We start from the raw sequence: 92,654 nt of genomic DNA, 5'->3' as shown, positions 1-92,654 counted from the left end.
GCGGGAATAGCTCAGTTGGTAGAGCACGACCTTGCCAAGGTCGGGGTCGCGAGTTCGAGTCTCGTTTCCCGCTCCAATTCTTATCTACAGTGAAATTATCCACAACGAATATCGCGTTGGGGCACGTTTTGTTCCGCTTTCGTCAGATCCTTGTAAACAGACTTATCCACAGGACGGCCCATTACTCCTGGAATGCAAAAAATCATACCTGACGCGTAGAATTTCTATAATTTACTGAAAAGTATAGAAAAAATAAGATTTCAAAACGTTAGCGTTATTGTCTGTTCCTTTTTTCCCTCTTGAATCGCAATGTGTTTTTATTTTTATACACAGCCTGTGAATAATTCAGGCATCGCGCACCAGCCCTTTTTCAATCACCCTGACCAGACGCTGTTTTTTCGGTAGCTGCACTTCAATGATGCAGGCGTTGCGCTTTTCAATTTGTTGCGCAATCGCCCATTCGATATGCTCATCAAGAAGTGGATGCTCACCCTTGCGGCTTTCCAGCGCCGTAATGACGGCATTACTCCACGGCGCATTCCCCAGCGCGACGGCAACATTGCGCAGCCAGCGTAAATGGCCAATGCGCCGAATCGCAGAACCTTCAGTGACTTTCAGAAACTGCGCTTCGCTCCAGCTAAACAACTCAAGCAAATCTGGGTTATGCAGCGCCTTGCGTGGGCTAAAATCTGCTTCGTCGGTCAACTGAGAGTAACGATTCCACGGACAGATAAGCTGGCAGTCATCGCAGCCGTAAATACGGTTGCCTATCAGTGGGCGAAATGCTTCCGGAATAGCGCCTTCCAGCTCAATGGTGAGATAAGAAATACAGCGCCGCGCGTCCACCGTATACGGTTCGACAATCGCCCCGGTCGGGCAAATGGTCATACAGGCGACGCATTTGCCGCAACCTTCCTCGACCGGCTGGTCGACCGGCAGCGGTAAATCAATCAACAATTCCCCCAGGAAAAAGAATGAGCCTGCCTCCCGATTAAGGATAAGTGAGTGCTTACCCGTCCAGCCAAGTCCGGCTTTTTCCGCTAATGGGCGTTCAAGAATAGGCGCAGAGTCGACAAACGGTCTAAAATTCAGCGAACCGCAGTACTGTTGGATCTGCTCGCCCAGTTTTTTAAGGCGGCTGCGTAACAGCTTGTGATAATCACGCCCCAGCGCATATCGGCTAACGTAGCCCAGCGTGGGATCCTTCAACGTACTGGCAAACGCGGCGTTGGCGGGCAGATAGTTCATGCGCACGCTGATGACACGTAGCGTACCGGGTAAGAGTTCATGAGGCCGGGCGCGCATCATACCGTGGCGCGCCATCCATGCCATCTCGCCGTGGTATTGTTTGTCCAGCCACGCCTGCAGCGCAGGTTCGGATGCGCGCAGATCGGTATCAGTAATACCGACCTGCTGAAAGCCCAGCTCCAGCCCCCACTGCTTAATATTTTGCGCTAACTGATTGAGATCGAGGGGCTTTGACATGATGGACCATAACATGAAGAAAAACCCTGTAAGTATACCACACTCCATTTGGCCCGCCGATGACATCAAACGGCTGGAACGCGATGCGGCGGATGCCTTCGGACTCACACTCTATGAATTGATGCTGCGCGCTGGCGACGCGGCATTTCGGGTAGCCCGTGACAGTTATCCTGACACCCGACACTGGCTGGTGTTGTGTGGTCATGGCAACAACGGCGGCGATGGTTACGTCGTGGCGCGACTAGCGCAAGCGGCGGGCATTAGCGTAACGTTGCTGGCGCAGGAGAGCGACAAACCGTTGCCTGAAGAAGCGGCGCAGGCGCGCGATGCCTGGCTGAATGCCGGCGGCATTATCCATGCTGCCGATATTATCTGGCCGGAAGCGACGGATCTAATTATCGACGCGCTGCTTGGCACCGGTATAGCCCAGGCGCCGCGCGACCCGGTAGCCGGTCTGATTGAACAGGCGAACGCCCATCCTGCGCCGGTTGTCGCCGTCGATATCCCGTCAGGCCTGCTGGCGCAAACGGGCGCCACGCCTGGCGCGGTGATAAGCGCCGCGCATACGGTCACGTTTATCGCCCTGAAACCAGGCTTGCTGACCGGCAAAGCGCGTGACGTTACCGGCATATTGCATTATGACGCGTTGGGACTGGAAGGCTGGCTGGCGAGCCAGACGCCGCCGCTCCGGCGTTTTGACGCGACGCAGTTGGGGCAATGGTTAACGCCGCGTCGACCGACCTCGCATAAGGGCGATCATGGTCGTCTGGCGATTATCGGCGGCGACCAGGGAACAGCGGGCGCAATTCGGATGGCTGGCGAGGCGGCGCTGCGTACGGGGGCTGGGTTGGTCAGAGTACTGACCCGCGGTGAAAACATCGCGCCGTTGCTGACGGCCCGCCCGGAACTGATGGTACATGAACTCACGCCTCAGTCGCTGGAAGAGAGCCTGGCCTGGGCTGACGTTGTGGTGATCGGCCCGGGGCTTGGGCAGCAGGAATGGGGCAAAAAAGCCTTACAGAAAGTAGAAAACGTCCGTAAACCTATGCTGTGGGATGCGGATGCGTTGAACCTACTGGCAATCAATCCTGATAAACGTCACAATCGCGTGATTACGCCGCATCCGGGAGAGGCGGCCCGCCTGTTAGGATGTTCTGTGGCAGAAATTGAAAGTGATCGCTTACTTTCAGCACAGCGTCTGGTAAAACGGTACGGAGGCGTGGTCGTGTTAAAAGGCGCAGGAACGATTATCGCCGCTGAACACCACCCTCTGGCTATCATTGACGCTGGTAATGCGGGGATGGCGAGCGGCGGAATGGGCGATGTCCTGTCCGGCATCATCGGCGCATTGCTCGGACAGAAGTTTACCCCGTATGATGCGGCATGTGTGGGATGTGTGGCTCACGGCGCGGCGGCGGACTTACTGGCAGCGCGTTATGGCGCTCGCGGCATGTTGGCGACCGATCTTTTTACTACGCTGCGGCGTATTGTTAACCCTGATGTGATTGACGTAAACCATGATGAATCGAGTAATTCCGCTACCTGACGAACAGGCGACGCTAGACCTGGGGCAACGGGTAGCCAACGCCTGCGATGGCGCGACCGTTATTTATCTGTATGGCGATTTAGGTGCCGGTAAGACGACGTTTAGCCGGGGATTTTTACAGGCGTTAGGCCATAACGGTAATGTAAAAAGCCCCACCTATACGCTGGTAGAGCCTTATGCGCTTGATAACATGATGGTATATCACTTCGACTTATACCGTCTTGCGGACCCGGAGGAGCTGGAGTTTATGGGTATTCGCGATTATTTCGCCAACGACGCCATTTGTCTGGTGGAGTGGCCGCAACAAGGTAAAGGCGTTCTCCCCGACCCGGACGTCGAAATCCATATTGATTACCAGGCGCAGGGGCGTGAGGCTCGCGTAAGCGCGGTATCCTCATCGGGTCATTCGTTACTGGCGCGTTTAGCCGATTAGCTATAAAGGTGGCGGGATGATTTATCGCATCAAAAATGCCGTAATAGCAGCCTTAATCCTGCTGTGCGCGCAGGCGGGCGCCGCCAGTCTCTCTGATATTCAGGTGTCCAACGGCGAGCAGCAGGCGCGCATTACGCTGAGTTTTATCGGCGAGCCGGAATATGCTTACTCACAGGACGGTAAACGTACCGTGGCGCTGGATATCAGGCAGACCGGCGTGATTCAGGGGCTGCCGCTTCAGTTTAGCGGTAACAATCTGGTGAAAACGATCCGTGCCGGAACGCCGAAAGATGCGCAATCTTTACGGTTGCTTGTCGATCTGACGGAAAATGGTAAAACCGAGGCTGTGAAGCGGCAAAACGGCGGCAACTATACGGTCATTTTCACCATTAATGCCGATGTTCCGCCGCCGCCGCCACCGCCTGTCGTCGCGAAACGGGTTGAAAGCGCGCCCCGCCCGACGGAGCCGGCCCGTAATCCGTTTAAATCTTCTGATGATCGCCTGACCGGCGTAACCAGCAGCAATACCGTTACGCGGCCTGCGGCGCGCGCGTCGGCAGGCGCTGGCGATAAAGTGGTGATTGCTATTGATGCCGGACATGGAGGCCAGGACCCCGGCGCAATAGGCCCGGGCGGTACGCGCGAGAAAAATGTCACCATCGCTATCGCGCGTAAGTTACGCACATTACTGAATAACGATCCGATGTTTAAAGGCGTGCTGACGCGTGACGGCGACTATTTTATTTCGGTGATGGGGCGGTCTGACGTGGCGCGTAAGCAAAACGCCAACTTCCTTGTCTCTATTCATGCGGATGCCGCGCCAAATCGCGACGCCACCGGCGCCTCCGTCTGGGTATTGTCCAATCGTCGCGCGAACAGCGAAATGGCAAACTGGCTTGAACAGCATGAGAAGCAATCCGAACTGTTAGGCGGCGCTGGCGATGTGCTGGCGAACAGTCAGTCAGACCCTTACCTGAGCCAGGCGGTACTGGATTTGCAATTCGGTCATTCGCAGCGGGTAGGGTATGATGTGGCGACGAACGTACTAAGCCAACTCGACGGCGTGGGGTCGCTGCATAAACGTCGCCCGGAACACGCGAGCCTGGGCGTGTTGCGTTCGCCGGATATCCCGTCCATTTTGGTGGAGACGGGCTTTATCAGTAATCACGGCGAAGAGCGATTGCTGGCGAGCGACCGCTATCAGCAGCAGATTGCTGACGCTATATACCGGGGGTTGCGTAAGTACTTTGCAGAGCATCCGATCCAGTCTGCGCCGCAGGGCGGCCCAGGCCAGACGGCCAGTACCAACCAGCCTGGCGCCATAACCGCCGCGAATTAAGGAGATTTCATGCCGATTCAGGTTCTGCCGCCGCAGCTTGCGAACCAAATCGCCGCTGGCGAAGTGGTGGAACGCCCTGCGTCGGTTGTTAAAGAGCTGGTAGAGAATAGTCTGGATGCAGGTGCCACCCGCGTTGATATCGACATCGAGCGTGGCGGCGCGAAGCTTATTCGTATTCGTGACAATGGCTGCGGCATTAAAAAAGAGGAGCTGGCGCTGGCGCTGGCCCGTCATGCCACCAGTAAAATCGCCTCGCTTGACGATCTGGAAGCGATTATCAGTCTGGGATTTCGCGGCGAAGCGCTGGCCAGTATCAGTTCGGTCTCGCGTTTGACGCTAACGTCGCGCACGGCGGAGCAGGCGGAAGCCTGGCAGGCGTATGCGGAAGGGCGCGACATGGACGTGACGGTAAAACCCGCCGCGCACCCGGTCGGCACCACCCTGGAAGTTCTGGATCTCTTTTATAATACGCCCGCCCGGCGCAAATTCATGCGTACCGAAAAAACGGAATTTAATCACATCGATGAAATCATCCGTCGTATTGCATTGGCCCGCTTTGACGTCACGCTTAACTTGTCGCACAACGGCAAATTGGTACGGCAGTATCGCGCTGTCGCAAAGGACGGGCAAAAAGAGCGCCGGTTAGGCGCCATCTGCGGGACGCCGTTTCTCGAACAGGCACTGGCGATCGAGTGGCAGCATGGCGATCTGACCCTGCGCGGTTGGGTCGCCGATCCGAATCACACCACCACGGCGTTAACGGAGATCCAGTACTGCTATGTGAATGGCCGCATGATGCGCGACCGCTTGATCAACCATGCCATTCGCCAGGCCTGTGAAGATAAACTGGGCGCGGACCAACAGCCTGCGTTTGTGTTGTATCTGGAGATTGACCCGCATCAGGTGGATGTCAATGTTCATCCCGCCAAGCACGAAGTGCGTTTTCATCAATCCCGGCTGGTGCACGACTTCATCTATCAAGGGGTGCTGAGCGTTCTGCAACAGCAGACGGAAACGACGCTGCCGCTGGAGGAGATTGCGCCAGCGCCGCGGCATGTCCCGGAAAACCGTATCGCCGCCGGGCGCAACCATTTTGCTGTACCCGCCGAGCCAACTGCGGCGCGCGAGTCCGCGACACCGCGTTATTCCGGCGGCGCATCGGGCGGCAACGGCGGGCGTCAGTCCGCAGGTAGTTGGCCGCACGCGCAGCCAGGTTATCAGAAGCAGCAGGGCGAGGTTTATCGCGCGCTTTTACAGACGCCGACGACGAGCCCCGCGCCGGAGCCGGTTGCGCCTGCGCTTGACGGACATAGCCAGAGTTTTGGTCGCGTACTGACGATAGTCGGCGGTGACTGCGCGTTGCTGGAACACGCGGGGACTATCCAGCTCTTGTCGCTGCCGGTTGCGGAGCGTTGGCTGCGTCAGGCGCAGCTTACACCGGGTCAAAGTCCGGTTTGCGCGCAGCCGTTGCTGATTCCGCTGCGTTTAAAAGTGAGCGCCGATGAAAAAGCCGCACTGCAACAAGCCCAATCTTTGTTGGGAGAGTTGGGTATTGAATTTCAGTCAGATGCGCAGCATGTGACCATTCGGGCGGTGCCTTTACCCTTACGACAACAAAATTTACAAATCTTGATTCCTGAACTGATAGGCTACCTGGCGCAACAGACCACATTTGCAACGGTCAATATTGCACAATGGATAGCGCGTAATGTGCAGAGCGAACATCCGCAGTGGTCAATGGCGCAGGCCATATCGCTGCTGGCGGATGTTGAGCGGCTATGTCCGCAGCTGGTAAAAGCGCCGCCGGGTGGCCTGTTACAACCTGTTGATTTACATTCGGCGATGAACGCCCTGAAGCATGAATGATGTAAGTAAGGCGAGCCTGCCTAAGGCGATATTTTTGATGGGGCCGACGGCCTCCGGCAAAACGGCGCTGGCGATAGAACTGCGTAAAGTTTTGCCAGTAGAGTTGATAAGCGTTGATTCCGCCCTCATTTATCGGGGAATGGATATTGGCACGGCTAAGCCGAATGCCGATGAGCTGAAAGCGGCGCCGCATCGACTGCTGGATATACGCGACCCGTCGCAGGCGTATTCGGCGGCGGATTTTCGCCGCGACGCGTTAGCGCAAATGGCGGAGATCACCGCTGCGGGGCGTATCCCGCTGTTAGTGGGCGGTACCATGCTGTATTTTAAGGCATTGCTGGAAGGGTTATCGCCGCTGCCTTCAGCAGATCCGGAAGTCAGATCCCGGATAGAGCAGCAAGCAGCGGAGCTTGGATGGGAGGCGTTGCATCAGCAACTTCAGGAGATAGATCCGGTTGCCGCCGCGCGAATTCATCCAAATGATCCGCAAAGACTTTCCCGGGCACTGGAAGTTTTTTTCATTTCGGGTAAAACTTTAACGGAGCTAACGCAAACGTCAGGAGACGCGCTACCGTACCAGGTGCATCAGTTCGCTATCGCCCCGGCGAGCCGTGAACTGCTCCATCAGCGCATTGAACTGCGTTTTCATCAGATGTTGGCTTCAGGTTTTGAAGCAGAAGTCCGGGCGCTTTTTGCCCGAGGAGATTTGCATACGGACTTGCCTTCCATCCGTTGTGTGGGATACCGCCAGATGTGGTCATACATTGAGGGCGAAATCTCATATGATGAAATGGTTTATAGAGGTGTTTGCGCCACGAGACAGTTGGCGAAGCGCCAGATGACCTGGTTGCGCGGTTGGGAAGGGGTGCGCTGGCTTGACAGTGAGAATCCCGATCGGGCGCGAAAAGAAGTATTACAGGTTGTTGGTGCTATCGCAGACTGAATGTGTACAATTGAGACGTATCGTGCGCAATTTTTCAGAATCGAAAGGTTCAAAGTACAAATAAGCATATAAGGAAAAGAGAATGGCTAAGGGGCAATCTTTACAAGATCCGTTCCTGAACGCATTGCGTCGGGAACGTGTTCCAGTTTCTATTTATTTGGTGAATGGTATTAAGCTGCAAGGTCAAATCGAGTCCTTTGATCAGTTCGTGATCCTGTTGAAAAACACGGTCAGCCAGATGGTTTATAAGCACGCGATTTCTACTGTTGTCCCGTCTCGCCCGGTTTCCCATCACAGCAACAATGCCGGTGGCGGCGCCAGCAATAACTACCATCACGGTAGCAACGCGCAGGGTTCTACTGCGCAACAGGACAGCGAAGAGACTGAATAAGTTCACGCGCTGTTTATCCATGTCGGGGGCGTCGGATAATCGCCCCCGCTGGTTATTAAGAGGGTTTACGCTTGTTTGACCGTTATGATGCCGGTGAGCAGGCGGTACTGGTACACATCTATTTTTCGCAAGACAAAGATATGGAAGACCTCCAGGAGTTTGAATCTCTGGTCTCTTCCGCCGGTGTCGAAGCAATGCAGGTGATTACCGGTAGCCGTAAAGCACCGCACCCGAAGTACTTTGTAGGTGAAGGTAAGGCAGTTGAAATTGCGGAAGCCGTGAAAGCGACTGGCGCAGCGGTCGTATTGTTTGATCATGCATTGAGTCCAGCCCAGGAGCGAAACCTGGAGCGTTTGTGCGAGTGCCGGGTTATCGATCGCACCGGTCTTATCTTAGATATTTTTGCCCAACGTGCGCGTACCCATGAAGGTAAGTTGCAGGTTGAGCTGGCGCAGCTACGCCATCTGGCTACGCGTCTGGTGCGTGGCTGGACCCACCTTGAACGTCAGAAAGGCGGGATTGGTTTGCGCGGTCCGGGTGAAACCCAGCTCGAAACCGACCGTCGTTTACTGCGTAATCGCATTGTGCAGATTCAGTCGCGCCTGGAGAAAGTTGAGAAGCAACGTGAGCAGGGGCGGCAGTCGCGCATCAAGGCCGACGTTCCGACGGTATCGCTGGTGGGCTATACCAACGCCGGAAAATCCACCCTTTTTAATCAGATCACTGAAGCGCGGGTCTATGCGGCAGATCAGCTATTTGCGACGCTGGACCCCACGTTACGTCGTATTGATGTAGCGGATGTCGGTGAAACCGTTCTGGCGGATACGGTAGGCTTTATCCGCCATTTACCGCACGATCTGGTGGCTGCCTTTAAAGCTACCCTGCAGGAGACGCGTCAGGCGACGCTGCTGCTGCATGTGGTCGATGCGGCGGATGTTCGTGTGCAGGAAAACATCGAGGCGGTAAACACCGTTCTTGAAGAGATTGACGCTCACGAAATCCCCACCTTAATGGTGATGAACAAAATCGATATGCTGGACGACTTTGAACCGCGTATCGACAGAGATGAAGAGAATAAACCCATCCGCGTTTGGCTTTCAGCGCAAAGCGGCGTGGGAATACCACAGCTTTTTCAGGCTTTGACGGAGCGTCTTTCCGGCGAGGTGGCGCAGCATACGCTGCGTTTGCCGCCGCAGGAAGGGCGTCTGAGAAGCCGGTTTTATCAGCTTCAGGCAATAGAAAAAGAGTGGATGGAGGAAGACGGTAGCGTCAGTCTGCAGGTACGAATGCCGATTGTCGACTGGCGTCGCCTCTGTAAACAAGAACCGGCGTTGATCGAATACGTGATCTAGACGCGAAGTCATTCAGGTCGTATTGAAGCGGTAGCTGAGAGAATTTCAGGAGCTCACAACGAAGTGACCTGGGGTAAAAAAGCCGCCACTCAGGACGCAGTCTGAAAGATGATGTCTGTAACGGCGGTTCGTCTGAAGCATGGAGTAATTTCGCCTTATCCTCTGAGGTCGAAAGACAACGGGGATCACCGCATAACAAATATGGAGCACAAACATGGCGTGGAATCAGCCCGGTAATAACGGACAGGACCGCGACCCGTGGGGAAGCAGCAAACCTGGCAGCAACTCTGGGGGAAATGGAAACAAAGGTGGCCGCGATCAGGGACCTCCCGATCTGGATGATATCTTCCGTAAGCTGAGTAAAAAACTCGGTGGTTTTGGGGGCGGTAAAGGCACCGGTTCCGGCGGCGGTAGCTCATCGCAAGGCCCGCGTCCGCAACTGGGAGGCCGTATTGTCGCCATCGCCGCGGCGGCAGTAGTCATTATCTGGGCGGCCAGCGGTTTTTATACCATTAAAGAAGCCGAGCGCGGCGTTGTGACGCGTTTTGGTAAATTCAGCCATCTGGTAGAGCCAGGTCTGAACTGGAAGCCGACATTTATTGACGACGTCACGCCGGTGAACGTCGAAGCGGTGCGCGAACTGGCGGCGTCAGGCGTGATGCTGACGTCTGATGAAAACGTCGTGCGCGTTGAAATGAACGTGCAATACCGCGTCACCGATCCGCAGAAATATCTGTTTAGCGTGACCAGCCCGGACGATAGCCTGCGTCAGGCCACCGACAGCGCGCTGCGTGGCGTCATTGGTAAATACACGATGGATCGCATCCTGACCGAAGGTCGTACCGTTATTCGTAGCGATACCCAACGCGAGCTGGAAGAGACTATCAAACCGTACAACATGGGGATTACCCTGCTGGACGTGAACTTCCAGGCTGCGCGTCCGCCGGAAGAGGTGAAAGCCGCCTTTGACGACGCGATTGCCGCACGTGAAAACGAGCAGCAGTACATTCGTGAAGCGGAAGCGTATACCAACGAAGTTCAGCCGCGCGCCAACGGTCAGGCGCAGCGTATTCTGGAAGAGGCACGCGCCTATAAAACCCAGACTATCCTGGAAGCGCAGGGTGAAGTCGCCCGGTTTGCGAAGATTTTGCCGGAATATAAAGCCGCGCCGCAGATTACACGCGAGCGTCTGTATATTGAAACGATGGAAAAAGTGCTGAGCCATACCCGTAAAGTACTGGTTAACGACAAGAGCGGTAATTTAATGGTGCTGCCGTTAGATCAGATGCTGAAAGGCGGGAATGCGCCGGCGGCAAAGAGCGACAATAGCGCCAGCAACCTGCTGCGCCTGCCGCCGTCCACAAAGTCTAACGCCAGCGGAGCAAGCAACACGTCGTCCTCAAATCAGGGCGATATTATGGACCAACGCCGCGCGAATGCGCAGCGTAACGACTACCAGCGTCAGGGGGAATAACGATGCGTAAGTCAGTTATTGCGATTATCATCATCGTGCTGGTAGTGCTCTACATGTCCGTCTTTGTGGTCAAAGAGGGCGAGCGTGGCATTACGCTGCGTTTTGGTAAAGTTCTGCGTGACGATGAGAACAAACCGCTGGTTTACGCGCCGGGTCTGCACTTTAAGATCCCGTTTATTGAATCAGTGAAAATGCTTGATGCGCGTATCCAGACGATGGATAACCAGGCCGATCGCTTTGTGACTAAAGAGAAGAAAGACCTGATTGTCGACTCCTACATCAAATGGCGTATCAGCGACTTTAGCCGTTACTATCTGGCGACCGGCGGCGGCGATATTTCGCAAGCCGAAGTGCTGTTAAAACGTAAATTCTCGGACCGTTTGCGTTCTGAGATTGGTCGCCTGGACGTAAAAGACATCGTGACCGATTCTCGTGGTCGTCTGACTCTGGAAGTGCGCGACGCGCTGAACTCCGGTTCAGCCGGTACCGATGATGAAGTGGCGACCCCGGCGGCGGATGACGCGATTGCCGAAGCGGCGGAACGCGTCACGGCGGAAACCAAAGGTAAAGTACCGGTCATCAACCCGAACAGTATGGCGGCGTTGGGTATCGAAGTGGTCGATGTGCGTATTAAGCAGATCAACCTGCCGACCGAGGTTTCTGAGGCGATTTACAACCGTATGCGCGCCGAGCGTGAAGCGGTCGCGCGCCGTCATCGTTCACAAGGTCAGGAAGAAGCGGAAAAACTGCGTGCGGCTGCTGACTATGAGGTGACGAAAACTCTGGCGGAAGCCGAGCGTCAGGGGCGTATCATGCGTGGTGAAGGTGATGCTGAAGCCGCGAAGCTGTTTGCCGACGCGTTCAGTCAGGACCCTGATTTCTACGCGTTCATTCGTAGTCTGCGCGCTTACGAGAAGAGCTTCGAAGGTAATCAGGACGTGATGGTACTGAGCCCGGACAGCGATTTCTTCCGCTACATGAAGACACCGAGTTCGACGACACGCTAAAATAGCGTCAGCGGTTTTAGACCAGCAAAACCACCGCATCCAAAGGATGCCGGTGGTTTTCTTTTATAAGGGCGATAAATGAATTCAACAATCTGGTTGGCGCTTGCTCTGGTATTAGTCCTCGAAGGGCTGGGACCGATGCTGTATCCCGGCGCATGGAAAAAAATGGTTTCGGCACTGGCGCAACTGCCGGAAAATGTTTTACGTCGTTTTGGCGGCGGACTTGTGGTCGCGGGAGTTGTGGTCTACTACATGTTGAGGAAAACGATTGGCTGAGCAAAAAGTGGTCGGATTTGCCGCATGTTGAGTGCAAAAAGTGCTGTATATCTGAAAAAGCGATGGTAGAATCCATTTTTAAGCAAACGGTGATTTTGAAAAATGGGTAACAACGTCGTCGTACTGGGCACCCAATGGGGTGACGAAGGTAAAGGAAAGATCGTCGATCTTCTGACTGAACGGGCTAAATATGTTGTACGCTACCAGGGCGGTCACAACGCAGGCCATACTCTCGTAATCAACGGTGAAAAAACCGTTCTCCATCTTATTCCATCAGGTATTCTTCGCGAGAATGTAACCAGCATCATCGGTAACGGTGTTGTGCTGTCTCCGAGCGCGCTGATGAAAGAGATGAAAGAACTGGAAGACCGTGGCATCCCCGTTCGTGAGCGTCTGCTGCTGTCTGAAGCCTGTCCGCTGATCCTTGATTATCACGTTGCGCTGGATAACGCGCGTGAGAAAGCGCGTGGCGCGAAAGCGATCGGCACCACCGGTCGTGGAATCGGGCCTGCTTATGAAGATAAAGTGGCACGTCGCGGTCTGCGTGTTGGTGACCTTTTCGACAAAGAAACCTTCGCTGAAAAACTGAAAGAAGTGATGGAATATCACAACTTCCAGTTGGTTAACTACTACAAAGCTGAAGCGGTTGATTACCAGAAAGTTCTGGATGATACGATGGCTGTTGCCGACATCCTGACTTCTATGGTTGTTGACGTTTCAGACCTGCTCGACCAGGCGCGTCAGCGTGGCGATTTCGTCATGTTTGAAGGTGCGCAGGGTACCCTGCTGGATATCGACCACGGTACTTATCCGTACGTAACTTCTTCTAACACCACTGCAGGTGGCGTGGCGACCGGTTCCGGCCTGGGCCCGCGTTATGTTGATTACGTTCTGGGTATCCTCAAAGCTTACTCCACTCGTGTAGGTGCAGGTCCGTTCCCGACCGAACTGTTTGATGAAACCGGCGAGTTCCTCTGCAAGCAGGGTAACGAATATGGCGCCACTACCGGCCGTCGTCGTCGTACCGGCTGGCTGGACACCGTTGCCGTTCGTCGTGCGGTACAGCTGAACTCCCTGTCTGGCTTCTGCCTGACCAAACTGGACGTGCTGGATGGCCTGAAAGAGGTGAAACTCTGCGTGGCTTATCGTATGCCGGATGGTCGCGAAGTGACTACCACTCCGCTGGCAGCTGACGACTGGAAAGGTGTAGAGCCGATTTACGAAACCATGCCGGGCTGGTCTGAATCCACCTTCGGCGTGAAAGATCGTAGCGGTCTGCCGCAGGCGGCACTGAACTACATCAAGCGTATCGAAGAACTGACCGGCGTGCCGATTGATATTATTTCTACCGGCCCCGATCGTACTGAGACGATGATTCTGCGCGATCCGTTCGACGCGTAATTGATGGATGATGCCCGGTAACGCTACGCTTACCGGGTCTATGATGAGTACGCATTTGATAGCCGGATAAGATGCTTTGCATCACCCTTCGGTTCAAATGCGTCATTGTTCCCCGCTTTTTTCCTTCCTGAACCGAAATAAATTAGCAGCCTGACAGGTGGCTGGTTTATCATCAATACAGATAAGTTATATCCCGTTTTCCCTTTTCCTGAGGTTGATGTGCAGTTAACGAGTTTCACCGATTACGGCTTACGTGCGCTAATCTATATGGCGTCGTTACCAGATGGACGAATGACCAGCATTTCTGAGGTGACAGAAGTCTACGGCGTGTCCCGTAATCATATGGTCAAAATTATCAATCAGCTTAGCCGGGCGGGCTTTGTCACCGCCGTTCGGGGAAAAAATGGCGGTATCCGCCTGGGTAAACCGGCTAATACTATTTGTATTGGCGATGTGGTGCGTGAGCTGGAACCCTTATCACTGGTCAACTGTAGCAGCGAATTTTGCCACATCACCCCTGCCTGTCGTCTGAAACAGGCGCTTTCTAAGGCCGTGCAGAGTTTTCTCAAGGAGCTGGATAACTACACGCTTGCCGATTTGGTTGAAGAGAATCAACCGCTTTATAAATTATTACTGGTGGAGTGAAGTAAACTTCATTAGAGATGACAATGGAGGAACCTCAATGTCACAAGATCCTTTCCAGGAACGCGAAGCAGAAAAATACGCGAATCCTATCCCGAGCCGGGAATTTATCCTCGAACATTTAACGAAACGTGAAAAACCGGCCAGTCGCGAAGAACTGGCCGTAGAACTGAATATTGAAGGCGAAGAGCAGCTTGAAGCCTTGCGTCGCCGCCTGCGCGCGATGGAGCGCGACGGACAACTGGTCTTTACCCGCCGCCAGTGCTATGCGCTGCCGGAACGCCTCGACCTGCTGAAAGGCACCGTGATCGGTCATCGTGATGGTTACGGTTTCTTACGTGTCGAAGGCCGCAAAGACGATCTGTATCTTTCCAGCGAGCAAATGAAAACCTGTATTCATGGCGATCAGGTGCTGGCGCAGCCGCTGGGCGCCGATCGTAAAGGTCGCCGCGAAGCGCGTATCGTCCGTGTACTGGTACCGAAAACCAGTCAGATAGTCGGGCGTTATTTCACCGATGCGGGCGTCGGCTTTGTAGTGCCGGACGACAGCCGTCTCAGCTTCGACATTCTTATCCCGCCAGAAGACGTCATGGGCGCGCGGATGGGGTTCGTGGTCGTGGTTGAACTGACCCAACGTCCAACTCGCCGTACTAAAGCGGTAGGGAAAATCGTCGAAGTGCTGGGCGACAATATGGGCACCGGTATGGCGGTTGATATGGCGCTGCGTACCCATGAAATACCTTACATCTGGCCGCAGGCGGTAGAGCAGCAGGTCGCCGGGCTGAAAGAAGAGGTGCCGGAAGAGGCGAAAGTCGGTCGTGTCGATCTGCGCGATTTGCCGCTGGTCACGATTGATGGCGAAGATGCCCGTGACTTTGACGACGCGGTTTACTGTGAGAAAAAACGCGGCGGCGGCTGGCGTTTGTGGGTCGCTATTGCTGACGTGAGCTATTATGTACGGCCGCCAACGCCGTTGGATCGCGAGGCGCGCAATCGCGGCACGTCGGTTTACTTCCCGTCACAGGTTGTCCCAATGTTGCCGGAGGTGCTCTCCAACGGCCTGTGTTCGCTAAACCCGCAGGTTGACAGGCTGTGTATGGTCTGTGAAATGACCATCTCGGCGAAAGGTCGGCTGACCGGCTACAAATTCTATGAAGCGGTGATGAGCTCCCATGCGCGTCTGACCTATACCAAAGTCTGGCATATGCTGCAGGGCGATCAGGATCTGCGTGAACAATATGCGCCGCTGGTGAAGCATATTGAAGAGCTGCACAACCTCTACAAAGTGCTGGATAAAGCGCGTGAAGAGCGCGGGGGGATCTCGTTTGAGAGCGAAGAGGCGAAGTTTATCTTTAACGCCGAACGTCGCATTGAGCGTATCGAACAGACCCAGCGTAATGACGCGCATAAGCTTATCGAAGAGTGCATGATCATGGCGAATATCTCGGCGGCGCGCTTTGTCGAAAAAGCTAAAGAGCCGGCGCTATTCCGTATTCATGATAAGCCCACCACCGAAGCGATCACCTCATTCCGCTCCGTACTGGCGGAGCTGGGGTTGGAGCTGCCGGGCGGAAATAAACCGGAACCGCGCGATTATGCCGAACTGCTTGAATCGATTGCCGACCGGCCGGACGCCGAAATGCTGCAAACTATGCTGCTGCGTTCAATGAAGCAGGCGATTTACGATCCGGAAAACCGCGGGCACTTTGGCCTGGCGTTGCAGTCTTATGCGCACTTTACCTCGCCGATTCGCCGCTATCCGGATCTTTCTTTGCACCGCGCCATTAAGTACCTGTTGGCGAAAGAGCAAGGGAACAAGGGCAACACCACAGAAACGGGCGGTTATCACTACTCGATGGAAGAGATGTTGCAGCTCGGCCAACACTGTTCGATGGCGGAACGCCGCGCTGATGAAGCGACGCGTGATGTCTCCGACTGGCTGAAATGTGACTTTATGCTGGATCAGGTAGGCAACGTCTTTAAGGGCGTGATTGCCAGTGTCACCGGTTTCGGCTTCTTTGTCCGTCTTGATGAACTGTTTATCGATGGGCTGGTACACGTTTCCTCACTGGATAACGATTACTATCGTTTCGATCAGGTAGGGCAACGCCTGATTGGCGAGTCCGGCGGGCAGACATATCGCCTGGGCGACCGGGTCGAGGTACGCGTCGAAGCGGTGAATATGGACGAACGGAAAATTGACTTTAGCCTGATCTCCAGCGAGCGCGCACCGCGTAACGTCGGCAAAACGGCGCGTGAAAAAGCGAAAAAAGGTGAAAGTAAAAACGCCGGTAAACGTCGTCAGGTAGGTAAAAAAGTTAACTTCGAGCCTGATAGCGCCTTCCGCGGCGAGAAAAAAGCGAAGCCGAAAGCAGCGAAAAAAGACGCGAGAAAAGCAAAAAAGCCATCGGCTAAAACGCAGAAAATAGCCGCAGCGACCAAAGCGAAGCGTGCGGCGAAGAAAAAAGCGGCAGAGTGAGCAATACCCTCTTCAAACAGAAGAGAGTGAATTATCTGTAGGCCGGGCAAGCGTAGCGCCCCCGGCAAAACGTAAACAATGAGTACATTAATGAGCGAAATGATTTACGGCATCCACGCAGTGCAGGCCCTGCTGGAGCGCGTCCCTGAACGTTTTCAGGAAGTCTTTATTTTAAAAGGCCGTGAAGATAAACGTCTGTTGCCGCTGATTCACGCCCTTGAGTCCCAGGGCGTGGTTATCCAGCTGGCAAACCGCCAATATCTCGACGAGAAAAGCGACGGTGCCGTGCATCAGGGCATTATCGCTCGCGTGAAGCCAGGCCGGCAGTATCAGGAAAACGATCTGCCGGATCTGATCGCATTACACGATCGCCCCTTTTTGTTGATCCTCGATGGCGTCACCGATCCGCATAATCTTGGCGCCTGTCTGCGCAGCGCCGATGCCGCTGGCGTACATGCGGTAATCGTGCCGAAAGACCGCTCCGCGCAACTTAACGCGACGGCGAAGAAAGTCGCCTGCGGCGCAGCAGAAAGCGTGCCATTGATCCGCGTCACCAACCTGGCGCGCACGATGCGCATGTTGCAGGAAGAGAATATCTGGATTGTCGGAACGGCGGGCGAGGCTGACCATACGCTGTATCAGAGCAAAATGCCTGGCCGCATGGCGCTGGTCATGGGCGCAGAAGGTGAAGGTATGCGTCGTCTGACCCGTGAGCACTGCGATGAGCTGATCAGCATTCCTATGGCCGGTAGCGTGTCGTCGCTGAATGTCTCTGTTGCGACCGGGATTTGTCTGTTTGAAGCCGTTCGCCAGCGCACCTGACGCTAATAGTATTTTTTAAGAAAAAACCATCCATAATCGGATGGTTTTTTTTTATCTTTGGCTGGTAATATATAAAACAAAACCTACCCTGTAATTTCCTTTTTTTATAAAAAAGAGATAGAGATAATAATATGGCATGGGCTCCACGGACGCTGGCGGATGCATTAAACAACATCGCTGAATTAAATATTGATATAGAAAATAATGAATCTTCATTAATAATAAAAATGAATGATTATGGCGATTTACCACTGGCGGTTTTATTTACCTCGCAACAAATAGTTATCGAGACTTATATCTGTCCGGTAAATACGATTAGAGATACAGCGGAATTTAATCTTTTCTTATTGAGAAATCAGAAGGTTTTACCGCTGTCTTCGGTCGGTATTACCCAGGTAAAACAGGAGGAATATTATGTCGCTTTTGGCGCGCTGTCGTTAAATTCGTCGCTTGCCGACGTGACGCTGGAAATCACCACGCTTGTAGAAAATGCGTTGGATATCGCTGAAATAACACAAGTCTATTCACAGGAATAATACAGGCGGCTTACATGGGAATTTTAAAAAGTTTGTTCACGTTAGGTAAATCATTCGTTGCTCAGGCAGAAGAAGCCATTGATGAAGCACAGGGTGTACGTATGCTGGAGCAGCATATTCGCGACGCAAAAGCCGAGCTGGATAAAGCGGGTAAATCCAGAGTGGATTTATTGGCGCGGGTGAACCTAAGCCATGACAAGCTGAATGATTTACGTGAGCGTAAAGCCAGCCTTGAAACACGGGCGTTGGCGGCAATGAGTAAGAATGTCGACGCCGCTTTACTCAACGAAGTGGCGGAAGAGATAGCCCGTCTGGAAAATACCATTCTTGCCGAAGAACAGGTGCTGACTAATCTGGAAGCCTCTCGCGATGCGGTGGAGAAGGCCGTAACGGCAACAGGCCAGCGGATTGCGCAGTTTGAGCAGCAACTTGAAGTGGTTAAGGCGACAGAAGCCATGCAGCGCGCGCAGCAGGCGGTGACGACCTCGACCGTCGGAGCCGCGTCGAATGTGTCTACGGCGGCGGAGTCGCTTAAACGTTTACAAATGCGTCAGGCTGAACGCCAGGCCCGGCTGGATGCCGCCGCGCAGCTGGAAAAAGTCGCCGATGGACGCGATCTGGATGAAAAACTGGCGCAGGCCGGTATTGGCGCAACCAATAAAAGCAATGCTCAGGATGTGTTGGCGCGTTTACAGCGTCAACAAGGCGAATAATGCTCTTTACGTGGATTGTCAAAACCTGCCAGCGTCATTTGTCCAGACTGACCTGGCCCGCTTTGCTGGGCCTGTTTATCGGGCAGTATCTGCTTTGCTATCGGTAGCGCGCTACCGTGCTGAGCTTCGTCGCTTTCATACGAGACGGCACATGAATGCGCGATCTCAAATGGCATTATGCCTAACGACAATCGCATTCTGGCTGAAGAGGTCGCATGGCAAGAGATAGAGGTTCCCCTATGATGCAATTTTTTCAGCGTTTGCTCGGTAAAACAAGCGCGCCAGCGCCGATTCGCGGACCATTAGGATTACATCTTAACGCCGGTTTCACGCTGGATACGCTGGCATTCCGGCTACTGGAGTCGTCGTTGCTGGTGGCGCTACCGGGTGAAAAATACACTGTCGCGGCAGTGAGTCGCATAGATTTAGGCGGCGGCAGTCAGATTTTTCGCTACTACACCTCTGGCGATGAGTTTCTACAAATTAACACCACTGGCGGCACGGATGTTGACGACATTGATGACATCAAACTCTTTGTATATGAGGAAAGTTTCGGTATTAACGAGGAACGTCACTGGCGTTCAGCCATTGCGCCAGCGGCAATAGGGCCGATGACGCTCAATTGGCAAGAACGGCGCTGGCAGCGCTTTTTTAACCATGAAGAGCCGGGCAATATTGAACCTGTCTACATGCTGGAAAAGGTTGAAAATCAGCAGGCAGAGAAATGGGACGTTCACAATTTTACGATGGGCTTCCAGCGCCAGGTGACGGATGACGCCTGGGAGTATCTTCTATTGAACGGGGAAGAATCATTTAACGAACGCGGTGAGCCTGAATGGGTGTTTTCGCGCGCGCTCGGCGTGGATATCCCGCTCACCTCACTGACGGTTATTAGTTAAGCACATACAGGACAATTATGCATATACTGGACGCATTACTGGCTTTCGGCGCCTATTTTTTTATTGGCGCGGCAATGGTCATCGCATTTCTTTTTATTTACTCAAAGATAACGCCGCATAATGAATGGCAGTTGATAAAAAATAACAATACTGCGGCATCGCTGGCCTTTAGCGGTACGTTGCTGGGCTATGTCATCCCCTTATCCAGCGCGGCGATAAACTCGGTCAGCATCCCGGACTATTTTGCCTGGGGCGGCATTGCGCTGGTGATTCAACTGCTGATTTATGGCTGCGTAAGGTTATACATGCCTACGCTGAGCGAAAAAATTATTCATCACAACGTGGCGGCGGGGCTATTTATGGGAACCGCAGCGCTGGCTGGCGGTATTTTTAACGCTGCCTGTATGACATGGTAACGGAAGATCATGGCAAAAAAACGAAAATCCAGAAGAACATCCGGCGTAGGCCATTCGGCAATAAGACGGATAGCCGAACCGGTTAATCCCTTTGAGCGGCAACGAAATCGCTACACGCCAAAATGCCTGACGCTGGCGATTATGGGCGGAGCGGCCTTTTTTCTCCTGAAAGGGTGCGGTGATGGCGGCAATAGTGACAACGACGGCGATGGGACGTTTTACGCCACGGTGAACGACTGTATTGACGATGGCAATAGTGCCAGCGTTTGCGCTGACGGCTGGAATAATGCGAAAACAGAATTTTACGCGAATGTGCCTAAGCAATTGACGCAGGAGAGCTGTCAGTCGCAGTTTGGCGATTGCTACTTTGATAGCACCGATCGGAGTTGGGTTCCGGTATTAAGCGGCTTTTTGCTCAGCCGCGCGATTCGTCAAAACCGTGACGAACAATACATCTATAGCAGCGGCGGTTCATCCTACGCCTCCCGTCCCGTCTGGCGCACCACGTCCGGCGATTATGCGTGGCGCAGCGGTACCGGGAAAAGCGATACCGCGACCAGCCCTGGTTATATCACACGGAAAGCGTCCACCGTCTCCCGCGGCGGCTATGGCCGTTCTTCCAGCGCCCGCGGGCACTGGGGAGGCTAACCATGCTACGACATAACGTACCGGTACGCCGGGATCTGGATAAGATCGCCTGCGATCACGGTTTTGACTTTCATGTTATCGATAACGAAATTTACTGGGATGAAAGCCGGGCCTACCGTTTTACATTACGGCAAATTGAAGAACAGATCGAAAAACCGACCGCAGAGCTTCATCAGATGTGTCTGGAGATTGTCGAGCGGGCCGTCCGGGATGAGCAGATCATGCAGCAGTTGGCGATCCCGCCATTGTACTGGGATGTCATCGCCGAAAGTTGGCGCAGCCGCGATCCTTCGCTTTACGGACGGATGGATTTCGTCTGGTGCGGCAAAGATCCGGTTAAATTGCTGGAATACAACGCGGATACGCCGACATCGCTCTATGAATCCTCCTACTTTCAATGGCTATGGCTGGAGGATGCTCGTTGTAGCGGCGCCATTCCGCGTGATGCCGATCAATACAACGCGATACAGGAGCGGCTGATCGCCCGCTTCAGCGAGCTGTACAGTCGGGAACCGCTCTACTTTTGCTGTTGTGAAGATACCGACGAAGATCGTACGACGGTGCTGTACCTTCAGGATTGCGCGCAGCAGGCGGGCCAGGAAACGCGATTTATCTATATTGAAGAACTGGGGCTTGGCGTAGGCGGCGTGCTGACCGATCTGGACGATAACGTGATTCGCCGCGCCTTTAAGCTCTACCCGCTGGAATGGATGATGCGCGATGACAACGGCCCGCTACTGCGAAAACGGCGTGAGCAATGGATTGAGCCATTGTGGAAAAGTATTCTGAGTAACAAAGGGCTGTTGCCGTTATTGTGGCGCTTTTTCCCTGGCCATCCGAATCTGCTACCGGCCTGGTTTGAGGGCGAAAAATCGCTCGCAGCGCCAGGCGAAAGCAGCGTACGGAAGCCGATTTATTCACGTGAAGGCGGCAACGTCACGATTTTCGACGAGCGGCAAAATGTTATCGATCATGCCGACGGCGACTACGCTGACGAGCCGATGATTTACCAGGCGTTTCAGCCTTTGCCGCGCTTTGGCGATAGCTATACGCTGATTGGCAGTTGGATCATTGACGATGAAGCCTCCGGAATGGGGATTCGCGAGGACAATACGCTGATTACCAAAGACACTTCCCGTTTCGTCCCACATTATATTGCCGGTTAATCATACTTTTGTGATCTTGCTCCGGCGTCAATGGCGCAGTCATGACCATACTTGACTTCAGCGCCATTGAAGGAGGGAGACACCATGTCCTGGCAAACACATACCGTTTTTAATCAACCAGCTCCGCTCAATAACAGTAACTTATTCCTGTCTGATGGCGCGCTGTGTGAAGCGGTTTCCCGGGAAGGAGCGGGATGGGATAGCGATCTTCTCGCCAGCATTGGCCAACAACTGGGAACGGCGGAATCACTGGAACTGGGTCGTCTGGCGAACGCGCATCCTCCTGAGTTGCTGCGTTACGATCCCCAGGGACAGCGCCTGGATGACGTTCGCTTTCATCCCGCCTGGCACCTGTTGATGCAGGGGCTTTGCGCTAATCGGGTACATAACCTGGCCTGGGAGGAGGAGGCAAGGGCGGGAAGTTTTGTCGCCCGGGCGGCGCGTTTTGTATTACATGCTCAGGTAGAAGCGGGAACACTCTGTCCTGTCACGATGACCTTTGCCGCGACACCGTTGCTATTGCAGATGCTTCCCGCCACTTTCCATGACTGGCTGGTGCCGCTGCGCAGCGATCGCTACGATTCGCATTTGCTGCCGGGCGGGCAAAAACGGGGCCTGCTTATCGGCATGGGAATGACGGAAAAGCAGGGCGGATCGGACGTACTCAGTAATACGACCCACGCGGAGCGGCTGGCGGATGATTCATATCGGCTGGTGGGACATAAATGGTTTTTCTCTGTGCCGCAAAGTGATGCGCACCTCGTGCTGGCGCAGGCAAAAGGAGGATTATCCTGTTTCTTTGTGCCGCGTTTCCTGCCAGACGGGCAACGGAACTCTGTTCGTCTTGAACGCCTGAAAGATAAACTCGGTAATCGGTCTAATGCCAGCGCCGAAGTCGAGTTTCAGGATGCCGTCGGCTGGCGGCTGGGAGAAGAGGGCGACGGGATTCGGCATATCTTAAAGATGGGCGGTATGACGCGTCTTGACTGCGCGCTCGGGAGTCATGGCTTAATGCGGCGCGCATTTTCAGTCGCGATTTACCATGCTCATCAGCGTCAGGCTTTTGGTAAGCCGCTGATCGAACAACCGTTGATGCGACAAACCTTAAGTCGTATGGCGCTATGCCTGGAGGGGCAGACGGCGCTTTTGTTTCGGCTGGCGCGCGCCTGGGAGCAACGCCGCGAGGCGAAAGAGGCATTATGGGCGCGATTATTCACGCCAGCGGCGAAATTCGCCATCTGTAAGCAGGGAATCCCTTTTGTGGCTGAGGCGATGGAGGTTCTCGGCGGGATGGGGTATTGCGAAGAGAGCGAACTCCCGCGCCTGTACCGTGAAATGCCGGTGAACAGTATCTGGGAAGGTTCCGGCAATATCATGTGTCTGGATGTACTGCGGGTGCTGACAAAACAACACGGCGTCTATGACGTATTGAGTGAAGCTTTTGCGGAAGTCAAAGGTCAGGATCGCCATTACGACCGCGCGGTACGTCAGCTACAGCAACGTTTACGCAAACCGGACGAAGCAATGGGCAGAGAGATTACGCAGCAGCTTTTTTTGCTGGGATGCGGAGCGGAAATGCTGCGTCATGCCTCGCCGCCGCTGGCGCAAGCGTGGTGTCAGATGATGCTGGATACACGCGGCGAAATGCCGCTGTCTGCCCAGGTGCAAAATGATTTACTGTTAAGGGCGACCGGGGGACTGCGGTAACGTTTGGCCTGTGGTACATGCCATCCTTCAGGCCGGATAAGACGCTGACGTCGCCATCCGGCACGAGCCACGCGGCATCAGGCATAGAGTATCGCCTGTACGCGCCAGTTATCCGACTGTTGTTCTTCATACATTTGAATAATTCTGTACCAGGACGCACCCTGTTCATCGGCTTTCAGGGCGATAATCCGCTCCACATCCTGTGGGTTTCCTGCAACATTACTGACCGAGATCAGGCCGATTTCATTCAGACCCGTTACGCAGTCAGCACTGGCGAATTCGGCAGACTGTGCCGTCGTACTCACCAGTCCGGCAGAAAGCAGCAGTGAGGATAAGGCAAGTTCTTGTTTCATCGTCAGCTCCTTATTACATACCCCGCATTTAACAGGACGCTCCATCACGGTAAACCTGTTTGTGTATTGTGCACAGGTAAACGCATAGGGGCGCAAAGCAATGTAAAACTGACTAAAAATCAATCTACTGTTATTGACGATACAAAATGGCTTGTGAATACCACTGGCCGGTTACAACCGTTTCATCAACCATTAAGATAACGTAATAATCGGCTTTCGCAGCGACGGCTTTCGCTCTGATTTCATCTATTGCATCATCCGGGGAGCCCCGAACCAGCGCGCTTACGGTCCCCATCCGCTGTAGTCCTTGCGTTTGATCGCGACGGATTTCCTGCGGGTGATCGGCGACAGGCGGCGCAGGTTGCGGCGTACCCTGCAGCACGCTACACGCGCTTAATAACAGCGCTGCTATCAATGAAGCAAACCGACGCATAACTCTATCTCGTTTCCTGATAATCATAGTGTAATGCCTTATTGATTTCCCTTTAGGGGGAATGTTCCCGAAGTGTTACCTGTCACGCGATTTTCGAATGAAAACGTTGCGAAAGCGTAACCCAGTTCTCAAACATTATGAATTATTGCGCTATCCATAAACTTGCGTTAAGTATTTCTCCGTGGCATACCGGATAGAAAGGAGAGAATAATGATAGCGATTGAAACACGACAATTAGCCGGAGGCGTCGTACTACATGCCTTCCCGGAAGGGAAACGCGCCGTGCCGCTTCCCTGTGTGGTGTTCTATCATGGCTTCACCTCCTCCAGCCTGGTTTATAGTTATTTTGCCGTTGCCCTGGCACAGGCAGGATTCCGGGTAGTCATGCCGGATGCGCCGGAGCATGGCGCTCGCTTCGGCGGCGACTCACAGGGACGGATACGCCGATTCTGGCAGATTCTGCACCAAAACATGCAGGAATTTACGACGTTACGTGCGGCGATTCAGGCGGAAAATTGGCTACTTGACGGGCGGTTAGCGGTGGGCGGCGCATCCATGGGCGGTATGACGGCGCTGGGCATTATGACGCGTCACCGGGAGGTAAAATGCGGGGCCAGTTTAATGGGGTCGGGCTATTTTACCGGGCTCGCCCGGACGCTTTTCCCGCCGTTATCCCCGCAGAACCCGGCACAGCAGGCGGAATTCGACAATATCATCGCGCCGCTACGTGAATGGGAAGTCACACATCAGTTAGAGCGACTGGCCGACAGGCCGCTTCTGTTGTGGCATGGTCAGGAGGATGACGTGGTGCCTGCTATCGAAACCTTCCGGCTCCAGCAGGCACTCGCCGCGGCGAAGCTGGATAAGCATGTGACCTGTTTATGGGCCGCAGGCGTGCGGCATCGCATTACGCCAGAAGCGTTGTCGGCGACGGTAGCGTTTTTCCGACAGTATCTTTAAACGCGGAGTATGCTTACACCCTGGGCTTCAAGCTGTTGCAAAACCTGCGGATTGGCATTTTTGCCGGTAATCAGCATAGCGATCTGATCGGCGCGGCTGAACAGCATTCCCGCGCGCTCGCCAATTTTACTGCTATCGACCAGCGCGACCAGTTTCCCGACGACGCTGAGCATTTTTTGTTCCGCCATGGCGGTTAGCATATCGGTTTTGTACAGGCCATCCGCGGTTAAGCCCTTTCCGCTGGTAAACATCCAGTGGCCAGCATAGAGACTGTTTTCACTTCCCTGCGGGCTCAGGGTAATCGACTGGCTTTTGTTGTACTGACCCCCCATGATAATCACGCTGTCATGCTCTTGATCGATCAGATAATTCGCCAGCGGCAGATAGTTGGTAATGATCTGTACCGGCTTCCCGCACATTTCACGCCCCAGCAGGAAAGCGGTGGAGCCGCAGTTAATCACTACGCTTTCACCCGGGTTCACCAGCTGCGACGCCGCTTTCGCGATGCGTACTTTTTCATCGTGGTTTTGCGCCTGGTGCAGATTCATCGGCGTCCAGCGGGGCCGCTGTTGGGTAATGGCCTCTGCGCCGTTGCGCACTTTTTTAAGTTTCCCGCTTTCGTCGAGCTTGTTGATGTCGCGGCGCGCTGTCGCCGGGGAGATCCCCAGACGCTCAATCACGTTTTCGACGGTAACAAAGCCCAACTGTGCCAGCATATCCAGCAGTATTTGATGTCTTTGTGCTTCAGTCATGAGCTATTCCGATACAAATTGATTTGAAAAGATGATATTTGAAATAGCCTGGAAATACTAAAGTAAATGGAAAAAATGCCGGGTAATCCCGGCATGATATCGACTCACAGGAAGGATTTGAACGGTAGATCGGGTTCAATGGTAAAGCAATCGTCAAACCCACGCGGATAGTGGTATTCGAAATTGTCTTTATCCAGCGGCCAGGTAAACTTGCCGCCAACCTGCCAGATAAACGGTTTAAAACCATACTTCAGGCGATCTTTCTTCATTTCCCATAGCACGCGGATCTCTTGCGGATCGGCCTGGAAGTTCGACCAGATATCGTGATGGAACGGGATCACCACTTTGGTATTCAGCGATTCCGCCATGCGTAAAATATCCGCGCTGGTCATTTTGTCCGTAATACCGCGCGGGTTTTCACCGTAAGAACCGAGCGCGACATCAATTTGATGTTCGTTGCCGTGTTTCGCGTAGTAGTTGGAATAGTGAGAATCGCCGCTGTGATAGAGATTGCCGCCCGGCGTTTTAAACAGATAGTTAACCGCGCGTACATCCATGCCGTCCGGCAGTACGCCAGCGGCTTTCTGATCGGCGGGCAGGGTGATTAATGCGGTACGGTCAAAGGCATCAAGCGCATGAATTTCAATATCTTTCACTTTCACGACATCGCCCGGTTTTACCACGATGCAGCGTTCTTTCGGCACGCCCCAGCCAACCCATAAATCCACGCAGGTCTGCGGGCCGATAAACGGAACATCATCGGCGCAATTCTGCATTACGGCAGCCGCGACATTGACGTCAATGTGATCGTTATGGTCGTGGGTCGCCAGTACGGCGTCAATCTGACGGATAGCGAAAGGATCGAGAACAAACGGCGTGGTGCGCAGGTTAGGCTGTAATTTTTTGACGCCAGCCATACGCTGCATCTGATGGCCGGTTTTCATCAACGGGTTACCGTGGCTCTGTTTACCGGTACCGCACCAGAAATCGACGCATACGTTAGTGCCGCCTTCAGATTTTAGCCAGATACCGGTACAGCCCAGCCACCACATAGCGAACGTACCCGGCGCGACTTGCTCTTGCTCAATCTCTTCGTTCAGCCAGCTTCCCCACTCCGGAAACGTGCTCAGAATCCATGATTCACGCGTGATGCTTTGTACTTTACTCATCGCATTTACCTTCATGTTTGTTCAAAATAGTTCAAAACGTGATTTGTTTTGATTAATCCTGACACTATTTTCTCAAGAAGGCAATGGGCTATTTTTTGACTTTTGGGTAGGGGAGAACGCAGCCAGAAGAAAACTTAATCTTTTCTGGCGTCATGGGGATGTATTCATCTTTATGATTTTACTTATTTTAATGAAGAAATGAGTTATTTATAAGTAAACCATGTATTAAGTGTGCTAATTATTTGCGCGCTACGTCACATTTAATCAAATTCAATCTTGTTGTGATTACTTTTGAAAATTACAGTGGAGGGACATTATTCTGAGCGCCTGCGACTCAGCAACCTTGTCTACCGGAGATCGTTATGGAGATCCTCTACAACATCTTTACCATTTTTTTTAATCAGGTAATGACCAATGCCCCGCTATTACTGGGTATTGTGACCTGCCTGGGCTATATCCTGCTGCGTAAAAGCGTCAGCGTGATCATCAAAGGGACGATCAAAACCATCATTGGCTTCATGCTGCTACAGGCCGGGTCCGGCATTCTGACCAGCACCTTTAAACCGGTGGTGGCGAAAATGTCTGAGGTCTACGGCATCAACGGCGCGATTTCCGATACCTATGCTTCGATGATGGCAACGATCGAGCGGATGGGTGATGCGTATAGTTGGGTAGGCTACGCGGTGTTGCTCGCGCTGGCGCTGAATATTTGTTACGTCTTGTTGCGACGCATTACCGGTATTCGCACCATCATGTTGACCGGGCACATCATGTTCCAGCAGGCGGGGCTGATTGCGGTCTCTTTCTATATCTTCGGCTATTCCATGTGGACCACCATTATCTGCACGGCGATACTGGTTTCCCTGTACTGGGGTATTACCTCCAACATGATGTACAAGCCGACTCAGGAAGTGACGGACGGCTGCGGTTTCTCCATCGGTCACCAGCAGCAGTTTGCTTCCTGGATTGCCTATAAAGTCGCGCCGTTCCTGGGCAAAAAAGCGGAGAGCGTTGAAGATCTCAAACTGCCGGGCTGGCTGAACATTTTCCACGACAACATCGTCTCCACGGCGATTGTAATGACCATCTTCTTTGGTGCCATTCTGCTCTCCTTCGGTATCGACACCGTGCAGGCGATGGCGGGCAAAGTGCACTGGACGGTCTACATCCTGCAAACCGGTTTCTCCTTTGCGGTGGCGATTTTCATTATTACTCAGGGCGTGCGTATGTTTGTCGCCGAGCTCTCTGAGGCCTTTAACGGTATCTCCCAGCGTCTGATTCCGGGCGCAGTACTGGCGATTGACTGTGCGGCTATTTATAGCTTCGCGCCTAACGCGGTGGTCTGGGGCTTTATGTGGGGCACCATCGGCCAGCTGATTGCGGTTGGCATCCTGGTTGCCTGCGGCTCCTCGATCCTGATTATTCCTGGCTTTATCCCGATGTTCTTCTCTAACGCCACTATCGGCGTGTTCGCTAACCACTTCGGCGGCTGGCGTGCGGCGCTGAAAATTTGTCTGGTGATGGGGATGATTGAAATCTTTGGTTGCGTCTGGGCGGTGAAACTCACCGGTATGAGTGCCTGGATGGGTATGGCGGACTGGTCGATTCTGGCACCGCCGATGATGCAGGGCTTCTTCTCCCTCGGTATCGCCTTTATGGCCGTCATCATTGTAATTGCACTGGCTTATATGTTCTTCGCTGGCCGCGCACTGCGCGCAGAAGAAGATGCAGAAAAACAACTGGCAGAACAGTCTGCTTAATAAGGAGTTTTGATTATGACCGTACGTATTCTGGCTGTGTGTGGCAACGGACAAGGCAGTTCCATGATCATGAAAATGAAAGTGGACCAGTTTTTAACCCAATCAAACATTGACCACACGGTAAACAGCTGCGCGGTTGGCGAGTACAAAAGCGAGTTGAGCGGCGCGGATATCATCATCGCTTCTACCCATATTGCAGGCGAAATCAGCGTGACCGGCAACAAATATGTGGTTGGCGTGCGCAACATGCTCTCTCCAGCTGACTTCGGCCCGAAACTGCTGGAAGTGATCAAAGAACATTTCCCGCAAGATGTGAAGTAAGGATGCAACATGAAATTACGTGATTCACTGGCGGAGAATAATTCTATCCGCCTGCAGGCTGAAGCGAATACCTGGCAGGAAGCCGTCAAGATCGGCGTCGATTTACTGGTGGCTGCCGACGTGGTGGAGCCGCGCTATTACCAGGCCATTCTCGATGGCGTTGAGCAGTTTGGCCCCTATTTTGTGATTGCCCCCGGCCTGGCGATGCCGCATGGCCGCCCGGAAGAAGGGGTCAAGAAAACCGGTTTTTCTCTGGTGACGCTGAAAAAGCCGCTGGAGTTCAACCACGAAGATAACGACCCGGTCGATATTCTCATCACCATGGCGGCGGTCGATGCCAACACTCACCAGGAAGTGGGCATCATGCAGATCGTTAATCTGTTTGAAGACGAAGCCAATTTCGACCGTTTACGCGCCTGCCGTACCGCGCAGGAAGTCCTGGATCTCATTGACCGCACCAACGCGGCAGCTTAAGAAGGAATTGAAAATGTCATTACCAATGTTGCAGGTCGCGCTGGACAACCAGACTATGGATAGCGCCTATGAAACCACCCGCCTGATTGCCGAAGAAGTCGATATCATTGAAGTGGGCACCATTCTGTGCGTGGGCGAAGGCGTGCGCGCCGTTCGCGACCTGAAAGCGCTCTATCCGCACAAAATTGTGCTGGCGGACGCCAAAATTGCCGATGCCGGTAAAATCCTCTCCCGTATGTGTTTCGAAGCCAACGCGGACTGGGTAACGGTCATTTGCTGCGCCGACATCAACACCGCGAAAGGCGCGCTGGATGTGGCGAAAGAGTTCAACGGCGATGTGCAGATCGAGCTGACCGGTTACTGGACCTGGGAACAGGCGCAGCAGTGGCGCGATGCAGGCATTCAGCAAGTGGTTTATCACCGCAGCCGTGACGCGCAGGCCGCAGGCGTGGCGTGGGGCGAGGCGGATATTACCGCGATTAAACGGTTGTCCGATATGGGCTTTAAAGTGACCGTGACCGGCGGACTGGCGCTGGAAGACCTGCCGCTGTTCAAAGGCATTCCGATTCACGTCTTTATCGCGGGCCGCAGCATTCGTGATGCCGAATCGCCGGTAGAAGCCGCGCGTCAGTTTAAACGTTCCATCGCTCAACTGTGGGGCTAAGGAGCGGCTATGTTGTCGAAACAAATCCCGCTTGGCATCTATGAAAAAGCGCTCCCCGCCGGGGAGTGCTGGCTGGAGCGCCTGACGCTGGCAAAAGAACTGGGTTTCGATTTCGTCGAGATGTCGGTCGATGAAACCGATGAACGTCTTTCGCGGCTTGACTGGAGTCGCGAGCTGCGTCTGGCGCTGGTGAGCGCGGTTGCTGAAACCGGCGTGCGCGTGCCGTCCATGTGTCTGAGCGCGCATCGTCGTTTTCCGCTCGGTAGCGAAGATGACGCGGTACGGGCGCAGGGGCTGGAGATTATGCGTAAAGCGATTCAGTTTGCGCAGGACGTTGGGATTCGCGTCATTCAACTGGCGGGGTACGACGTTTACTATCAGCAGGCCAACGACGAAACGCGTTGCCGCTTTCGCGATGGGTTAAAAGAGAGCGTTGATATGGCCAGCCGCGCCCAGGTGACGCTGGCGATGGAGATCATGGACTACCCGCTGATGAATTCCATCAGTAAAGCGCTGGGCTATGCTCACTACCTCAATAACCCGTGGTTCCAGCTCTATCCGGATATCGGCAATCTGTCTGCCTGGGATAACGACGTACAGATGGAGCTACAGGCGGGAATCGGGCATATCGTCGCGGTACACGTCAAAGATACTAAACCCGGCGTGTTCAAAAATGTGCCGTTTGGCGAAGGCGTTGTCGATTTCGAACGCTGCTTCGAAACGCTCAAACAGAGTGGCTATTGCGGGCCCTATCTGATTGAGATGTGGAGCGAAACAGCAGAGAACCCGGCGGCAGAGGTAGCGAAAGCGCGTGACTGGGTGAAAGCGCGCATGGCCAGCGCCGGTCTGGTGGAGGCAGCCTAATGCAAAAACTCAAGCAGCAGGTATTTGACGCTAACATGGATTTGCCCCGTTATGGACTGGTGACGTTTACCTGGGGCAACGTCAGCGCTATCGATCGCGAACGCGGGCTGGTGGTAATTAAGCCAAGCGGTGTCGCCTATGAAACCATGAAGGTAGATGACATGGTGGTGGTGGATATGGATGGCAAAGTGGTGGAGGGAGGTTATCGTCCTTCTTCCGATACCGCTACCCATCTGGCGCTGTATCAACGCTATCCGTCGCTTGGCGGCGTCGTTCATACCCACTCCACCCACGCCACGGCATGGGCGCAGGCGGGGATGGCTATTCCAGCGCTCGGCACCACGCACGCGGACTATTTCTTTGGCGATATTCCTTGTACCAGAGCGTTAAGCGAAGAAGAAGTGCAGGGCGAGTACGAGCTGAACACCGGTAAGGTGATTATCGAAACGCTGGGCGAGGTGGAACCGCTGCATACGCCAGGCATTGTCGTGTATCAACACGGGCCGTTCGCCTGGGGGAAAGATGCGCACGATGCGGTACATAACGCGGTCGTCATGGAGGAAGTGGCGCGAATGGCGTGGATTGCGCGCGGTATTAACCCTGGCCTCAACCCCATCGACGATTATCTGATGAATAAACACTTCATGCGTAAGCATGGCCCGAATGCGTATTACGGGCAGAAGTAAAACAACGCTCCGGGATCCTATCCCTCAGGGATGTAATTGGTCAGATTCCGGAGCTTCTTTCATAACACTCTATAGAATCATACTACTGTGTCTATCAACGGATTGTTTGTTAAAACTGACCCACAGCGGCGTCGGTATGGAGTAGCTGCGTTAATTGGTTTTGCAGCGGGTATTATTTCAGCATTTGTAAAATGGGGCGCGGAAGTTCCTTTACCGCCGCGAACGTTTTCCGGCGGGCGCGATGAGTTTAATCCACCGTATATTTTTTTGCGGGATTATTTAGGCATTGACCCAACACAAACGGTTTATACCTTTTCTGAGCATGTTATTAACCCTGTGATGGTAACTCACATTATCTTTTCGCTGGTATTCGCAATAGGTTACTGCGTCGTCGCGGAAATTTTCCCGAAAGTTAAATTATGGCAGGGGATACTGGCGGGGCTGATTGTTACGGTTGTCGTGCATGGCATATTCTGCCCGGCGCTGAACTTAACGCCTCCGCTTACACAACTTCCTTTTGACGAGTACGCTTCTGAAATTCTGGGACATGTATTTTGGTTTTGGGTGATTGAATTAATGCGCCGCGATCTGCGAAACCGCATAACGCATGAGCCGGATGCCGAAGTGCCATTAACAACCCGATAAGCGAAAAAAATGCCCCCTGACCAGGGGGCAAAACTATGGCATTTTCCTGATACTAGCGATAAATCTCCGCGCTGGCATGCATGTTGCCGTTACTACCGGGCTCCCGTAACAAAATCGGGTGGTAGTACGTTGCGCCTCGCGCATCAGTTTCTTCTTTCAGCGCCTGGCGGGCCTCGCTTTCGGTCGCGAAATTATGGTTTATGTAAATCACGCCTAAGCTCTGTATATCGTCCATATTTCTGGCCTGACGATTATCAATTTCAATGGCTGCCATTGTATTTACGCTGAGCAAAAATCCAGCCAGAAGGGGGAAAATACGGAAGAACATAGTGGCCTCCTCGGCGGCGGTTGCTGACCTGGCCCTGCCTCCTTTTTTGTGAACCTCTGATGTTATTTTAATCGCTACCAGCAGGAGCGATAGCGACCATTTCTGATGCAGTTGTTCAAAAAATTACCGCATTTCCCGCTGATGCCTGATAAATCGTCAACTCGCTAACTGTTATGGTGGTTAACAGGTCGGTATCTCATCCTTAATCTTTTACATTTCAGAACTGATCGGCAGGCACATAAATAATCGAACTATTGCCTTGAGTTTCGCCGGGCGTGTCAGTATTATAACGCGTCATTTTTCAGCCGACCTTTAACACGTTCCTTGCCTCCATGGGCCGCGGCTGACCCAGACAGGAGGCTGAATAATCCGTAAGGAGCAATTCGATGCGTCATTACGAAATCGTTTTTATGGTCCATCCTGACCAGAGCGAACAGGTTCCGGGTATGATCGAGCGTTACTCTGCCGCCATCACTGGCGCAGAAGGCAAGATCCACCGTCTGGAAGACTGGGGCCGCCGTCAGCTGGCTTACCCGATCAACAAACTGCACAAAGCGCACTATGTTCTGATGAACGTTGAAGCGCCGCAGGAAGTGATCGATGAGCTGGAAACTACCTTCCGCTTCAACGATGCCGTTATCCGCAGCATGGTTATGCGTACTAAGCACGCTGTTACCGAAGCTTCTCCGATGGTTAAAGCGAAAGACGAGCGCCGTGAGCGTCGCGATGATTTCGCTAACGAAACCGCAGATGATGCTGAAGCTGGGGATTCTGAAGAGTAATTTCTGATGACCAACCGTCTGGCGTTGTCCGGCACCGTGTGCAGGGCCCCCCTTCGAAAGGTCAGTCCATCAGGAATTCCGCATTGCCAGTTCGTGCTTGAGCATCGTTCTGTGCAAGAGGAAGCCGGCTTTCACCGGCAGGCGTGGTGCCAAATGCCCGTTATTGTTAGCGGACACGAAAACCAGGCCATTACTCACAGTATAACGGTCGGCAGCCGCATAACCGTTCAGGGGTTTATCTCTTGCCACAAGGCAAAGAACGGTCTGAGCAAAATGGTTCTGCATGCCGAGCAGATTGAATTGATAGATTCTGGAGACTAGCCATATGGCACGTTATTTCCGTCGTCGCAAGTTCTGCCGTTTCACCGCGGAAGGCGTTCAAGAGATCGACTATAAAGATATCGCTACGCTGAAAAACTACATCACCGAAAGCGGTAAGATTGTCCCAAGCCGTATCACCGGTACCCGTGCAAAATACCAGCGTCAGCTGGCTCGCGCTATCAAACGCGCTCGCTACCTGTCTCTGCTGCCGTACACTGATCGCCATCAGTAATCGGTCACGGTCCATTAATACGACTTTGAGAGGATAAGGTAATGCAAGTTATTCTGCTTGATAAAGTAGCAAACCTGGGTAGCCTGGGTGATCAGGTTAACGTTAAAGCGGGCTATGCTCGTAACTTCCTGGTACCACAGGGTAAAGCTGTTCCGGCTACCAAGAAAAACGTTGAATACTTCGAAGCACGTCGCGCTGAACTGGAAGCTAAACTGGCTGACGTTCTGGCTGCTGCAAATGCACGCGCAGAGAAAATCAACGCCCTGGAAACCGTTACTATCGCGTCTAAAGCAGGCGACGAAGGTAAACTGTTCGGTTCCATCGGTACTCGCGACATCGCTGACGCTGTGACTGCAGCTGGCGTTGACGTGGCTAAGAGCGAAGTTCGTCTGCCGAACGGCGTTCTGCGTACCACTGGCGAACACGAAGTGAACTTCCAGGTTCACAGCGAAGTATTCGCAAAAGTTATCATCAACGTGGTTGCTGAGTAATCAGGCATTCTCGTTTTTGCTAGCAACGAAACGTCGGCCCAGCGCCGACGTTTTGCTTTTTTAACCCCATCGCTTTTCGACTGGCTATCTCCCCCTCTTTTCGCGATAATCAAAAATAAAACATTATTTTAATTTCTTGGTGAAAGAATGGATACCCAACGCCAGGCCTCCCCGTTTGCCCGCAAAAACGTCGTTTATGTGTGTGCCGCATTTTGTTGCCTGCTATGGGGCAGCGCTTATCCAGCCATCAAAAGCGGTTATGACCTCTTTCAGATAGCCACCGACGATATCCCTTCTAAAATTGTTTTTGCTGGTTATCGTTTTTTGTTTGCGGGTGGGTTGCTGCTACTGTTCGCGTTGCTTCAGCGTAAACCGATTGGTCGGTTTCGTCCGCGCCAGTTTGCTCAGTTAACGTTACTGGGGCTGACTCAGACGTCGCTGCAATATCTCTTTTTCTATATCGGCCTTGCGTTTACCTCCGGCGTGAAAGGCTCAATCATGAACGCGACAGGCACATTCTTCAGCGTATTGCTGGCGCATTTTATTTATCAGAACGACCGATTGAGCTACAACAAAACGCTCGGCTGTATTCTGGGCTTTGCGGGCGTCATGGTGGTGAACGTCAGCAACGGCCTGGATTTCAGCTTTAATCTGCCGGGAGAAGGCTCCGTGGTGCTGGCGGCGTTTATTCTTTCTGCGGCCACGTTGTATGGCAAACGTCTCTCGCAGACGGTCGATCCGATGGTCATGACTGGCTATCAATTGGGGATTGGCGGTCTGGTACTGGTCATTGGCGGCTACGTTTTTGGCGGTACGCTGACGATACATGGCTTCTCGTCGGTGGCGATTTTAGTCTACCTGACGTTGCTCTCGTCGGTCGCTTTTGCGCTATGGAGCATTTTACTCAAATATAATCGCGTGGGGATGATTGCGCCGTTTAACTTTCTGATCCCGGTTTCCGGCGCTGCTCTTTCGGCTATTTTCCTCGGCGAGAATATTCTGGAGTGGAAATACATGATTGCGCTGGTGCTGGTGTGTTCGGGGATTTGGTGGGTGAATAAGGTGAAGCGGTAATGCTTCACCTGAACGAATAGGGTATAGGCGGGGTAAGGCGTAGCCGGCGTTACTGTGCGCGAATAAAACTGCCGTCAGGCTGACGCGTAAACAGCACCTGTTGGCCGTTATCGCCATCTATCGTTAAACCTGTCACCACCCCGCTGGCATTCTGGCGAATTTTAATCATTTGACCATTTTTGAGATTACTCAGCGGCTTGCCAGCGCCTTCTACCTGCGCCATTGCATAAACGTCTGTTGGGGGCAGTCCGTGGTCACGGAACAGTTGCGCCAGAGTTTTACCAGGCTCTACCCGGTACGAGCGCCACTGTTGACCGATGCCGCTATCCTGCTGGAAAGGCTGCGTTTGCGGCTGGTTTTGTTCTTCCGGCTGGCCTTCCTGGATAGGTTCCGGCGCAACGGGCGCCACCTGATCCGGATCGTTTTGCGGCGCGACCAGTTGCGCCTGAAGCTGGGCCTCCGTCGGCGGCTGTGATTGCGATTGCAGATCCAATTGCGCTTCCCGCGTGACGACAGGCGAGTCGCTGGTCTCGCTGGCGGGCAGCAGGAAACCGATCACCAGCACGATAGCGGCAATGATAATGCCACGACGATGCATAGGCGGCAGCGGCTCCATGATGCGAAAATTATCCGGCGCGTGCCAGATTTTCGCCAGGGTTGGTTTTAATTCAAAGCGCCCGGGCATGGTTTACCTCCTGCTCCGCATCTCGTTCCTTAATCATAGAGTATAGATGGCTAACGCTATGATACTGGTAGTGCTATCCGCTTTCGTGACATCAATACGGATAATCTATTGTTTCTTTTTCCCTGCGATTTGTCATCCTCCCTGAGACAAAGTTTTACCAGAAGAAGCGTGGCTGTTATGCTGCCCGCTACTTTTTTGATATCCGATGAAGGAAAAATAATGGCCACCCCGACTTTTGACACTATTGAAGCGCAAGCGAGCTACGGCATTGGTTTGCAGGTAGGGCAGCAGCTCAGCGAATCCGGTCTTGAAGGGCTGTTGCCTGAAGCGCTGGTTGCAGGCATTGCTGATGCGCTGGAAGGTAAACACCCGGCGGTTCCTGTTGATGTGGTGCATCGTGCGCTGCGTGAAATTCATGAGCGTGCGGACGCGGTGCGTCGTGAGCGTTTCAAAGCGATGGCGGCCGAAGGCGTGAAATACCTGGAAGAAAACCGCGAAAAAGACGGTGTGAACAGTACTGAATCTGGTTTACAGTTCCGCGTTCTGACGCAGGGCGAAGGCGCGATTCCGGCGCGTACCGACCGCGTACGCGTGCATTACACCGGTAAGCTTATTGATGGCACCGTATTTGACAGCTCCGTCGCGCGCGGCGAACCGGCTGAATTCCCGGTAAATGGCGTGATCGCCGGCTGGATTGAAGCGCTGACTCTGATGCCGGTAGGTTCCAAATGGGAACTGACTATCCCACAGGAGCTGGCCTATGGCGAGCGTGGGGCCGGGGCATCTATTCCGCCATTCAGCACCCTGGTGTTTGAGGTGGAACTGCTGGAAATTCTGTAAGCGCCCCGGGTTTGCCGGATGACGGCGTAAACGCCTTATCCGGCAACCCTGACTTCAGCAGATGCCAATATTTTATTTTGCAAATGGCGTCGTTACGTGTATTTTTGTGAGCTAATTCGCATTATCAAAGTGATATAACACTCATTTTAAACATAAAATTAACATTGTATTTGAATCTTAGTATTCATCCCGCCGATTCTTACCTAATATCGATGAGTCCTGATAACAGGATCGTCGTATCATAGACCAAAGGCCGTAGAGCCCGCACAACACAGACAGGTACAGGAAGAAAAACATGGTAGATCAGGTAAAAGTCGCAGCCGACGAACAGGCTCCGGCTGAACAGTCGCTACGGCGCAATCTTACAAACCGTCATATACAGCTTATCGCTATTGGCGGCGCTATTGGTACCGGTCTGTTTATGGGATCGGGTAAAACGATCAGTCTCGCCGGACCGTCGATCATTTTTGTGTATATGATCATCGGTTTTATGCTTTTTTTCGTGATGCGCGCCATGGGGGAATTGCTGCTCTCGAATCTGGAATATAAATCGTTTAGCGATTTTGCTTCCGACCTGCTTGGCCCCTGGGCGGGATATTTCACCGGCTGGACGTACTGGTTTTGCTGGGTAGTGACCGGTATGGCTGACGTGGTGGCGATTACCGCCTACGCGCAGTTCTGGTTTCCCGGCCTTTCCGATTGGGTCGCCTCGCTGGCGGTAGTGATCCTGCTGCTAAGCCTCAACCTCGCCACCGTTAAAATGTTTGGTGAAATGGAATTTTGGTTTGCTATGGTCAAAATCGTCGCCATCGTGGCGTTGATTGTGGTCGGGCTGGTCATGATTGCGATGCACTTTAAATCGCCGACAGGCGTTGAAGCGTCTTTTGCGCATCTGTGGAATGACGGCGGCTGGTTCCCGAAAGGTATTAGCGGGTTCTTTGCCGGTTTCCAGATTGCGGTGTTCGCCTTCGTGGGCATTGAGCTGGTCGGTACTACCGCCGCAGAAACTAAAGATCCGGAAAAATCGCTGCCGCGCGCGATTAACTCAATACCGATCCGTATCATCATGTTCTACGTCTTTGCGCTGATTGTCATTATGTCGGTGACGCCGTGGAGTTCCGTGGTGCCGGATAAGAGCCCGTTTGTTGAGCTGTTTGTACTGGTGGGTCTGCCTGCCGCCGCTAGCGTGATCAACTTTGTTGTGCTGACCTCGGCGGCGTCTTCCGCCAACAGCGGCGTCTTCTCGACCAGCCGTATGCTGTTTGGCCTGGCGCAAGAAGGCGTGGCGCCAAAAGCGTTCGCTAAGCTATCGAAACGCGCGGTACCGGCGAAAGGCCTGACCTTCTCCTGTATCTGCCTGCTGGGCGGCGTGGTTATGCTGATGGTCAACCCGAGCGTGATTGGCGCATTCACCATGATCACTACGGTTTCGGCTATCCTGTTTATGTTTGTCTGGACCATCATTCTGTGTTCATACCTGGTGTACCGCAAAAAGCGTCCCCACTTGCATGAAAAATCCATCTATAAGATGCCGCTCGGTAAGCTGATGTGCTGGGTCTGTATGGCGTTCTTTGCGTTCGTGCTGGTATTACTGACGCTGGAAGACGATACGCGCCAGGCGCTGATCGTGACGCCGCTGTGGTTTATCGCGTTGGGTCTGGGCTGGCTGTTGATAGGTAAGAAACGGATGGCGGGAATGCGTTAATTGTTTTGCCCGGTAGCGCTGGCGCTTACCGGGCTTACAGCGTAGCGTTGATTTGTAGGCCGGATAAGGCGCGGTTTACAGCCGCCACCCGGCAAAATGCCTGGCTGGCGATTATTCCCCGGCCAGCGCGCGTGGGAACAGCACGTTATTCTCCAGGCTGATGTGCTCCATCAGATCATCAATCATCTCATTAATGCCGTTATACATCGCTTTCCAGGTGGTGCAGGCTTCTGGCGGCGGCGTTACATTTTGGGTGACGTGTTTGATGACGTCTACCAGCTCTCCCGCCTCGTCATGCTCGATTTCCATTACGCTTATCGGGCCCGTTGCCTGGCGACCCATACCCTGTTTGATCATGGGGAACAGGATCTGTTCTTCTTTCATCATATGGCTGGAAAGCTCTTCATGCAGCGCGGTGAGATATTTTGTCAGGCCGCGTGGGACGTTTGGCTTATCCGCGTGAACGCGTTCCACTTTGGTTGCCTGCAGGATAAGCTCCGGCAGTTGTTCGCGGTGTCGATCATGATAGCGCACCACGATATGGTCAATAATGTCCGCCAGCGGAACGGCGCGCCAGTCTTTTTCGATGGGCTGTTCAGCCAACTGCGCGAGTTGCGCTTCAATGATGTCAATATCGACGTCGTGACGCGCGGCGGCGCGCGCCAGCGTCTGTTTTCCGCCGCAGCAGTAATCCATATCGTACTGGCGAAACAGCGCCGATGCGCGGGGAATAGAGAGCGCCAGTTCGCCTAAAGGTTGATCGCGATAAGCCATTGCCGTTACCTCATTTGCAATAATATAAGTTGTATTTTAAATGCATCTTTAAGGCGAGGCTATAACTCTTTCGGGGTGCGTATAATTTAAGCCAGGATGAGATTAGCGTTCCGTGACCGGAACGACGGTCGCTTTTTCCGGTTTCGCTCTCACGGCAATGACCACGCCCGCCACCAGGAGCGCAATGCCGCTTAACGTCAGGAATGGCGGGATTTCCTGGCGCAGAATGAAGGTATAGAGCAGTCCCGCCAACGTCTCAAAAACAATGAGCGGCCCTAAAATAACGGTTGGCAATTTTTGGCTGGCGATATTCCAGCACAGCGCGCCCACCCAGGAACACAGCACCGCGATGGCGATCATCAGACCGATAAATAGCGCGGGATGCGGGCCAAAGGGCAGGGTAAACAGCGGTTTCTGGATACTCAGCCACAGACAGACCGCCGCGTAGCCGATTAACGAGACCGGCAGCGTAACCAGCGCCTGCGCCGTTGCCCACATCATGGGATGTTTGTCGGGATTTTCCCGCAGCCAGCGGGCGTTGCGCAGCGCATACCATGCCCAGCACGCTACGGAAATCAGCGCCAGCACAATGCCTGAACCATAGCGCCAGCCGCTAACATCGGATAATCCCTGACTAAGTTCAGCAATATTGACGCACAGCAGGCCAAAACCGATAAGCGCCAGCGCGGGCGCTAAACGCCGCCAGGATAATCTGCCGTCTCGTTGGCTATAGAGAACGTTAGCGAAAAGCGGAATGACGACCGGCAATGTCCCGATGATCATCGTCGACACCGGCGCGCCGGTTCGCTGAATGGCGCTGGCGAGGCAGGCGTAATAGATTACATTGCCCATCAGGGTCAGCGACAGGGCGGTGGACCAATCTTTGCGCGTCAACTGGCGTAACCGCGTGCGGCCTAACCAGGCAATCGGCAGGGCAATCAGCCCCAGCGCCAGATAGCGTCCCATTGACTGTAAGAGGGCCGGGTAATCCGGCACGATTAACGGGCCGACGAAAATCAATCCCCACATTAGCCCTGCCAGCAGGGCGTATAGCACGCCGCTAATCATCAGATTCTCCTCATAAACCGTTCTGTCATTATCAGAGAAGGTCTATGAGGATGCCACATAAATTAACTAAATTTTAACACTTACAGTACGGAGCGAAGGCTTTCTGTGAGCGTCGTCGTCGGGCGACCGATGAGTTTACGCAGCGTATGGCTGTCATCAAACAAGCCGCCTTTCGCCGCGCCAGCGTCAGAATTGGCTAACATATCCGCCAGTCCGTCAGGCAGGCCTGCGCCTTTCAGCGCGGCGGCAAAATCGACTTCACTCAGGTTCTGGTAGACGATTTTTTTTCCGCTCTGATGAGTAAGTTCATCCGCCAACTGGCTTAATGTCCAGGCGTCATCACCCGCCAGCTCGTAGACATTCCCGGCGTGACCCTCTTCACGGATGACGCGCGCGGCGGCGGCGGCATAGTCAGCGCGCATTGCGGAGGCGATTTTCCCTTCTCCCGCTGCACCAATAAAGACGCCATGTTTCAGCGCGGCAGGGACGCTCGCCAGGTAGTTTTCCGTATACCAGCCGTTACGTAATAGTGTGTGAGGAATACCTGACTCAGCCAGCATTTTTTCCGTTTCAATATGTTCATCGGCGAGCGCCAGCGGCGATTTATCCGCATGTAGCAGACTGGTATAGGCGATGAATTTCACCTTCGCGGCAATGGCGGCCTGAATGACGTTGCGGTGCTGCGCGGTGCGTTGTCCCACTTCGCTGGATGATATAAGCAGCAGTTTATCAACACCCTGTAAGGCGGTGGTCAGCGCGGCTTCGTTAGCGTAATCCGCCTGGCGAACGGCAATCCCGCGCTGACTGAGCGGGGCAGCTTTTTTCGGGTTACGGACGATCGCGACGAGGTGACTGGCGGGCGTCGTTTTTAGCAGGTTTTCAATAACGTGTTGGCCCAGTTGGCCTGTTGCGCCAGTGATAGCAATCATGGTGAACTCCTCAGTGTTGGTCTTGTGTTTTATTACGCTACCACCTAAACTTACTTTTAGTAAGTACGTACAAAAAGGTAAGTATCAATGCGCGCTCATACTCTTTCCCGGCAGTTGCGTGAAGGCAATCTCTTTGCTGAACAGTGCCCGTCCCGTGAGGTGTTAAAACATGTCACCAGTCGCTGGGGCGTACTGATTCTGGTCGCGTTACGCGACGGTACACACCGTTTTAGCGACCTGCGTCGCAAGATGGGAGGCGTGAGTGAAAAGATGCTGGCGCAGTCGCTACAGGCGCTTGAACAGGACGGATTTCTCAACCGGGTGTCATATCCAGTTGTTCCGCCGCATGTGGAGTACAGCCTGACGCCGCTTGGCGAGCAGGTGAGCGATAAAGTCGCCGCGCTGGCGGACTGGATAGAACTGAATTTGCCCCAGGTATTGGCGCAGCGGGAGCGTTTATCAGATGGCGGCTAGCGCTTTATTCGGCCTGCCAGTCAGGCCGAATAAACGCAGCGCCATACGGGACTCACGTTACTTGCTCAAATCCACCTGATAAATGGCAAAACCAATATCATCGACGGCAACCTTCTTCATCGGATACTGCCCTTTCGCTTTAATGAAGGCAGCGGCTTTATCGCCTGGCGATGTTTCAAAGCGGATATCCAGCGCCGTATCGCTGTGGATTGGCGCCAGACGCCAGTTATTATCCGCCGCCGGATGGATTTCGCCCGCGCGTTTTGACTCTGCGCCAATCCATGCCGCCAGCACGGCGCGATTTTCATCCGGAGACGCAAAGGCGATATGGCTGTCGCCCGTGCCGGCAAACTTGCCGCCGTAAGCGCGATAGTTATTCGTGGCGACCAGGAACGTAGCGTTCGGGTCGACAGGCTTACCGTTAAAGGTCAGGTTTTTAATACGTTCCGCCTGCGGATTCACCATCTGACATTCGCCATCATAGCGGGCGGGCTGTGACACATCGATTTGATAATTCACGCCGTCAATGACATCGAAATTATAGGTGCGAAAGCCATCCCAATTGATCAACGATTGCGGTTTGTTGCTATGAATATCAATCTGATTAAATTGTCCGGCAGAACATTCCAGCCACTCTTTTACCTCCTTGCCGCTGGCTTTCACCACCACCAGCGTATTCGGATAGAGATAAAGATCGGCGGCGTTACGGAAGGTCAACTGGCCTTTTTCCACTTCGACAAAACTGGCAGGATCGTTCTTACGCCCGCCAACTTTAAACGGCGCGGCGGCGGACAGCACCGGCAGTTTCGCCAGATCCGGATCGCCCTGAATAAAGTGTTCCACATACGCTTTTTGCGCGTTATTCACCACCTGTACGGTAGGATCGTCCTGCACCAGAGCAAGATAACTGTACATATTATCGGCGGATTTACCGATGGGCTTGCTGACAAACTCGCGGGTGGCATCGTGATCGGCTTTCAGAATATCGACCAGCTTACTGTCTTCCGCTGCCAGCGACTTTTTAGCGGCGGCGTCATAGATAGGCCGCGCTTGTGCTTTCGCCTGCGTAACCTGCCATTTGCCGCTGTCGTTATTGAGCACCAGATCGACCACTCCCAGATGGTCGCCCCACATGCCAGGCATTACCGCAGGAATGCCGTTAAGCGTACCTTTGGCGATATCCGCGCCTTTGATGTCGGCAAAATCTTTACCGGGGAAGACGGCGTGGGCGTGGCCAAACATAATCGCGTCGACGCCGGGAACTTCGCTGAGGTAATAAACCGAGTTTTCCTCCATGCTGTGGTACGGATCGGCAGAAAGGCCTGAGTGAGCAATGACTACCACGATATCAGCGCCTTTCTCGCGCATTTCGGGCACATATTTCCGGGCGGTTTCCGTAATGTCATTGACGGTAACTTTGCCGCTCAGATTCGCTTTATCCCAAATCATGATTTGCGGCGGAACAAAGCCGATATAGCCGATTTTCAGAGTTTGCGGGTTGCCGTCTTTATCAATAACGCTCGTCTCTTTAATCAGATAAGGCATAAAGAGCGGCTTTTGGGTTTTAACGTCGATAATATTGGCGTTAACATAAGGGAATTTCGCGCCGGCCAGCGCGTTATGCAGATAGTCCAGACCATAATTAAACTCATGGTTGCCGAGGTTTCCAACCGCGTAATCCAGAGTGTTGAGCGCTTTATAGACCGGGTGAATATCACCGTCTTTGAGCCCTTTTGCCGCCATATAATCGCCCAGAGGGCTCCCCTGAATCAGGTCGCCGTTATCCACCAGCACGCTGTTTTTGACTTCATTTCGGGCGGCATGAATCAAACTTGCGGTACGTACCAATCCGAATTTTTCGGTTGCGGTATCCTTGTAATAATCGAAATCCATCATGTTGCTATGTAAATCAGTAGTTTCCATGATACGGAGATCGACGGTGGCCGCATTCACGCTGGCGGCGATCAGCGTAGCCAGAAGCGTTGCACTAAACTTAATCATCAGAGGCACCTTTTAAGAACGCAATAGAAAAGCCGGATAGTGAAAAATAGCGATGATAAACAGTGAAACCCGATATCGTTCCGACCGTCGCCAGAAGAAGGCGAAACCGCCCCATCCGGCCGATTTTTTGCGAGTGTTCACAGAAGGGTGAATCATGCCATGAAAGGTATTATCAAAACCGCAGACGGTATCACAGTTGGCGGAACCCTTAACGATCGGGTATAAGTAAAACAACGAGTTAACGCCCCCGTCATAAAGAGGTGGAGAATGTTAGAACAAGTATGCCAGCTTGCACGGAACGCGGGCGATGCCATTATGCAGGTTTATGATGGAGCCAAACCGATGGAGTACGCCCGCAAGCAGGACGATTCTCCAGTCACTGCGGCGGATATCGCCGCACATACCGTGATTCTCGAAGGGTTACGCACGCTCACGCCGGATATTCCGGTGCTTTCAGAAGAAGATCCGCCTGCCTGGGAAGTGCGCCAGCACTGGCAGCGCTACTGGCTGGTCGATCCGCTCGACGGCACCAAAGAGTTCATCAAGCGCAATGGCGAATTCACGGTCAATATCGCGCTGATTGAGCAGGGCAAGCCGGTGTTGGGCGTGGTCTATGCGCCGGTGCTGAAAGTGATGTACTACGCGGCGGAAGGTAAGGCCTGGAAAGAGGAGTGCGGGGTGCGTAAGCAGATTCAGGTCCGGGATGCCCGCCCGCCGCTGGTGGTGATTAGCCGTTCGCATACGGATGATGAACTCACCGAATATCTCCAACAGCTTGGCGAACATCAGACAACTTCTATTGGTTCCTCGCTGAAATTCTGTCTTGTGGCGGAAGGCCAGGCGCAGCTTTACCCCAGATTTGGGCCGACCAGCGTCTGGGACACTGCCGCAGGTCATGCCATTGCCGTTGCAGCCGGGGCGCACGTTCACGACTGGCAGGGAAAAACGCTGGACTATACCCCTCGTGAATCGTTCCTTAACCCCGGCTTCCGGGTGACTATTTACTGAGGAGCTTATGCAGCAGGCCGACCACCTGCTGTACCTCTTGCTGGGTTAACGCGCCATCTTTCACCCATTGAACCCGACCGTCTTTGTCAAGCACAATGACGGCGGACCCCTCTTCTTTTAATTGCCAGGCGTTACGCGCCACGCCATTGCTGTCGACAATAAATTGCGACCACGGATAGAGCTTTTTATTACTTTCTATACTGCTACGCACGAACATACCGGAGCCTGGGATCGCATCATCAGTGTTCACAATTGTGGTCGTCTGGTATTTGTCATGCGGGAGCTTGGCTGATTTAATCGCTTCAATCAGCGTGGCGTTTTTTTCCTTCGCTGACGTTCGACCCGCAATGTGCAGCAGGACGCGCACTTTTCCCGCCAGCTGCGCGCTATTCCAGTTTTTATAACTAAACTCATCTTTATTCAACGTCAGTTCGCCACGATCGGCAATGCCTACCGGCGGCACCCGTTGGTTAACTTCAAGGTTATGCGCACAAGCCATTATGGGGAGTAGCAGACACGACATCGCCAGAATTTTACGTAGGGTCATGGTCATTCCTTCTTTATTTTTTTGCAGGTGATCCGACCACTTTGGGCCGATAGTTAATCATATGTGCGATTGATGCTTTTTCCCGCAAAGGGGATGCCAGTTTGCGGGCGGGCGCACACTTCCTGTGAAAAATGAAGGCATATACTGAGAAAAATGAGCTGATGTTTAGATAATTCTGAATAACTGTAATCAAAAGGTAAATATACTTATGCACACTGGAAACGACGTAGATATGGTCTATAGTCATATGGCATTAAAATTTGCGCCTTAAAACTGTTGGGCCGATTGTGGCACCGCAAGGGCGTAATACTCTGCAGGAGACAACAATGAAAATTTTCCAACGCTACAACCCGCTACAGGTGGCGAAGTACGTGAAGATCCTGTTCCGTGGACGGTTATATATCAAGGATGTTGGCGCTTTTGAGTTCGATAAGGGTAAGATTCTTATCCCAAAAGTGAGAGACAAGCAGCACTTGTCTGTGATGTCTGAAGTTAACCGTCAGGTTATGCGTCTGCAAACTGAGATGGCGTAACCAAAAGTGCTATGCAGTAGGTTAAAAAAGTAAAAAAAACGGCTCCTGAATCAGGAGCCGTTGATGTTTCTGGCAAACGGATTTCAGGCCGCGCTGTCTTCTTTACCTTGCGCATCGGGCAGTTTCGGTGCCGGTACGTTGCTTTTATTGTCGAGACGCGTCACCAGCAACTGATCGATACGGTAGTTGTCGATATCCACCACTTCAAATTTGTAGCCGGAAAACTTCACCGAATCAGTACGTTTTGGAATCTTGCGCAGCATAAACATCATAAAGCCGCCAATGGTTTCATAGTTGCCGGATTGCGGAAACTCATCGATATCCAGCACGCGCATGACGTCGTCAATCGGCGTGCCGCCGTCAACCAGCCAGGAATTTTCATCGCGTGCCACAATTTGCTCTTCCAGTCCCTGGCCGACCAGGTCACCCATTAGCGTGGTCATCACATCGTTCAGCGTAATGATACCGACGACCAGTGCGTATTCATTCATAATGACCGCGAAATCCTCGCCCGCCGTTTTGAAACTTTCCAGCGCCTCAGAAAGGGTCAGCGTATCCGGCACAATCAAGGTATTGCGAATTTGCACGCCGCCATTCAGCGCCATACTTTGGTTCGCCAGCACGCGGTTCAGCAGATCTTTGGAGTCTACATAGCCGATGATGTGGTCGATATCTTCATTACACACCAAAAATTTTGAGTGCGGATGTTCGGCGACCTTTTTCTTCAGGCTTTGCTCGTCTTCGTGCAGATCAAACCAGATGATACTTTCGCGCGGCGTCATGGAAGACGGTACGGTGCGGGATTCAAGTTCAAACACATTTTCAATCAGTTCGTGCTCTTGCTTGCGCAAGACGCCCGCCAGCGCGCCGGCTTCCACCACTGCGTAAATATCATCAGAAGTAATGTCGTCTTTCCGCACCATTGGAATTTTGAACAGGCGGAAGATGTTGTTTGCCATGCCGTTAAACAGCCACACCAGCGGGCGAAAAACGAACAGGCAGAAGCGCATCGGGTTGATGATACGCAAAGCCACAGCTTCTGGCGCAATCATACCGATGCGTTTCGGGGTTAAATCCGCGAACAGGATAAACAGCCCCGTCACCAGCGAGAAAGAGAGAATAAAGCTCAGCTGCTCGGAGAGTTCTGGCGACATATAGTGCGAGAAAAGGGCGGAAAAGGCGGGCGAAAATGCCGCATCGCCGACGATACCGCCAAGAATAGCGACGGCGTTCAGGCCAATTTGCACAACGGTGAAAAACATGCCGGGATTTTCCTGCATTTTCAATACGCGTTGTGCGTTGATACTGCCTTCATCAGCTAATAACTTAAGTTTAATCTTACGTGATGCGGCAAGCGAGATCTCGGAGATGGAGAAGAACGCACTTACAGCGATCAGGCAGAATATAATGAATATACTGTTTAACATATCTTATCCGGCGAAACGCCAGATCCTCGGAAGGGAAGTTTATAAATCCGTGTGGTAACGTTTAATGAAAACCGGCTCGTAGCAGTGAGCCGATAAGTTCAGGGCTAGTATAGCGTAAGCTACTGTAAAGTCGCCAGAGGGTTCATTTTCAACTCCGACAAGTTCCCCCTACGCCAGCGTCGTCACGCGTCAGGCGGCAGGCAAACGCCGATCCCGCCAATCCCACAGTAACCGTATGGATTTTTGTGCAGATACTGTTGGTGTTCATCTTCGGCGTAGTAAAACGGCGTCGCATGGGTGATTTCCGTGGTAATAGGGCGATGGTTTCCGGCGGCGGCCATTGCCGACTGAAAGCGCTCGCGACTGGCGTGAGCAGCGGCACTCTGTTCCGGCGTTAAGGGATAAATCGCAGAACGGTATTGCGTACCGTGATCGTTACCCTGTTGCATCCCCTGCGTTGGATCGTGATTTTCCCAGAAAATCTGTAAAAGCTGCTCATAACGGATAACGGCAGGATCGTACACTATCCGTACCGCTTCGGCATGACCGGTCTGCCCGGAGCAGACTTCCCGGTAGGTTGGATTAGGCGTGTAACCGCCCGCATACCCTGCCGCGGTGCTATATACGCCGGGCAATTGCCAGAATAAACGTTCTACGCCCCAGAAACAGCCCATAGCGAAGTAGGCGATCTCCATCCCGGCAGGGACATTGGTCATAGAGTGTTCATTTACCGCATGCAGAGTGGCGATCGGCATCGGGGTGTTGCGTCCTGGTAACGCATCTGCTTGAGTAACCAGATGTTTTTTATCAAATAAACTCATGAGCTATTCTCCCGAAAGCGTTAATTGGCGTTAAGGTTGTAACGAGACGCATCTTTGCACACAATAACAACATTAATGTATCTGGATTTAACCATAAGAAATATTTGGGCAGTCGTCTGCTTTTCAATCGAAATTGTTGATTTTATGTTAAGCCGCGGAGCGGTAGTGTGATTTTTTCCAGGGGTGGGAATAGGGGATATTCAGGAGAAAATGTGCCACATATCCGTCAGTTATGTTGGGTTAGCTTACTGTGCCTGAGCAGTTCTGCGGTAGCCGCAAATGTTCGTCTGAAAGTCGAAGGGCTATCCGGAGAGCTGGAAAAAAACGTTCGCGCACAGCTCTCTACGATTCAGAGCGATGAGGTGACGCCGGATCGGCGCTTTCGCGCCCGAGTTGATGATGCGATTCGCGAAGGGCTTAAAGCGTTAGGCTATTACGAACCCACTATCAAATTCGACCTGCTTCCACCGCCTGCGAAAGGACGGCAGGTATTAATCGCCAGGGTTACGCCCGGCCAGCCGGTGTTGATTGGCGGTACAGAAGTCATTTTACGCGGCGGCGCGCGCACGGACAAAGATTATCTGGCCTTACTGAAAACGCGTCCGGCAATCGGCACGGTGCTGAACCAGGGAGACTATGACAATTTTAAGAAGTCGTTAACCAGCGTGTCGCTACGTAAAGGCTATTTCGACAGCGAATTCGTTAAAAGTCAGTTGGGAATTGCTCTGGGCCGTCATCAGGCGTTTTGGGATATTGATTATGATAGCGGTGAGCGCTATCGCTTCGGACCTGTCACCTTCGAAGGTTCGCAGATTCGTGATGAATATTTACAAAATCTGTTGCCGTTTAAAGAGGGCGATGAGTACGAGTCGAAAGATTTGGCGGAACTAAACCGCCGACTTTCCGCTACCGGATGGTTTAATTCTGTCGTGGTGGCGCCGGAATTTGAGAAATCGCGTAAAACAAAAATTCTGCCGTTAAAAGGCGTGGTATCGCCGCGAACCGAAAACACGATTGAAACTGGGGTGGGGTACTCCACCGACGTCGGGCCGCGCGTGAAAGCGTCGTGGAAAAAACCGTGGATGAACTCCTACGGTCATAGCCTGACCACCAGCACCAGTATTTCTGCGCCGGAACAGGTGCTGGATTTTAGTTATAAAATGCCGCTGCTGAAAAACCCGCTGGAGCAATACTATCTGGTACAGGGCGGTTTTAAACGTACCGATTTGAATGATACGGAGCAGGACTCGACCACGCTTGCCGTGTCGCGTTACTGGGACCTTTCCAGCGGTTGGCAGCGGGCGATTAACCTGCGCTGGAGTTTCGACCACTTTACCCAAGGGAACGTCACCAATACCACCATGCTGTTCTACCCGGGCGTGATGATCAGCCGAACCCGCTCGCGAGGGGGACTGATGCCAACCTGGGGCGATTCGCAGCGCTATTCAGTAGACTATTCGAATACGGCCTGGGGCTCCGACGTGGATTTCTCCGTGCTGCAGGCGCAAAACGTCTGGATTCGGACTTTGTACGATCGCCACCGTTTTGTGATGCGCGCCAATTTGGGCTGGATAGAAACCGGTGATTTCGACAAAGTTCCGCCGGATTTACGTTTCTTCGCCGGGGGCGACCGCAGTATTCGCGGCTATAAATACAAATCTATTTCGCCTAAAGATAGCGACGGCAATCTTAAAGGCGCCTCAAAACTGGCAACCGGATCGCTGGAGTACCAGTATAACGTCACCGGCAAATGGTGGGGGGCAGTGTTTGTCGATAGCGGCGAGGCGGTGAGTGATATTCGCCGTAGCGATTTTAAAACCGGGACCGGGGTCGGCGTGCGCTGGGCGTCGCCGGTTGGGCCTGTCAAACTCGATTTTGCCGTACCGGTCGGCGACAAAGACGAACACGGTTTACAGTTTTATATCGGTCTGGGGCCTGAATTATGAGTTTATGGAAGAAAATAAGCCTCGGCGTGTTGATTTTCATTGTGGTGTTACTGGCGAGCGTTGCGTTTCTGGTCGGGACGACGACGGGGCTGCATCTGGTATTCAGTGCGGCGAACCGCTGGGTGCCGGGGCTGGAGATTGGGCAGGTCACCGGCGGCTGGCGGGACTTATCATTAAAAAATATCCGCTATGAGCAGCCGGGCGTTGCGGTGAATGCGGGCGAAATTCATCTGGCCGTCGGGCTTGATTGCCTGTGGCGCAGTAGCCTGTGCGTCAATGATCTGGCGCTAAAAGACATCAATGTCGCTATCGACAGCAAAAAAATGCCGCCTTCCGAACCGGCGCAAGAAGAGGAAGAAAGCGGACCGCTGAACCTCTCCACCCCCTGGCCCATCACGCTGTCGCGCGTGGCGTTGAATAACATCAATATCAAGATTGATGACACTACCGTTTCGGTGTTGGATTTTACCTCCGGGCTGGCATGGCAGGAGAAGAACCTGACCCTGAAACCGACGCGGCTTCAGGGACTGCTGATTGCGCTGCCGAAGGTCGCTGACGTGGCGCAGGAAGAGGTGGTTGAACCCAAAATCGAGAAACCTCAACCGGATGAAAAGCCGCTTGGCGAAACGCTAAAAGATCTGTTTGCAAAACCGGTAATGCCGGAGATGACTGATGTTCACCTGCCGCTCAATCTGAATATCGAGTCATTTCGCGGCGAGCAGCTACGCATCACCGGCGATACCGATCTGACGGTGCGCACGATGCTGCTTAAAGTCAGCAGTATCGACGGTAATATGAAGCTGGATACTCTGGATATCGACGCCAACCAGGGCACGGTGAAGGCCTCCGGTACGGCGCAGCTCGCCAATAACTGGCCGGTTGATATTACGCTCAACAGTACGCTGAATATCGATCCGCTAAAGGGTGAAAAGATAAAACTCAAGGTCGGCGGCGCGTTACGCGAACAACTGGAGGTCGGGGTGAACCTTTCCGGGCCGATGGATGTCGCGCTTCGCGCCCAGACGCGGCTGGCGGAGGCCGGTTTACCGCTCAATCTTGAAGTCGTCAGCCAACGCATTGCCTGGCCATTGACGGGTGATACCCAGTTTCAGGCTGACGATCTGAAGCTCAAACTGAGCGGTAAGATGACCGACTATACGTTGTCGATGCGAACCGCCGTGAAAGGACAAGATATTCCGCAGGCGACCATCACGCTGGATGCCAAAGGGAATGAGCGGCAGATTAATCTCGATAAACTCACCGTCGCCGCTCTGGAGGGAAAAACCGAACTGAAAGCGCTGGTGGACTGGCAGCAGGCGATTAGCTGGCGTGGCGAACTGACGCTGAATGGCATCAATACCGCTAAAGAGATCCCGGACTGGCCCGCGAAGCTTAACGGCGTCATGAAAACCAAAGGCAGCCTCTACGGCGGCACCTGGCAGATGGATGTCCCGGAGCTCAAGCTGACCGGCAATGTGAAGCAGAACAGCGTTAACGTCAACGGGACGCTAAAGGGCAACAGCTACATGCAGTGGACGATCCCGGGGCTGCACCTTGCGCTGGGCCCAAACAGCGCCGATATAAAAGGCGAGCTTGGCGTTAAGGAGCTGAATCTTGACGCCGCCATCGATGCGCCGGGGCTGGATAATGCGCTGCCAGGACTGGGCGGCATGGCAAAAGGAATCGTTAAAGTCCGCGGTACGGTAGAAGCGCCGCAGCTGTTGGCGGATATCACCGCCCGCGGTCTGCGCTGGCAGGAGCTGTCTGTCGCCCAGGCGCGCATTGAAGGCGATATTAAATCCACCGATCAGATAGCGGGCCATCTCAACGTTCGCGTAGAGCGGATTTCGCAGCCCGACGTTAACATCAATCTGGTGACGCTTGACGCCAAAGGCAGCGAGAAGCAGCATCAGCTACAGCTCCGTGTTCAGGGAGAACCGGTATCCGGTCAACTCTCCCTGACAGGCAGTTTTGATCGCGAGGCGGCGCGCTGGAAAGGGACGTTAAGCGACACCCGTTTCCAGACGCCGGTGGGGCCATGGTCGTTGACCCGCGCGATTGCGCTGGACTACCGTAATAAAGAACAGAAAATCAGTATCGGGCCGCATTGTTGGCTGAACCCGAACGCCGAGCTGTGCGTACCGCAAACCATTGATGCGGGCGCCGCAGGACGGGCGGTGGTCAATCTCAACCGCTTTGATCTGGCGATGCTGAAGCCATTTATGCCTGATACCACTCAGGCCAGCGGGGTCTTTAGCGGGAAAGCGGACGTGTCGTGGGATACCACCCAGGAGGGATTGCCGCAGGGGAAGGTCACGCTTTCCGGTCGTAACGTGAAGGTCACGCAGACCGTCAATGACGCGCCGTTACCGGTCGCGTTTGAGACGCTGAACCTCAGCGCCGAACTGCATAATAATCGCGCCGAGCTGGGATGGCTGATTCGCCTGACGAACAATGGTCAATTCGATGGCCAGGTGCAGGTAACCGATCCTCAGGGGCGGCGCAATCTCGGCGGTAACGTCAACATGCGCAATCTCAATCTGGCGATGGTCAACCCTGTCTTTTCGCGCGGCGAAAAAGCGGCGGGAATGTTAAACGCCAGGCTACGTCTGGGCGGCGATGTGCAAAGCCCGCAGTTGTTTGGCCAGTTGCAGCTTAGCGCGCTGGATATTGACGGTAACTTTATGCCGTTTGAGATGCAGCCGAGCCAGCTCACCATGAACTTTAGCGGTACGCGTTCGACGCTCGCCGGTATCGTGCGAACACAACAAGGGCAAATTAACCTGAACGGTAACGCCGACTGGAGCCAGATTGACAACTGGCGCGCGCGGGTGACGGCGAAAGGCAGCCGGGTGCGGATTACCGTTCCGCCGATGGTGCGCCTGGATGTCTCGCCGGATGTGGTCTTTGACGCGACGCCTTCGCTGTTCACGTTGGATGGGCGTGTGGACGTTCCGTGGGCGCGAATTGTGGTGCACGACCTGCCAGAGAGTGCGGTTGGCGTCTCCAGCGATGTGGTTATGCTCAATAATGACCTGCAACCAGAAACGCCGCAGACAGCGTCTATTCCCATCAACAGTAATCTGACGGTCCACGTCGGCAACAACGTGCGCATCGACGCCTTCGGGCTTAAAGCGCGTTTGACCGGCGATTTGAAAGTCGCGCAGGATAAGCAGGGACTGGGGCTGAATGGTCAAATCAATATTCCTGACGGCCGATTCCGCGCCTACGGCCAGGACCTGCTTGTCCGTAAAGGCGAGCTGCTGTTCTCCGGCCCGCCGGATCAGCCGCTGCTCAATATCGAAGCGATCCGTAACCCTGACGCCACCGAAGACGATGTCATTGCGGGCGTGCGTGTCACAGGCACTGCTGATGAACCCAAAGCGGAAATCTTCTCCGATCCGGCGATGCCGCAGGCTGAAGCGCTTTCTTATCTGCTGCGTGGGCAGGGGTTGGACAGCAATCAGAGTGATAGCGCAGCAATGACCTCCATGCTTATTGGCCTGGGGGTTGCGCAAAGTGGTCAGGTTGTGGGTAAAATCGGAGAGACATTCGGTGTAAGTAATCTGGCGCTGGACACGCAAGGGGTGGGCGATTCGTCTCAGGTCGTGGTCAGCGGCTATGTACTGCCGGGTCTACAGGTGAAGTATGGTGTAGGGATATTTGACTCTCTGGCGACGCTCACGTTACGTTATCGCCTGATGCCTAAGCTATATCTGGAAGCAGTGTCTGGCGTAGATCAGGCACTTGATTTGCTCTATCAGTTTGAGTTTTAGCAATGCGAATATTTGTCTATGGCAGTTTACGACAGAAACAAGGCAACAGTCACTGGATGACCAATGCCCAATTGCTTGGCGATTACCGTATCGATAACTACCAGTTGTATAGTCTGGGCCACTATCCAGGCGCAGTTCCGGGAAACGGAGCGGTATACGGTGAAGTTTATCGAATTGATAACGCCACGCTGGCCGAACTTGATGCTTTGCGCACCAGGGGCGGTGAATACGCACGCCAGTTAATCCAGACGCCTTACGGCAGCGCATGGATGTATGTATATCAACGTCCTGTTGATGGGTTAACTCTGATTGAAAGCGGTGACTGGTTAGACAGAAACCAGCCCTGAACTGAACACGCCACCCTCGGGTGGCGTTGTTTTTTACATTCTGGCTGATGGCGCTAGCGCCGGGCATGGTGAGCTCTTATTCTGCCGTAGATCAATAATGACGCGCCGCCCAGGATAACAATGCATCCGAGAACCATAAATCCCTGCATGTAGCTGCCGGTTGTCCGGTAAAAATAGCCGACCATTAGGCCTGCCAGCGTACCGCCGCCGCCGGCGCCGATGCCATTAATAATACCGGAGGCTGGGCCAATCGCATGGGGTTTAACGTTCGACTGGATAATCGACCAGATATTGGGGGTAAAGCTGGCGGCATAATAACCCATCGCCAGGGTAATGAGCGTGATTTTAAATCCCGGCGCATCGACAAATGGCAAGAGAAATAACATTACGCCGGGGATTAGTAGGCCCAGTGAAGCAATAAGTACACGCTTTTGTGTCTTATCACTGATCCATGAGATAGGGATTGCCAGTATAACCGCAGTCAGATAAGGCAGAGAACTGACCAATGCTTTACTGAATCCGGTATAGCCGAGAGAATTGACAACCATGGGGATCCATAACGTAATTCCCCAGAACAACATCCCTTGAGTGATGTAGGTAAAAATAAGGAGTAGGAAAGGGGTTCCGCCCAGCGATTCCAGGGTAAGTTTAGTTTTCTCTGTTGGCGCCGGCGCACGATAATAAGGCGCTTCTTCCTGTTTTTTCAGCATTGTTATATAAAGTGGAACCACAACAAAAATGCCGATCACACCAGTGATAATAAAAACATTTCGCCAACCGAAGGCAGCATCCAGCGGGGACAAAATCATAAATCCCAGGCCTAATGCCAGGAACTGTCCATAATACTGGATAATGCTGTTCGCCTGCGTCCGTTCTTTGTCTGAAAACCAGTCGCTGGCGAAGCGGGACTGCTGCGGCCAATAAATGCCTTCGGTAATGCCAAGCACCAACCGGCAAATCAAAATAACGTACACTGACGAGGTAAATCCGACAAAAACGGTCGCAATCGACCAGATTAGCACCATCAGAATGACTATTTTTTTCGGATCGTATCGCTGGGTAAATACGCCGCCAAAAATATTTGAAAAGGCATAGCCAATAAGAAATATGGTTAATACAATGCTGGCCGTTGCGCCATCAATATTCAGGTCGTGTGTAATCGTAGGTAACGTAACGGAAAGATTAGAACGGTCAAGATAAGCAACAAAAAGGCCGAACATTAATGTCGCGCCGATCCGTAGCCATTTTTGCATTGAGGTCATTTTTCAACTCCGTTTGGCCGCGCGCCAAAATCAATTTGACGAAATAATATCTCACCGGATTTTATGGTCATTTGTGGTACCAGCACATGCGTCCCCGTGAGCGTTTCACCATGAATATCGGCAAATTCAACATGCCTGTTTTTTAATTTAAAGATGGCGATATCGGCAAATGCCCCAGGGGCCAGCGTACCAATTTCTGCTGCCATACCCATTAAAACTGCTGGGGTATGGGTACAGGCGTTAATGACATCGGTAAGCGCGACGCCGAGTGCTAAATATTTCGATAAAATCCATGGTAAGGCGTAAACAGGCCAGGCGAGTTTAGTGATGGTTGAGAGATCGCTACTGATGATATCCGGAAGAAAGCCATTGGCGATGGCCCGGCGTGCCGTGTTCATTGAAAAATGGCTGCGACCATTGGCGGCATCAAATATAACGCCTCTTTCCCTTGCCTGACGGACTTCGGCTAAGACAGCGCCTTCATCAGTAAGAATGGTGCTACCTTTGCCGTGAAACGCATGAGCGATAATATCGCCGTGGCGTAGCAAGGAGACAAGTTCTTTCATGGGAACGACGGGATGAGTCGAGTGTATTGCCACGGGGCACCTTAAATCGTTGGCAATACGAAGGGATTCAGTCAGCGGTTTTAAGCCATATTCAGCAATGTCCTCAGTCTGAACCTTGAGTTTTAATCCCTGAAGAACATTGCGATACTGGCGAAACAGCGCGTGGATCTTATTTTCATCAATATTGTCAGGATCATAATTTTCTTGTGACCAGGTTTGGCCCGGCGGCGACACGGTCAGAAACGCTTTGATTCGAACTTTACTGGCGCAAATCACCGTTCGGTAGAAGGCATCAAAGTTTGCCGTACCGGCAGAACCTGCATCCACGACGGTAGTGACGCCATTCGGCGGCATGTACATATCAGGCCTGACGCCGCCTTCCGTCGCGTCATAAAAAACATGCGCGTGATAATCGATAAGACCGGGAGTGACGATCATGCCGTCGGCATGAATAATCCGGGTCTCCGAAGTTACAGGATATTTATCGGCATCAACGATAATATCGTTAATGATGCGTAAATTGTTAATCTCATTAATATTACGAGCGGGATCGATGATATGTCCACCGGTAATTAATATATCATTTTTCATCATAATCTCTTAAAATAGTAAATAATTATGGCAGCCCTTAAAAATATATTAAAAAGTGTGTTTTGAGCGGATGTTATGTTGGATTAAAAATACAATTATTGGTAGGGAGAGCTTAGGATACCTTATTAAAAAGGTAATCGGGCTTATGCACTAAATAAGAATTTAGCGCTTGCTAATATTTAGGGCGTAAGTCCAGGGGAGTCTGGGGGCATTCACAAAACAATTATTATCTTGAGCTTTTTAGAGAAACCGTGAGCGTATTCAACCCTTTTTAATAAAAAATAAGGTAAAGTCTTATTCATTCCGTGAATGTTAAACTAATAATGATAAAAATTGTGTTCTATTCATTAGCCAATAAAAAGGCCCTCATTACTATGAGAGCCTTTATCTTGACGCTTATGTAAAAGCGAACTTATTTCTTCGCTGCGCGCTCGAAGGAGGCAACGATTTCCGCTTTAGCCGCTTCGGCGTTGTCCCAACCGTCAACTTTCACCCATTTGCCTTTTTCGAGATCTTTATAATGCTCGAAGAAATGAGTGATCTGCGCTTTCAGCAGTTCCGGCAGATCGTTCACATCTTTAATGTGATCGTACTCTTTGCTCAGTTTGGTGTGCGGTACGGCAACCAGTTTCGCATCTTCACCGGATTCGTCGGTCATTTTCAGTACGCCAACCGGACGGCAACGGATGACGGCGCCTGGCTGCAGCGGGTACGGCGTCGGGACCAGAACGTCTACCGGGTCGCCGTCCAGAGACAGGGTATGGTTGATGTAACCGTAGTTGCACGGATAGAACATCGCGGTGGACATGAAGCGGTCAACGAACAGCGCGCCGCTCTCTTTGTCAACTTCGTATTTGATCGGATCTGCGTTAGCCGGGATCTCGATAACGACGTAGATATCTTCCGGCAGTTCTTTACCCGCCGGGACGTTGAGTAAGCTCATGTCTGTTTCCTTTGAATTTATGACAAACAAGTGGCGAGTATTATAGCCAACTCACGCCGAAAGTCTTCGCTTGTTTTCGTTTCCGCCTCATCTGGCGCGTCGTTGCGGAGCATGAATGACAAAGGTTAAGAACCGAAAAAATCACGGGCCTGATAAGGCAACGCCGCCATCGGACATGTTATTGCCCAATGGCGGCTTCATGCGTTATTCCGCATGGTGGTAAAGATTACGCGTCCGGGTATTCGCGGATAAAGCGTTCCACATCGTCAACCATATGGCGGTTGCCGACGAAGAACGAGCGGCGCTGGTGAAGGCTTTCCGGAATGATATCCAGAATACGTTCTTTACCATCGCTTGCTTTGCCGCCGGCCTGTTCCGCGAGGAACGCCATCGGGTTGCATTCATACAGCAGACGCAGTTTTCCCTGTGGATGGCTGGCGGTGCTGGGGTAGAGATAGATGCCGCCTTTCAGCAGGTTGCGGTGGAAATCGGCCACCAGAGAGCCAATGTAACGTGAGGTATAAGGGCGACTTGTTGAACTATCCTCTTCCTGGCAGAATTTGATGTACTTCTTCACGCCATTCGGGAATTTAATGTAGTTGCCTTCGTTAATGGAGTAGGTTTTACCCTTTTCCGGGAAACGCATACGTTCCTGGCACAGACAGAACACGCCCAACGACGGATCGTAGGTGAAAGCGTGGACGCCGCAGCCGGTGGTGTAAACCAGCATGGTGGACGAGCCATACACGACATATCCCGCAGCGACCTGTTTGTTGCCCGGTTGCAGGAAATCTTCTTCGGTGACCGGCGTGCCGACAGGCGTCACGCGGCGATAAATCGAGAAAATCGTACCGACAGAGACGTTAACGTCGATGTTAGAAGAGCCATCCAGAGGGTCCATCAGCACCACATATTTTGCGTGTTCGCAGCCTTCAAAGACGACGATTTCGTCCTCTTCTTCCGATGCGATGCCCGCTACAATATCGCGCGCTTTTAGTGCAGCTTTCAGTTTCTCGTTCGCGAACAGATCGAGTTTCTGCTGAACCTCGCCCTGTACGTTCTCAGCACCGCTGGCACCCAGGATATCGACCAGACCGGCCTTGTTGATATCGCGGTGGATGATCTTGGCGCCCAATTTTATTGCCGACAGCAAAGCAGTGAGCTCACCGGTAGCCTGAGAGAACTCGTGCTGCTTTTCGACAATAAATTCACCTAACGTTTTCATAACACTTTCCCTGCAATTGATTGGAGTAAAGCGACCGTAACAATCTTAACAAACATTTCAGATGATGCGCTCAGGTGAATCGCGCCAGCAAAGTACAGATTTACCTGAAATGCGTTTCTCACTTGCCAGACATGTGCGTAAAATGGCTCGCAGATAAAAAAAGGATAGTGACGTATGCGCATTCATATTTTGGGAATTTGTGGCACTTTCATGGGGGGGCTGGCGATGCTGGCTCGCTCGCTTGGTCATGAAGTAACGGGTTCGGACGCCAATGTGTATCCGCCGATGAGTACCTTACTTGAGAAGCAAGGCATTGATCTGATCCAGGGTTATGACGCCAGCCAGCTCGATCCGCAGCCGGATCTGGTGATTATCGGCAATGCGATGACGCGCGGGAATCCGTGCGTGGAAGCGGTGCTGGAAAAAAACATTCCCTTTATGTCTGGTCCACAGTGGCTGCACGACTTTGTGTTGCGCGACCGCTGGGTACTGGCGGTCGCCGGTACCCACGGCAAAACCACGACCGCAGGCATGGCGACCTGGATACTGGAAGCGTGCGGGTACAAACCGGGCTTCGTGATCGGCGGCGTACCGGGCAACTTTGAGGTTTCCGCGCGCCTGGGCGAGAGCCCGTTCTTTGTTATCGAAGCGGATGAGTACGACTGCGCGTTCTTTGATAAACGTTCTAAATTTGTGCATTACTGCCCGCGGACGCTGATCCTCAACAACCTTGAGTTTGATCATGCCGACATCTTCGACGATCTGAAAGCGATCCAGAAGCAGTTCCACCATCTGGTGCGCATCGTGCCGGGGCAGGGGCGCATCATCTGGCCGGAAAACGACATCAACCTGAAACAGACCATGGCTCTGGGCTGCTGGAGCGAGCAGGAGCTGGTGGGCGAGCAGGGACACTGGCAGGCGAAGAAGCTGACTACGGATGCTTCCGAGTGGGAAGTGTGGCTGGACGGCGAAAAAGTCGGCGATGTGAAATGGGGCCTGGTCGGCGAGCACAATATGCATAATGGGCTGATGGCGATTGCCGCCGCGCGCCACGTGGGCGTCGCGCCTGCAGAAGCGGCCAGCGCGCTGGGGTCATTTATTAACGCCCGCCGCCGTCTGGAACTGCGCGGCGAAGCGAACGGCGTGACGGTGTATGACGATTTTGCTCATCACCCGACGGCAATTCTGGCCACGCTGGCGGCGCTGCGCGGTAAAGTGGGCGGCACCGCGCGCATTATCGCAGTGCTGGAGCCGCGTTCTAACACGATGAAGATGGGGTTATGCAAGGATGACCTGGCACCGTCGTTAGGGCGTGCGGATGAAGTGTTCCTGCTGCAGCCGCCGCATATTCCGTGGCAAGTGGCGGAAGTCGCTGAAGCCTGCGTACAGCCTGCTCACTGGAGTGGCGATGTCGATACGCTGGCGGAAATGGTGGTGAAAACCGCACAGCCTGGCGATCACATCCTGGTGATGAGCAACGGCGGTTTCGGCGGCATCCATCAGAAATTGCTGGATGGGCTGGCGAAAAAAGCACTGGTTGTGGAGTAAAAAATGCCCGGTGGCGCTGCGCTTACCGGGCCTACAATACGTACATTCCCGTAGGCCGGATAAGGCGCCAGCGCCGCCATCCGGCAGATGCTACCAACGTGTAAAATTATCCTTCGTTTTCCGCCAGCTCGCGCAGATACTGGAAAATCTGACGCGCTGATTTCGGCGGTTTGTTGCCTTCTTTCTCTTTCTTCGCATTGCGGATCAATGAACGAAGCTGTTGACGATCGGCGTGCGGCCACAGGGTCAGTACTTCGGCTACCGCGTCATCGCCTTCGACGATCAGACGATCGCGCAGATGCTCAAGCTTGTGAAACAGCACCACCTGCTGATTATGGCGGTTCTTCAGCTTGTCCAGCGCCTGGCGAATAGGTTCAACGTCGCGTTGGCGCAGCATTTTTCCGATAAGCTGCAACTGGCGGCGGCGTCCTTCCATTTTGATTCGCTGGGCCAGTTCAATGGCGTCGCGCAGATCGGCGTCCAGCGGGATCTTATCCAGCGCGTTTTTCCCCAGATCCACCAGTTCCGCGCCCAGGCGTTTTAATTCCTCGGCATCGCGTTTAATTTCACTTTTACTGACCCAGATAATTTCATCGTCTTCGTCTTCGATGTCATCACCGGGAACGTCGTCGAGCCAGTCTTCGGGCTGCTTTGTCATGTCAGGCTCCTTAAAAAAAGAGGCTAATGTTACCAGTTAAGATGCGCACTGAAAAACGGTTCTCTGTTAGACTTCAGAGAAACTCTCTCTACATTATGGCATTTGCAATGAAAGTAATCTCACAAGTTGAAGCGCAGCGTAAGATTCTGGAAGAAGCAGTTTCGACAGCGCTGGAGTTAGCCTCAGGCAAATCGGATGGGGCGGAAGTCGCCGTCAGCAAGACCACCGGCATTAGCGTCAGCACCCGTTATGGTGAAGTAGAGAATGTCGAATTTAATAGCGACGGCGCGCTGGGCATTACGGTGTATCACCAGAACCGCAAAGGCAGCGCCTCTTCGACGGATTTAAGCCCGCAGGCGATTGCCCGTACCGTGCAGGCCGCGCTGGATATCGCGCGTTACACGTCGCCGGACCCGTGCGCAGGCGTGGCGGACAAAGAACTGCTGGCGTTTGACGCGCCGGATCTGGACTTGTTCCACCCGGCAGAGGTTACGCCAGACGAAGCCATTGAACTGGCCGCGCGTGCGGAGCAGGCTTCTCTAAAGGCGGATAAACGCATCACCAATACCGAAGGCGGTAGCTTTAACAGCCATTACGGCATTAAAGTGTTCGGCAACAGCCACGGCATGTTGCAGGGCTATTGCTCCACGCGCCATTCGCTCTCAAGCTGCGTCATCGCCGAAGAGAACGGCGATATGGAGCGTGATTACGCTTACACCATCGGTCGGGCAATGGCGGATCTGCAAGCGCCGGAATGGGTCGGGACCGAGTGCGCGCGCCGCACCTTATCCCGCCTGTCGCCGCGCAAGCTCTCCACCATGAAAGCGCCGGTCATTTTCGCCAATGAAGTGGCGACAGGGCTATTTGGTCATCTGGTCGGGGCGATTGCCGGCGGCGCGGTATACCGTAAATCCACTTTTCTGCTCGACTCGCTGGGCAAACAAATTCTGCCGGAATGGTTAACCATCGAAGAACACCCGCATCTGCTAAAAGGGCTGGCGTCTTCACCGTTCGACAGCGAAGGCGTGCGTACAGAGCGCCGGGACATTGTGAAGGATGGCGTACTGACGCAATGGTTGCTGACCAACTATTCCGCCCGCAAACTGGGGCTGAAAAGTACCGGTCATGCTGGCGGCATTCATAACTGGCGTATCGCCGGGCAGGGGCTGAACTTTGAGCAGTTGCTAAAAGAGATGGGCACCGGCCTGGTGGTGACGGAACTGATGGGCCAGGGCGTCAGCGGTATTACCGGCGACTACTCCCGCGGCGCTGCGGGATTCTGGGTTGAAAATGGTGAAATCCAGTACCCGGTAAGTGAAATTACCATTGCCGGTAATTTAAAAGAGATGTGGCGTAATATTGTCACCGTGGGTGATGATATCGAAACGCGCAGTAATATACAGTGCGGTTCGGTATTGTTACCGGAGATGAAAATCGCCGGACAATAATACCCGTCATACTTCAGGCTGCAGGCGCGTTGGCTGCCTGCAACTCGAATTATTCAGGGTATTACACTTATCGTTAATAATAAAAAAGGAAGTGAGCAATGCGTAAAAGCCTGTTAGCTATTCTTGCTGTGTCATCGCTGGTATTCGGTTCGGCTGTTTTTGCTGCCGATCTTGAAGATAATATGGATATTCTCAATGATAACCTGAAAGTTGTTGAGAAAACGGATAGTGCCCCTGAGCTGAAAGCGGCATTAACCAAAATGCGCGCGGCCGCGCTGGATGCTCAAAAAGCTACGCCGCCAAAGCTGGAAGATAAAGCGCCGGATAGCCCGGAAATGAAGGATTTTCGTCACGGTTTTGACATTCTGGTCGGCCAAATTGATGGCGCGCTGAAGCTGGCGAACGAAGGTAACGTTAAAGAAGCGAAAGCGGCGGCGGAAGCGCTAAAAACCACCCGCAATACGTATCATAAAAAGTATCGTTAATCTTTGTGGGATGGCGGCTTCGCTTTATCCGCAGGTCGCCATCCGGCAAACTGTAATACCCATCACACTTTCTCACTTTATACGACAACGTCATTGTTTCGCCATTTCCTCTTTATGCCGCGATAGATCTCACACTTTCCCGGCGATAATTCATTAATGCCGCCTTTTCTGTGGCGCAGATCACCTATCCCACTCGCGTTTCCACTTCGAGGTGGAAAATAACTCGCTACAAACTTTTAACCCTTGCCGCTAGTTTTATCTCATTGCCATTAACGGGGTGAGACGCGTGGATAACGGAGCAGTAAAACACGATGCCGGTGAGCGAATTAACGAACTGGCTGAACAGGTGTTAACGCAGGTAGATAGCCTGCTGGGGCGGCATCACATTGTCCCCAATGCGGTACAGACGCAAATGCTGACCTCGCACGTTCGCGCGATGGCGCACCGGTCAATTACCGGCGAGCCTTTACCGGAAGTCGATGCCAGCTTGTTTGATGAAATCTCAGCCGAATCAATGGCGCTCGCCCGCGAAATCGTGGCGGCGTTTGGCAACCTTCCTGACGAAGAAGCCTGGCTATTATCGGTACATTTTGAAGTCGCGAAAGACAACCTCTAAGGAGCAAAAAATGGAACAGATTACCGTCGTGATTGGCGATCGCCTGGGTAAAGGCCAGAAAGTGGCGGCAGGCGTGGAAAAAGCGGGCGGTCGCGCGGTCGTCGTACCGGGCGTCGCGGCAGACATGAAGCTGGGCGATGTGATGAAAGCGGAAAACGCCACCTTCGGCATTTCATTTTGCGGCAGCGGCGGCGCGGGCGCTATCACCGCGCAAAACAAGCATGGCTACAAAGCCAAATATGGAATGCGGTCAGTGGATGAAGGCGTCACCGCTATCAATGAAGGCTGCAACGTGTTGGGTTTCGGCTTTATGGATAAAGAAGAGCTCGGCGAGCGCCTGGTGCAGGCGTGGCAAAAGAAATACGGCGCCTGATGATGAAAGAGCAATTCACCACCACGGTGAGAGTAAAAGGCAAGGGCGACGCCAAAGCACGCGCCTTTGCCGATGCGCTGAACCATGTTCAGTCGGCGGTGATGAGAGAGTCGCCGTATATCTTACTGCGTATTGAGCCACAGGATGTGCGGATTGTTCAGGCGCATGAGTCGGTGCGTAAAGAGGCCTTTCTGTTTTTCTTTTTGCGCCGGGAACGACGCACTTACAGCGTGGAGCTGGATGTGACCGTCAACGTGACCGCCATCAATCTCGACAGGGTGGATTTCGTCGCGAAACGCTGATTTTTATTAAAAAGGCATAGTTATGTTCCTGATAATACTAATTAAATCGCTCATTATCGGCGCGCTGGTCGGCGTAGGAGTGGGCGCTGGGGCTGCACGCATGTTTCACGCGCCAACCACGCAGGGGATGGGCGCGTTCCGTACGTTGGGCGAACTCAACTCTTGTGAAGGCGACCCGGCATCTCACTTCTCCTTTGGACTGGGTTTCTTCTTTAACGCCTGGGCGTCGTCTGTGGCGGCCGGATCGTTCACCCAGGATGTCGATCACCGCATTATCCCTAACTGGGGCGCGGCGGCGCTCATGATCAAAAACCGTAACGTTGGCGAGACGCTGCACGACCCGAAAAAAATGGCGATCGCCTGCGCCGTCATCGGCATGATCGTCGTGACGTTCCTTAACCTGACCGCCTCATCCGTGCCAGAAGCGCTACAGGTGACGGCGGTTAAGGTGCTGGTACCGGCGGCAAACCTGCTGGTCAACATCGTCATGCCTGTGATCTTCTGGTTAGCGGCGATCGACGCCGGTAAAAAATCGGGCTTCTGGGCCACCGTTTTCGGCGGCGCGGCGCAGCTCATCATGGGGAACGCCGTACCGGGGCTGGTGCTGGGTATTTTGATCGGTAAAGGCGTAGAAGAGAGCGGCTGGAACCATGTCACCAAAGTGATGATGGTCGCCATCGTTTTGCTGTTTGTGTTGAGCGGCTTCTTCCGCGGCTTCGACATGAAAATGATCGAGTCTTTCAACATGACGGTACCTAACTGGCTTGAACTGATCCACAACTCGCTCAGCGGCAAATAACGGAGGCCACAATGGAAGAGAATAAAGGTTTTTGGTATGCCGACTGGTCGTTCCCGATCTTTGTTGGTCTGCTCTCCTCCGGCGTTTTCGCCGGGACGCATATGTACTATCTGTACGGTATCGGCGCATTTAACGAAGTCGCTTTTGTGGCGATGTTGAAAGCGGGGATGGATACCGGCGTCTACGGCGCGGTCGCCGCTTTCGGCGCCAGCTTTTTATTTGCCCGCATTATCGAAGGTTCGCTGGTCGGAATTCTGGATATCGGCGGGGCAATTCAGACTGGCGTGGGCTTAGGGGTTCCGGCGTTACTGCTGGGGGCTGGCTTTGTCTTCCCGGTGGCGAACTTTATCGCTTCGCTGATAACCGGTCTGGTGATTGGCCTGGCGATTGGCTACATCATTATTCTGGCGCGTAAGTTCACCATCAATCAGAGCGACTCCACGTACGGGGCGGACGTCATGATGGGGGCCGGTAACACTTCAGGTCGTTTTCTGGGGCCGTTGATTATCCTCAGCGCCATGACGGCATCGATTCCCATTGGTCTGGGCTCTCTGGTGGGCGCGCTGCTGTTTTATATCTGGCAGAAGCCGATTACCGGCGGCGCGATTTTAGGCGCGATGATCCTCGGTTCTATCTTCCCGATTGCGATTAGCTAACTGTTGATTTGTAGGCCGGATAAGGCGGTTGCGCCGCCATCCGGCAAAGGAGAGAACGATGTTTGATTTACTCCTGCGCCATGCGCGTCTGGTCGATGACACGCTGACTAATATTGCCCTGCAAGATGGCAAAATCGCGGCGTTGGGTGACGTTGATGGTCCGGCGCTGAAAACCATTGACCTGCGCGGCGAGTGTTACGTTAGCGCGGGTTGGATTGATTCGCACGTTCACTGCTACCCGACATCGCCGATTTACCACGACGAACCGGATAGCGTGGGTATTGCCACTGGCGTTACCACAGTGGTGGATGCCGGTAGCACTGGCGCAGATGATATTGATGATTTCTATGCTTTGACCCGTCAGGCGACCACCGACGTTTATGCGCTATTGAATATTTCCCGCGTTGGGCTTATTGCCCAAAACGAGCTGGCTAACATGGCCAATATTGACGCCGATGCGGTCCGGCAGGCGGTAAAACGCCACCCGGATTTTATCGTCGGCCTCAAGGCGCGGATGAGCAGCAGCGTGGTAGGCGTTAACGGCATCACACCGCTGGAACGCGCTAAAGCCATGCAGCAAGAAAACGGCAACCTGCCGCTGATGGTGCATATTGGCAATAACCCGCCGGATCTGGACGAAATAGCGGAGCGTCTGACGGCGGGCGATATCATTACCCACTGTTACAACGGTAAGCCGAACCGTATTCTGACGCCGGAAGGCGAGCTGCGCACCTCGGTGACACGAGCGCTGGCGCGCGGCGTGCGTCTGGACGTCGGGCATGGTACCGCCAGCCTGAGCTTTGCGGTGGCGAAACGCGCTATTAGCCTGGGGATTTTACCGCATACCATCAGTTCCGATATCTACTGCCGTAACCGCATCAATGGCCCGGTGCATTCGCTGGCTAATGTGATGTCGAAATTCCTCGCCATCGGCATGTCGCTGCCGCAGGTCATTGCGTGCGTGACGGCCAATGCCGCCGATAGCCTGAATCTGAAAACCAAAGGGCGTCTTCAGCCAGGTCTGGATGCCGACCTGACCCTCTTTACGCTTAAACGCCAGCCCGCCGTGTTGGTAGACGCGGAAAACGACAGCTTACAGGCTGAAGAATTGCTGACGCCGCTTGCCGCGATACGCGCAGGCAAGGGCTATATGACCGAACAAGGGAGCGCGGAACATGCCTTCGATTTTTGAGAAGTATCAATTAAAACAGGTGATTAATGCCTCCGGACGTATGACGGCGCTCGGCGTCTCCACGCCGCGCCCGGAAGTGATAGACGCGGCGATGGCCGGAATGAATCAGTATTTCGAGATGAAAGATCTGGTGAATAAAACTGGCGAGTACATTGCGAAATTGCTGGAGGTGGAAGGGGCGACGGTAGTCTCCTGCGCCAGTGCGGGCCTTGCCCAGTCGGTTGCCGCGGTACTGGTTCAGGACAGCGACTGGCTGCTGGAAAACCTGCACGTTACACCGATTGAAAATAACGAAATCGTCCTGCCAAAGGGCCACAACGTCAACTTTGGCGCGCCGGTGGGAACGATGGTGGCGCTGGGCGGCGGCAAACTGGTGGAAGCCGGTTACGCCAACGAATGTTCCGCCGCGCAGTTGGCGGCGGCCATTACGCCGCGCACGGCGGCTATTCTCTATATCAAATCTCACCACTGCGTACAGAAAAGTATGCTTAGTGTGGAGCAGGCTGCGGTAGTGGCACGCACGCATAATCTCCCGCTGATTGTGGACGCGGCGGCGGAAGAAGATTTGCAGTGCTACTACCGCGTGGGCGCAGATCTCGTTATCTATAGCGGCGCGAAAGCGATTGAAGGGCCGACCAGCGGGCTGGTGATTGGCAAAACGCAGTATGTTGAGTGGGTAAAACGTCAGTCAGCGGGCATTGGCCGGGCGATGAAGGTCGGCAAAGAGGGAATTGTTGGCCTGACCTGCGCTATTGAACTGTACCTCAGTGCGCAGAAAGAGAGCGGTGCGGAAATGGTCGAGAAAATGACGCCGTTTATTAATAACTTGAATCAGCTTCACGGCGTAAGCGCCCGTGTGGTGTGGGACAGCGCCGGACGCGACATCGCGCGCACGGAAATTAAGTTTGATGAAGCCGTTACCGGCATCGCCACAGGCGAACTGGTCGACGCGCTGAAGCAAGGGGAATACGCGATTTACTTTCGCGGATACAAAGCCAACGAAGGAATTATTGAAGCGGATGTCCGCAGCGTCGATCGCGCGCAGTTAGCGATTGTGGCGCGTCGTATTGGCGAGGTGATTAATCAGGAGAAAAAAGCATGAAACTGACCCCTAACTTTTACCGCGATCGCGTTTGCCTGAACGTACTGGCCGGTTCGAAAGATAACGCCCGGGAAATCTACGCGGCGGCGGAAGGTCATGTGCTGGTTGGCGTGCTCTCCAAAAACTATCCGGATGTGGCAAGCGCAGTCGCGGATATGCGTGAATATGCGGCGCTTATCGATAATGCGCTCTCCGTCGGACTGGGGGCAGGCGATCCTAACCAGTCGGCGATGGTGAGCGAAATCTCGCGTCAGGTACAGCCGCAGCATGTCAACCAGGTGTTTACCGGCGTCGGGACCAGCCGGGCGCTGCTGGGGCAAAATGAGACGGTGGTTAACGGTCTTGTCTCGCCGACCGGCACGCCGGGGCTGGTGAAAATTTCCACCGGCCCGCTAAGCAGCCGCGCGCCGGACGGCATCGTACCCATAGAAACGGCGATTGCGCTACTCAAAGACATGGGCGGCAGCTCCGTTAAATACTTTCCGATGGGAGGACTCACCTGTCGCGACGAGTATAAAGCGGTGGCTGAGGCCTGCGCCCGCCATGATTTCTGGCTGGAACCGACGGGCGGCATCGATCTGGAAAACTTCGCCGAGATTCTGCACATCGCCCTTGATGCAGGTGTAAGCAAAATCATTCCTCACATTTATAGTTCGATTATTGATAAGGTGAGCGGCAACACTCGTGCGGACGATGTGCGTCAGTTACTCGCTATCGTCCGGTCGCGTGTCGGCTAATCATGAGGAGAGAGACGTGCGATTCCCCAACCAACGTTTAGCGCAGCTATTTGCGATGCTGCAAAACGAGACGCTGCCGCAGGACGAACTGGCGCAGCGGTTGTCGGTCTCCACGCGTACCGTTCGGGCGGATATCGCCGCGCTGAACATGTTGCTGACGCCGCATGGCGCGCAATTTACTCTCAGCCGCGGCAACGGGTATCAGCTCAAAATTGATGATCCGGCACGTTATCAATCCCTGCAAACGCAGCAATCTCCCGCCCTGGCGCGCGGTCCGCGCACCAGCCAGGAGCGGATACGCTATTTGCTGGCGCGTTTTTTAACCTCCGCCTTCTCGCTGAAGCTGGAGGATTTGGCAGATGAATGGTTTGTCAGCCGTGCGACGCTGCAGAACGACATGGCGGACGTGCGCGAGCATTTGCTGCGTTATCATCTGACGCTGGAAACGCGTCCGCGTCATGGCATGAAACTGTTTGGTGGAGAGATGGCGATTCGCGCCTGTCTGACCGACCTTTTATGGACGCTGGCGCAGCAGGAGCCCTCCCATCCGTTAATTGTTAGTACCACGCTGAACACCGAGGTGTCTCAACGGCTGCAGTCTCTTTTGCCGGATATTTTCTCTCATTGTCAAATCCGCCTGACCGATGAGGGCGAGCTGTTTCTGCGTTTATACTGCGCGGTGGCGGTACGGCGTATTCGCGAGGGGTATCCGTTATCGGAATGTGTGGCGGAGGAGGTCGATGAAAAGGTGCGCCATGCGGCGCATGAAATTGCGGAGCTACTACAACAGCTGGCCGACAAGCCGCTGTCGGAGCCGGAAGTAAGCTGGCTGAAGGTGCATATTGCCGCCCGCCAGGTACAGGAGATTGCCCCCAGCGCCATTAATGCCGATGATGAAGAGGCGCTGGTGCGCTATATCCTCAATTTTATTAATACCCAGTACAACTATAACCTATTGAATGATAAACAGCTTCACGCGGACTTGCTGACCCATATCAAAACGATGATCACCCGCGTGCGCTACCAGATCATGATCCCCAACCCACTACTGGAAAATATTAAGCAGCACTATCCGATGGCGTGGGATATGACATTGGCGGCGATATCGAGTTGGGGAAAATACACGCCGTATACCATTAGCGAAAACGAAATCGGTTTTCTGGTGCTGCATATTGGCGTTGGGCTGGAACGTAGTTACAACATTGGCTACCAGCGGCAGCCGCAGGTACTGCTGGTGTGTGATGCTGGTAATGCGATGGTGCGGATGATTGAAGCGGTACTGGCGCGGAAATACCCGCAGATTGAGATAGCCCGCACTCTGACACTACGCGACTATGAGGCGCGGGACAGTATTGTGGAGGATTTTGTGATTTCCACAGCGCGGATCGGCGAAAAAGATAAGCCGGTCATCATGATCGCGCCCTTTCCTACCGACTATCAATTGGAGCAGATCGGTAAGCTGGTGCTGGTGGACAGAACCCGTCCGTGGATGCTGGATAAATATTTCGATGCCTCGCATTTTCGCATTGTGGAAGGGGAAATAGATCAACAGACGCTGTTTAAAACGCTGTGCGATCAGTTGCATGAGGAAGGCTTTGTTGATGCGGCGTTTCTCGATTCGGTTATTGAACGTGAAGCTATCGTCAGTACGTTATTAGGCGACGGGATTGCCTTGCCGCACGCGCTGGGGCTGCTGGCGAAGAAAACGGTGGTTTATACGGTGCTCGCGCCGCAGGGGATTGCCTGGGGTGACGAAACGGCGCACGTTATTTTTTTACTCGCCATCAGCAAAAGTGAATATGAAGAGGCGATGGCCATCTACGATATTTTCGTCACTTTCCTGCGCGAACGCGCCATGACGCGCCTCTGCGCATGTCAGAATTTTACGCAATTTAAAACGGTCGCGATGGAGTGCGTGAGTCGTTTTTGAGAGGCGTTATCCAGAATTCGATGTAATGCGAATGTAATGCTAAACTGCATTACACATTCGATTTTACTGGAGGCATAATGGCCACGCTGAACGTCCGTCTGGATGACAAACTCAAAAATGAGGCTTATGCCGTGCTGGAAAAACTGAACATTACTCCAACGGAAGCCGTGCGATTACTGTTCCAGTACGTCGCGGAAACGGGGCGCATGCCAGTGAAAACTGTCACTCTTAGCGACAATGAAGATGCACTGATTCAGACAGTTCGGGAGAGGCTGTCTAGTCCGCAAAAGGGAATCAAGGTTAGTCTGGATGACTTATGAACTGGAATTCGACCCGAGGGCCTTAAAAGAGTGGCATAAGCTGGGCGATACGGTGAAGGCTCAGCTTAAGAAAAAGTTGGCTGATGTGCTATTGAACCCCAGAATCGACTCTGCCCGTTTAAACGGTCTTCCTGACTGCTATAAAATTAAGCTTAAATCGTCCGGTTATCGTCTGGTGTACCAGGTTCGGGATGACGTTGTGATTGTGTTTGTTGTCGCGGTCGGCAAGCGAGAACATTCAGCCGTCTATCACGATGCAAACAAACGGCTTTAGCGATCAACGCAAATGATGCACTACCTGGTTGCTGCTACCGCGCCAGATAAGCGCCGGGTCTTTCAGATCCTGCACAAATTTGCCATCGACCAGCACGTTGATGAGATCGACCACCTGCATCTGTGCGGCGTTAAGTTCATCGAGCTTGTAGCCGGTCCACACCCAGATATCTTTCCCCGGGCACTCCGCGTGGATACGTTGTACCAGTGTCAGGATATCCGGTACGTTTTGCGGATGCAGCGGATCGCCGCCCGACAGCGAGATCCCCTGACGGTGAATGCGCGTGTCGTTCAGATCGGCAATGATCTTATCTTCCATCTCTTTGGTAAACGGCTGGCCGGAGTTCAGCCGCCAGGTGCTTTTGTTATAGCAGCCAGGGCATTCATGCACGCACCCTGACACAAACAGGGTGCAGCGGGTGCCGGGGCCGTTAACGATGTCTACGGGGTAATATTGGTGAAAGTTCATGTTTCCTCGTTGCATTTGGCGCTGTAGCGGCGTTGGCCGCTCTCACTTACCCAGGTCACTTACTTATGTAAGCTCCCTGGGATTCGTTCGTTTGCCGCCTTGCTACAACACCAACTGCTTAGAGGAAACTCATGAAATTGGAACTATAGCCAGCGGTTGTAGGCCGGATAAGGTGTTTACACCGCCATCCGGCATTTACGCATTGCAAACGGAGAATTAACCTATCTGCCCATTGCCTAAATGCTTCACGCGGCGCTTCACTTCTTCCTGCTTGCCGGCGTTAAACGGACGCGCGTCCGGGCTGCCTAAATAACCGCACACGCGGCGGGTGACCGAGACGCGGGCGGCGTCGTGGTTGCCGCATTTCGGGCAGGTGAAACCTTTACTGGTACATTCGAACTCGCCGGTAAAGCCGCACTCGTAGCATTCATCGATCGGCGTGTTGGTGCCGTAATACGGTACATGCTGATAGCTGTAATCCCAGACATCTTCCAGCGCCTTCAGGTTGTGCTGAATGTTCGGGTATTCGCCGTAGCAAATGAAACCCCCGTTCGCCAGCGGCGGATACGGTGCTTCGAAATCGATTTTGTCGTACGGGTTGACCTTCTTCTCCACGTCGAGGTGGAAGCTGTTGGTGTAGTAACCTTTATCGGTTACGCCCGGCACCACGCCGAACTCGGCGGTATCCAGACGGCAGAAGCGGTCACAGAGGTTTTCACTTGGCGTGCTGTACAGACTAAAGCCGTAGCCAGTCTCTTCTTTCCACTGATCCACGGCCTGACGCAGACGTTCCACAATGGCGATACCTTTGGCGCGCAGCTGCTCGCTGTCATAGACATGTTTGTCGCCAAACAGCGCGTTGATGGTCTCATGAATGCCGATGTAGCCCAGAGAGATGGACGCACGACCATTTTTAAAGATTTCAGACACGTCGTCGTCCGCTTTCAGCCGCACGCCGCAGGCGCCTTCCATATACAGGATAGGCGCGACACGGGCTTTCACGCCTTCAAGGCGGGCGATACGGGTCATCAGCGCCTTCCGCGCCAGCGCCAGACGTTCATCCAGCAGTTTCCAGAATGCGGTTTCGTCGCCTTTTGCTTCCAGCGCGATGCGCGGCAGGTTAAGGCTAATCACGCCCAGGTTGTTACGCCCGTCGTGGATCTGCTCGCCGTTTTCGTTCTCCCACACGCCGAGGAAGCTGCGGCAGCCCATTGGCGTTTTGAACGAACCGGTGACTTTGACCACCTGATCGTAGTTGAGGATGTCCGGATACATGCGCTTGCTCGCGCACTCCAGCGCCAGTTGTTTAATGTCGTAGTTCGGATCGCCAAACTTGTGGTTCAAACCGTCGCGGATAGCGAAGACCAGTTTCGGGAACACGGCGGTTTTGCGATTTTTACCCAGACCGGCGATACGGTTACGCAAAATAGACGCCTGGATCAGACGCGACTCCCAACTGGTGCCGAGGCCAAAACCAAAGGTCACGAAAGGTGTCTGGCCGTTAGCGGTGTGCAGCGTGTTAACTTCGTACTCCAGCGACTGGAAGGCGTCGTAGCACTCTTTTTCGGTGCGAGAACGCGCATATCCTTCGGCATCCGGGATCTGCCACTCATCGGCGGTTTTGCGGTGCTTGTTATAGCTTTCGGTGACAAACGGTGCCAACACTTCATCAATCCGGTTAATGGTGGTGCCGCCATAAATATGGCTGGCGACCTGAGCGATAATCTGCGCGGTAACGGCAGTGGCGGTAGAGATAGATTTTGGCGGTTCGATCTCGGCGTTACCCATCTTGAAGCCCTGGGTCAACATGCCTTTCAGGTCGATCAGCATACAGTTGAACATCGGGAAGAACGGCGAATAGTCGAGATCGTGATAGTGGATATCGCCGCGCTCATGCGCTTGTACTACGTCACGCGGCAACAGGTGCTGGCGGGCATAGTGTTTGGCGACAATCCCGGCCAGCAAATCGCGCTGGGTGGGAATGACTTTACTGTCTTTGTTGGCGTTTTCATTGAGCAACGCGGAGTTAGTTTGCTCTACCAGGCCGCGAATTTCCTGGTTCAGACGACCACGCTTTTCACGCTGAATGTCGCGATCGTGACGGTATTCGATGTAGGCGCGGGCAAGCTGTTTGTACGGGCCGGACATCAGTTGGTTTTCAACCGCAGTCTGGATCTCGTTAATATCCACCTGACTGCGCGCGTTCATTTGGCTGCTAACGACTTCTGCGACGGTGGCACAGTAATCTGCGTCATCGACTCCCGCTGCTTTAGCTGCACGTAGAATGGCTTCCTTAATGCGCTCTGATTTGAATGGCACTTTACAGCCATCTCGTTTCATCACATGCGGTGTCATGATCACTCCATATTTGTAAGAACAGGTTATCCACAGAGGCTGGGGAAGCCATAACAGGTTTATTCATCTCTTTTCCAATGACTTCCCGCAATCCTGACCCAGGTTATCCACAATTCACCTTGTGTCGAGTGAACAGGTGTTGTAGCAATTGTAGTCAATTAATACAACATATTGGGTCGGCGTGCATTTTAAAGTCTATATGTAGTGATTTGCATCAAGGATGTTTGCAATTTTATTGATGTAGAACAAGGTAAAAATCAGAGCGTACAGATGGCGGGCGCTGTAGCGTTTGTAAAAGATAGCAAGAAAAATCTGATTAATTATTCAACAAAAACAGACAGTAACCAGGAGCAACGCCACAGCCCGTGTCAATAGGCCTGTGGCGTTTATCCGTATAAGGACGTCGCGTTAGCGTTGTAACCACCAGATGGCTTCAAATGGGCGGAGCGTCATCGCGGCTGGCTGGCTGGCGACCTCGCCATAATTGTGCAGTAGCGCCTGCCACTGTCCTTTGATATGCGGTGGATGCCACTCCTGACACTGGTCGCTCAGATTGGCGACAACCAGCAGGGTTTGCCCCTGCCACTGGCGACGATAACACCATACTGATGGGCTATCCGGGAGGAGATCCTGATAATCGCCCCAGATCAGTACAGGCTGGGTTTTACGTAGCGCAATCAGCTTTTGATAGGTGTAAAACACCGAGTTTTCATCGCGTAATGCCGCCGCGACATTAACCTCCGTATAGTTATCGCACAGGCTTATCCACGGCTCGCCCTGGGTGAAACCGGCGTTTTTACCGTGGTCCCACTGCATCGGCGTGCGGCTGTTGTCGCGGGATTTACTGGCCAGGATAGCCAGTAGTTCGTCGGGGTCGCGTCCGGCGGCGCGTAGCGCGGCAAACATGTTATGGCTTTCCACGTCGCGATAATCGGTGATGCGGGTAAAGTGTGGGTTGGTCATGCCGATTTCTTCGCCCTGATAGATATAAGGCGTCCCTTGCATACCGTGCAGCGCCATCGCCAACATTTTCGCGGCTGGAACCCGGTATTCACCCTCGTCGCCAAAGCGGGAAACGATGCGCGGCTGATCGTGATTACACCAGAATAACGCGTTCCAGGCGACGTTATGCATCCCCTGTTGCCAGTGGCGGAACAACGCTTTCAGCGCCACATAATCAGGTTTTGCCAGCGTCCACTTTTCGCCATTGGGGTAATCCACCTTCAGATGATGAAAATTGAAGGTCATCGAGAGTTCGTCGCCGCTAAGCGCGGCATATTGCTGGCAGTTTTCCAGCGTGGTAGAGGACATTTCGCCTACCGTCATCAGATTACGCGGCGTAAAAACGTCACGGTTCATTTCGCGTAAAAACGTATGCGCGCGCGGTCCGTCGGTATAAAAGCGGCGTCCGTCGCCCGTCGGATCGTCAGGAAAATCCTGATCTTTGGCGATCAGGTTCACCACGTCCAGACGCAGGCCATCCACGCCGCGATCGGCCCAGAATTCGCAGACCTTTTTCAGCTCGGCGCGCACGGCGGGGTTTTCCCAGTTCAGGTCGGCCTGTTCAGGCGCGAAAAGGTGTAAATAATATTGTTCGCTCTGGCTATGCCAGCGCCAGGCGCTGCCGCCAAATTTGGATTGCCAGTTATTCGGGCAGACATCCGGCGTGCCATCGCGCCAGATATAAAACTGACGGTATGGACTCTCTTTGTTCAGCGCTTCGCGAAACCAGGCGTGCTGGGTAGAAGTATGGTTAAACACCATATCCAGGATGATGCGAATACCGCGTGCTTTCGCCTGCGCGACCAGCTCGTCAAAATCATCCAGCGTGCCGTAGGTCGGGTCGATGGCCGTATAATTTGCGACGTCATAACCGTTATCCACCTGCGGCGAGATATAAAACGGCGTGAGCCAGATGGCATCTACGCCGAGTCGCTGTAGATAGTCAAGGTGCTGCGTGACGCCGCGTAAATCGCCGGTGCCGCTGCCGGTCGTGTCCTGAAAACTTTTCGGGTAGATCTGATAGATAACGCCGTTTTGCCACCAGTGGGGAATAGTCATTGTTGTTTCCTGCAAGTGCGTTGGGACGCAACTGCGCCCCGAAGAAGAATTAGACAATTTGTAATGTGCCCTGACGATGCTTACGCTGATAGATAAAGGTGGTCAGAATCACCGGGATAACGATCGCGATAACCATCGCCATGCCGTACACCTGCCAGTAGCGCGGCGGTATAGACAGGATGCCCGGCAGGCCGCCCACGCCGATACCGTTGGCGATGACGCCGTTCAGACCGCAGAGCAGTCCCGCCAGACCAGATCCGATCATCGCGCACAGCATCGGAAAACGATACTTCAGATTGATACCGTACATCGCCGGTTCGGTTACCCCAAGGTAAGCGGAAATGGCGGCAGGAACGGAGATCTCGCGTTCATTGTGTTTACGGCTGGAGATGATGATGCCCACCACGGCGGAGGCCTGCGCGATATTCGACAGCGCAATCAGCGGCCAGACTGGCGTACCGCCCATGCTCTGGATCATCTGCATATCGATAGCGAGCGTTGTCTGGTGGACGCCGGTAATGACCAGCGGGGCATACAGGAAGCCGAACAGCGCCGCGCCTATCGGGGCGAAACTGCCGGTCATCAGATAACGTACCGCAAAGGCCACACCGTCGCCGATCATACGACCAAAGGGGCCGATAAAGGTGTGGGCGAGAAAGACGGCCAGTATCAACGAACACACCGGGACGACGACCAGGTAGAGATAATCCGGCACGATGCGTTTCAACCGCGTTTCAATAAACCCAAGCGCCAGCCCTGCCAGTAGCGCCGGGATAACCTGCGCCTGGTAGCCCACTTTCTCAATGCTAAATACGCCGAAGTTCCAGACGTCCGGCGTTTGCTGGCCCAGCAGATACGCATTCATCAACTGCGGCGACACCAGCGTCACGCCGAGCACGATACCAAGAATCGGCGTGCCGCCCATTTTTTTCACCGCCGACCAGCAGATCCCCACCGGCAGATAGAAAAAGATCGCTTCGCCGATCAACCATAAAAAATCATAAAGCGTTTTTAGCGCCGGATGCATCTGCGCCAGCGTTTGGCCGTTGCTCATCGGCACATCGCCGATCACGTTACGAAAGCCTAAGATCAAACCGCCGCTGATCAACGCCGGTAGTAGCGGAAAGAAGATCTCCGCGAAGTGGGAAATTAACTGCTCATGCCACTTCATGTTCTGGCGAGCGGCTTTTTTTGCCTGCTCTTTATCAGCATACGCTTTGCCGGTGGTCTCCAGCAGCGCGTTATAGTAATCGCCAACGTCGGTGCCGATCACCACCTGAAACTGTCCGGCGTTGGTGAAACAGCCTTTAACCATCGGTAATTGTTCGATCTCTTTTGGTCTGGCGCTCGCGGGCTGGTGGAGTACAAAGCGCAGGCGAGTAATGCAGTGGCTCACCGTGGCGATGTTGTCGCGCCCGCCGACCAGGTCAACCAGCCGGTCGATATCGGCTTGTTTTACTTTGCTCATCGTAAAGCCTCATGGCAGAGGAGGTATGTTATGGGTTGGCGCAAGAGTATCTCTTCAACGTTGGTTTAAAAATGGGAACGTTCCCGAAACGCAGCGACGATCACAAATTACTCGTGGTATTCCGTTTAATCAGTCACTCAGGCGAGGGTAGAAGGAATGACGATCCGGCGCGGATCGCAGCGGCCATTGATCTGTTCGATCAGCTGCGAAGCCGCCTGTCGTCCGGCTTCAGCATAGCCAGGATCGACAGTGACGATCTCCGGGTGCAGGAATTTTATCAGCGGCGTGTTCCCGACGCTTGCCAGTTGCAGCGTCTCAATACGTTGCTCCTGTAAATACTTACTGGCGCCCAACGCCAGCGTATCGGTGGCGCAGACTAACGCGGTGGTATCCGGCATGATGACGCTTGCCGTATGCTCATAGCCCTGCTTCATGGCAAGACCGGGCAGGGCGGCGACGGGATGAAGTTTATGTTTTTTGCAAAACGCCAGGTATGCGTCATGCCGACGTTTGCCGGTGGTAATATCGCTATGGGGAACGCCCAGAAAGCTAATGTTGCGGTGTCCCTGCTCATACAGCCGCTGCATAAGGATATGAATCGCGCCTTCGTCGTCGTAACAGACGGAGGCAAAACCTTGCGCATCTCTTGCCAGTAGCACCAGCGAGGCTTTCCAGGGGGCGATCAACTCTTCTGTGATGCCGGTAAAGCCAAACAGCACCACGCCATCAATGTTACGTCGTCTGAGCATGCCCAGATGTTCCATTACCAGCGTCGGCGAGAACTGACTTTCCATCATAATAGGGTCGTAGCCCTGTTCATAAAACGCAGGCAGCATGGTCTGAACCGCGAGATTTTCAGACAACGAATCAAGGCGAGTGACGATAATAGCGACCACTTTATCGCTTTGTCCCCGCATCGCACGGGCGGAGCGGGACGGAAAGAAACCGTGTTGATTCATCACCGCTTCGACACGCTCGCGGGTACGTTCGCTTACGCCGCTTTCATTGTTAAGCACGCGGGAAACGGTTGATTTCCCTACGCCGCTCAGGCGGGCGATGTCTTTGATAGTGAGCCGGTTTTGCATCCTGTTTTCCCGTGGCGTGACGCTGATGGTGATTGGTGATAAAAAGAGTAACTTTACTCAAGCGAAGGGCAATGGGCAAAGTCTGGTTTATCGTTGGTTTAATTACGTAACGGTATGATACCGCCATAATTGCCACAAAACTTATGGATTTATGCGTATAATCCACGGCGCAAATCGTTTACTTACCGGAGGCGACATGGACCCTGAACCCACCCCTCTCCCGCGATGGAGAATTTTCCTTTTCCGGTAAGCCTGCCTCTGCTGTCTTACCGGTGTGTAAGACAGTGACACAATAACGTCCCTGTTTTTATTTAAACATTGCTCATCGGGCAAGGCTTTGCCGTGCCTGAAGAATTTTCTGCGCCTGACTTCGGCGCGGAGGGATTACCTATGCTAAAAACCATTACCCGCCAGCTTTTTGCCCGGCTTAATCGTCATTTGCCTTATCGTCTGGTTCACCGCGATCCGCTGCCCGGGGCGCAGACCGCGGTAAATGCGACTATCCCGCCTTCGCTGAGCGAACGCTGTCTGAAAGTCGCGGCAATGGAGCAGGAGACTCTCTGGCGCGTTTTTGATACGCACCCGGAGGGATTAAACGCCGCCGAGGTAACGCGCGCGCGTGAAAAGCATGGCGAAAACCGCCTTCCGGCACAGAAACCCTCGCCGTGGTGGGTGCATCTGTGGGTATGTTATCGCAATCCTTTCAACATCTTACTCACGATTCTTGGCGGCATTTCTTATGCCACGGAGGATCTGTTTGCCGCAGGCGTTATCGCCCTGATGGTCGGTATCTCAACGCTGCTGAATTTTGTGCAGGAAGCGCGCTCGACGAAAGCAGCGGACGCGCTAAAAGCGATGGTGAGTAATACCGCTACCGTACTGCGGGTTATTAATGAAAATGGCGAAAACGCCTGGCTGGAATTACCCATCGATCAACTGGTGCCCGGCGATATTATTAAGCTGGCGGCGGGGGATATGATCCCGGCGGATTTACGGATTATCCAGGCGCGCGATCTGTTTGTCGCCCAGGCGTCGCTGACCGGCGAATCTCTGCCGGTCGAGAAAGTCGCCGCGACGCGTGAGCCCCGGCAAAATAACCCGCTTGAGTGCGACACGCTGTGCTTTATGGGGACGAACGTCGTGAGCGGAACGGCGCAGGCCGTGGTGATGGCGACCGGCGCCGACACCTGGTTTGGTCAATTGGCGGGGCGCGTGTCGGAACAAGATAACGAGCAGAACGCTTTCCAGAAAGGAATTAGCCGCGTCAGCATGTTGCTGATCCGCTTTATGCTGGTCATGGCGCCGGTAGTACTGATTATTAATGGTTACACGAAAGGTGACTGGTGGGAAGCGGCGTTATTTGCGCTTTCGGTCGCGGTAGGGCTCACCCCGGAAATGTTGCCGATGATCGTCACCTCCACCCTCGCGCGCGGGGCGGTGAAGCTCTCGAAACAGAAAGTTATCGTGAAGCACCTTGATGCGATTCAGAACTTCGGCGCGATGGATATTCTGTGCACCGATAAAACCGGCACTCTGACGCAGGATAAAATTGTGCTGGAGAATCATACGGATATTTCTGGTAAGCCCAGCGAGCATGTACTGCATTGCGCCTGGCTGAACAGCCATTATCAGACCGGTCTAAAAAACTTACTGGATACGGCGGTCCTGGAGGGAGTAGACGAAACCGCCGCGCGTCAGCTCTCCGGACGCTGGCAGAAAATCGATGAGATTCCGTTTGATTTTGAGCGTCGCCGGATGTCGGTGGTGGTGGCCGAAGATTCGAGCGTGCATCAACTGGTCTGCAAAGGCGCGTTACAGGAGATCCTGAACGTGTGTACTCAGGTGCGCCACAACGGCGATATTGTGCCGCTGGACGACAATATGCTGCGCCGGGTGAAACGCGTTACCGACACGCTGAACCGTCAGGGGCTACGCGTGGTCGCCGTCGCGACCAAATACCTGCCTGCGCGTGAGGGCGATTACCAGCGTATCGATGAATCTGACCTGATCCTGGAAGGGTATATTGCTTTTCTCGATCCGCCGAAAGAGACCACCGCGCCGGCGCTGAAAGCGCTGAAGGCGAGCGGAATTACGGTGAAAATTCTCACCGGCGACAGCGAGCTGGTAGCGGCGAAAGTTTGCCATGAAGTTGGGCTGGATGCGGGCGATGTCGTTATTGGCAGTGATATTGAAGGGTTAAGCGACGACGCGCTGGCGGCGCTGGCCGCCCGTACGACGTTGTTTGCGCGTCTGACGCCGATGCATAAAGAGCGCATCGTCACTTTGCTCAAACGCGAGGGGCATGTGGTCGGTTTTATGGGCGACGGGATTAACGATGCCCCGGCGTTGCGGGCGGCGGATATTGGTATCTCGGTAGATGGCGCGGTGGACATCGCCCGTGAAGCCGCCGATATTATCCTGCTGGAAAAGAGCCTGATGGTGCTGGAAGAAGGCGTCATTGAAGGTCGTCGTACTTTTTCTAATATGTTGAAATATATCAAGATGACGGCCAGCTCAAATTTCGGTAACGTGTTTAGCGTACTGGTGGCGAGCGCCTTTTTGCCGTTCTTGCCAATGCTGCCGCTGCACTTGCTGATTCAAAACCTGCTGTACGATGTATCCCAGGTGGCGATTCCGTTTGATAATGTCGATGAAGAACAAATTCAAAAGCCGCAGCGCTGGAATCCGGCGGATTTGGGGCGCTTTATGGTCTTTTTCGGTCCGATCAGCTCGATTTTCGACATTTTGACCTTTTGTCTGATGTGGTGGGTATTTCATGCGAATACGCCAGAAACGCAAACTTTGTTCCAGTCCGGCTGGTTTGTGGTGGGATTACTGTCGCAAACGCTGATTGTGCATATGATCCGTACTCGTCGTCTGCCGTTTATTCAAAGTCGCGCCGCCTGGCCGCTGATGGCGATGACATTGTTGGTGATGGTGGTGGGAGTCTCGTTGCCGTTTTCGCCGCTGGCGTCTTACCTGCAGTTGCAGGCGCTGCCGTTAAGCTATTTCCCGTGGCTGATTGCTATTCTGGCGGGCTATATGACGTTAACCCAGTTGGTGAAAGGGTTTTACAGCAGACGTTATGGCTGGCAGTAAGCGTCGAAGTATTGTGCATTATCGGCCTGGATGGCATACCAGGCCGAATAAGCGATAGCGCCATCCGGCCACTATCTATAAACGAGCGTTAGCGACGAACAGCGATCGCTTCAATCTCAATTTTCACGTCTTTCGGCAGACGGGCAACTTCCACGCAGGAACGCGCCGGGAAGGTGGCGTTGTGCTCGGTGAAGAAGGCTTCGTAGGTGGCGTTGACGGTCGCGAAATCGTTCAGGTCTTTCACGAAGACGGTCGTTTTCACAATGTCGCCTACTTTCAGGCCAGCGGCTTCCACGATAGCTTTAACGTTTTCCAGCGACTGACGTGCCTGAGCGGATACGTCTTCCGCTACGGCACCGGTTTTCGGATCGACCGGGATCTGACCGGAAGTGATCACCATGCTACCCAGGTCAACGCCCTGTACGTATGGGCCGATTGCTGCTGGTGCATTTTCCGTCGCAATAGTTTTGCTCATGATTTCTCCTGAATTACAGCGGTAATAGAATGTCCCCGCTCATTATAGGGAGCCGGGATCTCATAACCAACCCAAATTAGTTGGCCAGCACCACATTATGCGAAAACTCTTTTTCACAGTATTTGCATTTGAGGGCGATATCATTGGCGCGTTTTTTCACTGCAAAGCTGGAGGATACCGGTTCCGCGTGGCTGATGCAGTTGCTGTTCGGGCAAACCAGCACATTATTAATACGCTCTGGCAGGCTGGGGCGTGATTTCCCGACAACGTCGTAGTTGTCGATGCGGTTAACGGTGGCCTGCGGCGCGTACAGAGCAAGTTGGTTAACCTGCTCATCGGTGAGGAAGGTGTTTTCTATTTTGATTAAGTCTTTACGCCCCATCTCGCCAGACGGGAGATTCAGACCGATAGTGATTCGCTGATCGGTCTCGGTCAATTTAAACAGACTCAGCAGTTTAAAGCCTACCTGCGCAGGGATATGGTCAATCACGGTGCCGCATTTAATGGCTTCAACCTGCAGTTTGTTATCGTGTGTCATCGCTTTTCTCCCTTACAGACTCAGTTCGCTATTCAGTACCAACGCCAGTAACGCCTGGCGAGCGAAAATACCGTTGCCCGCCTGTTGGAAGTACCAGGCGTGTGGCGTTTTATCCACATCCGTGGTGATTTCATCAATGCGCGGCAGCGGGTGCAGCACTTTCATATTTTCACGCGCGCCGTTCAGGTCGCTGGCGCGCAGAACAAACTGCGCCTTCACATTGGCGTACTCCGACGGGTCGAGACGCTCTTTCTGTACGCGAGTCATATAGAGGATGTCGACGTCGGCCATGACCTCTTCAATAGACCCATGCAGGCTCCAGGCCATCCCTTTTTCATCCAGCATATCCAGAATGTACTGCGGCATCGCCAGCGCGTCCGGCGCGATAAAATAAAAACGGTTGCCGCTAAATTTCGCCAGCGCCTGGGTTAGCGAATGCACGGTGCGGCCATATTTCAGATCGCCGACCATCGCGATATGCAGGTTATCCAGACGGCCCTGCGTTTCCTGGATGGTAAACAGATCCAACAGGGTTTGCGTCGGATGCTGGTTCGAACCGTCGCCCGCATTGAGCACCGGCACCTGACCGGAAAACTCCGTCGCCAGACGTGCCGCGCCTTCTTGCGGATGGCGCATCACAATCGCGTCCACGTAAGTGCTAATCACTGAGATCGTGTCGGCTAACGTTTCTCCTTTTTTCCCCAGCGACGTGTTGGCGCTGTCGGAGAAGCCCACTACGCTGGCGCCCAGGCGATGCATTGAAGTTTCAAACGACAGGCGGGTACGCGTGGAGGCTTCGAAAAAGCAGCTGGCGATCACTTTATGTTTCAATAGCTCCGGCTGCGGGTTGGCTTTTAATTTCGCCGCCGTCGCCAGTACCAGATTAAGATCGTCGCGGCTGAGGTCGTTTATGGAAATGATATGTTTTTGATATAGCGGGTTAGCCATGTTTATCTCCTGACGCCTGGGCAAAAAAAAGCCCCTCAATTGAGGGGCTTGGTATTGGTTTTCAACGGAAAGAAAAACGGCAGGCCTGCGTCTTTTTTCAGACGCGGTAAGACAGAATGTCGTACACACTGAACCATGCTTCCTCCCGGCAAATTGTCCGCGATTATACTCAGCTCTGTTTTGGGATCAAGCGAATTAATGCATGATTTACTTGTCGCAAACGGTTCTTATGAATTTAAATTCATTTTAAGCAAATAATTAATTTGTTTGTGTACCAGCGCCGTGCGCTGAACGACCCGCGGTGCGACCCAGACAATACTGCTACCGGCAACGACGCCGAGAATTTCCGGCAATGCGTGGTAATCCAGAATTCTCGCGACGGCGCGACCATAACCTGCCGCCGTATGGATAAGGATAAATTCGCTATTATGTTCAACGCTAACGACCATTTCGGCTATTGAACGTCCGGCATCCGGCGAAGGACGCCGCTGGGGATTTACGGAATAAATCTTTTGTCCCTTCGTATTTCTGATTTTTATTGCGCCCAGCAGTTTGAGCAGGCGCGAAACCGTAGACTGACTGATACCTTCAAATCCCTCATTTTGTAAATCGCGGCGAATCTCCTCCTGGGACAGGTAACTTTTTTCACTAATCAGGCGCTGACAAACCGCCAGTTGCTGTTGTTCTTTGGCGGAGTAATCATCGTATTCCTTCATAAATGCACCTTATCTTTATTATTGATATCAACGGACTGGCGAAATTCATCACATTTGTCACATTGATTGCGGATCAATCGGGCGGTTTTGCAGGAAAATGAGAAGCCGATCAAAAAAGGTGACGGCGTGCCTGATGGCGCTGTGCTTATCAGTCCTCTCGGATAAGACGCGTCGCCATCTGGCTCGTTACATCATCGCTCCGATGCTCAGTACCGCCATATTCAGCAATGTCAGGATCAGCAACAGCGGCGCGACCCATTTCAGATAGCGGACATAGGGAACCCGCGCGATCGCCAGACCGCCCATGACTACGGCTGAGGTGGGAGTAACCAGGTTCACAATCCCGGAGGCCGACTGGTAGGCGGTTACGACCAAATCCCGCTGTACGTGGGCAAAATCCGCTAACGGCGCCATAATGGGCATCGTCAATACGGCAAGACCGGAAGAGGAGGGCACCAGGAAGGAAAGCAATACTTCCAGCCAGTAGGTTACGTTTATGAAAATGGTGGTAGAGAGGCCGGAAACCAGACTTTCCGCGCTGTGCAAAATGGTGTGGGTAATCATACCGTTATCCATGACCACCACAATGCCGCGCGCGATACCAATAATTAGCGCCACGCCGAGCAAATCCCGCGCGCCGTCGATAAAGGTACTGGTGAACGCTTCCTCGCCCATCCGCGTTATCACGCCAACGATAATCGCCGCCGCCAGAAAAACGCCGGAGATTTCCGCCATCCACCAGCCGAGAACCGCCACGCCGTAAATCATCACCGCGAAAGAGGCGGCGAAGATCAGCAGCACCCATTTCCGGGTAGCCGTAAACTCCAGCAGTGTATTGGCGCGATTGCCGAGGAAATGGGCGCGATTTTCCTCCATTTTATCCGCCACGACAGAAAGCTCAGGATGGGCGCGGACTTTGCGCGCATAGCGCATTACCCAAAACACGCACAGTACGTAGCCGACAATTAACAGCAGTACGCGCATCAGCATTCCCTGAGTAAAAGGGATGCCGGCGGCGTTGGCGGCAATGACCGTGGCGAAAGGGTTAATGGTCGAACCGAGCGTGCCTATCCCGGCGCCGAGCAGTACGGTTGCCGCCGCCACTAACGGATCGAAGCGGGCCGCCATCATAACTGGCACCAGCAGCGTGTAGAAGGGCAACGACTCCTCCGCCATGCCATAGATAGTGCCGCCTGCGGCGAACAGCGCCATCAGAATGGGGATCATCCACTCATCTTTGCCGTTGAGTTTGACTGTTACCCGTTCAATACCGGCATCAATCGCCCCCGTTTTATTCACCACCCCCAGAAAGCCGCCGATAATCAAGACAAACAGCGCGACGTCAATGGCGCCGGCGGTGTAGGTTTCGTGGTTATAGAGGCCGTCAATCGGCGCCAGTAAAACAGCGGTAATCCCTTGCGGATGCGCGTCCACGGGGGCATACGTTCCCGCCACCGGCACCTCTTTTCCCAGCGTGGCGTTCATCGCCATTTGGTATTTTCCCGCCGGCACAATCCAGGTCATCACCGCGACCAGGGCAATAAGAATAAACAGGATGGTATAAGCGGTGGGAAATTTAAATTTACCCATGATGTTCTCTCCTGATATCACGGATATGCGCCGCGAGGGCGCATATCCTGTGGGATTAGTCGCCGAGCGTCGCCACCATGACCGCTTTGATGGTGTGCATCCGGTTTTCCGCTTCATCGAAGACTATCGAGCCTGCGGACTCGAACACCTCTTCCGTGACCTCCAGTCCTTTCAGGCCGTAAGCCATTTCGATTTCGCGTCCCACTTTGGTGTGCTCGTTATGGAAGGCGGGCAGGCAGTGCATAAACTTCACATCAGGATTACCGGTAGCGTTTACTACCTGCTGGTTGACCTGATATGGCGTCATCAGACTGACGCGTTCCGCCCAGGCTTCTTTGGGCTCTCCCATCGAGACCCAGACGTCGGTATAGAGGAAATCCACGCCGTGAACGCCGTCTTCAACGCTCTCCGTTAAGGTGATACGAGCGCCGGTAACGCTGGCAATTTCCCGGCACTGCGCGACCAGCGCGGCATCAGGCCAGAAGGACTTTGGCGCTATCAGGCGGATATCCATGCCCATCTTCGCCGCGCCCACCATCAGCGAGTTGCCCATGTTGTTGCGCGCGTCGCCCAGGTAGGCGAAGCTCAGTTCCGGCAGCGTTTTACCCGGCGCGTGTTCCAGCATGGTCATCAGATCGGCCAGGATCTGGGTGGGGTGAAATTCATCGGTCAGGCCGTTCCAGACGGGAACGCCCGCGTATTCCCCCAGCTCTTCCACAATGTGTTGACCAAAACCGCGATATTCGATGCCGTCATACATCCGCCCCAGGACGCGAGCAGTATCTTTCATGGACTCTTTATGGCCGATCTGCGAGCCGCTTGGGCCGAGATAAGTCACCTGCGCGCCCTGGTCGAAAGCGGCGACTTCAAACGCGCATCGGGTGCGGGTAGAGGTTTTTTCAAAAATCAGCGCGATGTTTTTGCCGATCAGCGTTTGCTTTTCGCATCCGGCTTTTTTTGCGGCTTTCAGCTCAATAGCCAGATCGATGAGGTGTTGGATTTCCGCCGGGGTGTAGTCAAGCAGCTTCAAAAAGTTACGATTTTTCAGTGAAATAACCATTACAATATCCTTGTTAAAATGAATTGCCTGATGGCGCTGCGCTTATCCGGCCCACGGTTATGCGCGCTCTGTAGGCCGAATAAGGCGGAAGCCGCCATCCGGTAAAAAGCCTTATGCGTCAACGTCGGCGGTTTCACACCGAATCAAAGTGCCTTTCTCGCCCGCGAGAATGGCTTGCCCATCCGCCAGCGAGCCGATTCCGGCAATGCCGCGGCAATGGCTGACAAACTCAGCGCAGGCGGTCACTTTCGGGCCCATCGAACCGGTGTCGAACTGCATTTCACGAAGCAGCTCCGGCGTAACTTGCGCCAGCGGGCGTTGGGTGGGCTTACCCCAGTCGAGATACACCGCGTCGGCATCGGTCAGAATGAGCAGCGCGTCGGCGTGAATTTGGCTGGCAAGCAGGGCGGCGGACAGATCTTTGTCGATCACCGCCTCGATACCGTGGTAGCCATCGGCTTTTTCCACGACCGGCACACCGCCGCCGCCGTTACAGATAACCAGGTGATCGCGGCTAATCAGCGCGCGGATGGCATCGTTTTCCACAATGCGTTTCGGCTGCGGGGAGGGCACAACGCGGCGGAAGGCGTTACCGTCGGCTTTGAATACCCAGCCCTTTTCTGCCTGTAACGCACGGGCCTGCGCTTCGTCGTAAATCGGTCCGATATATTTGGTTGGATTGAGGAATGCCGGGTCGTTGGCATCGACTTCGACCTGGGTGAGCAGGACGCTGATTTCACGCTCCGGCAGATGATTCTTCAGCGCCTGTTGCAGCATATAGCCAATCATGCCCTGGCTTTCCGCACCGAGGATATCGAGCGGGTAGGGCGTAACGTTAGCGTAGGCGCTATTTTGTAGCGCCAGCAGTCCTACCTGTGGGCCGTTGCCGTGCACTAACACTACGCGCCATTGCCGGGTAAGCTGGGCGATGGTTCTGGCCGCCAGTTCGATATTTTTACGCTGAATATCAGCCTCCAGCGGTTCGCCGCGTTTGAGCAGCGCATTGCCGCCCAGCGCGACGACCAGTGTGCGTTTGTTTTCCATAACGTCTCCTTTAAATACCATCGCGTTCCAGTGGACAGCTCATGCAGCGTGCGCCCCCGCGCCCGCGACCCAGTTCATCGCCGGGAATGGGAAGGACGGTAATGCCGGCTTTGTCGTATTTTTCGTTGGTCCAGATGTTGCGCTCATAGCCCACCACCACGCCTGGACGCAGGGTGAGCACGTTATTGGCGTCATTCCACTGTTCGCGCTCAGCTTCAAATGCGTCGCCGCCAGTGGTGATTAAGCGCACCTGATCGATGCCAAGCGCTTTTTCAAGAGCATGAACCAGCGTGCTCTCCTGGGTTCGTTTCAGACCGCCGCGTCCGTCTGGCGTCAGCGTCCAGCACTGAACGTCCGGGCGAACGACTTCCGGATAGACGGAGAAGGTGTCGATATCAATGTGGGTCATGACGGTGTCAAGGTGCATACAGGAGCGATGTTTTGGCAGTTCAACGGCAATGACGCGTTCCGCCTGACGATGTTTAAACAATGCCTGCGCCAGGAACTCGACGCCCTGCGGCGTAGTACGTTCAGACATACCGATCAACACCGCGCCGCGGCCAATCACCAGCACATCGCCGCCCTCTAAAGTGGCGTGGTCGTAATTAATGTCCTCGTCGCCGAAATATTTAATGAAATCACCGTCTGCGAATTGAGGATGCCAGCGATAAATAGCACGTAAATTATTCGTTTCACGTTGGCGTGCAGGTTTCGCCATGGGGTTAATTGAGACGCCGTTATATATCCAGCAGGACGTGTCACGGGTAAATAGGTGATTCGGTAATGGCTTCATAATAAAGTCATTAATATCGTGAGTATCGACCACCATATTTTTTATGGAGGCGGGGATTTCGCCGTAAGTTAAACCGCCGCTTAAATGGCGAGCCAGTTCACGGTGCGGCATATCCGCCAACCAGGCGCGAATATCTGCGGCAAAGGTGGGCCCAAGGCGATAATCGGAAATTTGCGTGTCCAGTAGCCAGGCTTTAGCGTCAGCCACATCCAGCGTTTGGGTGAGCAGGTCGGTTAACAGCAACACTTCTATCCCTTGCTGGCGCAGCGTGTTGGCAAAAATGTCATGCTCTTCGCCAGCGCGCTCTACGGATAATACATCGTCAAAAAGTAATTCCTGACAATTTGAAGGGGTAAGTCTTTTTAGGCTGAGATTGGGCCGATGCAACATTACACTGCGTAATTGACCGATTTCAGAACCGACAAAATGCTTTTCCATCATTATACCTTTTACATAATTTCAAGAATAAAGAAGGAGTGGCTGCAAATATTTAGCGTGCTTGCAGTCGCGGCGTTTCAGTTAAATTCGGGAGCAATGATTGAATTTTATTTGGGTTGTTAATGTGATGAGATTCACATCAATCAAGGAGTGCTATTTTTCTTATTTAATATATGAGCCGGGTCAGAGAAATTCAAAAAACAATAAGGCATTAAATGAATTACTACGCAGCTATATGGTTTGTTATTTTTTTATTGTTAATTATTTGTTTGTTGTATTGAATGATATTTAAATCTTAACTACTTGAAAACAAAGTGATTATTTTCAAGAGTTGCATAACTATGCGTGAGGGGGATTTTATTATCGGGGATATTTAAATAATTTAAAAATAACTATGGATATAGAAGTCATTTATGCAGGGAGAGCGAATTGTGATCGCTAAAACGTTTTTATGTTAACGCCTTTAATATCAAAGCGTTGTTAGTGATGGCAATTTGGCACCGCTGGGGTTTATGCATAGATACTGCATAAAGTTGGGCGAACTATTAACAATATATAAACACCGCTGGCGATAAACATGCGCTGGTGCAAAATCGATGAGAGTAAGGGTAGTATGGCAGCCATTTTTCTCGTATAAAGAGAAAAATAAAACGCTGTTTTAACTAAGGGGATGCGATGATTATTGGCAATATTGAACATCTGGAGGCCTGGCTGCCGACGGCGTTACGGCAGGCGATTGAGCACGTCAATGCGCATGTCACGGCAACGACCGCGCCAGGTAAGTATGACATTGACGGCGACAGGCTGTTTTATATGATTTCTGAAAATATGACGGAGCCGGGCGAATCGCGCAGCGCAGAGTATCACGCCCGTTATCTTGATATTCAGATTGTGCTACAAGGTCAGGAAGGGATGGCATTCAGTACCCGGCCTGCAGGAACGCCGCACACGGACTGGCTGACGGATAAAGACATTGCATTTTTACCGACGAGCGTCGACGAGAAAACCGTCGTCCTGAACGAAGGCGACTTTGTGGTGTTTTATCCCGGCGAAGTGCATAAGCCCCTGTGCGCGGTGGGAGAACCGGCGCGGGTACGTAAAGCGGTGGTGAAAATGCTGATGGCGTAATATTTTGTCCGGATGGCGGCGCCTGCACGTTGCGATTTTGTAGGCCAACCGCCATCCGGCATCATAACGACATTATTTAGACAGCGTCGCTACCATTACTGCTTTGATGGTATGCATTCGGTTTTCCGCTTCATCAAAGACAATGCTGGCCGCAGACTCAAAAACCTCGTCGGTCACTTCCATCCCGCCATGTAAACCGTACTCTTCGGCCATTTTTTTGCCAAGCGTGGTTTCGTCATCATGGAACGCAGGCAGACAATGCAGGAACTTAACCTGCGGATTGCCGGTTAACGCCATCATCTGGCTGTTGACCTGATAATCACGCAGCAGGGCAATACGCTCCGCCCATTTCTCTTTGGGTTCGCCCATAGAGACCCAAACATCGGTATAGATAAAATCCGCGCCTTTTACGCCCGAGGCGATATCTTCGGTCAGGGTGATGGCGCCGCCATTCTTTTTCGCCATGGCGCTGCACTCCGCCACTAACGCGGCTTGCGGCCAGCAGGCTTTTGGCGCGACCAGACGGAGATCCAATCCTGTTAACGCGGCGGCTTCCAGCATGGAGTTACCCATGTTATTACGCGCGTCTCCGGCATAGACCAACGTCATCTCGTTAAAGGCTTTACCCGGCAGATGTTCCTGCATGGTGAGCAGATCCGCCAGTAATTGCGTTGGGTGATACTCATCGGTTAAACCGTTCCATACCGGCACACCGGAATATTCAGCCAGCGTTTCGACGATCTCCTGGCCATATCCTCGATACTGAATACCGTCAAACATCCGGCCCAGGACGCGGGCAGTATCTTTGATGGACTCTTTATGGCCGATCTGGCTCCCGCTGGAACCCAGGTACGTCACGCGCGCCCCCTGATCGTATGCGGCAACTTCGAAAGAGCATCGTGTCCGGGTCGAGTCTTTTTCGAAGATGAGCGCAATATTCTTACCCACCAGCTTTTGTTCTTCTTTACCGTTTTTCTTATCGGCTTTCAGTTTGGCGGCAAGCTGCAACAGAGCAGTGAGCTCGCTGGCGGTGAAATCAAGTAACTTTAAAAAAGGTTTTTGGTAAAACGTAGACATACTTCCCTCACATGGCTTAGGCCTCTCATTGAATTAAAATTCACTTTATATGGATGATTATTCATTTGCAACCCTGTTTGATAAAACTTTTCTTGATAAGGTGGAGGCAACGTCGGCGGTATGTGACAATAAGAGTATCGGCAGGACATCTATGAGGAACGAGCTATGGCAAACCCGGAATTACTGGAAGAGCAGCGTGAAGAAACGCGGTTAATTATTGAAGAGTTACTTGAGGACGGCAGCGATCCGGATGCGCTGTACACTATCGAGCATCACCTTTCCGCTGACGATTTCGAAACGTTGGAAAAAGCCGCGGTAGAAGCCTTTAAACTCGGCTATGAAGTGACGGAGCCGGAAGAGCTGGAAGTGGAAGAGGGCGATACGGTTATTTGTTGCGACATTCTCAGCGAGTGCGCGTTGAACGCCGAACTCATCGACGCTCAGGTTGAGCAACTGATGAACCTGGCGGAAAAATATGATGTCGAATACGACGGCTGGGGAACCTATTTTGAAGACCCTAATGGCGAAGAGGGTGATGACGACGATTATGTCG

At 53.3% G+C, this 92,654-nt stretch carries 95 protein-coding genes, 1 tRNA gene and 2 pseudogenes (1 of these 98 only partly in view); 63 read left to right on the top strand and 35 right to left on the bottom strand.

All coding sequences use genetic code 11. The features are described from left to right. Positions 1-76, top strand: a tRNA-Gly gene (locus tag ACLJRE_RS12375). Positions 77-345: 269 nt separating this feature from the next. Here the strand turns inward: ACLJRE_RS12375 and queG are convergent. After that, positions 346-1,485: a tRNA epoxyqueuosine(34) reductase QueG gene (gene queG, locus ACLJRE_RS12370; RefSeq protein WP_001670426.1), complete on the bottom strand. Its 1,140-nt coding sequence runs from the start codon at positions 1,483-1,485 to the stop codon at positions 346-348. Between queG and nnr the strand changes: the two genes are divergently transcribed. The 22 genes and pseudogenes from nnr to ACLJRE_RS12260 all read left to right on the top strand — a co-directional run bounded on the left by nnr (position 1,484) and on the right by ACLJRE_RS12260 (position 23,541). Continuing rightward, a complete protein-coding gene (nnr, locus tag ACLJRE_RS12365; protein ID WP_000968674.1) occupies positions 1,484-3,031 on the top strand; it encodes a bifunctional ADP-dependent NAD(P)H-hydrate dehydratase/NAD(P)H-hydrate epimerase in 1,548 nt (515 codons plus the stop codon). The genes queG and nnr overlap by 2 nt on opposite strands. Beyond that, the gene (gene tsaE, locus ACLJRE_RS12360) at positions 3,003-3,464 is read left to right on the top strand and encodes a tRNA (adenosine(37)-N6)-threonylcarbamoyltransferase complex ATPase subunit type 1 TsaE (protein WP_000981984.1); all 462 of its coding nucleotides are present in this window, start codon (positions 3,003-3,005) and stop codon (positions 3,462-3,464) included. Before nnr ends, tsaE begins: the two co-directional genes overlap by 29 nt. A 16-nt stretch (positions 3,465-3,480) precedes the next feature. Continuing rightward, positions 3,481-4,803, top strand: a complete 1,323-nt coding sequence (amiB, locus tag ACLJRE_RS12355; RefSeq protein WP_000640356.1) for an N-acetylmuramoyl-L-alanine amidase AmiB — start codon at positions 3,481-3,483, stop codon at positions 4,801-4,803. A 9-nt stretch (positions 4,804-4,812) separates the two neighbouring features. Then, entirely contained in the window at positions 4,813-6,669 is a 1,857-nt protein-coding gene (gene mutL, locus ACLJRE_RS12350) for a DNA mismatch repair endonuclease MutL (RefSeq protein WP_001122562.1), read from the top strand. After that, positions 6,662-7,612 (top strand): tRNA (adenosine(37)-N6)-dimethylallyltransferase MiaA, encoded by a 951-nt coding sequence (gene miaA / locus ACLJRE_RS12345; RefSeq protein ID WP_001000734.1) that lies wholly within the window; start codon positions 6,662-6,664, stop codon positions 7,610-7,612. Before mutL ends, miaA begins: the two co-directional genes overlap by 8 nt. A gap of 82 nt (positions 7,613-7,694) precedes the next feature. Beyond that, a complete protein-coding gene (hfq, locus tag ACLJRE_RS12340; RefSeq protein WP_001051875.1) occupies positions 7,695-8,003 on the top strand; it encodes an RNA chaperone Hfq in 309 nt (102 codons plus the stop codon). Positions 8,004-8,074: 71 nt separating this feature from the next. Further along, positions 8,075-9,355, top strand: coding sequence for a ribosome rescue GTPase HflX (gene hflX / locus ACLJRE_RS12335; protein ID WP_000460338.1), 1,281 nt, complete (start codon positions 8,075-8,077; stop codon positions 9,353-9,355). 214 nt (positions 9,356-9,569) lie between these two features. Next, positions 9,570-10,829 carry an FtsH protease activity modulator HflK gene (hflK, locus tag ACLJRE_RS12330; protein WP_000312505.1) on the top strand — a complete coding sequence of 420 codons (1,260 nt, stop codon included), beginning with the start codon at positions 9,570-9,572 and terminating at the stop codon, positions 10,827-10,829. A gap of 2 nt (positions 10,830-10,831) precedes the next feature. Beyond that, the gene (hflC, locus tag ACLJRE_RS12325; protein WP_001232417.1) at positions 10,832-11,836 is read left to right on the top strand and encodes a protease modulator HflC; all 1,005 of its coding nucleotides are present in this window, start codon (positions 10,832-10,834) and stop codon (positions 11,834-11,836) included. Positions 11,837-11,914: 78 nt separating this feature from the next. Then, positions 11,915-12,112 carry a DUF2065 domain-containing protein gene (locus ACLJRE_RS12320; protein ID WP_001089290.1) on the top strand — a complete coding sequence of 66 codons (198 nt, stop codon included), beginning with the start codon at positions 11,915-11,917 and terminating at the stop codon, positions 12,110-12,112. Positions 12,113-12,214: 102 nt separating this feature from the next. Continuing rightward, positions 12,215-13,513, top strand: a complete 1,299-nt coding sequence (purA, locus tag ACLJRE_RS12315; protein ID WP_000527972.1) for an adenylosuccinate synthase — start codon at positions 12,215-12,217, stop codon at positions 13,511-13,513. Between the two features lie 219 nt (positions 13,514-13,732). Next, complete coding sequence (nsrR, locus tag ACLJRE_RS12310) at positions 13,733-14,158, top strand: nitric oxide-sensing transcriptional repressor NsrR (RefSeq protein ID WP_001177632.1); 426 nt, start codon at positions 13,733-13,735, stop codon at positions 14,156-14,158. Between the two features lie 37 nt (positions 14,159-14,195). Next, positions 14,196-16,634 carry a ribonuclease R gene (rnr, locus tag ACLJRE_RS12305; protein ID WP_000076357.1) on the top strand — a complete coding sequence of 813 codons (2,439 nt, stop codon included), beginning with the start codon at positions 14,196-14,198 and terminating at the stop codon, positions 16,632-16,634. Between the two features lie 90 nt (positions 16,635-16,724). Further along, entirely contained in the window at positions 16,725-17,456 is a 732-nt protein-coding gene (gene rlmB, locus ACLJRE_RS12300) for a 23S rRNA (guanosine(2251)-2'-O)-methyltransferase RlmB (protein ID WP_023212827.1), read from the top strand. Between the two features lie 131 nt (positions 17,457-17,587). Further along, positions 17,588-17,992 carry a YjfI family protein gene (locus tag ACLJRE_RS12295; RefSeq protein ID WP_023212826.1) on the top strand — a complete coding sequence of 135 codons (405 nt, stop codon included), beginning with the start codon at positions 17,588-17,590 and terminating at the stop codon, positions 17,990-17,992. Positions 17,993-18,006: 14 nt separating this feature from the next. Beyond that, complete coding sequence (locus ACLJRE_RS12290; protein WP_023212825.1) at positions 18,007-18,705, top strand: PspA/IM30 family protein; 699 nt, start codon at positions 18,007-18,009, stop codon at positions 18,703-18,705. Beyond that, a pseudogene (locus ACLJRE_RS12285) lies at positions 18,705-18,806 on the top strand (hypothetical protein); the annotation flags it as partial. The gene ACLJRE_RS12290 and the pseudogene ACLJRE_RS12285, both read left to right, overlap by 1 nt. A gap of 114 nt (positions 18,807-18,920) precedes the next feature. After that, positions 18,921-19,604 carry a YjfK family protein gene (locus ACLJRE_RS12280; RefSeq protein WP_023212824.1) on the top strand — a complete coding sequence of 228 codons (684 nt, stop codon included), beginning with the start codon at positions 18,921-18,923 and terminating at the stop codon, positions 19,602-19,604. Positions 19,605-19,621: 17 nt separating this feature from the next. Next, a complete protein-coding gene (locus tag ACLJRE_RS12275; protein WP_023212823.1) occupies positions 19,622-20,020 on the top strand; it encodes a DUF350 domain-containing protein in 399 nt (132 codons plus the stop codon). A 9-nt stretch (positions 20,021-20,029) separates the two neighbouring features. Next, on the top strand, positions 20,030-20,668 hold the full coding sequence (locus tag ACLJRE_RS12270) for a DUF1190 domain-containing protein (RefSeq protein WP_023212822.1): 639 nt from the start codon (positions 20,030-20,032) through the stop codon (positions 20,666-20,668). Positions 20,669-20,670: 2 nt separating this feature from the next. Then, positions 20,671-21,834 (top strand): glutathionylspermidine synthase family protein, encoded by a 1,164-nt coding sequence (locus ACLJRE_RS12265; protein ID WP_023212821.1) that lies wholly within the window; start codon positions 20,671-20,673, stop codon positions 21,832-21,834. Positions 21,835-21,918: 84 nt separating this feature from the next. After that, entirely contained in the window at positions 21,919-23,541 is a 1,623-nt protein-coding gene (locus tag ACLJRE_RS12260; RefSeq protein WP_000118970.1) for an isovaleryl-CoA dehydrogenase, read from the top strand. A gap of 77 nt (positions 23,542-23,618) precedes the next feature. On the opposite strand, the gene yjfN is transcribed toward ACLJRE_RS12260, so the two are convergent. Together yjfN and bsmA are read right to left on the bottom strand one after the other, a co-directional pair. Then, positions 23,619-23,894, bottom strand: coding sequence for a DUF1471 family protease activator YjfN (gene yjfN, locus ACLJRE_RS12255; RefSeq protein WP_001518964.1), 276 nt, complete (start codon positions 23,892-23,894; stop codon positions 23,619-23,621). A 130-nt stretch (positions 23,895-24,024) separates the two neighbouring features. Next, positions 24,025-24,354, bottom strand: a complete 330-nt coding sequence (bsmA, locus tag ACLJRE_RS12250; protein WP_000586836.1) for a biofilm peroxide resistance protein BsmA — start codon at positions 24,352-24,354, stop codon at positions 24,025-24,027. A 183-nt stretch (positions 24,355-24,537) separates the two neighbouring features. Here bsmA and yjfP point away from each other — a divergent pair, with 183 nt between their 5' ends. After that, complete coding sequence (yjfP, locus tag ACLJRE_RS12245) at positions 24,538-25,287, top strand: esterase (RefSeq protein ID WP_023136352.1); 750 nt, start codon at positions 24,538-24,540, stop codon at positions 25,285-25,287. On the opposite strand, the gene ulaR is transcribed toward yjfP, so the two are convergent. Both ulaR and ulaG read right to left on the bottom strand, forming a co-directional pair. Then, entirely contained in the window at positions 25,284-26,039 is a 756-nt protein-coding gene (gene ulaR / locus ACLJRE_RS12240; RefSeq protein WP_000133618.1) for an HTH-type transcriptional regulator UlaR, read from the bottom strand. The two genes, yjfP and ulaR, sit on opposite strands and share 4 nt — an antisense overlap. A 104-nt stretch (positions 26,040-26,143) precedes the next feature. Next, positions 26,144-27,208, bottom strand: coding sequence for an L-ascorbate 6-phosphate lactonase (gene ulaG, locus ACLJRE_RS12235; RefSeq protein ID WP_000049161.1), 1,065 nt, complete (start codon positions 27,206-27,208; stop codon positions 26,144-26,146). Positions 27,209-27,570: 362 nt separating this feature from the next. Between ulaG and ulaA the strand changes: the two genes are divergently transcribed. The 7 genes from ulaA (at position 27,571) to ACLJRE_RS12200 (ending at position 32,622) form a co-directional block, all read left to right on the top strand. Continuing rightward, complete coding sequence (gene ulaA, locus ACLJRE_RS12230; RefSeq protein WP_023212820.1) at positions 27,571-28,968, top strand: PTS ascorbate transporter subunit IIC; 1,398 nt, start codon at positions 27,571-27,573, stop codon at positions 28,966-28,968. 15 nt (positions 28,969-28,983) lie between these two features. Next, the gene (ulaB, locus tag ACLJRE_RS12225) at positions 28,984-29,289 is read left to right on the top strand and encodes a PTS ascorbate transporter subunit IIB (protein WP_000218358.1); all 306 of its coding nucleotides are present in this window, start codon (positions 28,984-28,986) and stop codon (positions 29,287-29,289) included. A 9-nt stretch (positions 29,290-29,298) separates the two neighbouring features. After that, entirely contained in the window at positions 29,299-29,763 is a 465-nt protein-coding gene (gene ulaC / locus ACLJRE_RS12220; protein ID WP_000776531.1) for a PTS ascorbate transporter subunit IIA, read from the top strand. Between the two features lie 13 nt (positions 29,764-29,776). Continuing rightward, positions 29,777-30,427, top strand: coding sequence for a 3-keto-L-gulonate-6-phosphate decarboxylase UlaD (gene ulaD, locus ACLJRE_RS12215; protein WP_000056761.1), 651 nt, complete (start codon positions 29,777-29,779; stop codon positions 30,425-30,427). A gap of 9 nt (positions 30,428-30,436) precedes the next feature. Beyond that, a complete protein-coding gene (gene ulaE, locus ACLJRE_RS12210) occupies positions 30,437-31,291 on the top strand; it encodes an L-ribulose-5-phosphate 3-epimerase UlaE (protein ID WP_000949549.1) in 855 nt (284 codons plus the stop codon). Then, complete coding sequence (locus tag ACLJRE_RS12205) at positions 31,291-31,977, top strand: L-ribulose-5-phosphate 4-epimerase (RefSeq protein ID WP_001170769.1); 687 nt, start codon at positions 31,291-31,293, stop codon at positions 31,975-31,977. The genes ulaE and ACLJRE_RS12205 overlap by 1 nt, the downstream gene beginning before the upstream one ends. Positions 31,978-32,064: 87 nt before the next feature. Further along, entirely contained in the window at positions 32,065-32,622 is a 558-nt protein-coding gene (locus ACLJRE_RS12200) for a YagU family protein (RefSeq protein WP_000026294.1), read from the top strand. Positions 32,623-32,674: 52 nt separating this feature from the next. On the opposite strand, the gene yjfY is transcribed toward ACLJRE_RS12200, so the two are convergent. Beyond that, positions 32,675-32,950: a DUF1471 family protein YjfY gene (gene yjfY, locus ACLJRE_RS12195; protein WP_000466076.1), complete on the bottom strand. Its 276-nt coding sequence runs from the start codon at positions 32,948-32,950 to the stop codon at positions 32,675-32,677. Between the two features lie 386 nt (positions 32,951-33,336). On the opposite strand from yjfY, the gene rpsF reads away from it, so the two are divergent. From rpsF to ACLJRE_RS12170, 5 genes are all read left to right on the top strand, one after another. Then, positions 33,337-33,732 (top strand): 30S ribosomal protein S6, encoded by a 396-nt coding sequence (gene rpsF / locus ACLJRE_RS12190; RefSeq protein WP_001216673.1) that lies wholly within the window; start codon positions 33,337-33,339, stop codon positions 33,730-33,732. A 6-nt stretch (positions 33,733-33,738) separates the two neighbouring features. Continuing rightward, entirely contained in the window at positions 33,739-34,053 is a 315-nt protein-coding gene (gene priB / locus ACLJRE_RS12185; protein WP_001519453.1) for a primosomal replication protein N, read from the top strand. Positions 34,054-34,057: 4 nt separating this feature from the next. Beyond that, complete coding sequence (rpsR, locus tag ACLJRE_RS12180; protein ID WP_000135199.1) at positions 34,058-34,285, top strand: 30S ribosomal protein S18; 228 nt, start codon at positions 34,058-34,060, stop codon at positions 34,283-34,285. Positions 34,286-34,326: 41 nt separating this feature from the next. Continuing rightward, entirely contained in the window at positions 34,327-34,776 is a 450-nt protein-coding gene (gene rplI / locus ACLJRE_RS12175; RefSeq protein WP_001196065.1) for a 50S ribosomal protein L9, read from the top strand. Between the two features lie 147 nt (positions 34,777-34,923). Then, positions 34,924-35,850 carry a DMT family transporter gene (locus ACLJRE_RS12170; RefSeq protein WP_000381075.1) on the top strand — a complete coding sequence of 309 codons (927 nt, stop codon included), beginning with the start codon at positions 34,924-34,926 and terminating at the stop codon, positions 35,848-35,850. A gap of 49 nt (positions 35,851-35,899) precedes the next feature. Here the strand turns inward: ACLJRE_RS12170 and ACLJRE_RS12165 are convergent, their stop codons facing one another. Continuing rightward, complete coding sequence (locus ACLJRE_RS12165; RefSeq protein WP_001119446.1) at positions 35,900-36,535, bottom strand: OapA family protein; 636 nt, start codon at positions 36,533-36,535, stop codon at positions 35,900-35,902. A gap of 219 nt (positions 36,536-36,754) precedes the next feature. Here ACLJRE_RS12165 and fklB point away from each other — a divergent pair, with 219 nt between their 5' ends. Next, complete coding sequence (gene fklB, locus ACLJRE_RS12160) at positions 36,755-37,375, top strand: FKBP-type peptidyl-prolyl cis-trans isomerase (RefSeq protein WP_000235161.1); 621 nt, start codon at positions 36,755-36,757, stop codon at positions 37,373-37,375. Between the two features lie 295 nt (positions 37,376-37,670). Then, on the top strand, positions 37,671-39,080 hold the full coding sequence (gene cycA / locus ACLJRE_RS12155; RefSeq protein WP_000228322.1) for a D-serine/D-alanine/glycine transporter: 1,410 nt from the start codon (positions 37,671-37,673) through the stop codon (positions 39,078-39,080). Positions 39,081-39,191: 111 nt separating this feature from the next. Here cycA and ytfE read toward each other — a convergent pair whose 3' ends face one another. The 3 genes from ytfE to ACLJRE_RS12140 form a co-directional block, all read right to left on the bottom strand. Then, positions 39,192-39,854, bottom strand: coding sequence for an iron-sulfur cluster repair protein YtfE (gene ytfE, locus ACLJRE_RS12150; RefSeq protein ID WP_000331467.1), 663 nt, complete (start codon positions 39,852-39,854; stop codon positions 39,192-39,194). Between the two features lie 102 nt (positions 39,855-39,956). Continuing rightward, the gene (locus tag ACLJRE_RS12145) at positions 39,957-40,922 is read right to left on the bottom strand and encodes a DMT family transporter (protein WP_000623290.1); all 966 of its coding nucleotides are present in this window, start codon (positions 40,920-40,922) and stop codon (positions 39,957-39,959) included. A gap of 80 nt (positions 40,923-41,002) precedes the next feature. Continuing rightward, the gene (locus ACLJRE_RS12140) at positions 41,003-41,851 is read right to left on the bottom strand and encodes an SDR family oxidoreductase (protein ID WP_000560616.1); all 849 of its coding nucleotides are present in this window, start codon (positions 41,849-41,851) and stop codon (positions 41,003-41,005) included. Positions 41,852-41,938: 87 nt separating this feature from the next. Here ACLJRE_RS12140 and ACLJRE_RS12135 point away from each other — a divergent pair, with 87 nt between their 5' ends. Beyond that, the gene (locus ACLJRE_RS12135) at positions 41,939-42,325 is read left to right on the top strand and encodes a winged helix-turn-helix transcriptional regulator (RefSeq protein ID WP_001201297.1); all 387 of its coding nucleotides are present in this window, start codon (positions 41,939-41,941) and stop codon (positions 42,323-42,325) included. A 57-nt stretch (positions 42,326-42,382) separates the two neighbouring features. On the opposite strand, the gene ACLJRE_RS12130 is transcribed toward ACLJRE_RS12135, so the two are convergent. After that, the gene (locus ACLJRE_RS12130) at positions 42,383-44,326 is read right to left on the bottom strand and encodes a bifunctional 2',3'-cyclic-nucleotide 2'-phosphodiesterase/3'-nucleotidase (protein ID WP_023212819.1); all 1,944 of its coding nucleotides are present in this window, start codon (positions 44,324-44,326) and stop codon (positions 42,383-42,385) included. A 267-nt stretch (positions 44,327-44,593) separates the two neighbouring features. Here ACLJRE_RS12130 and cysQ point away from each other — a divergent pair, with 267 nt between their 5' ends. Beyond that, the gene (gene cysQ, locus ACLJRE_RS12125) at positions 44,594-45,334 is read left to right on the top strand and encodes a 3'(2'),5'-bisphosphate nucleotidase CysQ (protein ID WP_000893398.1); all 741 of its coding nucleotides are present in this window, start codon (positions 44,594-44,596) and stop codon (positions 45,332-45,334) included. Here cysQ and ACLJRE_RS12120 read toward each other — a convergent pair. Next, positions 45,324-45,881, bottom strand: coding sequence for a YtfJ family protein (locus ACLJRE_RS12120; protein WP_000175304.1), 558 nt, complete (start codon positions 45,879-45,881; stop codon positions 45,324-45,326). The two genes, cysQ and ACLJRE_RS12120, sit on opposite strands and share 11 nt — an antisense overlap. 326 nt (positions 45,882-46,207) lie before the next feature. On the opposite strand from ACLJRE_RS12120, the gene ACLJRE_RS12115 reads away from it, so the two are divergent. Then, positions 46,208-46,414, top strand: coding sequence for a DUF1107 domain-containing protein (locus ACLJRE_RS12115; RefSeq protein ID WP_000689229.1), 207 nt, complete (start codon positions 46,208-46,210; stop codon positions 46,412-46,414). Between the two features lie 83 nt (positions 46,415-46,497). Here the strand turns inward: ACLJRE_RS12115 and ACLJRE_RS12110 are convergent, their stop codons facing one another. Then, positions 46,498-47,841, bottom strand: coding sequence for a hemolysin family protein (locus ACLJRE_RS12110; protein ID WP_000934970.1), 1,344 nt, complete (start codon positions 47,839-47,841; stop codon positions 46,498-46,500). 182 nt (positions 47,842-48,023) lie between these two features. After that, positions 48,024-48,662 (bottom strand): peptide-methionine (S)-S-oxide reductase MsrA, encoded by a 639-nt coding sequence (gene msrA, locus ACLJRE_RS12105; protein ID WP_000051465.1) that lies wholly within the window; start codon positions 48,660-48,662, stop codon positions 48,024-48,026. Positions 48,663-48,874: 212 nt separating this feature from the next. On the opposite strand from msrA, the gene tamA reads away from it, so the two are divergent. The 3 genes from tamA to ACLJRE_RS12090 are packed head-to-tail and all read left to right on the top strand — an operon-like array spanning position 48,875 to position 54,731. Next, on the top strand, positions 48,875-50,608 hold the full coding sequence (tamA, locus tag ACLJRE_RS12100) for an autotransporter assembly complex protein TamA (protein ID WP_001120237.1): 1,734 nt from the start codon (positions 48,875-48,877) through the stop codon (positions 50,606-50,608). Beyond that, a complete protein-coding gene (gene tamB, locus ACLJRE_RS12095) occupies positions 50,605-54,384 on the top strand; it encodes an autotransporter assembly complex protein TamB (RefSeq protein ID WP_058108863.1) in 3,780 nt (1,259 codons plus the stop codon). The genes tamA and tamB overlap by 4 nt, the downstream gene beginning before the upstream one ends. A gap of 2 nt (positions 54,385-54,386) precedes the next feature. Then, entirely contained in the window at positions 54,387-54,731 is a 345-nt protein-coding gene (locus ACLJRE_RS12090; protein ID WP_001219167.1) for a gamma-glutamylcyclotransferase, read from the top strand. A 53-nt stretch (positions 54,732-54,784) separates the two neighbouring features. Here ACLJRE_RS12090 and ACLJRE_RS12085 read toward each other — a convergent pair whose 3' ends face one another. The 4 genes from ACLJRE_RS12085 to fbp form a co-directional block, all read right to left on the bottom strand. Next, on the bottom strand, positions 54,785-55,993 hold the full coding sequence (locus ACLJRE_RS12085) for an MFS transporter (protein ID WP_000203125.1): 1,209 nt from the start codon (positions 55,991-55,993) through the stop codon (positions 54,785-54,787). Then, positions 55,990-57,153, bottom strand: coding sequence for a metallo-dependent hydrolase (locus ACLJRE_RS12080; RefSeq protein ID WP_023212817.1), 1,164 nt, complete (start codon positions 57,151-57,153; stop codon positions 55,990-55,992). The genes ACLJRE_RS12085 and ACLJRE_RS12080 overlap by 4 nt, the downstream gene beginning before the upstream one ends. Positions 57,154-57,562: 409 nt before the next feature. After that, positions 57,563-58,093 carry an inorganic diphosphatase gene (gene ppa, locus ACLJRE_RS12075; RefSeq protein ID WP_000055079.1) on the bottom strand — a complete coding sequence of 177 codons (531 nt, stop codon included), beginning with the start codon at positions 58,091-58,093 and terminating at the stop codon, positions 57,563-57,565. Between the two features lie 226 nt (positions 58,094-58,319). Next, positions 58,320-59,318, bottom strand: a complete 999-nt coding sequence (fbp, locus tag ACLJRE_RS12070) for a class 1 fructose-bisphosphatase (RefSeq protein ID WP_000853764.1) — start codon at positions 59,316-59,318, stop codon at positions 58,320-58,322. Positions 59,319-59,492: 174 nt separating this feature from the next. On the opposite strand from fbp, the gene mpl reads away from it, so the two are divergent. Continuing rightward, positions 59,493-60,866 carry a UDP-N-acetylmuramate:L-alanyl-gamma-D-glutamyl-meso-diaminopimelate ligase gene (mpl, locus tag ACLJRE_RS12065; RefSeq protein ID WP_001219832.1) on the top strand — a complete coding sequence of 458 codons (1,374 nt, stop codon included), beginning with the start codon at positions 59,493-59,495 and terminating at the stop codon, positions 60,864-60,866. Positions 60,867-60,972: 106 nt separating this feature from the next. Here mpl and yjgA read toward each other — a convergent pair whose 3' ends face one another. Further along, positions 60,973-61,524: a ribosome biogenesis factor YjgA gene (gene yjgA, locus ACLJRE_RS12060; protein ID WP_000166287.1), complete on the bottom strand. Its 552-nt coding sequence runs from the start codon at positions 61,522-61,524 to the stop codon at positions 60,973-60,975. A gap of 95 nt (positions 61,525-61,619) precedes the next feature. Here yjgA and pmbA point away from each other — a divergent pair, with 95 nt between their 5' ends. From pmbA to ACLJRE_RS11995, 13 genes are all read left to right on the top strand, one after another. Then, entirely contained in the window at positions 61,620-62,972 is a 1,353-nt protein-coding gene (gene pmbA / locus ACLJRE_RS12055; RefSeq protein WP_000852997.1) for a metalloprotease PmbA, read from the top strand. Between the two features lie 98 nt (positions 62,973-63,070). Beyond that, positions 63,071-63,457, top strand: a complete 387-nt coding sequence (gene cybC, locus ACLJRE_RS12050) for a cytochrome b562 (RefSeq protein WP_001232231.1) — start codon at positions 63,071-63,073, stop codon at positions 63,455-63,457. Positions 63,458-63,734: 277 nt separating this feature from the next. Continuing rightward, complete coding sequence (locus ACLJRE_RS12045) at positions 63,735-64,073, top strand: glycine dehydrogenase (protein WP_001255104.1); 339 nt, start codon at positions 63,735-63,737, stop codon at positions 64,071-64,073. A gap of 10 nt (positions 64,074-64,083) precedes the next feature. Further along, positions 64,084-64,446 (top strand): SFCGS family glycine-rich protein, encoded by a 363-nt coding sequence (locus ACLJRE_RS12040; RefSeq protein WP_000435389.1) that lies wholly within the window; start codon positions 64,084-64,086, stop codon positions 64,444-64,446. Beyond that, positions 64,446-64,748 carry a DUF4312 family protein gene (locus ACLJRE_RS12035; protein WP_000975187.1) on the top strand — a complete coding sequence of 101 codons (303 nt, stop codon included), beginning with the start codon at positions 64,446-64,448 and terminating at the stop codon, positions 64,746-64,748. The genes ACLJRE_RS12040 and ACLJRE_RS12035 overlap by 1 nt, the downstream gene beginning before the upstream one ends. A 22-nt stretch (positions 64,749-64,770) precedes the next feature. Then, positions 64,771-65,547: a DUF4311 domain-containing protein gene (locus ACLJRE_RS12030; RefSeq protein ID WP_000478578.1), complete on the top strand. Its 777-nt coding sequence runs from the start codon at positions 64,771-64,773 to the stop codon at positions 65,545-65,547. 11 nt (positions 65,548-65,558) lie between these two features. Continuing rightward, positions 65,559-66,203 carry a DUF4310 family protein gene (locus tag ACLJRE_RS12025; protein ID WP_000392127.1) on the top strand — a complete coding sequence of 215 codons (645 nt, stop codon included), beginning with the start codon at positions 65,559-65,561 and terminating at the stop codon, positions 66,201-66,203. A 58-nt stretch (positions 66,204-66,261) separates the two neighbouring features. Continuing rightward, entirely contained in the window at positions 66,262-67,395 is a 1,134-nt protein-coding gene (locus ACLJRE_RS12020) for an amidohydrolase/deacetylase family metallohydrolase (RefSeq protein ID WP_023212816.1), read from the top strand. Continuing rightward, positions 67,379-68,497: a DgaE family pyridoxal phosphate-dependent ammonia lyase gene (locus tag ACLJRE_RS12015; RefSeq protein WP_001139184.1), complete on the top strand. Its 1,119-nt coding sequence runs from the start codon at positions 67,379-67,381 to the stop codon at positions 68,495-68,497. The genes ACLJRE_RS12020 and ACLJRE_RS12015 overlap by 17 nt, the downstream gene beginning before the upstream one ends. After that, positions 68,494-69,234, top strand: coding sequence for a 2-dehydro-3-deoxy-phosphogluconate aldolase (gene dagF, locus ACLJRE_RS12010; protein ID WP_000779263.1), 741 nt, complete (start codon positions 68,494-68,496; stop codon positions 69,232-69,234). Before ACLJRE_RS12015 ends, dagF begins: the two co-directional genes overlap by 4 nt. A 16-nt stretch (positions 69,235-69,250) precedes the next feature. Next, complete coding sequence (locus ACLJRE_RS12005) at positions 69,251-71,164, top strand: BglG family transcription antiterminator (protein WP_023212815.1); 1,914 nt, start codon at positions 69,251-69,253, stop codon at positions 71,162-71,164. Positions 71,165-71,241: 77 nt separating this feature from the next. Continuing rightward, the gene (locus tag ACLJRE_RS12000) at positions 71,242-71,484 is read left to right on the top strand and encodes a type II toxin-antitoxin system RelB/DinJ family antitoxin (RefSeq protein WP_000212722.1); all 243 of its coding nucleotides are present in this window, start codon (positions 71,242-71,244) and stop codon (positions 71,482-71,484) included. Then, positions 71,474-71,758, top strand: coding sequence for a type II toxin-antitoxin system RelE family toxin (locus ACLJRE_RS11995; RefSeq protein WP_000220578.1), 285 nt, complete (start codon positions 71,474-71,476; stop codon positions 71,756-71,758). Before ACLJRE_RS12000 ends, ACLJRE_RS11995 begins: the two co-directional genes overlap by 11 nt. Positions 71,759-71,761: 3 nt before the next feature. Here ACLJRE_RS11995 and nrdG read toward each other — a convergent pair whose 3' ends face one another. The 5 genes from nrdG to treR form a co-directional block, all read right to left on the bottom strand. After that, positions 71,762-72,226, bottom strand: a complete 465-nt coding sequence (gene nrdG / locus ACLJRE_RS11990) for an anaerobic ribonucleoside-triphosphate reductase-activating protein (protein WP_001009178.1) — start codon at positions 72,224-72,226, stop codon at positions 71,762-71,764. Between the two features lie 216 nt (positions 72,227-72,442). Then, positions 72,443-74,581, bottom strand: coding sequence for an anaerobic ribonucleoside-triphosphate reductase (gene nrdD / locus ACLJRE_RS11985; protein WP_000187815.1), 2,139 nt, complete (start codon positions 74,579-74,581; stop codon positions 72,443-72,445). Positions 74,582-74,989: 408 nt separating this feature from the next. Continuing rightward, positions 74,990-76,642, bottom strand: a complete 1,653-nt coding sequence (treC, locus tag ACLJRE_RS11980; protein WP_023212814.1) for an alpha,alpha-phosphotrehalase — start codon at positions 76,640-76,642, stop codon at positions 74,990-74,992. Positions 76,643-76,691: 49 nt separating this feature from the next. Then, positions 76,692-78,110 carry a PTS trehalose transporter subunit IIBC gene (gene treB / locus ACLJRE_RS11975; protein WP_023212813.1) on the bottom strand — a complete coding sequence of 473 codons (1,419 nt, stop codon included), beginning with the start codon at positions 78,108-78,110 and terminating at the stop codon, positions 76,692-76,694. Between the two features lie 137 nt (positions 78,111-78,247). Continuing rightward, positions 78,248-79,195 (bottom strand): trehalose operon repressor TreR, encoded by a 948-nt coding sequence (gene treR, locus ACLJRE_RS11970; RefSeq protein WP_001181294.1) that lies wholly within the window; start codon positions 79,193-79,195, stop codon positions 78,248-78,250. Positions 79,196-79,346: 151 nt separating this feature from the next. Between treR and mgtL the strand changes: the two genes are divergently transcribed. Then, complete coding sequence (mgtL, locus tag ACLJRE_RS11965; RefSeq protein ID WP_107320725.1) at positions 79,347-79,445, top strand: mgtA regulatory leader peptide MgtL; 99 nt, start codon at positions 79,347-79,349, stop codon at positions 79,443-79,445. 140 nt (positions 79,446-79,585) lie between these two features. After that, the gene (gene mgtA, locus ACLJRE_RS11960) at positions 79,586-82,294 is read left to right on the top strand and encodes a magnesium-translocating P-type ATPase (RefSeq protein ID WP_000920862.1); all 2,709 of its coding nucleotides are present in this window, start codon (positions 79,586-79,588) and stop codon (positions 82,292-82,294) included. Positions 82,295-82,382: 88 nt separating this feature from the next. Here mgtA and ridA read toward each other — a convergent pair whose 3' ends face one another. The 4 genes from ridA to pyrL all read right to left on the bottom strand — a co-directional run bounded on the left by ridA (position 82,383) and on the right by pyrL (position 84,392). Beyond that, positions 82,383-82,769 (bottom strand): 2-iminobutanoate/2-iminopropanoate deaminase, encoded by a 387-nt coding sequence (ridA, locus tag ACLJRE_RS11955; RefSeq protein WP_000047544.1) that lies wholly within the window; start codon positions 82,767-82,769, stop codon positions 82,383-82,385. Positions 82,770-82,845: 76 nt separating this feature from the next. Beyond that, a complete protein-coding gene (gene pyrI, locus ACLJRE_RS11950) occupies positions 82,846-83,307 on the bottom strand; it encodes an aspartate carbamoyltransferase regulatory subunit (RefSeq protein WP_000148566.1) in 462 nt (153 codons plus the stop codon). A 12-nt stretch (positions 83,308-83,319) separates the two neighbouring features. Then, entirely contained in the window at positions 83,320-84,255 is a 936-nt protein-coding gene (pyrB, locus tag ACLJRE_RS11945; RefSeq protein ID WP_000013055.1) for an aspartate carbamoyltransferase, read from the bottom strand. 35 nt (positions 84,256-84,290) lie between these two features. Then, positions 84,291-84,392, bottom strand: a complete 102-nt coding sequence (gene pyrL / locus ACLJRE_RS11940) for a pyr operon leader peptide (protein ID WP_000249504.1) — start codon at positions 84,390-84,392, stop codon at positions 84,291-84,293. Between pyrL and ACLJRE_RS11935 the strand changes: the two are divergent. Continuing rightward, a pseudogene (locus ACLJRE_RS11935) lies at positions 84,372-84,513 on the top strand (hypothetical protein). The gene pyrL and the pseudogene ACLJRE_RS11935 overlap by 21 nt on opposite strands. Here ACLJRE_RS11935 and ACLJRE_RS11930 read toward each other — a convergent pair. The 5 genes from ACLJRE_RS11930 to arcA all read right to left on the bottom strand — a co-directional run bounded on the left by ACLJRE_RS11930 (position 84,483) and on the right by arcA (position 89,896). Then, on the bottom strand, positions 84,483-84,971 hold the full coding sequence (locus tag ACLJRE_RS11930) for an arginine repressor (RefSeq protein WP_000666051.1): 489 nt from the start codon (positions 84,969-84,971) through the stop codon (positions 84,483-84,485). The pseudogene ACLJRE_RS11935 and the gene ACLJRE_RS11930 overlap by 31 nt on opposite strands. A gap of 186 nt (positions 84,972-85,157) precedes the next feature. Beyond that, entirely contained in the window at positions 85,158-86,561 is a 1,404-nt protein-coding gene (locus ACLJRE_RS11925; protein WP_000514438.1) for a YfcC family protein, read from the bottom strand. 55 nt (positions 86,562-86,616) lie between these two features. Then, a complete protein-coding gene (argF, locus tag ACLJRE_RS11920) occupies positions 86,617-87,621 on the bottom strand; it encodes an ornithine carbamoyltransferase (protein WP_000237031.1) in 1,005 nt (334 codons plus the stop codon). A gap of 111 nt (positions 87,622-87,732) precedes the next feature. Further along, positions 87,733-88,665, bottom strand: a complete 933-nt coding sequence (gene arcC / locus ACLJRE_RS11915) for a carbamate kinase (RefSeq protein WP_023212812.1) — start codon at positions 88,663-88,665, stop codon at positions 87,733-87,735. Positions 88,666-88,675: 10 nt separating this feature from the next. Next, positions 88,676-89,896 carry an arginine deiminase gene (gene arcA, locus ACLJRE_RS11910; protein ID WP_000410838.1) on the bottom strand — a complete coding sequence of 407 codons (1,221 nt, stop codon included), beginning with the start codon at positions 89,894-89,896 and terminating at the stop codon, positions 88,676-88,678. A 675-nt stretch (positions 89,897-90,571) separates the two neighbouring features. Between arcA and ACLJRE_RS11905 the strand changes: the two genes are divergently transcribed. Next, entirely contained in the window at positions 90,572-91,024 is a 453-nt protein-coding gene (locus tag ACLJRE_RS11905) for a YhcH/YjgK/YiaL family protein (protein WP_000583457.1), read from the top strand. 72 nt (positions 91,025-91,096) lie between these two features. Here ACLJRE_RS11905 and argF (ACLJRE_RS11900) read toward each other — a convergent pair whose 3' ends face one another. Together argF (ACLJRE_RS11900) and argL are read right to left on the bottom strand one after the other, a co-directional pair. Beyond that, entirely contained in the window at positions 91,097-92,101 is a 1,005-nt protein-coding gene (argF, locus tag ACLJRE_RS11900) for an ornithine carbamoyltransferase (RefSeq protein ID WP_000103041.1), read from the bottom strand. Next, a complete protein-coding gene (gene argL, locus ACLJRE_RS11895; RefSeq protein WP_223148976.1) occupies positions 92,071-92,166 on the bottom strand; it encodes a putative translational regulatory protein ArgL in 96 nt (31 codons plus the stop codon). The genes argF (ACLJRE_RS11900) and argL overlap by 31 nt, the downstream gene beginning before the upstream one ends. A gap of 100 nt (positions 92,167-92,266) precedes the next feature. Between argL and rraB the strand changes: the two genes are divergently transcribed. Continuing rightward, on the top strand, positions 92,267-92,654 hold the 5' portion of the coding sequence (rraB, locus tag ACLJRE_RS11890) for a ribonuclease E inhibitor RraB (protein ID WP_000002940.1). It continues 29 nt past the right edge of the window; only the first 388 of its 417 coding nucleotides appear in the window; the start codon lies at positions 92,267-92,269; its stop codon lies off the right edge, out of view.

Source organism: Salmonella sp. SAL04157 (genome assembly GCF_046551635.1).
In the GTDB taxonomy this organism is placed as follows: Bacteria; Pseudomonadota; Gammaproteobacteria; order Enterobacterales; family Enterobacteriaceae; genus Salmonella; species Salmonella enterica.
The sequence above is the reverse complement of the archived record's forward strand: the minus strand, read 5'-3'. Positions and strand labels throughout refer to the sequence as shown.

Excerpts from the sequence above, each read along its gene's own strand:
- ACLJRE_RS12030 (WP_000478578.1), top strand. The coding sequence starts at position 64,771 with ATGTTCCTGATAATACTAATTAAATCGCTCATTATCGGCGCGCTGGTC.
- ACLJRE_RS12270 (WP_023212822.1), top strand. The coding sequence starts at position 20,030 with ATGGCAAAAAAACGAAAATCCAGAAGAACATCCGGCGTAGGCCATTCG.
- mpl (WP_001219832.1), top strand. The coding sequence starts at position 59,493 with ATGCGCATTCATATTTTGGGAATTTGTGGCACTTTCATGGGGGGGCTG.
- rlmB (WP_023212827.1), top strand. The coding sequence starts at position 16,725 with ATGAGCGAAATGATTTACGGCATCCACGCAGTGCAGGCCCTGCTGGAG.
- ACLJRE_RS12170 (WP_000381075.1), top strand. The coding sequence starts at position 34,924 with ATGGATACCCAACGCCAGGCCTCCCCGTTTGCCCGCAAAAACGTCGTT.
- argF (WP_000103041.1), bottom strand. The coding sequence starts at position 92,101 with ATGTCTACGTTTTACCAAAAACCTTTTTTAAAGTTACTTGATTTCACC.
- treR (WP_001181294.1), bottom strand. The coding sequence starts at position 79,195 with ATGCAAAACCGGCTCACTATCAAAGACATCGCCCGCCTGAGCGGCGTA.
- ACLJRE_RS12205 (WP_001170769.1), top strand. The coding sequence starts at position 31,291 with ATGCAAAAACTCAAGCAGCAGGTATTTGACGCTAACATGGATTTGCCC.
- ytfE (WP_000331467.1), bottom strand. The coding sequence starts at position 39,854 with ATGGCTTATCGCGATCAACCTTTAGGCGAACTGGCGCTCTCTATTCCC.
- pyrI (WP_000148566.1), bottom strand. The coding sequence starts at position 83,307 with ATGACACACGATAACAAACTGCAGGTTGAAGCCATTAAATGCGGCACC.
- arcA (WP_000410838.1), bottom strand. The coding sequence starts at position 89,896 with ATGGAAAAGCATTTTGTCGGTTCTGAAATCGGTCAATTACGCAGTGTA.
- ACLJRE_RS12015 (WP_001139184.1), top strand. The coding sequence starts at position 67,379 with ATGCCTTCGATTTTTGAGAAGTATCAATTAAAACAGGTGATTAATGCC.
- ACLJRE_RS12280 (WP_023212824.1), top strand. The coding sequence starts at position 18,921 with ATGGCAAGAGATAGAGGTTCCCCTATGATGCAATTTTTTCAGCGTTTG.
- rpsR (WP_000135199.1), top strand. The coding sequence starts at position 34,058 with ATGGCACGTTATTTCCGTCGTCGCAAGTTCTGCCGTTTCACCGCGGAA.
- mgtL (WP_107320725.1), top strand. The coding sequence starts at position 79,347 with ATGCGTATAATCCACGGCGCAAATCGTTTACTTACCGGAGGCGACATG.
- ACLJRE_RS12085 (WP_000203125.1), bottom strand. The coding sequence starts at position 55,993 with ATGACCTCAATGCAAAAATGGCTACGGATCGGCGCGACATTAATGTTC.
- nnr (WP_000968674.1), top strand. The coding sequence starts at position 1,484 with ATGATGGACCATAACATGAAGAAAAACCCTGTAAGTATACCACACTCC.
- hfq (WP_001051875.1), top strand. The coding sequence starts at position 7,695 with ATGGCTAAGGGGCAATCTTTACAAGATCCGTTCCTGAACGCATTGCGT.
- ACLJRE_RS12090 (WP_001219167.1), top strand. The coding sequence starts at position 54,387 with ATGCGAATATTTGTCTATGGCAGTTTACGACAGAAACAAGGCAACAGT.
- ulaR (WP_000133618.1), bottom strand. The coding sequence starts at position 26,039 with ATGACTGAAGCACAAAGACATCAAATACTGCTGGATATGCTGGCACAG.
- ACLJRE_RS12275 (WP_023212823.1), top strand. The coding sequence starts at position 19,622 with ATGCATATACTGGACGCATTACTGGCTTTCGGCGCCTATTTTTTTATT.
- tamB (WP_058108863.1), top strand. The coding sequence starts at position 50,605 with ATGAGTTTATGGAAGAAAATAAGCCTCGGCGTGTTGATTTTCATTGTG.
- ACLJRE_RS12115 (WP_000689229.1), top strand. The coding sequence starts at position 46,208 with ATGAAAATTTTCCAACGCTACAACCCGCTACAGGTGGCGAAGTACGTG.
- ACLJRE_RS12130 (WP_023212819.1), bottom strand. The coding sequence starts at position 44,326 with ATGATTAAGTTTAGTGCAACGCTTCTGGCTACGCTGATCGCCGCCAGC.
- ACLJRE_RS12020 (WP_023212816.1), top strand. The coding sequence starts at position 66,262 with ATGTTTGATTTACTCCTGCGCCATGCGCGTCTGGTCGATGACACGCTG.
- miaA (WP_001000734.1), top strand. The coding sequence starts at position 6,662 with ATGAATGATGTAAGTAAGGCGAGCCTGCCTAAGGCGATATTTTTGATG.
- ppa (WP_000055079.1), bottom strand. The coding sequence starts at position 58,093 with ATGAGCTTACTCAACGTCCCGGCGGGTAAAGAACTGCCGGAAGATATC.
- ACLJRE_RS12140 (WP_000560616.1), bottom strand. The coding sequence starts at position 41,851 with ATGATTGCTATCACTGGCGCAACAGGCCAACTGGGCCAACACGTTATT.
- pmbA (WP_000852997.1), top strand. The coding sequence starts at position 61,620 with ATGGCATTTGCAATGAAAGTAATCTCACAAGTTGAAGCGCAGCGTAAG.
- mgtA (WP_000920862.1), top strand. The coding sequence starts at position 79,586 with ATGCTAAAAACCATTACCCGCCAGCTTTTTGCCCGGCTTAATCGTCAT.
- ACLJRE_RS12260 (WP_000118970.1), top strand. The coding sequence starts at position 21,919 with ATGTCCTGGCAAACACATACCGTTTTTAATCAACCAGCTCCGCTCAAT.
- msrA (WP_000051465.1), bottom strand. The coding sequence starts at position 48,662 with ATGAGTTTATTTGATAAAAAACATCTGGTTACTCAAGCAGATGCGTTA.
- cycA (WP_000228322.1), top strand. The coding sequence starts at position 37,671 with ATGGTAGATCAGGTAAAAGTCGCAGCCGACGAACAGGCTCCGGCTGAA.
- ACLJRE_RS12320 (WP_001089290.1), top strand. The coding sequence starts at position 11,915 with ATGAATTCAACAATCTGGTTGGCGCTTGCTCTGGTATTAGTCCTCGAA.
- dagF (WP_000779263.1), top strand. The coding sequence starts at position 68,494 with ATGAAACTGACCCCTAACTTTTACCGCGATCGCGTTTGCCTGAACGTA.
- arcC (WP_023212812.1), bottom strand. The coding sequence starts at position 88,665 with ATGGAAAACAAACGCACACTGGTCGTCGCGCTGGGCGGCAATGCGCTG.
- ulaA (WP_023212820.1), top strand. The coding sequence starts at position 27,571 with ATGGAGATCCTCTACAACATCTTTACCATTTTTTTTAATCAGGTAATG.
- ulaD (WP_000056761.1), top strand. The coding sequence starts at position 29,777 with ATGTCATTACCAATGTTGCAGGTCGCGCTGGACAACCAGACTATGGAT.
- tsaE (WP_000981984.1), top strand. The coding sequence starts at position 3,003 with ATGATGAATCGAGTAATTCCGCTACCTGACGAACAGGCGACGCTAGAC.
- ACLJRE_RS11930 (WP_000666051.1), bottom strand. The coding sequence starts at position 84,971 with ATGAAGGAATACGATGATTACTCCGCCAAAGAACAACAGCAACTGGCG.
- yjfY (WP_000466076.1), bottom strand. The coding sequence starts at position 32,950 with ATGTTCTTCCGTATTTTCCCCCTTCTGGCTGGATTTTTGCTCAGCGTA.
- ACLJRE_RS12120 (WP_000175304.1), bottom strand. The coding sequence starts at position 45,881 with ATGACCCTACGTAAAATTCTGGCGATGTCGTGTCTGCTACTCCCCATA.
- ACLJRE_RS12165 (WP_001119446.1), bottom strand. The coding sequence starts at position 36,535 with ATGCCCGGGCGCTTTGAATTAAAACCAACCCTGGCGAAAATCTGGCAC.
- hflK (WP_000312505.1), top strand. The coding sequence starts at position 9,570 with ATGGCGTGGAATCAGCCCGGTAATAACGGACAGGACCGCGACCCGTGG.
- pyrL (WP_000249504.1), bottom strand. The coding sequence starts at position 84,392 with ATGGTTCAGTGTGTACGACATTCTGTCTTACCGCGTCTGAAAAAAGAC.
- nrdG (WP_001009178.1), bottom strand. The coding sequence starts at position 72,226 with ATGAACTTTCACCAATATTACCCCGTAGACATCGTTAACGGCCCCGGC.
- ACLJRE_RS12035 (WP_000975187.1), top strand. The coding sequence starts at position 64,446 with ATGATGAAAGAGCAATTCACCACCACGGTGAGAGTAAAAGGCAAGGGC.
- ridA (WP_000047544.1), bottom strand. The coding sequence starts at position 82,769 with ATGAGCAAAACTATTGCGACGGAAAATGCACCAGCAGCAATCGGCCCA.
- amiB (WP_000640356.1), top strand. The coding sequence starts at position 3,481 with ATGATTTATCGCATCAAAAATGCCGTAATAGCAGCCTTAATCCTGCTG.
- ACLJRE_RS12295 (WP_023212826.1), top strand. The coding sequence starts at position 17,588 with ATGGCATGGGCTCCACGGACGCTGGCGGATGCATTAAACAACATCGCT.
- queG (WP_001670426.1), bottom strand. The coding sequence starts at position 1,485 with ATGTCAAAGCCCCTCGATCTCAATCAGTTAGCGCAAAATATTAAGCAG.
- hflC (WP_001232417.1), top strand. The coding sequence starts at position 10,832 with ATGCGTAAGTCAGTTATTGCGATTATCATCATCGTGCTGGTAGTGCTC.
- priB (WP_001519453.1), top strand. The coding sequence starts at position 33,739 with ATGACCAACCGTCTGGCGTTGTCCGGCACCGTGTGCAGGGCCCCCCTT.
- ACLJRE_RS12290 (WP_023212825.1), top strand. The coding sequence starts at position 18,007 with ATGGGAATTTTAAAAAGTTTGTTCACGTTAGGTAAATCATTCGTTGCT.
- argF (WP_000237031.1), bottom strand. The coding sequence starts at position 87,621 with ATGGTTATTTCACTGAAAAATCGTAACTTTTTGAAGCTGCTTGACTAC.
- ACLJRE_RS12040 (WP_000435389.1), top strand. The coding sequence starts at position 64,084 with ATGGAACAGATTACCGTCGTGATTGGCGATCGCCTGGGTAAAGGCCAG.
- pyrB (WP_000013055.1), bottom strand. The coding sequence starts at position 84,255 with ATGGCTAACCCGCTATATCAAAAACATATCATTTCCATAAACGACCTC.
- fklB (WP_000235161.1), top strand. The coding sequence starts at position 36,755 with ATGGCCACCCCGACTTTTGACACTATTGAAGCGCAAGCGAGCTACGGC.
- rplI (WP_001196065.1), top strand. The coding sequence starts at position 34,327 with ATGCAAGTTATTCTGCTTGATAAAGTAGCAAACCTGGGTAGCCTGGGT.
- ACLJRE_RS12265 (WP_023212821.1), top strand. The coding sequence starts at position 20,671 with ATGCTACGACATAACGTACCGGTACGCCGGGATCTGGATAAGATCGCC.
- ulaB (WP_000218358.1), top strand. The coding sequence starts at position 28,984 with ATGACCGTACGTATTCTGGCTGTGTGTGGCAACGGACAAGGCAGTTCC.
- cybC (WP_001232231.1), top strand. The coding sequence starts at position 63,071 with ATGCGTAAAAGCCTGTTAGCTATTCTTGCTGTGTCATCGCTGGTATTC.
- ACLJRE_RS12025 (WP_000392127.1), top strand. The coding sequence starts at position 65,559 with ATGGAAGAGAATAAAGGTTTTTGGTATGCCGACTGGTCGTTCCCGATC.
- ACLJRE_RS11995 (WP_000220578.1), top strand. The coding sequence starts at position 71,474 with ATGACTTATGAACTGGAATTCGACCCGAGGGCCTTAAAAGAGTGGCAT.
- treB (WP_023212813.1), bottom strand. The coding sequence starts at position 78,110 with ATGAGCAAAGTAAAACAAGCCGATATCGACCGGCTGGTTGACCTGGTC.
- fbp (WP_000853764.1), bottom strand. The coding sequence starts at position 59,318 with ATGAAAACGTTAGGTGAATTTATTGTCGAAAAGCAGCACGAGTTCTCT.
- ACLJRE_RS11905 (WP_000583457.1), top strand. The coding sequence starts at position 90,572 with ATGATTATTGGCAATATTGAACATCTGGAGGCCTGGCTGCCGACGGCG.
- argL (WP_223148976.1), bottom strand. The coding sequence starts at position 92,166 with ATGAATAATCATCCATATAAAGTGAATTTTAATTCAATGAGAGGCCTA.
- ACLJRE_RS12145 (WP_000623290.1), bottom strand. The coding sequence starts at position 40,922 with ATGATTAGCGGCGTGCTATACGCCCTGCTGGCAGGGCTAATGTGGGGA.
- ulaE (WP_000949549.1), top strand. The coding sequence starts at position 30,437 with ATGTTGTCGAAACAAATCCCGCTTGGCATCTATGAAAAAGCGCTCCCC.
- ACLJRE_RS12135 (WP_001201297.1), top strand. The coding sequence starts at position 41,939 with ATGCGCGCTCATACTCTTTCCCGGCAGTTGCGTGAAGGCAATCTCTTT.
- yjfN (WP_001518964.1), bottom strand. The coding sequence starts at position 23,894 with ATGAAACAAGAACTTGCCTTATCCTCACTGCTGCTTTCTGCCGGACTG.
- mutL (WP_001122562.1), top strand. The coding sequence starts at position 4,813 with ATGCCGATTCAGGTTCTGCCGCCGCAGCTTGCGAACCAAATCGCCGCT.
- ulaG (WP_000049161.1), bottom strand. The coding sequence starts at position 27,208 with ATGAGTAAAGTACAAAGCATCACGCGTGAATCATGGATTCTGAGCACG.
- treC (WP_023212814.1), bottom strand. The coding sequence starts at position 76,642 with ATGACTATTCCCCACTGGTGGCAAAACGGCGTTATCTATCAGATCTAC.
- ACLJRE_RS12000 (WP_000212722.1), top strand. The coding sequence starts at position 71,242 with ATGGCCACGCTGAACGTCCGTCTGGATGACAAACTCAAAAATGAGGCT.
- yjgA (WP_000166287.1), bottom strand. The coding sequence starts at position 61,524 with ATGACAAAGCAGCCCGAAGACTGGCTCGACGACGTTCCCGGTGATGAC.
- ACLJRE_RS11925 (WP_000514438.1), bottom strand. The coding sequence starts at position 86,561 with ATGGGTAAATTTAAATTTCCCACCGCTTATACCATCCTGTTTATTCTT.
- bsmA (WP_000586836.1), bottom strand. The coding sequence starts at position 24,354 with ATGATTATCAGGAAACGAGATAGAGTTATGCGTCGGTTTGCTTCATTG.
- cysQ (WP_000893398.1), top strand. The coding sequence starts at position 44,594 with ATGTTAGAACAAGTATGCCAGCTTGCACGGAACGCGGGCGATGCCATT.
- ulaC (WP_000776531.1), top strand. The coding sequence starts at position 29,299 with ATGAAATTACGTGATTCACTGGCGGAGAATAATTCTATCCGCCTGCAG.
- ACLJRE_RS12080 (WP_023212817.1), bottom strand. The coding sequence starts at position 57,153 with ATGATGAAAAATGATATATTAATTACCGGTGGACATATCATCGATCCC.
- purA (WP_000527972.1), top strand. The coding sequence starts at position 12,215 with ATGGGTAACAACGTCGTCGTACTGGGCACCCAATGGGGTGACGAAGGT.
- rpsF (WP_001216673.1), top strand. The coding sequence starts at position 33,337 with ATGCGTCATTACGAAATCGTTTTTATGGTCCATCCTGACCAGAGCGAA.
- rnr (WP_000076357.1), top strand. The coding sequence starts at position 14,196 with ATGTCACAAGATCCTTTCCAGGAACGCGAAGCAGAAAAATACGCGAAT.
- yjfP (WP_023136352.1), top strand. The coding sequence starts at position 24,538 with ATGATAGCGATTGAAACACGACAATTAGCCGGAGGCGTCGTACTACAT.
- ACLJRE_RS12110 (WP_000934970.1), bottom strand. The coding sequence starts at position 47,841 with ATGTTAAACAGTATATTCATTATATTCTGCCTGATCGCTGTAAGTGCG.
- nrdD (WP_000187815.1), bottom strand. The coding sequence starts at position 74,581 with ATGACACCGCATGTGATGAAACGAGATGGCTGTAAAGTGCCATTCAAA.